Here is a 109,102-nt window from a genome sequence, read left to right on the forward strand (position 1 = left end):
GCGCGATGCAGGCGCCTATACGGTGGGGCAGAGCCAGGCTTCGGCGCTGGTTTATGGCATGCCGCGCGTCGCCTTCGAGGAAGGTGCGGTGGTCGAGCAGGCGCCAGTCGAGCAGATCGCTGCCAAGCTGGCCACAGCGCTGGTCAAGCTCAAAAACGCCGCGTGAACGGCCAAGCGAGAATGCCAATGGCGCAGTTGAGAGAATTGTAACGCTTGACCCATAGAGTTTGAGTCAAGTGCGGCCCGAAGGCCGAAGGCGCGTAGAGGTAAGAATAACCATGCCAAAAGCGAGCGCTGTGAGCGTCCTGATCGTTGATGACCAGCAGTCCATGCGCGGGATCTGTAAGTACATCCTGACCCAGCTCGGGTTCAAGGAAATCATCGAAGCCAAATCTGGGCGCGATGCCCTGGGCAAGCTCGAAAAGTCCAACGTCGATCTGATCATTTCCGACTGGAACATGGAAGATATTGATGGGCTGACCCTGCTCAAGGTGATCCGCAAGCACCCCCGAACACAGGCCATGCCCTTTATCATGGCGACGGGCCGATCGGACAAGGAACAGGTCAAGGAAGCCATTTCCTTTGGCGTGAATAATTACATCATCAAGCCGTTTGATGCTTCGACCATGAAGAAGCGGATCGAGGCGGTGATCGGCGCGCTCACCTGATCGGTCGCCCTCCAAGGTTTCAAACGCCCCCGCTCTCGCAGCGGGGGCGTTCTTCATTGAAAAACACTGTTCTCACAGATGATTGCCTAATAATTGGGCGCTCCGCACTTGTCCGTAAGAGATGATTAAGCCTGTGCCGGTATCGTTTTCATGACAGCGCGTTCGCGTTGCGTGACTGCCTGCGCATGGGCCGCCCGGCCTGTTGCTGCCTAGAGGAAGCAGTCGCCGTTGGGGGAGCAAATAGAAGTATGAAGTTCATTCCGCAACTCAGGATTGCCCAGAAATTGCCGCTGGCCCTGGTGGGGTCCGCGCTCGTTGTCAGTGCCGGCGTGGGTATTGCGAGCTATCTGATCGGCCTGGGGACCGTTCAGGAACAGCGCGACCAGTCCATGCAGGCCTCGCTCAATACGGCCAGCGCGCTGGTCAGCGACTATTATTCCAGCGCCGAGGTCGATCTGAGGCTTTTCGTGCAGCGCTCCGATACCGTTACGGCCATGCAGAACATGACCCGTTCGCTCGACGAGTTGCGCATGGGGCTCAAGGAGAGGGCTGCCGCGCAGCTGCAAAAGGCCTATGTTACCGACAGCCCCAACCCCGAAGATCGCGCCGCGGTCGACAGCGTGGGGATCATGGGTGCGAGCTACGATCCGGTGCACAAGCGCTATCATCCCGGGTTTCGCACGCTCATGCTTGAGCGTGGCTATACCGATGTGCTGATGATTTCGGCGGCTGGTGACGTCGTCTATTCGGTGGCCAAGAACACCGATTTTGCCACCAATGTCGTCAATGAAGGAGATGCTGCCGCCTCAGGTCTCGGTCAGGCTTTCGCCGCGGCGAAGAATCTGGGCCCGGGCGAAGCAGCCTTTGTCGATTTTTCGACCTATGATCCCACCGCGACGCCGGAAAGCTTCATGGCCATGCCGATCTATAGCGGCGATGAGAGCACCGGCGTCATGGTGTTGGCGATCTCGCCCGAGGCGATGAGTACAGCCGTTTCGAGCCTTGCGGGGCTGGGGCGGAGTGGGGAAGTGGTCGTGGTCGGCCAGGATGGCCTGTTGCGCTCTGAATCCCCGCGCACCGAAGAGGCCGATGTGCTGGCCACCAGCCTCACCTCCGATGTCATCGCCGGGGCCTTTGCCGGCGAAAACGGGGAGGGTCTGAGCACCGATTATCGTGGCGCACCGATGGTGGTGCGGGCCCAGCCGGTGAGTGTGCATGACGTCACCTGGGCGATTGCCGCGGTACAGCCGGAAGACGAGGCTTATGCCGCTGTCGTCCAGATGCGCAACATGACGCTCGCTGTGGGCGGGATCCTGCTGGCCATAGCCGCGGTCATCGGATTTTTCTTTGCCCGCTCGATCAGCAAGCCGATTTCGCGCCTGACCGATACCATGGACGCGCTGGCCAATGGCGAACTCGAGGTCGAGGTCAGGGGCGCGCGCCGGGCCGACGAGATCGGCGCCATGGCGCGGGCTGTCGAGGTGTTCCGGGAAAACGCCCTCAAGGTCAATGAGATGACCGAAGCCGAGGCGGCACGGATCGTGGCGAGTCAGGCCGAGCGGGCCGCCATGATGCAAGATCTGCAGCGGGCCTTCGGCCAGGTGGTCGATGCTGCCATTGCCGGCGATTTTTCCCAGCGCGTGACCGCTGAGTTCCCCGATGACGAGCTCAATACGCTGGCTCGCTCCGTCAACGGATTGGTCGAGACCGTCGACCGGGGCGTCAGCGAGACCGGCACGGTGCTTTCGGCGCTGGCCAATACCGATCTGACCCAGCGCATGAAGGGTGACTATCAGGGCTCGTTTGCGCGCCTCAAGGCCGACACCAATGCGGTGGCCGACAAGCTCACCGATATTGTGGGCCAGTTGCGCGACACCTCTCGGGCGCTCAAGACGGCCACTGGTGAAATTCTCTCGGGTGCCAATGATCTCTCGGAACGCACCACCAAGCAGGCGGCAACCATCGAGGAGACGTCGGCGGCCATGGAACAGCTTGCCGCCACCGTGCTCAGCAATGCCGAACGCGCCAAACAGGCCTCCGGCGTTGCCACCGGGGTGACTCATACCGCCGAAGAGGGTGGCCAGGTCATGGGCCAGGCCACGGCGGCCATGGAGCGCATCACCCAGTCTTCTGCCAAGATCTCCAACATTATCGGTCTGATCGACGACATCGCCTTCCAGACCAATCTGCTTGCCCTCAACGCCTCCGTGGAAGCGGCGCGCGCCGGAGAGGCCGGCAAGGGCTTCGCCGTGGTGGCTGTGGAAGTGCGGCGCCTGGCCCAGAGTGCCGCGCAGGCCTCGAGCGACGTCAAGGCGCTGATCGAGCAGAGCGCCGACGAGGTCAAGGGCGGCTCCAAGCTGGTGGCCGATGCGGCCGGTCGGCTGGAAGAAATTCTCACCTCGGCCCGCTCTTCCAGCGAATTGATGAACAATATCGCCCGTGAGAGCCGCGAACAGGCGTCTTCTATCGACGAGGTCAATACCGCGGTCCGCACCATGGACGAGATGACCCAGCACAACGCCGCCCTGGTCGAGGAAATGAATGCCTCGATCGAGCAGACCGAAGCCCAGGCGACTCAGCTCGACACAATCGTCGACATTTTCGCCCTGGAGCAGAAGGGGGCCGGGCCGGCACCGATTGTCTCACCGGCAGAGGCGAAAGGCGCGGTCAAAACGATTGCGCAGGGCGCACGCGGTTTGCAGGCCAAGCTCAGCACGGCAGCGAAATCCTATTTGAGCAGGGGCAACGCGGCCGTCGATACCGACTGGAGCGAATTCTAATCCGGGGTTGAAAAGGGCGCTTTCGGGCGCTCTTTTTTCAGGCGCGAACAACTACCATACAAGATCAACCTATCGTTAAGCCTCAAGGGGATAGCGTGTGGCCGCCGGGGAAGAGGACTTCGGCACCGGGTTGGGAGGGGGAAACCATGAAAATTCTGACGGGCTGGCGCCACATGCGCATGACCACAGCCATTGCTGCCTTGCTGTTGACCAGCATCATGGTGACCATCGTCGCCTATAGCGTAAGCACCTATCTCAGCCTGCGCGGGCAAGCCGTGGGACAGGCCATTGCGCAGCAGAACGCAGATCTGAAGACGGCCGCGACGGTCCTTGAAAAGCGCCTGTCCGGATCGGTACTGACCTGGTCGGAGGAGGATGGCAGCATTGTCAGCTTCACCACCTATTCCATTCCCTATTTCTACGACACGGGCGCGGTGGACTCGGTCACCCAGGTGACCGGCGGCGAAACCATCGTGTTCAGCCTCGATGAGCAAGGGCAGTTCGTCGCCAAGTCGACCAGCTTGGAGGCCGAGGCGGAAGGCGAGCGCCTGACCGATTTCGTGCTTGACCCAGCCAGCCCGGCCGCCGCCACGCTGACATCGGGTGCCGCGTTCCATGGCGAGATGACGCTTGCAGGCACAACCTACAATGCGGCGGCCTATCCGATCCACAAGCTCGATGGCACTTTGCTTGGCGCCTTCTGGGTGGGCAAGGATGTGGCGCTGGCCGATGCGGCTGCCAATGCGGCGCTGCCGGGACTGGCGGCGATGGCCGGTGTGTTGCTCGTGGTGATGGGGCTGATCGGACTTCTGGCCTCGCGCCTCCTGACCCGGCCAATCCCCAGGCTGGCCGAAACCATGGATGCCATTGCCGCAGGCGACTACACGGTCGAAGTGCCCTTTGTCGAACGCGGCAACGAGATCGGCGCCATGGCGCGTGCAGTGGAAGTGTTCCGCGAGAACGGCCAGCGGGTCAGCCAGATGACCGAGGCCGAAGCGGCGCGGATCGTGGCTGATCAGGAAGACCGCCAGCGCATGATGGGCGAATTGCAGGATGCGTTCGGCGTGGTGGTCGATGCGGCCGCGGCCGGCGATTTCGGTCGCCGCGTCAATGTGGAATTCCCCGATCCCGAACTCAATGCGCTTTCGAGCAGTGTCAATAATCTGGTGGCGACGTTCGAGCGCGGCGTGACCGAAGTCGGCTCGGTGCTTGGCGCCCTGGCCAATACAGATCTGACCCTCCGCATGCAGGGTGAATATCAGGGCGCCCTGGCGCAGCTCAAATCAGATACCAATGCGGTGGCCGAAAAACTCAGCGATGTCGTCGGACAGTTGCGGGCCACCTCCGGCACCCTCAAGACCGCAACCAGTGAAATCCTTTCGGGCGCCAATGACCTGTCCGAACGTACCACCAAGCAGGCGGCAACGATCGAGGAGACCTCGGCGGCCATGGAGCAGTTGGCGACGACGGTGCTTAGCAATGCCGAGCGGGCGCAGGATGCCAGCCAGCGCTCCAGCGTGGTCACCCGTACCGCCGAAGAGGGCGGGCAGGTGATGGCCGACGCAACCGAAGCAATGGAAAAGATCACCAGTTCATCAGGCAAGATCTCCAATATCATCGGCATGATCGACGACATTGCCTTCCAGACCAATTTGTTGGCGCTCAACGCGTCGGTGGAGGCGGCGCGTGCCGGTGAGGCCGGCAAGGGTTTTGCCGTGGTCGCTGTGGAAGTGCGACGTCTGGCGCAATCGGCAGCACAGGCCTCGAGCGATGTGAAAGCGCTGATCGAACAGAGTGCCGACGAAGTTAAAGGCGGGTCGAGCCTGGTGGCCAATGCGGCGACCAAGCTGAATGCCATTCTCGAGGCGGCGCGCGCGTCAAACGAATTGATGCATTCCATCGCTTCGGAAAGCCGTGAACAGGCATCGTCCATCGAGGAGGTCAATATGGCCGTACGCACCATGGACGAGATGACCCAGCACAATGCGGCGTTGGTCGAGGAGATGAATGCGGCGATCGAACAGACCGAAGCCCAGGCGACCCAGCTCGACCAGATTGTCGAAGTGTTTCGGGTAGACGAACAGGCAGATGCCTCTCCCCGCACCGCTGATCGGGCGGCGGTGGCCGAGATGCCCCTGGCGCCCAAGCCCACCTCCCGACTCAAGGCGGCCAGCCGCACCTATCTCAGCCAGGGCAATGCCGCGATCGATGCCGATTGGAACGAATTCTAGGCACGCAGAGCCGGCATGTGGCGTCAGAATGGGGTGGCTACTCTGAAAAAGTCTCCCCAACTCTGTAAAGGGAAGGGCATTATCGGGTGATTCAGGCCGCAAATTTACACTGCGGTGCCTGCAAAATGAAAATGCATGGCGACTAAGTTACTGTAATACTTGATTAAATTTGAGGCTTCTATGCTGTCCCCCAAAGTGCAACGCTTGGGGGCAAGCATGTCTGGTCTGGCTTCTCGTCTGTTTGGTCGTTTGAGTCTGAGGTTCCAGATCTCGGGTCTGGTGATGGCGGCTATCGTGGTGTCCATCTCGGTGGTGGCCATGGCGGTCTATCTCAGCTTCTCATCGACGATGATGCAGCAAGGCCGGGATCGGCAGGACAGCAATCTCAAGACAGCGGCAACCATCTTTGCCGCAGCTACCAACAATAAGGGTGGAACGGTGGTCCACTGGGCCGAGGACGGCGCCATGAGCCAGGTGACGGGCTGGGCGCTGCTGCCTTTCTTCGATACCGAGCTGGTCGACGGCATTGCCCGTGTCACCGGGGCCGAGGCCGCCATCTACATCACTGACAAGGACAGCGGCGCGCTGGTCAACAACACCACCACGCTGCATAGCGCGGACGGGGAGAGCCTGAAGGGTCGCGCCATCGACCCCGAAGGTCCGGTGCTGGCGGCGTTGAGTGCGGGCGAAGGCTGGTTCGGCGAGGAAGAGCTGGCCGGGCAGCGCTATTATTCGGCCTATTTTCCGGTCAACCGGGAAGACGGGGCGCTCGCCGGGGCCCTGTTTGTCGGCGAGACAATGGCGACCATCGAGCAATCGGTCGCCGACATGATGGGGTTCCTCGCCGTGATCGCCCTGGCCACCGGGCTGGTGCTGGCTGGTATCGGCTATGTGGTGAGCCTGGTTATCATCCGCCCAATCCCGCGCATCGCCAATGCCATGGGGTCAATCGCTGAAGGGGCCTATGACACCGAAGTGCCCTATCGTGAGCTGGGCAATGAAGTTGGCAGCATGGCCCGTGCGGTGGAAGTGTTCCGCGAAAATGGCCTGCGCGTCAGCGAAATGACCGAGGCTGAGGCTGCGCGTATCGTTGCGGACGAAGAAAACCGCCGCCAGATGATGGCAGAATTGCAGGGTGCGTTTGGCGCGGTGGTCGATGCCGCCGTGGCCGGCGATTTCGGGAAGCGCGTCGCCACGCAGTTCCCCGACGAGGAGCTCAACGTGCTGGCGTCGAGTGTCAACAATCTGGTCTCCACCGTCGATCGCGGTGTCAGCGAGGTTGGGGCAGTGCTCGGGGCCCTGGCCAATACCGATCTCACTCGCCGCATGGAGGGCGACTATGAAGGCGCGCTGGCGCGACTTAAGGACGACACCAATGCGGTGGCCGACAAGCTGAATGAAGTGGTCGGGCAGTTGCGCGCCACGTCGGGCACCCTCAAGACCGCGACCAGTGAAATCCTTTCCGGCGCCAATGACCTGTCCGAGCGCACCACCAAGCAGGCGGCCACGATCGAGGAGACCTCGGCGGCCATGGAACAGCTTGCCAGCACCGTGCTCACCAATGCCGAGCGGGCGCAGGATGCCAGCCGCAGCGCGGCCCAGGTGACCCAGACCGCCGAGGATGGCGGGCGAGTCATGGTCGAGGCGACCGATGCCATGGAAAGGATCACGACCTCCTCGGGCAAGATTTCCAACATCATCGGCATGATCGACGACATCGCCTTCCAGACCAATCTGCTTGCCCTCAACGCGTCCGTGGAAGCGGCGCGGGCCGGTGAAGCGGGCAAGGGCTTTGCCGTGGTCGCCGTGGAAGTGCGGCGCCTGGCGCAGAGCGCCGCGCAGGCCTCGAGCGAGGTCAAGACGCTGATTGAGCAGAGCGCCCATGAGGTCAAGGGCGGCTCGCGCCTGGTGGCCGATGCGGCGACCAAGCTCACCGCCATTCTCGAAGCGGCCCGCACCTCCAATGACCTGATGCATTCGATTGCCAATGAAAGCCGCGAACAGGCCTCGTCCATCGAGGAGGTCAATACCGCCGTGCGCACCATGGACGAGATGACCCAGCACAATGCGGCGCTGGTCGAAGAAATGAATGCCGCAATCGAACAGACCGAAGCCCAGGCGACCCAGCTCGACTGGATCGTCGATGTGTTCCATGTGGGTGAAGCAACTGCGCCGACTTTGCCGGCGGCGGCCAGCGCAAAGGCGCGTGTGAAGACCGCCGGAAGGGCCTATCTGGCTCAGGGAAACGCCGCGCTTGAGCCGGACTGGAGCGAGTTCTAGGCGCACCCGCGCGGACAGAATCAGATGCGGGCGCGGTGCGGATGGAGGGCAATGGTATCTGTTTCCGACCCGTCCCTGCGGTCAGACCGGGCAAAAAAAGTGTCGAATTGCACATTTTTTGTCCCGGAATGGCGGTCAAAATCGGTTCCGGAAAAATCCGTACAGTTTTCGGTAAACTGTTTCTCATAGCGTGTTTCGCCTGTGGCCGGTTCCGGGAGTGTTTCCAGAAGGAAGGCCGGGTCCGAACGGGGGAGAACCGCTATGAAGCAAATTGCGCGCTTTTTTGGAAATGTGCGCATGACCACCACCATCATGGTTTTGGTCATGTTGTCCATCATTGGCTCGATCGCCGCGGTTTCGACCGCGATTTATTTGAACCTGCATGCACAGTCCATGGCGGACAGCGAAGTGCAGCAGGAAACCAATCTGGGCGTGGCCGCCACGATTCTCGAGCGCCGCATTTCCGGTTCCGTGCTGACCTGGAACGAAGAGGGCGCCATCGGCTCCTTCCAGAGCTGGGCCATACCGCCCTTCTACGATACCGAAGTGATCGACTCGGTCACCCGCGTGACCAAACAGGACGCGGCCATTTATGTCACCGACTCGGCAAGCGGGGACATGGTTGCCAAGACGACCAGCCTGATGGCGGATGCGGAGACCCGCGCCGTGGGCGGGGCGCTGGCGGCCAATAGCGATGCTGTCACCCGGCTCAATGCCGGGGAGATGGTGCTGGGCGCCATCGATATTGATGGGGTCGAGTATTATGCCGCCCTGCAGCCGATCCAGAAGACCAGCGGCGAGGTGATGGGTGCCATCTTTGTTGGCACGCCCATGGCCCAGGTGGAGGCTGCGGCCAATTCCGTGCTCAACCTGATCGGCGTAGTCGGGGGCGCGGCCGTTGTCGCGTTTGGGGCCATCGGCTTTTTCGCTTCGCGCCTGATTACCCAGCCGATCCCCAAGCTGGCGGCGACCATGGATGTGGTGGCTCAGGGCAATTACGAGATCGATGTGCCCTATACCGATAAGGGCAATGAAGTGGGTGCCATGGCCCGTGCGGTGGAAGTGTTCCGCGAGAACGGCCTGCGCGTCAGCCAGATGACCGAGGCCGAAGCTGCGCGCATCGTGGCCGATGAAGAAAAGCGCCGGCTGATGATGACCGAGTTGCAGGCCGCGTTTGGCGAGGTGGTCGATGCTGCGGTTTCGGGCGACTTCACCAAGCGCGTGCATGCCGAATTCCCCGATGCCGAGCTCAACAGCCTTGCCGGCAGCGTCAACAATCTGGTCGAGACCTTCGATCGCAGCGTGGCCGAAGTGGGCGAGGTGCTTGGCGCCATGGCCAATACCGATCTGACGCGCCGCATGACGGGTCAGTATGAAGGCGCCTTTGCCAAGCTCAAATCCGACATCAATGCGGTGGGCGAGAAGCTGACCGAAGTGGTCATGCAGCTGCGCCGGACCTCCGGTTCGCTCAAATCGGCGACCGGCGAGATCCTCTCGGGCGCCAATGATCTCTCGGAACGCACCACCAAGCAGGCCGCGACCATCGAGGAAACCTCGGCGGCCATGGAGCAGCTTGCCTCTACCGTCCTGAGCAATGCCGAGCGGGCCAAGCAGGCCAGCGCCAGTGCATCCAAAGTGACCCGCACCGCCGAAGAGGGTGGGCAGGTCATGGATGCGGCCAACGACGCCATGGAACGCATCACCGCTTCCTCGGCCAAGATCTCCAACATTATCGGCATGATCGACGATATCGCCTTCCAGACCAATCTGCTGGCGCTCAACGCCTCGGTGGAAGCGGCCCGTGCGGGTGATGCCGGCAAGGGTTTTGCCGTGGTCGCCGTGGAAGTGCGGCGTCTGGCGCAAAGCGCGGCCAGCGCGTCCTCGGACGTCAAGGCGCTGATCGAGCAGTCGAGCGGCGAAGTCACCACCGGCTCCAAGCTGGTGGGTGAAGCCGCCGGCAAGCTGGCCAGCATGCTCGAAGCCATCCGCGAGAACACCCAGTCGCTCGAAGCCATTGCCCGCGACAGCGCCGAGCAGGCCACCTCCATCGAGGAAGTGACTGCGGCCGTGCGGACCATGGACGAGATGACCCAGCACAATGCGGCACTGGTGGAAGAAACCAACGCGGCAATCGAGCAGACCGAGGCACAGGCGACAGAACTCGACCGGATCGTGGACATTTTTGCCATCGATCAGGCCAGCGTGGACCTGATGGCGCCCCCGGCGACGGCCCGGCGTCAGGCGCATCCCGCGCCAGCCAAGGCCAGTCAGAAGGCCGCCAGGGCCTATCTCAGCCAGGGCAATGCGGCCATCGCAGCCGACTGGGATGAATTCTGAGCTTGAGCAGCACCGCATGAAGTCAAGGGGGCGCCCGGCGCCCCCTTTTTTGTTGCCGCAACAACTTTATCGGGTTGGCCTGATGGAAGGCCGAAAAACGATCTGACCCGGCCGGTGTCCAGCGATGGGCGCCGGCCCATTTGTCTATCGAGGCAGATTACTTCAAATATTGCTCGGATGTGCGAACTGATGAGGTAGGAGTATTGGTATATTTCCGTATCCAGCTTCTGAATTTCATCAGACAGGTCAAGGTAAGCAGTAGAGATTTTCCGAAAAGTCCCGACTTAGGGCAAATCATTACATCTAAATATATGCTGTTGTTAACTTTCCGGTCGCAGCCTTGATGTCGAGGCCGTCCATTGCTGTTTGGGTGGCAGGGGTTGAGAGGCAGACATGGTTGAGATCTCCTTTGGCAGAAGCCATCGTGACAATGCGGCAAAGGTTGCGGCGATCTCGCGCAGCCAGGCGGTGATCGAGTTCGCGCTGGATGGCACGATCATCACGGCCAATCAGAACTTCCTTGATGCAATGGGCTATCGGCTGGATGAGGTCGCGGGCCGGCATCATTCCATGTTCTGCGATCCCGACTATGCCAAGAGCGCCGAGTATAAGAGCTTCTGGGCCGATCTGGCAGAGGGCCAGTTCAAGTCGGCAGCCTTTCAGCGCTTCGCCAAAGGAGGGCGCGAAGTCTGGATCCAGGCCAGCTACAATCCGGTGTTCGACCCTGCCGGCAAGCCGATCAAGATCATCAAGTTTGCCACCGACATTACCGAGCAGACCCAGCGCTCGGCTGATCTGGCGGCGCAGATCGCGGCCATTTCCAGGGTGCAGGCGGTGATTGCCTTCAACCTCGATGGCACCATCATCGAGGCGAACGAGAATTTTCTGGCTACCGTCGGTTACCGCCTGGACGAAATCGTGGGCCAACACCATTCCATGTTCTGTGATCCGGACTATGCGCGCAGCAGTGACTATGCTCAGTTCTGGGACCGCCTGCGCTCAGGACAGTACGAGGCCGCCGAGTTCCAGCGCCTGGGCAAGAATGGTAAGCAAGTGTGGATCCAGGCCAGCTACAATCCGGTGCTCGATGCCGCCGGGCGGGTGGTCAAGGTGGTCAAGTTCGCGACCGATATCACCGAGCGCAAACGGGCCGAGGGCATCATCGCCGAACTGACCTCGAGCCTGGCACGCATGGCCAAGGGGGACCTTGGCAGCCGGATCGAGCACCAGTTCACCGGTCAGTACGAACAATTGCGTCTGGCTTTCAATTCCTCGCTGGAACAGCTTGAAGAGATCGTTTCAGGGCTGCGCCGAGCCTCGGGCACGTTGCGCACGGCAACCGCAGAAATCCTCTCGGGCGCCAATGATCTGTCCGGGCGCACCACCAGGCAGGCGGCCACGATCGAGGAAACCTCGGCGGCGGTGGAGCAGTTGTCGAGTGCGGTGGCGGACAACGCCAAGCGCGCGGCGAGGGCCAGCGACAAGGCGCGCTCTGTGTCGCAAAATGCCACAGACGGCGGGGCGGTGATGAACGATGCCACCAAGGCCATGACCGCCATCGAGACGTCATCGGGCAAGATCTCCAACATTATTGGCATGATCGACGACATCGCCTTTCAGACAAACCTGCTTGCGCTCAATGCGTCCGTGGAAGCGGCCCGCGCGGGCGATGCCGGCAAGGGTTTTGCAGTGGTGGCCGTGGAAGTGCGACGGCTGGCGCAGAGCGCGGCCAGCGCCTCTTCGGACGTCAAGGCGCTGATCGAAGCCAGTGCAGGCGAGGTGCGCAGCGGGGCGCAACTGGTCAATCGCGCCGCCGAGCAGCTGCATGACATTCTGGCCGGGGCGGAAGAAAGCGCGGTGCAGATCGACGCGATCGCCACTGCCAATCGCGACCAGTCCGGCGCGCTCGAAGAAGTGGCCGTAGCCGTCCGGCAGATGGACGAGATGACCCAGCACAATGCAGCGCTGGTGGAACAAACCAATGCCGCCATCGAGCAGACCGAGGCTCAGGCGGCCGAGCTGGACCGGATCGTTGCGGTGTTCCGCTGGGCTCATTCTGAGGCGCAGCCAAGTCCCGCAAAGTCTCAGCCACCGCGACTTCGAGCCGTATCGCAATCCGCCGGCAATGCGGCACTGGCGACCGACTGGACGCAGTTCTAGGCGTTTCTTACCCGGCTGAGCCAGGCCAGACTACTGACGCAAGCTGACAGCACGGCGCGAGAGGAACGCGTACGGCGGACGGTCCTGCCGTTTCCAAATTGGAGTGCGTCATGCAGATACTTGAACTTGTCACCTTTCGTCTCGCAAACACCGATCGCCAGGCCTTTCTTGCGGCCAACGATGCTGTAAACAGCTGGGCTCAGCGGCAGCCCGGTTTTGTCAGCCGCACCTTGAGCGAAGGCGAGGACGGGCAGTGGATCGACATGGTGGTGTGGGCCAGCGACGCCGATGCCAAGATGGCGGCGGCTGAGATGAGCCGGATTACGCAGGATTTCGACGCCATGATGATGATCGACCCCGGCAGCGTCGTCATGCGGCACAGCGCTGTTCGGCTGGCGGCCTGATTATGAACCAGGCCGAGCTTGACACAATACTGGCCCAGCAACCCGAATCCGCAAGACAGCTGTGCCACGACGTGGTCCGGCTGCTGGAGAACGTGGCGGGTCTGGCTGGAAGCGTCAAGCTCGGCTGGCGGTCAGTCAATTTCCGGCACGACGTCGCCGGACTGGTCTGTGCCGTCTTTCCACATGAGGATCGGGTGGCGATCTATTTCGAGAATGGCAGACAGCTCGAGGATGCTGATGGTTTGCTTCAGGGCAGCCATTTGAAGAAGGGCCGTTTTTTGTGGCTTTATCCCGGCGAGCCGGTGCCCGAAACGGCAATTGTGATGCTGGTGGCCGAAGCTGTGGCACTCAAGCTCTAGCGGCATAAGTAGATCCCGATAGGGATTTGTTAACCATGATGTTTACCCCGCAGGGGTCTGATCGGTGCTGAGGAACAGCGCGGTCAACCGGGGGCAGGGATGCAGGACACTTTTGCGCAAAGGCTCGCATTTGTCGGGCTCGACAATGATGTGGAGGCCCGGCTGGCACCGATTGCAGATCTGGTCGAACGCCATGTCGAGATCGCCCTTGAGCGCTTCTCGGCGCAGGTCGCCACGAGCTCCAGCGCAGCGCGCTTCCTTTATGGCCGCGAGCGGCTTGAGAGCAATGGCGAGGGCCTGGCCGAGCATTGGCGGGCGCTGGCGGCGGGCCGGTTCGATGCCGGCTTTGCTGAAGCCGCGCGGCGCATGGGGCTGCGTCACGCCCGCATCGGGCTCGAGACACGTTGGCATGTGGGCAGTTATGCCAGCCTGGTCGATAGTTTAGTCAAAGGGGTTATTCAGGATGGCATGGCGGCCGCGCTGCAGTCCGGGCGGGGCGCGCTGGGGCTGTTCGGAAGGCCCGATGAGGCTGGAGTTTTGCGGGTGGCAGAGGCGATGGCCGAGGGCCTGTCGACGCTTTTGAGCGGTGTGCTGCTCGACATTGACCTCAGCTTGTCGGGTTATATCGCCAAGCTGCGCGAAGACGGTCTCAACGGGGTCGAGGCACAGCGCCAACGGCTGCGCCAGGCCGTAGAGCAGGCCGGGCAGACCCTGGAACTGGCAGCCGACGGCCAGAGGCATGAGGTCGCCGCCGCGCCGACAGACCCCGATCTGGCGCCGCTTTACGCAGGAGCCGAGCGGCTTGCCGACAAGGTGATTGCGCTCATTGCGGAACTCGAGGGGTCGCACGCGGCCCTGCGCGAGGTCGCTGGAGATGTGGCGGCGCATGCTGCAGCGCTGACCGACACGCGGGAGGAACAAGAGCAGAGCGGGGCGGCGCTTGCCGACACATTGGCCAAGCAGGTCCCGCTTGCCAATGAGCTTTGCGCGGCCCTTGATGATGCGATGCGCCGTGACAAGGCTGTGCAACGCAAGGGCGCCGGGCTGCGCAAATCAGCGATGACGGTCGAGGCGGCGCACGCGGCGCAACAGGCAGCACTGGATGGTTTTGCCGAACAGCTCGATGCCCTGCATCTGAGTGCGCAATTGCTGGCCGCTCAGGGTGAGGACGCGGCCGTGCGCGCCCTGTCTGCCGGTCTTGGTCGGCTGTCCGGCCAGTTTCGGGCGCATCGCGTGCAATCGGCCGGCCGGCAGGAGGAGTTGACCCGCAGCGTTGCCGCGCTGTGCACCGCCCTGGAGCGCCTGAACGGCATAGCGGCCGACAATTTACCGAACATCGCCCCCGCGGCTAGGACAGCGCGCGAGCAGCTTGCCTGTCTTAGCGATATGGCTGCGCAAGCGCATGAACTCGGCGTTGCGCTGAGTGCGGACAGGGAAAAGAGCCAGACGGCGATGGAGGGTGTGCGAGACGCCCTGCTGACGAGCGATGCCTTCGCCGACCTTGTGGCCGCCTTCGCGTCGGAAGAAACGGCGGCGGAGGAGACCGTGACCTTTCCCGATCACGACCAGACTGCCCTGGCCGCCCATTGGCACGCGGGATAGCAGCGGCCTCCATTGCCCTTTTGTGCGTTGGCGGGCATGAAGACACCAGCGAAATTCAACAAGGGCATTGGCAATGGCGCGCATCGGTCTGGTGGCTCACGACGACAAGAAGGATGACCTCTGCCGCTGGGTCGAAGCGCATAAGGACAAGCTGGTCCAGCACGAGCTCTGGGGCACCGGCACCACCGGCAGCCGGATAACGGCGGCCACCGGGCTGGAAGTGAACCTGCTCAAGAGTGGTCCTTTGGGGGGCGATCAGCAGCTGGGCGCGATGATTTGCGAGGGGCGGCTGGATGTGCTGATTTTCTTTATCGATCCGCTCTCGGCGCAGCCTCATGATGTGGACGTCAAAGCGCTGACGCGCCTGGCGACGCTCTATGATGTGCCCCTGGCCAACAACAAATCCACAGCAGACGCGGTGCTGGCGGCGGTCTGAGGGGTGGCTGAAGGTTGATATTGCCGGCTCGTTGTGAGCAGATGCCCCAAAATTGCCCGGATTGAACCGGGTACACAGGCATTCAGGAAACCGGGGCTAAATTCGACTTGTCCTCAGACTTGGTTATTGACGTTCGCAACGTCTCGAAACATTTCGGCGGCCTCACCGCCGTCAACAATTGCTCGCTCTCGGTCAAACGCGGCTCGATCACCGGGCTGATCGGCCCCAATGGCGCGGGCAAGTCCACATTGTTCAATATGGTTGCCGGCAATATCGTGCCCGATGAGGGTCAGGTGATCTTCGATGGCGAAGACGTCACCGGCCTGCCGCCGCACCGGCTGTTCCGCATCGGCATGCTGCGCACCTTCCAGATTGCGCATGAATTTTCGCAGATGACGGCGCTAGAAAACCTGATGATGGTGCCCGGTGACCAGCCGGGCGAGCACCTGATCGAAACCTGGCTCCGCCCGGGCCTCGTGAAGAGCCGCGAGACCGAAGTGCGCAAGAAGGCACTTGATGTCATCGATTTTCTCAAGCTCGGTCATGTGCGCGACGAGCTGGCCGGGAATCTTTCGGGCGGACAGAAAAAGCTGCTCGAACTGGGCCGCACCATGATGGTCGACGCCAAAGCGGTGTTGCTCGACGAAGTGGCTGCGGGCGTTAACAAGACCCTGCTGAATGATCTGGCCTCCAATATCGAGCGAATGAATCAAGAGCTGGGCTACACTTTCTTTGTCATCGAGCACGATATGGATCTGATCGGACGGCTCTGCGATCCGGTGATCGTCATGGCGCAGGGTGAAAAGATTGCAGAAGGCCCGATGGCCGAAATCCGTGCCAACCCCGCCATTGTCGAAGCCTATTTCGGCACGCCGGTGGAGGGTGCGTAAATGGCATTGATCGAGCTCAAACACGTCGTCGGCGGATATGGCGGCGCGCCCATTCTCAATGGCGTCAACATGGCCATCGACAAGAGCGATATCGGGGTGATCGTGGGCCCCAATGGCGCGGGCAAGTCGACCACCCTCAAGGCCATTTTCGGTCTGCTCAAGGTCACTGGCGGCACCATCGATTTTGGCGGGGAGAACATCGCCAATTCATTGCCCGACAAGCTGGTGCCCAAGGGCCTCAGCTTCGTGCCGCAGGAAAAGAACGTCTTCACGTCCATGAGCGTGGAAGAGAATCTTGAAATGGGCGCCTTTACCCGCACCGACGACTTCTCTGACACCATGGACTGGGTCTATGCCATGTTCCCGGTACTCGCCGAAAAGCGCCGCCAGCCGGCAGGCGAATTGTCGGGCGGCCAGCGGCAGATGGTGGCCATGGGCCGGGCCTTGATGAGCAAGCCGAGCCTGCTGATGCTGGACGAGCCCTCGGCCGGGCTGTCGCCGCGCTATGTGATCGAGATTTTCGAGACCATCCAGCGGGTCAACCAGGAGGGCGTGGGCATTCTCATGGTCGAGCAGAATGCACGCCAGGCCCTGGCCTTTGCGTCGAAGGGGTTTGTGCTCGCAGGCGGGCAGAACCGCTATACCGGCACCGGGGCAGAGCTGATTGCCGACCCCGAAGTCGCCAAAAGCTTTTTGGGGGGCTGAGCGGTGGATGAGCTGATTTTCTTCATTAATCGCGTGCTGATTTCGGGCACCGTTCTGGGTTCCATCTACGCGCTGGGCGCCATCGGCGTGACGCTGATCTTCGGCATTCTGCGCTTTGCCCACTTTGCCCATGGCGACATGATGACCATGGGGGCCTTTATCGCCTTTGTGCTGGCAACGGCGCTGGCGGCGATGGGCGTAGTGCTGCCGCTGCCCCTGGGGTTTATCGTGCTGCCCGTGGCGATGGTGATCACGGCGGTGATCGCGCTGGGTATCGACAAGGGTTTTTATGCACCTCTGCGTGCCCGCGGCGCCAAGCCGGTGACGCTGCTCATCGCCTCTATCGGTGTGACGCTGATGATCCAGGGTCTGGTGCGTCTGATCTTTGGTTCGGGCACGCAGAGCATTTATGTGGGCCAGCCCAAGGAAATCTTCCGTCTCGACATGAGCTGGGCCGGTGGATCGCGGCCGATCAGCATTACCGAGCCGCAGCTGCTCATGTTCATCGTCACCGCGCTGCTGGTGGTGGCATTGCACCTGTTTCTGACGCGCTCGCGGCTGGGCAAGGCCATGCGCGCCATGGCCGACAATGCCGCGCTGGCGCAGGTATCGGGCATCAATACAGCCCTGGTAGTGCGGGTGACCTGGGTGATTGCCGGTTCGCTGGCCTGCGTGGCCGGCACGATGCTGGCGCTCGATGTGGCGCTGATGCCGGATCTGGCCTTCAACATCGTCTTGCCCATCTTTGCCGCGGCGATCGTGGGCGGGCTGGGCCATGCTTATGGCGCCATTGTGGGCGGCTTCCTCATCGCCTTTGCCGAGACGCTGGCGGTGTTCAACTGGACAGCCGTGTTGCGGCCGCTCAATGGCGTGCTGCCCGAAGCCATGCAATTGCCGGCCAATCTGGCACTGGTGCCGACCGAATATAAACTCACCGTGGCTTTCGTGATCCTGGTCATCACCCTGCTCGTGCGGCCCACCGGTATCTTCAAGGGAGCGTCGACATGAGCGCTGCGTCCCCCAACACCCGTGCGGGCTGGGACAGCCCGCTGCGTCGCGGCCTGATGCTGTTTGCCGCCATGTTCCTGATCGTGGTGGCGGTCGGCGTCATCCAGGGCACGGCCTCCATGCTGCTGATCCTGGTCCAGGCGACCGGCTTTGCACTGATCGCGCTGGGTCTCAATATTCAGTGGGGCTATGGCGGGCTGTTCAATTTCGCCATCATGGGCTTCCTCATGGTGGGCGGCGCTTCGACTGTTTTCCTGTCCTACCCGGTCAATATGGATTTCTGGAATAGCGACGGGCCGATGCTGCTGGGGCGCGCCCTGATCGCCTTCCTTGTCGGGTTGGGTCTGGTGATGGCGGTGCGCCAGAGCCATCGCATCGGCATTACCGGCACGCTCAAGACCGTCCTGGTGGTGCTGGCCTGGTTTGCCGCCTATGTGCTTTATCGCAGCCGAATTAACCCGGCCGCCGCCTATATCGAGGACACTGCCGGCTTTGTCGGCGGATTGGGTCTGCATCCGGTGCTGGGGTGGCTGTTTGGCGGCCTGGTTTCGGCCGTCATTGCCTTTTTCATCGGCAAGATCAGCCTGGGGCTGCGCACCGACTACCTGGCCATCGCCACCATTGGCATTTCCGAAATCCTGCGCGCGCTGATCAAGAACATGGACTGGTTGACGCGTGGCACCATGACCGTGTCGCCCATGCCCTGGCCGACGCCGTTGCCGCAGGCGCTGCAAGCCAATGGTATGGCCATTGCGGACAGTTTCGTCGCTGCCCGCGTCATGTTCCTGGTGCTGGCGGTGATTGTCCTGGTTGTTGCGTTCGTCCTGGTGCAGCGCGCCTATGGTGGTCCCTGGGGCCGCATGATGCGTGCCATCCGTGACAATCACATCTCGGCCGCGTCCATGGGCAAGGACGTCACCGGGCGCCAGCTCGAGCTGTTCGTCTTCGGCTCGATCCTGATGGGCATTGGCGGGGCGATCCTGGCCACCTTCACGCAGATCTTCGACCCCTCCGGCTATCAGCCGATCAATCATACCTTCATGATCTGGGTCATGGTTATTGTCGGGGGCGCCGGTAACAATTGGGGCGTGGTCCTGGGGGCCTTCCTGATCTACATCGTCTGGGTGGTGTCCGACCCGCTGGCGCAGCTCATCTTCCTCAATCTCTCGGCCCTGACCGAGCAGATCGGCTGGGGCGCCATTCCCGAGATCGACAGCCGGGCCCTGCAAATGCGCGTCTTCGTGCTCGGCGTGGTTATCACCGTCGCCCTGCGCTTTGCCCCCAAGGGGTTGATTCCAGAGGTGGTGCACCGCACCAATTGAGCATTCAGGCCGGTGGGCGCCGCCCGGTGACCCAGAGCCATTGTGTGGGCAGCGCGTCAAAACCGCTGCCCATGACCGCCTCGAGGTGCGGATCAATCCAGCCCGCGACACGATAGGCTCTCTCTAGTCCGTCTATCGTGGGATAGTTGTAATACCGGCCCAAATGGTCTCGCCCCTCGCCATGGCTAGCTTTGTAGCTGGCGACGAAAAGGCCCCCGGGCCGCAGGGCGCGGTGGATGCGGCCAAGAATGTCTGGCAAGTCCTGTGCCGGGACGTGCAGCAGGCTGGCACTGGCCCAGACGCCGTCATAGGCGGCCTCCGCATCAATGTCTTCGAAGCGCAATAGGCGCGCCCTGTGATCTATGCGCTTACGGGCCTCGGCGACCATTTCGGGCGTGCCATCGGTGGCGTCGGTGTCAAAGCCAAGCTGCAGCATACGGGCTGCGTCCATGCCATTGCCGCAACCGAGCTCCAATATGCGGGCGCCTGCCGGCAGGGCGTGGAGAAAACGGCTCAGTCGATGACCGGTGGGCGCGTCCGGTGGCTGGCATAACGCTCGGCATGGCGCGCGTAAAAGCTCAGGGATTGCTCGTCCATTGGCCGCTCCCGGAACAGAGATAAGAAAAGCGGCCCAGGATCGCTCCCGAGCCGCTGGATTTGTCAGGTACTGCCCGGCGCGCATAGCGCTCCGGGCTCTACCGCCGACGCTATGCGTCGGATGGCGTCATGCTACTCGATCAGGCCTTTGTTGACCACTTCGCCGCCCTCAACCATGAAGTAGTTGATGGCACCGGCAACGTCGCCGACATCGTCGAACTCGATGCTGCCGGAGGCGCCTTCGTAGTTGATGTCGGTGCCCGCAGCGATCAGCTCCTTGGCCTTCTCCCATTCGCCCGGCAGGATGGTCTCGCCCGGTGCGTTGGCGACTTCACGCAGTGCGGCGGAAACGCCCTCACGCTCGGCTGAACCGTTCTTCTCGATGGCGAGGGCCAGCAGGAACACGGCGTCATAGGAGTTGGTCACGTAGGTGCCATTGGCGTCCTGGCCGGCGGCCTCGGTGATGGTGGCCAATGCATCGAAGGCCGGACCTTCGGCCGGAGCGGCCTGGGTCAGGATCATGCCTTCCAGGCTGGCCGCATCGCGGCTGGCCAGCAGGGCTTCACCGGCCATGCCGTCGCCACCAACGAACAGGTCGAACGAACCGGCTTCAACGGCCTGGTTGAGAATGGCGCCGCCGCCGGCATTTTCGTAGCCATAGATGACCAGCGTGGTGGCGCCGGAGGCTTCGATCTGGCCGATTTCGGGGCGATAGTCAGCCTTGCCGTCTTCATGGGCGACATTGGCGAGCACGGTGCCGCCGCCGGCCACGAAGGCGTCCTCAAAGGCGCCGGCGAGACCAGAACCGTAGTCATTGTTGACATAGGTCAGGCCGACTTCGTTGATGCCCTGGGCCAGCAGCAGCTCGGCTGCCTTGACGCCCTGGATGGAGTCCGGAACCACGTCGCGGAAGATCAGGTCATTGTCGTCGAGCTCGGCAACGGCCGGTGCGGTCGAGGATGGCGAGATCATCACGACATTGCCAGGAATGGCCGAGCCATTGGCACCGGCGATGGTGACGCCCGAGCAATAGCCGCCGAAGATGGCGACCACGTTTTCCGCATTGACCAAACGGTCAGCGGCCGGACCGGCGGTGCCGCCGTCGCAGGCGCCATCGGCCAGGACCGAGGTCAGGGTCTGGCCATCCAGAATGCCGCCCTGGTCATTGACATTGGTGATGGCAAGATTGCCTGCGTCCACCATGCCCGGTGCGAAACCGGCGATTGGGCCGGTCACGTCGGCGAGGAAGCCGAGCTTGACTTCCTGGGCCAGCGCCGGAGCGGCAATGATCAGGGTAGAGGCGGCGACCGCCAGGGTCAGGGTTTTCTTGAACATTCACGTCCCTCTTTTTCGGTTGCGTGCCGGGTGGTCTTGGTGACCCCCTTCTTGCGGCGCGACAACAGGATGGGGGGCGTCTCATACGCCCCGCCGGAGGGGACTGTTGCACACTCTTGGTCGCCATGTCACCGGGGTTTGCGCGCCAACTCCAATAGGCGTTGCGGTTGCTTAACGGGCCCGGCGCGGGCAAGACTTGGGTTCAATCTGCCAACGGTCGCCAGGAAGCCACTATGCCCAATCTTTGCCGTGTCATTGCCATGCTGGGCCTGGTCCTGTTGGTGCAGCCGGCCCGGGCGCAGTTCGAGGTGCTCGATAGCGCTCAGGATGCGGCCGGTTCGAGCATAGGCGGGCAAAGTGAGGGCGGAGAGGGGACCGCGCCGGCCCCGGTCTGCGGCAACCGGCCCTTGTCTATCGCCCGGATGAGCTGGCCGTCTGCGGCGCTGCTGGCCGAAATCCATGCGCGTATCCTGAGCGCGGAATTCGATTGCGAGGTGCGGGTGGTGCCGGGCGATCAGGCCGCCACCGCTTCCTCCATGGGCTCGATCGGCCAGCCGCAGGTGGCGCCCGAACTCTGGATCAACCGCATTGCCGATCTGTGGAACGGTGCCATGGAGGGCCAGATGGTGCGCAGCGCGGCGCCAAGCTATGCCACCAACCAGTTCGAGGGCTGGTACATGCCCGCGACCCTGGCGGACAGTTTCAGCGCTGCCCCGACAGCATCCGGTCTGGCCGAGGTCCTGCCGCAACTGGAGCAGGACAAACCCGTGCGCTTCATTTCGTGTCCGCTCGACTGGGCCTGTTCGGTCATCAACCGCAATCTGGTGTCCGCACATGGGCTTTCGGGGCTGGTCGAAATCGTCGAGCCGGCCAACCGGCTGGAGATGGATCAGCTGATCGCCGAAGCGCTCAATCGGCGCGAGCCGTTCCTGTTCTACTACTGGCAGCCCAATGCCATTCTCGCCCAGCTCGACTTCACGGCCATCGACATGGGTGCCTATGACGAGGCGGCCGCCCAGTGCCTGGCCGAGCGCGATTGCGCCGATCCCCGGCCCTCGGCATTTCCCAGCGACACGGTGGTGATCGCGCTGGTCGAACGGGTGTTTACCCAGACGCCCGAGATTGCGCGCTATTTCCAACGCGCCAGCCTGCCGCTCGACGAGATGAATGATCTGCTCGCCCAGCTCAATGCGGGCGGGGCCACGATCGAAGCGATTGCCGAGCGTTTCGTGAGCGAACGGGCCGCGCTTTGGCGCGACTGGGTCGGGGCGCCTCTTTGAGATGGCTGCCGGCATGATTTTTTTTGACTTGATTCAGTCGAATTTTTACCCGTTGGCATCTTGAGCAATCAAGATGTGGCGCTATTTCAGTCATCGCGCCAAGTGCCTCAGTCTAGTTGACAAGACAATCGTGCGCAATAAGTCTGTCGGTGCTCAAATAGTGGCCGATTTGACACATAATTCTGCCACCGTTAAAGTTTGGTACATTCCACAACCGCAGGAGCATACCTGATGATTTTGAAATCCGGTGGCGTAGCCGCCGCGATCGCTGTTGCCTTTTTGTCTGCTGGCAGCCTTCCTGCCATCGCTCAGGAAGCCGACGCTGCCCAGTGCGGCACCGATCGCACTATTGATATTGCCGAGATGTCCTGGCCCTCCGCCGCAGCCCTGGCGCATATTCATGCGACGATCCTGGAACAGGGATATGGCTGTGATGTGGAGATCGTGGCTGGTGATACCGTGCCGACCTCTTCGTCCATGATGACCCGCGGCACCCCTGCCGTGGCGCCCGAGCTCTGGACCAGCGCGATCGAAGAGCCCTGGGCCGAAGCCATTGCCGAAGGCACCGTGGTTGAACTGTCCGACGCCATTACCGATGGTACGGTCGAAGGCTGGTTCATTCCGCAGTACACCCAGGATGCCAATCCCGAGCTGACCACGGCGGAAGCCGTGATCGCGCGTCCAGACCTGTTCCCGGATCCGGAAGACAACAGCCAGGGACGTCTCTATTCCTGCCCGCCAGGCTGGGCTTGTGAGCTCTCCACTTCGGCGCTGTTCGAGGCCTTCGATATGGAAGAGACCTGGAACCTGTTCTCGCCGGGTTCGGGCGGTGCGCTCGATGCCTCCATTGCCCGTGCTTTCACCCGCGAAGAGCCGATCCTGTTCTACTACTGGGGTCCGACTGCGATCCTGGGCAAGTATCCGGCCGTGCAGCTTGATATCGGCGAAGCGGACATGGACGTCTACAAGTGCAACACCGATCCGGACTGCGACGAGCCGGCCGGCGTGACCGCTTATCCGTCCAGCCCCGCCGTTATCGGTGCAGCCGCCTGGATCCAGGAAGAAGCGCCGGCCGTTGCCGAGTACTTCACCAAGGTCGGCCTGACCAACGCGCAGATTTCCGAGCTTCTGGTCTATGGTGACGAAAACCAGGCCGATGCTGAAGAGACTGCCGAGAACTTCCTTGAGACCAAGCAGGACGTCTGGACCGAATGGGTCCCGGCCGAGGTCGCCGAGAAGGTGCTTGCCGCGATTGGCTAAGACCAGTCCCTGACTTAGCGATTTAGCGGCCGGGTGCAGACCCGGCCGCTTTGTGCGTTCGATCCCCAAACCAACCCCTTGCTGGCTTCGGGATCGCACGTCGAAACCGCTTTTCTTTGCAAGAAAGAGCAAAAATGTTTCCAGAAATAATCGATACCCGCCCCTGGCGCCGGGCCATTGACGACAGTCTCAACTGGGTGGTGCGCAATTGGAGTGATGAGTTCGAGGCAGTGGCCTATCCGCTGCTGATGCTGCTTAACTTCATTGAAGACGTGCTGATCGCCACGCCCTGGTGGCTGATCATGGCCCTCTTGGTCGGCATTGCCTGGCTGGCCACGCGGCGCTGGCAATTGCCCGTGATCGTTCTGGTGTCCCTGCTGTTCCTGGGCATCATGGAATTGTGGGAAGACGCCATGACCACCATGGCGCTGATGATCGCGGCCACGATCACCGCCATTCTCTTCTCTATTCCGCTCGGTGTCTGGATGAGCCGCTCGGCGCGCGTGCGCCAGGTCGTCACGCCGCTGCTCGATCTGATGCAGACCATGCCCAGCTTCGTTTATCTCATCCCCACCGTGATGATTTTCGGCCCAGGCAAGATTCCGGCGCTGATCGCCACCATCGTTTATGCGGCGCCGCCGCTGGTGCGCCTCACCGATCTGGGCCTGCGTTCGGTCGATCCGGCGGTGATGGAAGCCAGCCGGGCCTTTGGTACTACCCCGAGCCAGCGCTTGTTCGGCGTGCAGATTCCGCTCTCGCTGCCCACCATCCTGGCCGGGGTCAACCAGACCACGATGATGGCGCTGGCCATGGTGGTGATTGCCTCGATGATTGGTGCCGGCGGCCTGGGCTACCAGGTGCTGCAGGGCATTGGCCGGCTTGAGGTCAGCCGTGGCCTGTTCGCCGGTCTCGGCATTGTGGTCCTGGCCATTATCTTTGACCGCATCACCCAGTCCTTCGGCAAGCAGCTCCAGGCCAAGATCGGCCTGGCGGAGACCCGCTAACATGAATGAAATCAAGCAAGACACGGATCTCGCCATTCGCATGCGCGGGGTCACCAAGATCTTCGGTGATGATCCGCAAAACGCGCTGGAACTGCTCCGTACGGGTAAGTCCAAGACCGAAGTGCAGGCCGAAACCAATCACGTGGTCGGGCTCGACAATGTCTCACTGGACATTGCCCGCGGCCAGATTTTTGTGGTCATGGGGCTGTCCGGCTCGGGCAAGTCGACCCTGATCCGCCACGTCAACCGGCTGATCGAGCCGACAGCGGGTGAGATCATCGTTGATGGCACCGATGTGCTCAAGATGAGCCTGGAAGAGCTCCGGACCTATCGGCGCAACACCGTGGCCATGGTGTTCCAGAAGTTCGGCCTGTTGCCGCACCGCTCGGTGATCGACAATGTCGCCTATGGCCTGGAAGTGCGCGGTGTGCCCAAGGCCGAGCGCCTTGAGCGGGCCGCCAAGTGGATCGATACGGTGGGGCTGTCGGGCTATGAACAGAGCCGGCCGCGCCAGCTGTCGGGCGGTCAGCAGCAGCGTGTGGGCCTGGCCCGCGCGCTGGCCCTCGACACCGATATCATCCTGATGGACGAGGCCTTTTCCGCACTCGATCCGCTGATCCGTTCGGGCATGCAGGATCAGTTGGTGGAACTGCAGAAGTCGTTGGGCAAGACCATCCTGTTTATCACCCACGACTTCGACGAGGCCCTCAAGATCGCCGACCGCATTGCCGTGCTCAAGGATGGCGCGGTGCAGCAGGAGGGCAAGCCCGAGGACATCGTACTCAAGCCTGCCAATGAGCACATCGAGGAATTCGTGCGCGAGGTGAACAAGGCCCGCGCGATTCATGTCCGCACCATCATGGAGCGCGGCGAGTTCGAGGCCTGTGAATACACCGTGCCCGAAACGGCGCGTTGCGAAGAGGTTCTGCCCTATTTCGCCGAGCACCAATGGGTGGGTGTCACCAACGACGAGGGCACCCAGATTGGTCGCGTCACGGCCAAGCGCGTCATTGGCGCCCTTGCCCGCTATACGCCGGGTGTCAACGAGGGCTGAGGCGTCAGCGTTTCGTTAAGTGTGTTTCAAGGGGCGGCGCGCCTTGTCATCGATCTGTCGCAGACGATGGCTAGCGTGCCGCCCCTTCTGCCTTCTAAACATGAATTATTGTCATAATTTCAGCTATTTAGCATTCGTTCAGACTTGCTGGGCAATTGTCGCCGCGGCCGCTACTTTCTGTCGACCAGGTCTTGCCGCATGCGTATTCGCCCTGCCTTTGCCAACGTCAATGACGCCTATCACAGGCTGCGCCTGGCCGTCGGGCTGGTGGCTGGGCTGTTGGTGGTGCTCAGCCTTGTTTGCCTGATCACCGGGACCGCGCCACCTTATCTCATCAGCACCATGGCGATGCTGTCGGCGGCTATTCCACTCATCATGTCGGTCGCCCACCGGCTGATGCGTCGGCGCCTATCCGAGGCTGAAAGCGCGATGACCGCACAGATCGACATGGCCCATCGCGACGCGCTGACCGGTACCTTTACTCGGTCCTATTTCCTTGATGAGCTCAATGCGCGGGCCCATCATGGCTCGCTCGGGGCGCTGGGCTATCTGCAGATCGACATGGACAATCTCAAGGTGCTCAACGACAGCGCCGGACATGGCGCGGGCGATGCCGCACTCAAGGCATTGGTGCGCGACATGCAGATGTTGATGCCGGGCGCCATTATCGGGCGGTTGGGCGGCGACGAATTCGGTGTGTTAATCCCGGGACACGATAACAAGCCGGCGCTCTGCCGGCTCGGCGAGCGATTGCTGCGCCAGCTTGGACAGCCGCACAATATTGGCGGTCGCATGACCCGGCTGTCGGCAACCATCGGGGTGGCACTGGCGCCGCTTGACAGCGACGATCCGACCGAGCTGATCGCCATCGCCGATCTGGCGCTCTACAAGGGCAAGCAGACCGGCCGGGGCTGCGTCGTGCCCTTCGATCCGGACATGTTGGGGGATGAGCGGCACCGCCGCTTTGTCGAGCGCGAATTGCGCGCCGCCATTCTGTTGGACGAGCTGGAGCTGCATTATCAGCCGGTGCTCGACAGCCAGACCCGTCAGGTGCGTTCCTATGAGGCGCTGGTGCGCTGGCGGCACAAGGTGCGCGGCACCATTGCCCCCAACCAGTTCATCGAAGTGGCCGAGCAGAGCAATCTGATCGACCGGCTGGGCGAGTGGGTCCTGCGGCGGGCCTGCACCGATCAGCGGCGTCTGGGCCGTCCCATTGCCATCAATGTCTCGCCCAAGCAGTTGCGCCGCCGCGAATTCGCCGAGGCCTTCGCCGATATTCTGATGGAAACAGGTACCTTGGCGGCCAACATCATTGTCGAGATCACCGAGAACGCGCCGCTCACCGCCGGGAGCGTGGAGATGGAAACCCTGGCCGAATTGCGGGCCATGGGGGTGCGCATCGCCATCGACGATTTCGGCGCAGGCCATGCCAGCCTGCACTATCTGCGCGATTTTTCTTTCGACATCATCAAGATCGACCGCGCCTATGTGGCCGAGTTCAGCACCAATCCGGTCAGCGCCATGATCGTTTCGGCGGTCTGCGATATTGCCCGCAGCCTCTCGCTTCAGGTGGTGGCCGAGGGCATTGAAACCGAGGCACAGGCCCAGGCACTGACCGCCGCCGGCTGCACCTGCCTGCAGGGCTTTCATCTGGGCCGGCCGCAGCCGCTGGTCCGCGACAAGATGATCTGCGCCGCCTGAGGTAATCTGACAGCCATATGACAGCTTTGCGCCCGTGCCAGTTGCGTCACCGGCAGCCACGTGGCTATAACGGGCCGTCGCAGCCTCTGGCTTATGGGAGTATCGAGCCTTGGAATTGAAGCGGATCAACGATCACGTCAGCGTGTCGGGTCAAATCCAGCCGGAAGACGTGAAAACGCTCAAGGATCTCGGCTTTACTGCCATCGTCAACAATCGCCCCGATGGGGAAGCGCCCGACCAGCCAGCCGGTGCCGAGATCGCGGCAGCTGCCAAGCAAGCGGGTCTTTCCTATCATGCGATTCCGCTGGGCCGCGACGGCGTGAACCCCGAAATGGTTGCGCAGACCAAGGCCGTGCTTGAGGGGAGCGACGGCAAGGTGTTCTGTTTCTGCCGTTCGGGGACCCGGTCGACCACGCTGTGGGCGCTGAGTCAGGCGGGGGAAGCCCCGGCCAGCCAGATCATCGCCCAGGCGGCCGAGGCCGGTTATGACATGAGCCATTTGGCCGGATATCTCGGCCAGAACTGAGACTGATACGACTGCGGCGGTCAGGCGGGCCACCGTCCCCCTTCCGTTGCAGCGCTGAGCCGGGCCTGAAAACAGGCCCTTTGCCCCTCCTGCTCGGAACGGACATCCATGCCCATCAAGAAAATTCTCGTCGCCAATCGCAGCGAAATCGCCATCCGCGTATTCCGCGCCGCCAATGAACTGGGTCTCAAGACCGTCGCGGCCTATGCCGAAGAAGACAAGCTGGCGCTGCACCGGTTCAAGGCCGACGAAGCCTATTTGATCGGCAAGGGCAAAGGCCCGGTCGAAGCCTATCTGCAGATCGAGGAATATATCCGCATTGCGCGCATCTCGGGCGCCGATGCGATCCATCCCGGCTATGGCCTGCTTTCGGAAAGCCCGGAATTTGTCGATGCCTGTGAGGATGCCGGCATCATCTTCATCGGCCCGCGCTCCCAGACCATGCGCGATCTGGGCAACAAGGTTGCCGCCCGCAACATGGCCATCAGCGCCAATGTGCCGGTGGTGCCGGCGACCGAGCCGCTTCCGGACGATATGGACGCGGTCAAGAAAATGGCGGCGGAGATCGGCTATCCGTTGATGCTCAAGGCCAGCTGGGGTGGCGGCGGCCGCGGCATGCGCCGCATCATGGACGAGTCCACGCTGGTGGCCGAGGTCTCCGAGGGCAAGCGCGAGGCCAAGGCGGCGTTCGGCAAAGACGAGATGTATCTCGAAAAGCTGATCGAGCGCGCCCGCCACGTCGAGGTGCAGCTTATCGGCGACGACCACGGCAATCTGGTGCACCTGTTCGAGCGCGACTGTTCGGTGCAGCGGCGCAATCAGAAAGTGGTCGAGCGGGCCCCGGCACCGTATCTGTCCGAAGAGGTGCGCAAAAACCTTACCGACGCCGCCGTGCGCCTTGGCGAGGCCGCCAATTATCGCGGCGCCGGCACGGTCGAATTCCTCATGGATGCCGATACCGACGATTTCTACTTCATCGAGGTCAATCCGCGCATCCAGGTGGAGCATACCGTCACCGAAGAAGTGACCGGCATCGACATCGTCAAGGCGCAGATCCATCTGCTCGACGGCGCGGTCATCGGCACCCCCGAGTCAGGCGTGCCGACCCAGGAGAACATCAAGCTCAACGGCAACGCCATCCAGTGCCGGGTGACTACCGAGGATCCAGAGCAGAACTTCATCCCCGATTATGGCCGCATCACCGCCTATCGCGGCGCCACCGGCTTTGGCGTGCGGCTCGATGGCGGCACGGCCTATTCGGGCGCGGTGATCACCCGCTATTACGATCCGCTGCTGGAAAAGGTCACCTGCTGGGCCCCCACCGCCGAGGAAGCCATTGCCCGCATGCATCGCGCCCTGCGCGAGTTCCGCATTCGCGGCGTCGCCACCAATCTGGCGTTCCTTGAGAACATCATCACGCACGCCGATTTCGTCGAAAATCGCTACACCACGCGCTTCATCGACACCACGCCGGACCTGTTCAACTTCAAGCCGCGCAAGGACCGCGCGACCAAGCTGCTGAGCTACATCGCCGACGTGACGGTGAACGGTCACCCCGAAGTGCGCGACCGCCCGCGCCCGCCCGAGGATGCGGCGGCGCCCATGGTCCCCGAATTCCCGGCGCTGTCGGTCATCGAAGGCAGCCGGCAGGTGCTGGACCGCGACGGCCCGGCGGGCCTTGCCAAATGGATGAAGGACCAGAAGCGGGTCCTGTTCACCGACACCACCATGCGCGACGCGCATCAGTCGCTGCTGGCGACGCGCATGCGGTCTTTCGATATCACCCGGATCGCCCAGGCCTATTCGCGCGGTCTGCCGAACCTGTTCAGCCTTGAATGCTGGGGTGGGGCGACGTTCGACGTCTCCATGCGCTTCCTCAATGAGGATCCCTGGGAACGGCTGCGACAGGTGCGCGAAGGCGCGCCCAATATCCTGACCCAGATGCTGCTGCGCGGCTCAAACGGGGTGGGCTACACCAACTATCCCGACAATGTCGTCAAATTCTTCGTCAAGCAGGCGGCCGCAGGTGGCGTCGACGTCTTCCGCGTCTTTGACTGCCTCAACTGGGTCGAGAACATGCGCGTCTCGATGGACGCGGTGATCGAGGCCAACAAGGTCTGCGAGGGCGTGGTCTGCTATACCGGCGACATGCTGGACCCGGACCGGTCCAAATATGACCTCAAATACTACGTGGCGCTGGCCAAGGAACTCGAAGCCGCCGGCGCGCATGTGCTGGGCCTGAAAGACATGGCCGGGCTGATGAAGCCGGCGGCCGCCCGCAAGCTGATCGCAACGCTCAAGGAAGAGATCGGCCTGCCGATTCATCTCCATACCCATGACACGTCGGGCGCCGCGGCGGCGACGGTGCTGGCGGCGGTGGACGCAGGCGTGGATGCGGTGGATGCGGCGATGGATGCCCTTTCGGGCACCACCAGCCAGCCCACGCTCGGTTCGCTGGTCGCCGCCATGGCCGATACCGACCGCGATCCGGGGTTGGACGCCAAGGCCATCCGGCAGATTTCCTTCTATTGGGAAGCGGTGCGCACCCAGTACCGGGCCTTTGAGAGCGATCTCAAGGGCGGCGCTTCGGAGGTCTATCTGCATGAGATGCCGGGCGGCCAGTTCACCAATCTCAAGGAACAGGCGCGCTCGCTGGGCCTTGAAACCCGCTGGCACGAAGTTGCCCAGACCTATGCCGACGTCAACCAGATGTTCGGCGACATCGTCAAGGTGACGCCAAGCTCCAAGGTGGTGGGCGATATGGCGCTGGCCATGGTGTCGGCCGGTATCACCCGGACCGATGTCGAGAACCCGGACAAGGACATTGCCTTTCCTGATAGCGTTGTCGGTTTCTTTGCCGGCGATCTGGGTCAGCCCCCGGGCGGCTTCCCTGAAAAGCTGCAGGAAAAGGTTCTCAAGGGCAAGAAGGCGCTGACCGAGCGCCCCGGCTCTTACCTCAAGGATGTCGACCTCGAGGCGGAACGGGCAAAGATCTCCGAGGAGGTCGGGCATCCGGTCGATGATTATCGTCTGGCTTCATACCTCATGTACCCCAAGGTCTATTCGGACTTCGAAAAAACCCAGGAGATGTATGGCCCGACCGAGGTGCTGCCGACTCCGGCCTATTTCTACGGGCTGCAGGAAGGCGACGAACTGCTGGTCGACATCGAAAAGGGCAAGACGCTGGTCGTCACCTATCAGGGCCGCGCCCCGACCAATGAAAAAGGCGAAGTGCGGTGCTTTTTCGATCTCAACGGCCAGCCGCGCACCATCACTGTGCCGGATCGTCTGAAGGCCGGTGATGTGGTCGTACGGGCCAAGGCGGTTGCGGGCGATCCCAAACAGGTCGGTGCGCCCATGCCCGGCGTCATCTCGACCCTGGCGGTCAAGCAGGGCCAGTCGGTCAAGTCCGGCGACGTGCTGTGCTCGATTGAAGCCATGAAGATGGAGACCGCCATCCATGCGGAAACCGATGGCACCGTGGCCGAACTGCTGATCAAGCCGGGCGACCAGATCGACGCCAAGGACCTGCTGGTCCGGCTGGAGTAGCTGAAAAGGGCCCGGAGCGATCCGGGCCTCTTTATTGCTTCAGGCGGCGTGCGGCCCCGGGCCGGATGGTGGCGGCAGTGCATTGGCCACATTGATCACCGCAAGCCGCCGGACCTCTCCATCCAGGCCGATCCAGGTCATGACATGCCCGGGCCTCGTGCCGATCAGTGCCGCACCATGCTCGGAAGTGACCGAGAGGCGATAGCCGTCTGCATGTGTTTCGCGTTCCGGCATCACCAGTTTGGCCATGCGCTCCGGCCCCGGCACGGGCTGGTAGCGAATGATGCTGCCGATGCGCACCACGTCAGGCGGCAGGGCAGCGTCAGGCACGGTCCTGGCGCGATCCAGCTCGTAGAGCAGGAAGTCGGTATTGTCGCCGCGCTCGCCTAGGTCGGTCAGGGCGACAACGGTGAGGCGCTTGTGCTCGGCTTCGCCGATCACGATTTCGGGCGAAGCCGTCCATTCGGCCAAAGATATCGTCGTCATGGCTTGCTTCCCCGCGACGCGGTCGCCCGGCGGTCAAAACTTGCGAACAGATGCTCAGGCGGGCCCGGCGGCAGGTCGTAGGAGCGCTGACACCAGGGACATCGCCGCGCCGCCCGGGGGCGCGGGCCGGCGCATGATTGGCAATAGCGCAGGATTTGCATGGCTGTGCTCCCCGTCAATTCAGTGGGGCGCTGGCGAAGGTTCGCAGCACGAGCGCGCGATCATCGAGCGTCAACAGGCGCACGGTCATCGTCTCGGTCTTGATCGGTGTCTGGTGTGGCAGGCTGTAGCTCAACTCGGGCAGATGAGCGTCGGCCCATTCGCGGAACCGGCGCAGCTTGTTGCCACCGCTAATGGGCAGGGTCACAGAATACTTGAATGTCATGTCAGTCGCCTCGGCAGACGTGCGCACGAGCTCCATGCGCAGAACGCACGGAGTGGGCAGGTCGGAAAATTGGGAGATGGATTGTCCGTCCTGGTGTCGCGCTTGCCTCAGGGCAGGTCGCAACACCAGGCCATCAGCCTGCTTGTGTGAGGCGTGTCAAAAACCGGCGTGGATTTACTGGACTGGCGTACATGGCGGTCATCATGCCGATATCCGGGGCGAAGTCAAACTGGCTGGAATGCGGTTGTTTCCGTCCAGCAGAAGGCAGGCCGGCCACCAAATCCACACCCAAGGACCTGCTGGAGTGGCTGAGATGGGGCCCGGAGCGATCCGCGGCCTGCTTGTTTCAGCCCCGCAATCGGACGCTGATCGTTCCATCGCTTTCCAGCACCAGCATATCGACGTCGCTCATGTCGTTGCCGCCATTGGCGCGAATGGCCGACAAGGCCTCGTCCTGCGTGATCCGCGCGCGCCGCATGGCGTTTTCCAGGGCGTGGCCATCCTTGGCCAGCAGGGCCGGTTCGCTGCGCACGAGGCTGGCGAAGCGCGACGAACGCACCGAGAAAAAGGTGACGAGGAACTGCGCCGTGATCAGAAGCCCCAAAGCCGTCAGGCCCTCGGCCAGTGCAATGGATTCCTGCAACAGGATGGCCGATAGCGTCGAGCCCAAGGCGACAGTGACGACAAGATCAAAGGCGTTGAGCTTGGCCAGCGTCCGCTTGCCGGAGATCCGCAGAAACAGCACCAGGGCGATATAGGCCAGCGCGCCCACGATCAACGTGCGCACGATCCCCTGCGGATTCTGGTAAAACATTTCCTGCCAGTTCATGCCAGCTCCCGTGGCTTTTGGCGGCGCAGCCGCATTCACGGGATGGCAACGCAATAACCGCGCCGATGGTTCGGCACGGTATTGCCGTTGGCACATTCCAGGTGCTGCGACTCGGCACGCTCTGACCGCCAGAAAGGACCACGGCGTCAACAGAGTGTGCCAACCTGCGCGGCAGGATAGTGCCTGGTCAGCTTTTGCGGGCCCCAAAAAGGATCAGAGGCGGCGGGCCTTGCCATCCACGGTTGGGCCCTGGCTGCGACCCCGCGCTTCGGCCGGGACCGGCAAACGGGCCACAATCCAGCTCACCATCATCGGCACCAGCACCAGATCATCGATCCAGCCGGCAAAGGGAATGAAGTCCGGCACGATGTCGAACGGATTGAGCAGGTAGAAGGCCACGAAAACCGTTGCCGCCTTAAGCATGAGCGGGGTTTCCGGGGCACGAAACGCCTTCCAGAGTTGGACGACTTCCTTGCGGAACAGAATGAAGCGGGGGACAAGCATCTTGAACATGAACGATAGATGGGTGCACCGGGCCCGGGTTCAAGCCTGCTGCGATCACGATCACGCAAGCGTAACATTGCGTCTCTACGCTTGGGGGCTTATCTGTGGCGCAAACGCGAGGTGATATTATGGCCGGACCGGCAGCGCGCAGGCAATCGGTGGGCGTCAATGTGGGTGGTGTCATGGTGGGCGGCGGTGCCCCCGTGGTCGTGCAGTCCATGACCAATACCGATACTGCCGATATCGATGCGACAGTTCGCCAGGTCATGCAGCTGGCCCGCGCCGGTTCGGAAATCGTGCGCATCACCGTGGACCGCGATGAAAGCGCCGCCGCCGTGCCGATCATCCGCGACCGCCTGGCCTCCATGGGCTATGACGTGCCGCTGGTGGGCGACTTTCATTACATTGGCCACAAATTGCTGACCGATCACCCGGCTTGCGCCGAAGCGTTGGCCAAATACCGCATCAATCCGGGCAATGTGGGCTTCAAGGCCAAGCGCGATACCCAGTTTGCGACGCTGATCGAGATTGCCAACCGCTATGACAAGCCGGTGCGCATCGGGGTCAATTGGGGCTCGCTCGACGAGGAGCTGCTGACCAGGCTGATGGATGAGAACGCGGCGTCAGACACGCCGATCTCTGCTGCAGCGGTGCAGCGCGAGGCCATCATTCAGTCGGCGCTGCTATCGGCGCAGCGGGCCGAAGAACTGGGCATGGGGCGCGATAAGATCCTGCTCTCCACCAAGGTGAGCGATGTTCAACACCTGATTGCGGTCTATCAGGATCTTGCCGCGCGCTGCGACTATGCCCTGCATCTGGGACTGACCGAAGCCGGCATGGGCTCGAAGGGTATTGTCGCATCGTCCGCGGCGCTGGGTATTCTCTTGCAACAGGGGATCGGTGACACGATCCGCATTTCCCTGACCCCCGAGCCGGGCGGCGACCGCACCACCGAGGTCAAGGTCGCGCAGGAACTGCTGCAGACCATGGGGTTCCGTCAGTTCCTGCCGGTGGTGGCTGCCTGCCCGGGCTGTGGGCGCACCACCTCCACCACGTTCCAGACGCTGGCCAAGGATATCCAGGACCACCTCAATACCTCGATGCCGGAGTGGCGCGAGCGCTATCCGGGCGTCGAAACCCTGTCGGTGGCGGTGATGGGCTGTATCGTCAACGGCCCGGGCGAAAGCAAGCACGCCAATATCGGTATCTCGCTGCCCGGAACCGGCGAAACCCCAGCGGCTCCGGTCTTTGTCGATGGCCAGAAAGTGGCCACGCTCAGGGGTGCCGATGTGGCCGATCAGTTCAAAACCATGGTGGCCGATTACATCGAGCGCAAATTCGGTTCCGGCGAACAGGACGCGGCTGAATAGGGCATGCCGGTGCAGCGGCGGCACTCCTATTTGGGATAAGATATTGCTCTTCACGCTTTGGTGAGGCTGGAACTCCGGGGAGATTTGGCAATTGGCCTTTCCTAGGGGCGGAACCAACCGATCCAGGAGGAAAGAACAATGTCGTCAGCCAAATCCCTCACCAAGACTGTATCCATGGCACTGGGGCTAAGCCTTGCAAGCATGGCGGCTGCACAAGCCGCTCAATCGACCGCGTCGCTCAACGTTCGCTCGGGTCCCGGCACAAGCTATGGCGTGGTCGATGTGCTCTATCAGGGCGAAAATGTGGATGTCGAACAATGCCGCTCAGGCTGGTGCCAGATCAATCATGATGGTCCCGATGGCTGGGTTTCGGCGCGCTATCTCACTGATCGCGGTGACAGTGGGGGGCAGCAGAATTCCGGTTCGAACGCCGACATTTCCGGCAATGCTCGCGCCACCGTGGCGCTGAACGTTCGCTCTGGTCCGGGTACCGGCTACCGCGCCGTTGACGTGCTCGACCGTGGCGAACGGGTGCAGGTCGAACGGTGTCAATCCGGCTGGTGCCGCATCAATCATAATGGCCCGGACGGCTGGGTATCGGCCCGTTATCTCGCCAATGTGAGCGGCGGCGGCAACAATCAGAGCGACGGACCCGACGTCAATTTCAGCATCAGTACCCCCAATTTCTCGTTCTCGATCGGCAATGGTGGCAGCTTCGATCCGCGTCCGGGTCGACCCAGCGGCGAGGTCTGCTTTTATGAGCACTTCGACTATCGCGGGGCCAGCTTCTGTGCCAGCCCCGGCGAGGGGGATCCCCGTTTGAGCAGCTTCAACGACCGTATCTCGTCCATCCGGGTGCGGGGCGATGCTCAGGTCCAGGTCTGTGAGGACTTTAATTTCGGCGGCCGCTGCGCCGTGCTGGATCAGAGCCGTTCGTCCCTTGATGGACGCAACAATGATATCATTTCGTCCTATCGCGTCCGCTAATTCAGGGACCATGACGAACAGGGCCAGCCGGGCAACCGGCTGGCTTTTTTGCGCGTCAGCCGCGTTCGGATTGCCATTCGGGCAGCGGAAACAGGCGGTCATAGGCCCAGTTAAAGACCAGCGCATAGCCCATGTAGAAAAGCGCGAACGCCAGATCCATGACGAAGGCCTGCCAGAGCGTAATGCCCAGATAGAGTGCGATCAGCGGCATCAGCATGAGCAGCAGGCCGATTTCGAACATTACGGCATGCAGAATACGGATCGGGCCGGTCTTCAGGGTGGTGCCGGCCAGCCGGTTCAAAGCCTTGTCGAAGAGCAGGTTGAACACATAGTTCCAGGCCATCGCGACGGTGGCGCTGCCGATGACGATCACGGCGCTGTCTCCGCCATGCAGGCCAAAGAAAAGGGCCCCTAAAGGCGTGGCCAGCAGGATGCCGATGATTTCGAAAGACAGGGCGTGGCGGATGCGATCTGCGGTGGTGCGCATGGAGATCCCTCAAAAGGGTTCCGGGCCGTCCCGAACGCTGATCCCGGGAATGGGGGAGGCCGTCCTCGCTTGCCGGCACGATATAGGCCCTGGCGCGAAGCCGGGCAAGGCCGGCAAGGCGTATCCGATAATCTAGGGGCGCAGGGCAAATACCCCGGCGCGTACCGGTGCGTTGCCCCCCAGATCATCCACTTCATAGCTGGCCAATTGCTCGAGCCGGTCGAGCGGCAGGCTGCGGCGAAACGGATCGCCCACCAGCACGCGCGCTCCTCGCCCTGCCGCCGTCTCAAGCACTGGCAGCGTCTGGGCCACGATAGCGGGATCATAAAACACGTCGCCGGCCAGAACGATCCCGGTGTCGGGCAGGTCGGGCTGGTCCCAGAACGCGATATCGACCTGGTTGGCCGCCGCATTGAGCTCCAGCGCAACCGGGGCCAGCGGATCGGTGTCCATGGCCCAGATCCTGGTCGCGCCGGCCTTGGCGGCAGCAATGCCCACCAGGCCCGATCCGGCGCCGAAATCGAGCACGGATTTGCCGGCAACAATTTCAGGATGGTCACGCAGATAGAGCGCCAGCGCTGCGCCACCGCCCCAGGCATAGGCCCAATAGGGCGGACCCTCGTCCAGCCCCTCGCTGGCCAGCCAGCCGACCAGTCCGCTTTGCGCGGTTGGTGTGTAGATGGAAATGTCCGGCCGGAAGGGCAGGGCCCGCAGTGTCAGGCGCTGCGTGATAAAATCCTCGGCGCGTTGGGTCAGTCCGGCAATTGGCACGCATCCACCCATTTGCCGCCGCACAGCTCGGCGAGCCGGTCCACACTGAGCTTGACCGAGGAATGCGTGTCGCCCGCGGCCGGGATCACCAGATCATAAATCTTCAGCGATGTGTCGAGAAAGATCTTCAGCGGGGCCGGCAGGCCGAAGGGGCAGACCCCGCCCACCTGATGGCTGGTCAGGCGCAGCACATCCTCGGCGCCCAGCATGCGGGGGCGGCCGCCAAAGGCGGCTTTGGACTTCTGATTGTCGAGCCGGGCGTCGCCGCGCGTGACCAACAGGAATTCATCACCATTGACGCGGATGCAGAGCGTCTTGGCGATCTGGCCGGGCTCGACACCGTGCACCTGCGCGGCCAGTTGCACGGTGGCTGTGGAGTCGCTGGTGACGATGACCGAAAGGTCGGGCGCGCGGGCGGTCAGATCGGCGCGGACGGTATCAAGGCTCATGGCATGGTTCTCAGAACAGGAGGGCGACGCGCTCTTCGAAATCGGCGCGCATCTTGTAATGAATGGGGGTCTTGAGCAGGCGGCGGATCAGTTCGGGATCGATATCACGCTGGCCTTCGAGCGCCAGCAACTGGCTGACACTGATCCGTTCGCCTGCAAAGGGTACGTGGATCACCGGTTCTCCGGCGCGAAGCTGGCCGGTCTTGATGACGCGGCAATAGGCGCCCGGGCGCCCGGCCTTGAAGAACTGCTTGACCCAGCCCGGGCTGCCCATGCGGACGGCAAAGACATTGCATGGCGTGCGGTGCGAGGTGACCTCAAGCACCACATCCTCGATCTCGAAGCGGTCGCCAACGCAGACGCTACGTCCTTCGACTCCGCCAATGGTGAGGTTTTCGCCAAAGGTGCCGGGCGTGATCTCGCGTCCGAGCGCTTGTTCCCAATACGCGTAGTCGTCGGCAAAATAGAGGTAGACGGCCTGGTCGACGCCGCCATGGTGCTTGCGGTTGATGATGGCATCGCCGGTCAAGCCCTGTTTGGTAACTTCCACCTGCACATCCTGGTCCACCGGCTCCTTGAAGATGCCGGTCTTGGCCGATTTGGTCGGGATGGGCCGGGTCTGGCCGATATTGACGCTTTGCAGAATGGCCATCGCCTAGTTCTCCCGGCTGGCAAAATAACGAGCGGTGGCGCGCAAACCGTCCGCCCGGGGCCCAAACGTGCGGAGAGCCAGAATGGCTTCATTGACAATGGCCTCGAGCATGGCACGGGCGCCATCGAGGCCAAGCCGGGCCACCACGGTCTGCTTGCCCAGGGCTGCGTCCTTGCCGGTCGCCTTGCCCATGGCTTCGGGCGTCGCCGTCACGTCGAGAATGTCGTCGGCCAGTTGGAACGCGCGTCCGGCAGCTTCGGCATAGGCGGTCATCGCCGAGAGGGCGCGCGGGTCGGCGCCGCCCAAAATCGCGCCCATGCGCACGGCGGCGCGGATCAGGGCGCCGGTCTTCATCGCCTGCATGGTGGCAATGTCGGTTTCGGAAAAGCCGCCTTGCTCGCCTTCGATATCGCGCATCTGTCCACCCACCATGCCGCCGACCCCGCTGCCCGCGGCCAGTTCGGCCACCAGCCGGATACGTACCTCGGCATCGGCATGGCAGGCCGGGTCGGCCAGAATGGCAAAGGCATGAGTCAGCAGGGCATCACCGGCCAGAATGGCGCTGGCTTCGTCAAAGGCCTTGTGAACGGTAGGGCGGCCGCGCCGCAGATCATCGTCGTCCATGGCCGGCAGATCGTCATGGATCAGCGAATAGCAATGCACCATCTCGACCGCCATGCCGGCCAGCAGGCTGGTTTCGCGCGGTATGGAAAAGATCGCCGCGGCCTGGCGCAACAGGAGCGGACGCAGCCGTTTGCCGCCCTCTAGGCTCCCATGCCGCATGGCCGCCACCACGCGGTCCGCCGCCGGTCCGGGGCCGGAGAGTCGCGCGCCAGAGAGGTAATCTGAAAGCCCGGCCTCGATGGCCCGGGCACAATCGGCGCTGTCGGCGGAAAAGTCGTACATGGCAGTGTTGCTAGCGTTTTGGATCAGGGGCGGCAAGGGGGTGAAAGGGCTTGGCCAGCAAGGTCCTGATCGCTACACACGCCGTCATGGCTCGGCGCAAAAACACCCTTTGGCGGTTTCTCCGCATTCCTCTCGGCATTCTGGCTGTTCTGCTCGCCATTCCGCTGGTTCTGACGCCGGTCTATCTGGTGGCGCAACCGGTGTCCGTACCCATGCTGTCGCGGCTGCTGACCGGCCAGACCGTGACGCGCGAGTGGCGCGATATCGAAGATGTTTCCGATCGGCTGAAAGCCTCGATCATTCTGTCCGAGGACGGGCAATTCTGCCGTCACTGGGGCGTGGATGTCGACGCTTTGCGGATCGAGGTGGACAATTATCTCGCGGGCCGGGAAACCCGAGGCGCCTCGACGCTGACCATGCAAGTGGCGCGCAATCTGTTTCTCTGGAACCAGCAAAGCGTGATCCGCAAGGCGCTCGAAGTGCCGCTGGCTTTCTATATCGACCTGATCCTGCCCAAAAAGCGGATCATGGAGATCTATCTCAACATTGCCGAATGGGGACCGGAGGGCGAGTTTGGCGCCGCCGCCGGGTCGCTGCGCGCCTTTGGCCGCGAGCCGCAAAATCTGGACTGGCAGACTGCCAGCCTGCTGGCCGTCACCTTGCCCAATCCCATCCTGCGCAATCCGGCCCGCCCCACTGCGGGGCTGTTGCGGGTGGCGCGCATTGTCGAGAACCGGGCTCGCCAATATGGTGAGCGGGCGGCCTGTGTCGGACAGAATGGGCGGTTGGCGCTGTGAGGGCGGCACGAGTCTGTTTTGTCGGCACTTGCGGTGCGAAACCCCCTAGCCAAGCCCGGTTTTCTCCTCTATAGACCCCACCAATCCTGACAGAGACACGTCTCTGGCCGCTTTTGGCGGCGCAACGATTTTGATTTTCGGAGTACCGACCATGGCTGTGCCAAAACGCAAGACCTCGCCGATGAAGCGCGGTTTCCGCCGTTCGCACGACGCGATTGCCAACCCGTCCTATGTCGAAGACAAGGATTCGGGCGAGCTGCGTCGTCCGCATCACGTGGATCTCAAGACCGGCATGTATCGCGGCCGTCAGATCCTCGCGGCAAAGAAGTAAGCCGAAAGGCGAGCAAGCGCTGATGCGCTTTTTCTGATATCTCGACGGCCGGCCCCCAAAAGGGTCGGCCGTTTTGTTTTTCTGCCGCCACAGAAGCGGCCAATTAGGAGCCAGGGGCAAGGATGAGCACGCGCGTTGAATCGGATACCATGGGCCAGATCGAGGTTCCGAATGACAAATATTTTGGCGCGCAGACCGCCCGGAGCCTCCAGAACTTCGATATCGGCGGGGAGAAGATGCCCACCGAGATCATCACCGCCTTTGGGATCCTCAAAAAAGCTGCGGCGCAGGCCAATCACAAGCTGGGGCTGATGGATGAGGCGACCCGTGATCTCGTCGTGGCCGCGGCCGATGAGGTGATTTCGGGCAAGCTGGCCGATCATTTCCCGCTGGTGGTGTGGCAGACTGGCTCGGGCACCCAGTCCAACATGAATGTCAACGAGGTCATCTCGAACCGCGCCATTGAAATGGCCGGTGGCACCATGGGGTCGAAAAAGCCGGTGCATCCCAATGACCACGTCAATATGAGCCAGTCGTCCAACGACACCTATCCCACTGCCATGCATATCGCGGCGGTCGAGGCGGTCGAGGGCTATCTCTATGAGCGCGTGCTGCTGCTGCGCGATACGCTCAACGCCAAGTCCGAGGAATATATGGACGTGGTCAAGATCGGCCGCACCCATCTCCAGGATGCTACGCCCTTGACCCTGGGCCAGGAAATTTCGGGCTGGGTGGCGCAGATCGATTATGCGCTGGCCGCCATCAAGGCCACCATGCCGCAGTTGAAGGAATTGGCGCTCGGCGGTACCGCCGTCGGCACGGGCCTCAATGCCCATCCCGACTACGCCGTGACCGTGGCCGAGGAAATCGCCGCGCTGACCGGACGGGATTTTGTCACCGGCCCCAACAAGTTCGCACTGCTGGCCGGGCACGATGCCTTTGTCAGTGCTTCAGGCGCGCTCAAGCAACTCGCAGCCGCCTTTATGAAGATCGCCAATGATGTACGCTGGCTGGCCTCCGGTCCGCGTTCGGGGCTGGGCGAGATCACCATTCCGGAAAATGAGCCGGGCTCGTCCATCATGCCGGGCAAAGTCAACCCGACCCAGTCCGAAGCCATGACCATGGTTGTGGCTCAGGTGATGGGCAATGATGCGGCCATCGGCTTTGCCGCCAGCCAGGGCAACTTCGAGCTCAATGTGTTCAAGCCCGTCATCGCCTACAACTTCCTGCAGTCGGTGCGCCTCTTGGCCGATGCCGCCAAGTCGTTCAACGACAATTGCGCCGTTGGTATCGCCCCCGATAACAAGCGCATCAAGCAGCTGGTCGACCAGTCGCTGATGCTGGTGACCGCACTCAACCGCAAAATCGGCTACGATAACGCGGCCAAGATTGCCAAGACCGCGCATCGCAACGGCACGACGCTGAAGGAAGAAGCCATCAATCTGGGGCTGCTCACGGCCGAGGAATTCGACGCCGAGGTCAAGCCCGAGCAGATGGTCGGGCCGCTCAAGCTCAAGGGCTGATCGTTTCCCTCACCGCAGCAGCGCACCCGCCTGGCCGTCTAGGGTCGTGCGGGTGCGCGCGCTCAGGCCTCTTCGATGCGGTAGTGGATGGGCTTGAAACTGCCCCCATTACTCGCCGGGGCGGAGCAGGCGGTCAGGCCGATCACGAGGTTCATCCTGGCCCGGAAGCGAATATAGTCGCCCGCCTTGCTGAGCGGGGGCAGCACTTTGAAACGCCCCGTTTCGCCATCCACCGGCACATTCATGAAGCAGTTGAACGCCACAGGGATCGCATCCTCGTCGATGCCCCAAGGCTCCAGCGCGTGATGAAGATTGCCGTGGCACCCCTGATGGGGCGGCTCGTCCTCATAGCAGAGCCGGAAGGTCGCTTCGCTGCAGGGGGTGAGGAGAAAGTCATGCCGGCCCACCGTGTCTTCGATGATGTCGAGCATCACGTTGGAGCGGTTGGAGTAAAGACTGTGGCCGGTGGTCAGATAGATCGTCTCGGCATAATCGAGGGTTCTGCCCGAGGATATCATTTCCCGTGTATCGGCCAGTGAGATCGCCAGAAGGTCAGCAACCTGGCCACCCATCGGGTCGATTACGCTCAGCACCTGGCCGGCAGCCAGCTCGAATGCTCTGCCCGAGCGCGGTGGGATAACGTGTTCGGGCATTAATGGCGTTCCTTTGCAGCCAGGGGATCCACTGCCGCAGGCTTTGCGGCACCGCGATGATAGGGACACTGCCAGTCATGCGATACGACCCGCCCGCTATACTGGCGGGCTTCGGACACCGTGCCGTGGCGAGCCAGCATCGGATTGAGGCTCCCTGCCAGCTCCATGTCGCGTTCCAGGATCGAGCTGCGCAATTTTTCGTATCGTTGCTGCTCGCGCAGGGTCTCGAACTGATCGTGCAGGTTGAAGACCATTGTGGGATAGGCAAACCGTCGCGCCGGACGGCTCGCACGTGGATGCAAACCGACGACAAAAAACGCCTCACCGCCGAAGCTCAGCGAAAAATGCGGATCATCGGGGTCGGTGCTGACACGGGAATCGGGGCGCTGGCCTCGCCAATTATCCTTTTCCGTCAGGGACTGCACTCTTTGCCAAAGGCAGCTTTCAAAGTCCGCCTCATCGAGGCCGAGCGGCCCCTCGAATATCACCGCATAGCTGGTGAACAGGGTGGGCTGCTGCTTATAGGCCCACGCAAATTGCATAAGCTGGTCCTGAATATCGAGATCGTTCCAGGCGCTGTCGATGCTGCGGGCAACAAAGGTCTTCAACTGCCCTTTTCCCAGCGCCGACTTGGCGCCGACGCAGGGAAAATCTGGGCCGGAAATGAATTCAGCGAGGGCAGAGCTTGGATCGGGGCGCATGATTGACTTGAATGCTGATAAACCTGCCAGTCAAGCGCTGAGGCTAGCTGCTGTTCCATCACAATCGCCTCAGCCCGGGTTCACTCCGGCCTGCTTAGGCGCCGTTATTCGCCGCGCACCGCCGCTTCAATCCTGGCGATATCGAGCTTCTTCATCTCCATCATCGCCTCAAAGGCCCGCTTGCCCGCTTCGCCGCCCTGAGCCATTGCCTGGGAGAGGGCGCGAGGGGTGATTTGCCAGCTTATGCCCCATTTGTCGCGGCACCAGCCGCACATGCTTTCCTCGCCGCCATTGCCGACAATGGCGTCCCAGTAACGGTCGGTTTCTTCCTGGTCCTCGGTAGTGACCTGCATGGAGAAAGCCTCCGTGTGCTTGAAGGCCGGGCCACCATTGAGCCCGAGGCAGGGGATGCCCATCACAGTGAATTCAACTGTGAGCACGGCTCCAGCCTTGGTCGAGGGATTGTCGCTCGGTGCGCGATGAACCCCGGTCACCCGGGTATCGGGAAAGGTGGCTGCATAGAAATTGGCCGCCTCTTCGGCGCCCGTGTCGTACCAGATGCAAACGGTGTTCTTGCCCTTGGACATAAGTCTTCCTCCTGTTGCGTGTTCGCCGGACCGGCTGAACTCGGCAGTACGACGATTGACACCGGGTCCATTAGACAGGGCGCGACATTCATTGCGAATGGCAGCGTCTTTTGTTGCTCGGGATCCTCTGGCATGGTGCGCGGGTCGAACCGGAGAGCACCCATGAGCGAAACCGTCGTCCTGCCAACCCAGCGCGGCCAGCGACCACGCAATAATGGCTTCGTCATCCCGCTGCTGGTGCTGCCCTTCTTCATCTACAATGTCGTTGTGTTCCTCCTGTTTGGCGGAAATCCGACCAATTGGGGCGCAGGCTTGTTTTCCATCCCCATGCCGTCGGGCATGCCCTGGGCGATCAGCGCAGGCGACTTCCTGCTGGTGATCGGGATCATTCTGTTGTTTTTCGAGGTGCTCAAGTCCACCAATACGGCGCGCTCCTCGATCATCGAGCACATGCTCTCGATGGTGGTTTTCGTCGCCTTTCTGGTCGAATTTCTTCTGGTCGGTGCGGCCTCGAGCTCCGTCTTTTTCCTGCTCATGGTGATGAGCCTGATCGACGTGGTGGCCGGCTTCACCGTGTCGATCACCTCGGCCAGCCGTGACGTGTCGATGAACTGAGTCGCTGGCCGGTGTTAGGCGACTACGGTCTTGCGATAGCCCTGCGGCATGCGCCGCTGGGTAAGCCGGGCAGTTTGCCCATAGGCGCCCACCGCCCCCTCGCAGGTGCCATTGCGGCGGGCGCGCTGACCGGGCAAACGGGCGCGCGCGGCGATCAATTGGCTGACAAAGGCGGCAGTCGGGGCAGAAAAAGCCAGCGAGGGACGCGTCGCGGCCGGGCTCTGGGCCACGGGCAGGGCGGTGGAAACTGTTTCGCTTTGTGCCAGATCGGACATCGACTGTACCATTGTGGGCCGCCCTGTGCCGGAATGGCACAGACCCTGCGGCGTCATACCCGCTAAGGGGCAAGCGCCATGCCAGATGGTAACAGTCTGTTAACGAAATTCGATCCGCAAATGTGATCGGTTCACAGCCTAATGGGTACAAAAAAAAGGCCGCTTGTGACGAGCGGCCCTGCAGCTTGGTGACGTGGATCAGGGGTCAGAAATTGTCCTTACCCTTGCGAATGGCGGCGAAAACCTCGGCTGGATCGGCGCCTTCCAGGCCGTAATATCTGGCCAGTTCTGGCGCATCGGCCCGCAGGAACGGGTTGGCCTTTTTGTCCTCGCCCAGATTGAATGGAATGGTGGGCCGGCCGGCGGCGCGCAGGCTCTCCACTTCGGCCGCCCGGGCCTTGAGAGCGGCATTGTCCGGGTCGATGGAAAGGGCGAATTTGGCGTTGGACTGGGTATATTCGTGTCCGCAATAGACGAGCGTCTCGTCGGGCAGGTCGCGCAGGCGCTTGAGCCCGGCCCACATCGGCCCCGGCGTGCCCTCGAACATGCGCCCTACTCCAAGCGAGAACAGCGCATCGGCAGAGAACAGATGTCCCCCTGCAGCATCGTAGAACACGATATGTCCCAGCGTATGGCCGGGCGTAAGCATCACAGAAAAGCGGCTTTCACCCAGCTCAAGCGTATCGCCATCGCCCACCAGTTCGTCGAGCCCCTCGATCTTGTCGGCCTCCTCGCGCGGGCCCACAACGCGGGTGCCAAACGCCTGTTTGAGTTCGGCAATCGCCTCGACATGGTCGATATGGTGGTGGGTGATGAAAATGTCGGTCAGTGTCCAGCCGCGCTGCCCCAATGCGTCGCGAATCGGGCCGGCCTCGGGGGCGTCGATGGCGGCCGTCCGGCCCGAAGCCTGGTCATGCACCAGATAGCCGAAATTGTCGCTGCGGGCGGCGAATACGTCCACGATCAGGCCCATATTCTGTCTCCTTGAATTTGGAATCTGCCCGCAAGCTAGGGAGGCTGCTGCACAATGACAATGCCGCATTGGACAAGATCACGGCGCTTTGGCAAGTTCGCACGATGACCACTGATGTCGTTCGGCTCATCGACTATTACAAATCCCCGCTCGGGCGTCTGTCCCGCGCGCTGGTGCGCGAACAGGTGGTGGAGCTGGCAGGTGACGTGACCGGGCGGCGCATTCTGGGCCTGGGTTTTGCGACGCCCTATCTGCGCTTTACGCTCAAGCACGCCGAACGGGTGCTGGCCTTCATGCCCGAGCGGCAAGGTGCTTCAGCCTGGCCGCGCGAGGGGCCATCGCACACAGTGTTGTGCGATCCGCTGGAAATGCCGCTGACCGACGCCGCCATCGACCTGACAGTAGCCATTCATGCGCTTGAGCACGTGGCAGACGCCGAAGAGCTGATGCGCGAGCTCTGGCGTGTCACCGCGCCCAATGGCCATTTGTTGCTGGTGGTGCCGCGCCGTCGGGGCATCTGGGCGCAGCGCGACAACACGCCCTTTGGCCAGGGCAATCCCTACTCGGGCGGGCAACTCGACAAGCTGTTGCGCGACCACAGCTTCGTGCCAGAAGCCTGGCGCGATGCTCTGTTCCTGCCGCCGTTCCAGTCGCGGCTGGTGCTGAAATATCCGCGCTTTTTCGAGCGCTTCGGACGCCTGCTAGGCCCGGCCATGAGCGGGGTCATCTGCATCCGCGCCCGCAAAGAAGCCTTCCCCGCCGTGCCCCGCCGCAAACGGGCGGCGCGCTATGTCCGGGTGCCAGGCATGAGCACGGCCACGGCCAGGAGTTCGTGAAGCAACCAAACCGGCGGCCTCCGGTTGATCGTCCAGTATCAGGAGGTGCACATGAGCGAGAAGTGGTCGCAAGATGTAACCGAGCACAGCGATGCGCTCGACCTCGAAGAGCACATATTTGAAAGCGACGATCCCGAGGCGATCGCCCGATCGCTCAAGCGCTCGGCGGAAAGCAGCGATCGGCGCAAGGCCGAGCCCTATCGTTCTGCCATGTCCATGCTGACCTTTTATATCAACAGGGCAGGCAAGAACCTGCCTGAGAAGCAGAAAAAGGTTTTGGAACAGGCCAAGGACGAATTGCGAAAGCTGTTTGGTCGGGACAACGACTAGCGCGTCTTGCTGCCCGGGCGGCGCAGGCGGTTGCACGCGAGAAGGCTTTGCCTTTGCTTTTGGCTTTGCCTATGGTCCGCGCGGTTTCAATGCCTTGATGAACAGCGCCATGTCCGAACCGAAACGTCCCATTCCCCAGCCCGGCATTCTCGATATTGCGCCCTATCTGCCGGGCAAGTCTGGCGCGCCGGGCAGCCAGACCATCAAGCTTTCGGCCAATGAGTCCCCGCTCGGTGCCAGCCCCAAGGCGCTGGCCGCCATGCTCGAAGGCGCAGCCAGGCTCGAGATCTATCCGGAAGGCTCGTCGCGCGTGCTGCGCGAGGCGTTGGGCGAGGTGCATGGCATCGATCCTGACGCCATTGTCTGCGGCAATGGCTCGGACGATCTGCTGCACCTCTTGGCCCAGACCTATCTGGGCATTGGCGACGAGGCGGTGATGAACCGGTACGGCTTTTCGGTCTATCCCATCATTACCAAGGCTGCCGGTGCCGACATCGTCATGGTCGAGGAGACCGACTATCGGGCCGACGTTGATGCGCTACTCGCCGCCGTGACCGCGCGCACCAAGGTGCTCTGGCTGGCCAATCCCAACAATCCCACCGGTACCTATCTCAATGCTGCCGAAGTCCGCCGGCTGCATGCCGGCCTCCGGCCCGATATCCTGCTGGTGATAGACAATGCCTATGCCGAATATGTCACCGCCGATGAATTCGAAACAGGGCTGGATCTGGCGCGGACCCAGGTCAACGTCGTTATGGTGCGCACCTTCTCCAAGATGGGCCTAGCCGCCGCGCGCATTGGCTGGATGGTGGGCCCCGACCATATCGTGGATGCGGTCAACCGCATTCGCGGACCATTCAATGTCAATCTGCCGGCGCAAATGGCGGGAGCTGCTGCAACCCGCGACACGGAATTCAACGAAAAACTCAAGGCGCACAATGCGCGTTGGCGCGACTGGCTGAGCGCAGAGCTGGCAGGCAATCGCATGCGTGTCGTGCCCAGCCAGGCCAATTTTGTCATGGTACTGTTCGATACGTCCGAAACGGCCTCCGCCGCCTTCGTCGCCCTGGCCGATGCCGGCTATATCGTGCGCGAAATCGGCGCCTCCTATGGCATAGACAACGGGCTGCGCATTTCCATTGGCTCCGAAGGGGCCATGCGCGGCGTCGCCAAAGTGCTCAAATCCATGGACCAGACTCAATGAGCGTGCATTTCAAGAAGCTGGCACTGATCGGCATTGGCCTGATCGGCTCCTCCATTGCTCTGGCGGCACGGCGGCAGGGGCTGGTGGACGTGATTTCTGTCGCCACCCGCCGCCAGGAAACGCTGGATGAAGCCCGCGAGCTGGGGCTGGGGGATATCTATACACTCGATGCCGCCGAAGCCGTGCGCGGCGCGGACCTCGTCATTCTTTGCGCCCCGGTTGGCGCCTATGGGGCGTTGGCCGAGGCTGTCGGGCCGCATCTGGAACCGGGCGCGATCCTCTCCGATGTCGGTTCAGTCAAGGAGCATGTGGTGCGCGTGGTCGGGCCGCATGTGCCCGACGGCGTCAGCTTCATTCCCGGCCATCCCATTGCCGGCACGGAGCATTCCGGCCCCTCGGCGGGCTTTGCGGAATTGTTTGCCGGGCGCTGGTGCGTCCTCACCCCCACTGAAGGTGTACCGCAGGCCGACACGGACAGGCTCGTGCGCTTCTGGCAAGCCATGGGCTCGAAGGTGGAATGCATGGATGCGGCCCATCACGACATGGTGCTGGCCATCACCAGCCATATTCCGCATCTGGTGGCTTACAACATCGTGGGCACGGTGGCTGACCTTGAAGCGGCGACCCAGTCGGAAGTGATCAAGTTTTCCGCCTCGGGCTTTCGCGACTTCACGCGTATCGCCGCCTCCGATCCGGTGATGTGGCGCGACGTCTTTCTGACCAATAAGGATGCCGTGCTCGAAATGCTGGGTCGCTTCAGCGAGGATCTGTCAGTGCTGCAACGCGCGGTGCGCAATGGCGATGGCGCCGCGCTTGAAACCATGTTTACCCGCACCCGCGCCATCCGTCGCTCGGTCATTGATGCCGGCCAGGAAACCGCGGCGCCCGATTTCGGCCGTCCGCACGAAACGCCACCAAGCCCGGACGTATCCTATTTGCGTGAACACGGCGGCGGGGACGATGCTTGAGGCTCTCCTGCCGGCCAGTGGCTGGCGTGTTCTGTCGGGCTGGCTCGTTCCCTAGAACAGGGGCGCCAGCGCTGCGATCGGCACCAGCCCGGAAGACATTCCCCCGGCGGCAAAATTGAGCTGGTTGCTATGCCGTCCGTCTTGGCCGGGCACGCCCAGCACCAGGGTGCGCCAGGGTTCCTCGAGATAGGGAGCTATACGCTCCGCGACACCAGCAGAATCGATGCTGATCGATCCGGTAGGGTAGCCCTGGGCATCAAGCGTCAGTTCGCCGCTAGCGTTGAGATCGGCACTGCCGTCACTGGCGCGGATGCCGACGATGCGCAATCTGCCCCCGGCCTGTTGCCAGTCGGGTAGAAAGGGCACGGCACCCCAATTGCGGATGTCATCGGGCAGGGCGGTCACTTCAAGCTCGATCTCGGCGTCAAGATTATCCATATCGATACCGGGCGCTGACACCGCTTCGGCCCGCAGATAGCCGGCGAGGGCGGCGCGACCGGCCTCTGCGTCGTGCATCTCGGGCATGTCGAGCAGATGGGCCTCGACATGATTGGCTTCGGCGATCAGCGTGTCGCCAAAAAGCTGGTCGGTCCAGGTGACGCCGTCGGCGACGATGGAGAGACGGGCGATGCGCCAGTTTTCGAGCCGGAGGCTGGCTTCACTCCCGGTCCAGTTCACCTCCTGGCGAGTACCGGTAAACGCGTCGGAGATGGCAACCGGGCCCGTTGCTGCGCCGAGCAGGTGATTGGGCCGATAGACCATGGCGCTGGCCCGCATATAGGGGATTTCGACCAGCAGGTCGCCCGAAACCAGCGAAGCGGACGCGCATTCGACATCGAGGCGGAAAGGGAAGCCGCCAATGTCGAGGCTGCCGCAGACCAGTTGCGGCGCTGTCTCGCCGTCGGCCAGCGCCTGCAGCTCAATTTGCTGCCGCAGCTGCCCGGCAATGAACAACCAGGCCCCGATCCAGGCCAGGACAACGAACAGGACAAGACTGCCCAGGATGATGATTCGCTTTTTCATGGCCTCTTCATAGCCTTGCTGCGGACTTGTCAGAAGCGGGTTTGCATGGCCCTCGTGGACGGCCACATATTCCCGTGTGGTCAAACTGGTCCCGGATGTCCTTGCCCGGCTTGTTTGGTGTCGTTAGCCTAATGGGGAAAGTGGTTGCGCTATGGCAGATGGACAAGATTTTGAGGCGTCGGCAAAGACGCATTGGGTTTTTGGCTATGGATCGCTGATCTGGAATCCCGGCTTTTCGTTTCTCGGCGCGCAATTGGGGCTATTGCGGGGGGCGCATCGCTCGCTCTCGATCATATCGCATCATCACCGGGGCACGCGGGATGTGCCGGGGCTGGTCTTTGGGCTGACCCGGGGCGGGTCATGCCGGGGGATGGCGTTCGAAGTGTGCGCCAGCGCCTGGGCGGAGGTGCGTGCCTATCTCGATGCACGTGAACTGGTGACTGCGGTTTACCGCGATGTCTGGCGGCCGGTGACGCTGGCCGATGGCCGGCGGGTGCGGGCGCTGACCTATGTCGTCGATGAGAACCACGAACAGTTTGCCGGCCAATTAAGTCTTGAGCAGCAGGTAACAATGATTCGCGCGGGGGTCGGCATTTCCGGGCGCAATGTCGACTATGTCCTCAACACCGCTCACCATCTGACCCAATTGGGCATTAATGATCGGGCTCTGATGCGCCTGGCGCGACAGCTGCAGGCCGAGGGTCTGCCGGGTGCGGGGTCGGATCAGGCGGCCTGAGCGACCGGGGCTGCGGCGGGTGCGGCCTGTTCGAGGTCCCAGATAGTGGCGAGACGATCTTCCGGCGCCGCCAGGCTGAAGACATTGGTGGCGCAATCAAGCGCCAGACGAAACCGCGAGCGGCTCATGGGATCGGCTACCAGATCCTGGGTCGAGCCGACCCAGAGTACGTGGCTGCCCTTTGCAATGAGATAGAGCTCGGCTTCTTCCATGGCGAACTTGTCGATAGCCCTGGGCTGCAGACCATAGTCGCGACCAGAATGTCCCTGCCAATGCACCACATTGGTCCGGTCGCCACCCAAGCCGTGCGTATTTCCCGAAGGCATCATCTGCCGTTCCTCCGCGTCCCCAGAAGAAGAACAAAAGTAGAACAAACTGTATCGTCCGTCAATCCCTGCTCGGTGCTGACACCATATCTATGGTTGTGTTCGGTGATATCGTCAATATCTAGTGATTTTGGGCGGCGCGCAAGGCGTCTGCGCGTTGCCGCAGCTTCTCGTCTGGCGGACGGCCAATGCCCTGGTCGATCGCTTCAAGGGTCAACCGGGTTGATTCGGGCTCTATGGCCTCTTTCAAGCGCTGCAGGAAGACGTCCGGAGCCAGGCCTGGCTCAATCGGTGGCAGGAACCGTGCCCGCGCGGTTCCGGGCCAGATGACCAGGCTGTTGCGGCCCCAGAACAGTCCGGCATTGAGAGCCACGGGCACGACCGGCACGTTGAGAGAGGTGTATAGGCGCACAATGCCCTGGCGGTAGTCGGGTGGCGCCAAAGCGGCCCTCCGGGTTCCTTCTGGATAGATGACGATGCGGCAGCCGCGGTCGATGGCGTCGCGCGCCTGGCTGATCATGGCCGGAATGGCTTGGGCACCCTTCTGGCGGTCGATTTCGATGCAGTCGAGAGAGCGCGCGGCCCAGCCGAAAAAGGGGATGCGCATCAATTCCTTCTTGGCCACATAGGCCGGCCGTCCGGTGTGGGGAAAGATCGCAAAAATGTCCCAGTCGGACTGGTGCTTGGAGGCGATGATGCAGCCGCCGGGCGGGATGTTCTCATCGCCCTCGACATGGGTGCCCATGCCGGTCAGCACCCGCAGATATTGGATATTGGACCAGCACCAATAGCGCGCAATGGCCTGCCCGAAGGGCGTGGTGCCGAAAATGACCCCCACAATTCCGGCGGCAATGGCCAGAAGCGCGGTCTGTCCGATGAAAACCACGTAAAAGATCGCGGTGCGGATCGCCTGAATTGCGGCCTTGATCGACATATGCTCCCTCGCCTTGCCAGCACTCAGTCCGTCATAGCGGGGCTGCAGGCGCTTGGCGAGGGCATGAGGTCATGAGGCTTCGCTCAGATACCGGCGCACCGTCATGCGCGAGGTGATGGCGGTGAGCACGGCAATCACCGGCACGACGGCCAGAACAAAGGCCATGCCATCCCAGCCCAACAGGAAACGTCCGAACAGCACGCCGACCTGCGCGGTCGCTTCGCTAGGCAGGACGCTGCCGGCCGCCATGCCGATCAGGAGGAAGAACAAGATGGCGAAGAGCGCGCCCAGGAACCCGCCCTGCAGGCCGATGGAGAGGAACCGCCCCTGGAATGCTCCGGCAATGAACTTGTTGGATGCGCCGATGAAGTGGAGCACATCGACAATTTCGCGATTGGTGGCCATAGCGCCGCGGGTGGCAAAGATGATCGCCAATACGGTAGCTACACCGATTAGTCCAAGCACCAGCAGGCCCGAGAGCACCACCGTGCCGGCCATGGTGTTGAGCTGCTGCCGCCAGGCGGCGTGGGTGTCAAGGCTGGCGCCATTGATGGCACTGAGATTGCGCTGCAATTGCTCGATGTCAGCCTCAGCCGGATCAGCAAGCTGGACAACGACGAGACGCGGGATGGCAATGGCCGAAAGATCAAGGCCGGCGCCCAGCCAGGGCTCGAGCAGGGACTGGCTTTCTTCGATGCTGAGCGCCCTGGCGCCGGCCACGCCCGGGGTCGACTGGGCCAGGGAAACGGCTGTGCGCAGATTGGATTCCATCACCTCGCCTTCGACAGGGCGGATCTGAATGGTCAGTTCACGGCCGACTTCGGCTGACCAGGCGATGGCCGACTTCTGCACCAGCACCACCCCGCCCAGGGTCACGGCCGAAAGAAAGGCCATGATGGTGACCAGCAGCAGCAGGGTGCGGCCGGCGACGCTTTTTTCCGGAACGATGGGGGCGGCGCCACCGCGGCGCGGCAGCAGGGCGAACAATTGCCTAATCATGGATGGTCAACTCCCCCTTGTTCAGCACCATGCGGGGATAGGGAAAGCGGTCAAGCAGTGGCAATTCATGGGTAGCCAGAATGATGGTGGTCCCCAATGTGCGGTTGAGCTCGGCGAACAGATGCACGAGGCGGCTCGAGAGATCGGGGTCGACATTGCCGGTGGGCTCGTCGGCCAGCAGCACCTTGGGCCGGGCAATGACGGCACGGGCAATGGCGGCGCGCTGTTTTTCGCCGCCAGAAAGCAGGGTGGGCGAAGCGTGCATGCGTTCGCCCAGCCCCACCCATTCGAGCAGTTCGATGACGTTGGGCCGGTATTCGCTTTCCGGTTGTCCCAGAACGCGCAGCGGCAGCGCCACGTTCTCGAACGTGGTCAGATGGTCGAGCAGGCGGAATTCCTGGAACACGATGCCGATATGGCGACGCATCTGCAGCAGCCGATCCTGATCGAGATTGCCCACATCCTCGCCGAACATGGTCACCTTGCCGCGGCTGGGCTTGTTGGACAGCAAAAGCAGGCGCAACAGGCTGGTCTTTCCCGCGCCGGACGGACCGGTCAGAAAGTGGAACGAGCCTGGCTCGATCGAAAAGGTCAGGTCTCGGAGAATTTCAGGACCATTGCCATAGCGCAGGCCCACGTCGGAAAATTCGATCAAGAAGCAGTGCTCCCGGGTCATCGGGCAATAAAAACGGTGCAAAAGCGAATCAGCTTTGGCCCATCATAGCAGCGCGACCCCGTCGACGCGGCATGCGGACCTCATTGGCCGGGGGAAAGCGGCACAAATTTGGTGATGTGCGGGGTTTGAGGAGTTTTAACTCCGGCAGGGGTAGGGTCGCACACCCGACCGGAAACCCGCGCGCCTGATGATCATCACCTGCCCGCATTGCCAGACCAAATATCAAGTGACCTTCGAGGCCATTGGCTCGGCAGGCCGCAAGGTGCAGTGCGCGCAATGCCATCAGGCATGGAACCAGGGCGGTCAGTCCGAGGTGTCTGCCTCGCCGCCGGAAAATGAGACCGACGCGCCGGTCGATGACTTGGCAGAAGATGCGCTGGACGAGGTGATGAGCGCCGAGGAGAAGGCGGTGGCGGCCAAACGACCTGCCACCAGTTCACCGCCGCTCAATGGCTTGGCGGAGGGCATCGACCCGAAAGAACTGAAGAAGCGACAGCAGGAATTTTCCCGCCGCCAGAACGCTATGACCTCCCGCCTGCCCCTGGCGCGATTGCGGCGCGGGGCGCGTATTGCGGGCGTGTTCCTGCTGGCCAGTATTGTTGGCGGCGCTTTTTTCGGTCGCATGCCGATTGTGGAGCACTATCCCGATCTGGCAGGGCTTTATGAATCGATCGGCCTGGGGGTCAATGTGGTGGGCCTCGAGTTTGCCGATCTCGAAACCCTCAAGGCGCTCTCGGGCGGCAATGATGTCCTGACGGTCTCGGCGCAGATCGTGGGGCGGTCCAACAGCCCTGTGCCTGTGCCACCGGTGGTGGTCAGCCTGCTCGATGAGACGGGGCAGGCGGTCTATGAATGGAGTGTTGCGCCACGGGTGCGGGACCTGATGGCTGGGGAACGCGCAACCTTCAATACCAGACTGTCGTTGCCGCCCAGCGAAGCGGTCGCTGTGCGGCTGAGCTTTGCCGGGCGAGGCGCTAATGCAAGCGGGCGCAACCAGGCGCCACAACCGACCGGACAGGGCCAGGCGGCATCTGTCCCCGAAACACCCGCGGCTCCGGCCGCAGAGACACATGCGGTTCCGGCCGCCAGTGGCCAACACTAGGAGAGCAATCATGGCTCGCATCCTCGTTGCCGAAGACGATCCGTCCGTTCGTGCCTTTGTCGTCAGTGCCCTGACCATGAAGGGTCACGAAGTGGTAGCAGAAGACGATGGTGGGCTGGCCGCTGAAACCATGGAGGCAGAGGGAGGCCGGTTCGATCTGCTGCTGACGGACATCAAGATGCCGGTCATGGATGGAATTGCGCTCGCGCTACAGGTGGGCGCGAGCTATCCCGACGTCACCATTCTGATGATGACCGGCTTTGCCGATCAGCGCGAGCGGGCGCATGGGCTCGACGCCCTGATCTATGATGTCATCGCCAAACCATTCACGCTGGTCGACCTGCTTGAAAAGGTCGATGATGCGCTCAACGGTCGACCGGTAGAAGTCGTGCCTCTGGCGCGGCGGTCGCTGCAGTAGCCGCCCAGGTCCTCACACCGAAGCTTTGAAAAGCTCAGGCCCAGTCGGGCACGCTGTCGAGCGCGATCAGCTCATCGAGCGATTTGCGCGGACGGATGACATGCCAGCGCGGTCCGTCAACCAGCACCTCGGGGATCAGCGGCCGCGAGTTGTAGGTCGAAGCCATGACGGCGCCATAGGCACCGGCGCTCATCACCGCGAGCAGATCGCCTTCTTCCACTCCGGCGATGGTGCGGTCCCTGGCCAGATAATCGCCGGTTTCGCAGACCGGGCCGACAATGTCACCGGTGATCGGCGGCAGGTTGGACGGGTTTACCGGCTGGATGTCGTGATGAGCCTCGTAAAGGGTGGGACGCAATAGATCGTTCATCGCCGCATCGACGATAACGAAGTCCTTGTCGCCTTTCTTCACATATTCGACCCGGGTTACGAGAATGCCGGCATTGCCGACCAGCAGGCGTCCCGGTTCAATGACCAGCGCGCAATCCAACTGCCCGACCTTGTCGCGCACCACGGCGGCATAGGCTTCGGGGTGCGGTGGAGCTTGCTGATCATGATCATAGGGGATGCCAAGCCCCCCCCCGACATCGATATGCTCGATCTGGTGGCCGTCGGCACGCAGTTCGGTGACCAGTTCGGCCATCAGGCCAAAGGCATTGTCGAAGGGCTCGAGATCGGTGATCTGACTGCCGATATGCATGTCGACGCCCACCGCTTCGATATTGGGCAATTGCGCGATGCGACGATAGACTTCGCGGGCGCGCTTGTAGGAAATGCCGAACTTGTTCTCGCTCTTGCCGGTAGAGATCTTGGCATGGGTACGCGCGTCGACATCGGGGTTAATGCGAACAGAGACCTTGGCCGTTAGCTCCATATCGGCAGCGACCATCGAGAGCCGTTCGAGCTCGGGCTCGCTCTCGACATTGAAGCACTTGATGCCGACTTGAAGGCCACGGCGCATTTCGGCAATGGTTTTGGCCACGCCGGAAAAAACGATTTTCTCCGGAGCAAAGCCGGCGGCCAGCACGCGTTCGAGTTCGCCCAGCGAGACGACGTCAGCGCCACAGCCCTCAGAGGCCATGAGCCTGAGTACCGCCTGGTTGGAATTGGCCTTCATCGCATAGGCAATCAGCGTCGGAATGCCCTCAAAGGCGTCACGCACCACACGAACATGCCGGCGCAGCGTGGCGCTAGAATAGACATAGAATGGCGTGCCCACCTTGTCGGCGAGGTCGTTGATATTGACGTCTTCGGCGAAAAGCACGCCGTCGCGATGATTGAAGTGATGAACCACACTATGCCCCGTTGGGTCGTTACAGCCACCATGCGATCACCGGAGGTGAACGGATCGCCGACGCTGTCCTCGTTGCAGGCACCTCTAGTCCAGGCAGGATCAAAACGAAAGCCAGACTTATCGATCTGCCTCATAAGCGGCTTCGATGCGTTCGGCGACCAGGTGCTGCAGTCGCCAGAGGTGGGGGTCGTGAATGCCCATCTGCTCGAGATGGTCGACCGTGGCGTGCAGATATTCGGCCATCGAGCCGCGGGTGCCAGTGGCGCGGGCCAGTACATCTGCGATTTCGGCTTCGGAAAGACCAGAAACATAGCGGCCGGAATTGCGGTCGATGCAGAAGGTCAGCGCCCGGATGACGCGTTCGCCGGTCCGCACCTTCACCCAGCGCGGTGGAAAGGCGGTGGGCACCCAGCCCATTTCGCGCTCGAAAAGCTTTATCAGGCATTCGTCTCGCCGGTCGGGCGGCAGGCGATAGAGCGCGCCCTTGCACGAGCCTCCACGGTCAAGCGCCAGCATCAGGCCGGGGTTTTCTTCGCTGCCGCGAAAACGGGTGTTCCACCCAAGGCAAAAGGCGCGATGCCAGCCATGCAGCAGGCCGGTGCGCATTTCAATGTAGTCGCAGGCCGGTTTCCAGATCAACGAACCATAGGCGAAAACCCAGATTTCATCGTGATGATCGGGGCCGTCGAACAGGCGGGTGATGGTGGCCAGATGGTCTTCCGCAGTGGCCTCCCGCATGCCGGGTGGCGGGGCGGGGAGAGCTTCAAAGATCTCGTCTGGCTGGAGATAGGCCACATGGCGCGCACTCAGGCGCATCTGTCGCGGGATACGCGTCATTTCCGGCCCCTTACCCTCTCCCGCATGGGGAGAGGAGGAGAGTGGCGCAAGTGCCGGGCTTACTCAACCCCACTGTCGCCGTGGCTGCCATGCTTTTTGGTCTTCAGCGGGCGCGGTTCATGGGTTTCGCCGGTCAGCGCGGTCTTCCAGCGGGCCGCCTGGGCCAGCACATTGGCCGGGGCGGTGCCGCCATAGGAGGCGCGGGCGGCCACCGAGGCCTCGACGGTGAGGACCTTGTGGATGCGGCTGTCGATGCGCTCATCGACCTGCTTGAAATCCTCGATGGTCAGGCCCTCGAGGCCACAGCCCTTCTGCTCGGCCATGGAAACAACCTGGCCGGTAATGTGATGGGCGTCGCGGAAGGGAATGTTCAACTCGCGCACCAGCCAATCGGCGACATCGGTGGCGGTGGAGAAGCCGGCGGAGGCCGAGGCATGCATCTTGTCGCGATTGGGCTGCATATCGGTAACCATGCCGGTCATGGCCGCCAGTGACAGGGAGAGGGCGTCGAGCGCATCGAAGGCGACTTCCTTGTCCTCCTGCATGTCCTTGGAATAGGCCAGCGGCAGGCCCTTCATGACCACGAGCAGGGAATTGAGTGCCCCTAAAATGCGCCCGATCTTGGCGCGCACCAATTCGGCAGCGTCCGGATTGCGCTTTTGCGGCATGATCGAGGAGCCGGTGGTGAATTTGTCGGATAGTTTGACAAAGCTGAACTGGGCCGAAGACCAGATTACCATTTCCTCGGCAAAGCGCGACAGATGCATGGCGCAGATCGCACCGGCCGACAGGGCCTCGAGAATGAAGTCGCGGTCAGAGACGGCGTCGAGCGAATTGGCGGTGGGCCGATCAAAGCCCAATGCGGTCGCTGTCATCTCGCGATCGATCGGGTAGGGCGTGCCGGCCAGGGCCGCTGAGCCAAGCGGGCTCTCATTGAGGCGCGCGCGCGCATCCTCAAGCCGTCCGGCATCGCGGCCCAGCATTTCGACATAGGCAAGCAGATGGTGTCCGAAGGTCACCGGCTGGGCGTTCTGTAGATGGGTAAAGCCGGGTAGAATGGTCTCGGCCTCTTCTTCGGCACGAGTCACCAGCGCAAGCTGCAGCGCTTTGATCTGACGCACCAGGGTGTCGATATAGTCACGCACATAGAGCTTGAAATCGGTGGCCACCTGGTCGTTGCGCGAGCGGGCGGTGTGCAGGCGTCCGGCCGCATCGCCGATTTTTTCGCGCAACCGGCTTTCGACATTCATATGGATGTCTTCGAGCGCCCGCGAGAATGTGAATTCACCGCGCTCGATTTCGGCCTGAACCTCGTCTAGACCGGCCAGGATTGCGTCGCGGTCGGACTGCGTCAGAATGCCCTTCGTGGCAAGCATTGTGGCATGGGCCTTCGATCCGGCAATATCCTGGCGGTAGAGGCGCTGGTCGAAGCCGATGGAGGCGTTGATTTCCTCCATGATGGCATCGGGCGCTCCGGCAAAGCGGCCGCCCCACATTTTGTTGCTCAGAGCCTTGTCCGACGGAGACACCATGGAAACTACCCGCTCAAAAGGCCCCCGATCCGCATTTGCCTGGGCCTTGCCCATTGCGGCGGGGGTGGTCGTTGTTGCTGGGTCTATAACGGCATGGCTGATGCTGGGCAATGCCGGGACCGCCAATGAATGTCCGGTGCAGCAGGCGGCGGCCCGGATCATCGACGCGGCGGCAGTGGGTGAGCTGGCGGCGCTCAACGGCACGGGCGAGGGGCGTGGCTATGCCGACATGGCATTCAACGACGCAGCGGGAACGCCGATGAGCGTGGCCGATTTTTCCGGCAAGGCGCTGCTGGTCAATTTCTGGGCGAGCTGGTGCGTCCCATGCCGCGAAGAGATGCCGGCGCTCGATGCCATCGCCACCGAATACAATTCGGACCGCTTCATGGTGCTGCCGATCAATCTCGATATTGGCGAAAGCGGGTTGGAAAAAGCGCAGAATTTTCTGGATGAAGGGCAATTCGCCAACCTGCCGCTTTACGCCGACAGCACGTTTGCGGCGTTCGAGCGGCTCAAGCGCGAGGCCGTAGCCATCGGCCTGCCGGCAACCTTGTTGCTTGATCCGGAAGGGTGCGAGCTGGCGGTGCTGCAGGGACCGGCCGAATGGCACAGCGCGGACGGCAGGGCGGTCGTTGAAGCCCTGATCGGTCTGCGCGGCTAGGCAACGCAGTCCGGGCGCTTGACGAATCCGGGGGCTGCGCTACTGCCTGTTGCTGTTTTTACTGGGAGTTCGTGCCACCATGCGTCAGGCTCTTGTCACCTTGCTCAGCTCCCGGCGCTGGGAACAGACGATCATTGCCATCATCGTGCTCAACTCGATCGTTTTGGGGTTGGAAACCGAGCCGGGCATCATGGCGGCCTACGGGCCGGTGCTGCACACCGTCGATGCGGTGATCCTGGGAATCTTCGTTATCGAAATTGCCTTGCGCATCTACGCTTTCGGGCCGCGCTTTTTCCGCGATCCCTGGAGCCTGTTCGATTTTACCGTGGTGGCGATCGCGCTGGTCCCGGCGGCCGGGCCGTTCCAGGTGCTGCGGGCGCTGCGCATATTGCGGGTCTTGCGACTGATTTCGGTGATGCCGGCGCTGCGGCGCGTGGTGGGCGGGCTGATCGCGGCGCTGCCGGGCATGAGTTCGATCGTAGTCCTGATGGCCATGCTGTTTTATGTGGCCGCGGTGATGGCGACCAATCTGTTCGGCGACGCCTTCCCCGACTGGTTCGGGCATCTGGGCGCTTCGCTTTATACGCTGTTCCAGGTGATGACGCTGGAAAGCTGGTCGATGGGCATCGTGCGGCCGGTGATGGAGGCCTATCCTTATGCCTGGATGTTCTTCGTGCCCTTTATCCTGCTCTCGACCTATGCGGTGCTGAATCTGTTTATCGGCGTGATCGTCTCAGCCATGCAGGAGGAAACCGAGGCCACAGCCACGGCGGACCGGCAAACGCTGCATGAAGATTCTGCGCTGATGCTCTCGGAGATCCGGGCCCTGCGCGAAGAGGTCAACGCGCTGCGCAAACAGATCGACAGATCGTGAAAAAGGCGGCCCGGAGGCCGCCTTATGAAGAGATCTTCGATCAGGCCTTCTTGGCCATTTCGATGCTATCGAGGATCACCTTGCGGGCCTCCTCGATGCCGCCTATGCGGTCGATACGGGCCCATTTGCCAGGCTCGAGATCCTTGTAGTGGGTGAAGAAGTGCTTGACGCGCTCGAGCTGGATTTCGGGCATGTCGCCGATATCCTGGATGGCGTCATACATGCGGGTCAGCTTGGACACCGGCACGGCGATGATCTTTTCGTCCTGGCCGCCATCATCTTCCATGAACAGCACGCCGACCGGGCGCGAACGCACCACGGCGCCGGGCACCAGCGGACGCGAATTCATCACGATGACGTCGAGCGGATCGCCATCGCCACACAGCGTATGGGGCACAAAGCCGTAATTGCCGGGATAGCGCATCGGCGTATAGAGGAAGCGATCGACGAACAGGGCGCCCGAATCCTTGTCGATCTCGTATTTGATCGGCTCGCCGCCCAGCGGCACTTCGATGATGACGTTGAGCTCGTCGGGCGGGTTCTTGCCGGTTGGGATCGCGTCAATATTCATAGCTTCTACACTTGCCGAGAGAGGGGAGGGTGTTGCGGGCAGGTTCTGCCCATAATGGCTCTCAAAGGCAAGGGACTAATCCGCCGCACTGACTGTGCAGAGCGGGGTTTATTTCACGATCAGCACCGGAATGGTGGCGCGCGCCAGCACCTCGGCGGCCTGGCTGCCCAGCAGCAGCCGGTTGAACCCACGCCGGCCATGCGAGCCCATGACAATCAGGTCACAGCCTTTCTCCGACACGGTTTCGAGAATGCCATCGGCCGGGCGATGGCGCGGCAGGTGCAGGGTTTCGGCCGAGACGCCGGCTTCCTGAGCCTTGTGGCGGGCGGCGGCGAGCAGATTGGCGGCTTCGGTGGCATAGGCTTCTTCGAGCCGCGCCAGGATGGGCCCCGCATCAATCGTGCCAAAGCCGCCCGAGCCAATGCCGGTGGCGACCGGGTCGGTGGCGGTGAGAATGGTGAGGTTGGCGCCGTTCTGCCGGGCCAGGTCCAGGGCGGCGGCGAGCGCCTTGTTGCCAAGCTCGGAGCCGTCCGTTGCAATCAGCAGGTTCTTGTACATGATGCCGTCTCCTTGTCCTGTTATTATAGCAGGTTCATCATGGCGGTGATTTGATTTCGATCATGCCAAGATGTTTTCAATCAGGAGACTAGCTCAATGGCCTTGTCTGTCATCCGCAATAGTATCGTGCCGGCTTTGCTTGCGGCCTTGGTCGTGTCGCCGGCCTTGGCCCAGTCCGGCTTCACCAGCGCCTATACCGATCTCGACCTGGACCAATGCCTGATCCTGGAGGCCGATGATTTCGGGGCGAGCTGGGCCTGTCCGGGCTATAAGGGTTATCCGCTGCTGGTGCAGGAGGGCGATCTGCGGTTTTCGCTCAGCTATGGTTTTGATGCCGATGAAAACGGGGTCGGGTTCCAGACTCTACCGCCGTTCAACTATCTGGGGGCAAAGCTGGAATGGCGGCTGTCCAATGCGCTTGGCCGCTGGTTCCCCATCGCCACCATCGTGCGCTACCACACCGCCCATCCCGAAACCGGCGAAGATCATGGGCAGGTGCTGGTGGTCAGCCAGATTGCAGAGGGCAATAGCTGCCACATCGCCTATGTGGATGCCCGCGCCAATGCCAACGCCAATGAGTTGGCGCGGCAAGCGGCCGACAAAGCCGGCGATTTTGACTGCATGACCGACGAGATCGAGATTATCGGGGCGTTCGGGGGCTATTAGGTCCGCGCATTCAGCCCTCTTCGGTGGCCTCGGCGGTTTTGCCGCGGATCTGATTGCGCAGAATGGTGCGGTCGCGGGTAGAGACGCCGATCAGTTCGGCAATGCGCCAGACCATATTGTCTTCCAGCTCGTGGTTCTGCCGGTCGGCAAACACCACGGTCCACATCATGCGGATGATCTCGATGCGATCATCCATGTCGAGCTGGATGAGACCGCTGGTGAACTTGTAGAAATCCACGGCCTCGGCATCGCGCTTCTGGGCTTCGCGTACCAGCTTGTCGACGGCGGCTTGATCCAGATCATAATGATCCATCAGGGCGGCGCGAATGGCTGAGCGTTCGTTCTCGTGAATGGAGCCGTCGACAGCGGCCAGATGCACCAGCAGGGCCGCGACGGCCAGCTTGGGATCGTGCAGATCGGCAGGCGCTTCGGGCTTTGCGAACAGACGGGTCAGGGCCTCGAACATGGCGGTCAGCCTTCCTCGGGGGTGTGAAATAAAGCGGGTTGCTGCGCGCCGGGAGGCGGACAGACTGAGACTTAGCCATATGTGGTGTCGGCTCAATGGGGTTGTTGGCGCGCTCACGCGGTCTTGACCGGGCTGGTGCAGCCCCGCCACACCGGGAAGCACAAAAGGGACTCGACTCCGGAAAGATTCGGAGTCTAAATGTTCCTGTTTTGTTCATATAGCTCATAGCATCATGCAGACCCAGGATCGCCAACAGCGCCTTGCCGCGCTGCGGGACACTATTGCCAATATCGAGCGCAAGCCGGCGCTGGCCGAGATGCGGACAAGCGCCTTTGACGAGGCGGCGGATGGTTTTCCGCGCCTGCCGGGTGGGTTGTTGCAGGATGTGTGCACCGATGCGGTGCGCAATGGCGGGGCGAGCCTGGGGTTTGCACTGGGGCAGGTCCGTACCCTGTTCACCCCGAAGCGGTTGGCGGTGCTCTATCTCCAGCTTGCCGCTGATGGACAGTTCTTCGGCCTGCCCTATGGGCCGGGGCTGTCGTGTTTTGGTCTGGATCCGGCCCAGCTTGTCATCGTGCGGACCAGCGACATGCAGGATTTGCTCTGGGTGGCCGAGGAGGCGCTGGCTTGCCGGGCGGTTGCCGGCATTGTCGCCGATATTGGCGGAGCGCCCGAGCTGCTCGATTTTACCGCCAGCAGACGTCTCAGTCTGCGTACGGCGGAAAGCGGCACATCGCTATTCCTGTTGCGCTATGGCGCGGACAGACCGGCCAGTGCAGCGCATCTGCGCTGGCATCTGGTGCCGCACCAGTCGGGGCGCAAGCCGTTCGATGACCGGGCACCCGGACCGGCCCGTTGGGGCCTCACACTCGAAAGGGGCAATACCGGCCAAAGCACACGCGAATGGATATTGGAGTGGACAGGAAATGCGTTCAAATCCCTCCCAGACCGAACTGAGAAAACCCGCCAGCATCCTCCCGGAGCGCCGGTTTCTCTGCCTTCACCTGCCCTATTGGGCGACCCAATATCTCAAACGGGTTGATCCCGGCCTCAAGGCGCCGCTGGCGCTGTATGAAAAGATCAAGGGCGGGCTGCGGTTGGTGGCCATGGACCAGCAGGCGAAGGCCGCAGGCCTGCGGCTCGGGCAGGCTCTTGCCGATGCCCGCGCCCTGCTGCCCGGCCTGACCGTGCTCGAGCAGGACACCGCTTTTCTGGCTTCCGCCTTTGCCGAATTTGCCGACTGGCATTCCAATGCCAGCCCGCTGGTCGGCGTGTTGCAGGACAAGGCGCCATTTGGCGATCTGGTCCTCGATATCACCGGGGTGGCGCATCTGTTCGGTGGCGAGGCGGCCATGCTGGCCATGGTGCTGGGTCGGCTGCGGGCGCTTGATTACAGCGTTGCGGGCGCCATTGCCCCGACCATTGGCGCGGCCTGGGCGCTGAGCCATTTCGGGTCGGGCGGCATCGTCGGGTCCGAGCAGTTGAGCGATGCGCTCGAGAATTTGCCGGTCGCCGCGCTGCGGCTCGATGAAAAACAGATCAGCCTGCTCACCCAGATGGGGCTGACGCGCATTGGCGACCTGCGGAGCCGACCGCGCAAACCCATGCAGGCGCGGTTCGGTGCCTCGCTGATCCTGCGGCTCGACCAGGCCTATGGGCACATCGAAGAGCGCATGACGCCCCGCTTGCCGCCGGCAGAGCATTTTGTGGAGCGCAAATTCTTCGAGCCCATCTCCACGCTGGAGGATGTGCTGCTGACCATGGAAGGTCTGGCGCAGGAGCTCTCGCAGGCGCTGGAAACCGAGGGACTCGGGGGGCAGGGTTTTCATCTGTTTCTCTATCGGGTCGACCACAAGGTGATGACCCTGTCGCTCAATGCCGCCCGGCTGACGCGCGATGCGGGGCATATTGCGAGCCTGTTCCGGCATCGCGCCCAGCGGCTGGAACAGGAAAATTACGATCCCGGTTTCGGCATCGATCTGGTGCGGCTGGCGGCCGCGTCGCTTGATCGGCTTGAGCCCGGTCAGGTCGGGGTGTTCGAAACCGATAACGGCGCAAAAGATATCGAGCAGCTGACCGACAGGCTGGCGAGCCGGCTGGGGCCGCTCAGCGTGCTCAAGACCGAATTGGTGGCCAGCCATATTCCGGAACGGGCGGCGCGGCTGGTGCCGGCCCTGGCCCAGCAGGCCCAGGTGCAGCCCGCCGGAGCGGGCGCGCGCGAGCGGCCATTGCGCCTGCTGCCACAGCCCGAGCCCGTGGCCATCAGCGCTGAAGTGCCCGATGGACTGCCGGCCGCAATGATCTGGCGGCGGCAGCGTTATCGCCTGGTCAAGGCGGCCGGCCCCGAGCGGATCAGCGCGGAGTGGTGGCGCAGTGGCGAGCGGCTCAAGCTGGTTCCGGCCGAGCGGCCCAAGCCACCTGCGCCGGGCGAAACGCCCAAGCCGCTGCCCTATACGCCTGAGCTGTCCTTGTTCGATCCGATGTCGGGAATGCGGGATTACTATATCGTCGAGGATGGAGACGGGCACCGGTTCTGGGTGTTCCGCCAGGGGCTCTATGGCGGCGCGGTGCACCCGGTCTGGTATCTGCATGGGGTGTTCCCATGAGCCAGGTCATCCAGCTCCGGCCCGACCACGCCCCGCCGACCCAGCCCCGGGCCGCCGTCCCGGCCTATGCCGAGTTGATCACCACCAGCAATTTTTCCTTCCTGCGCTCGGGCTCGCATCCCGAAGAGCTGGTGGCGAGCGCCATGCATATGGGCATGGCAGCGCTGGGGCTGTGTGACCGCAACAGCTTTGCCGGGGTGGTGCGAGGCTATGTGACGGCGCGGGACAACAAAGAGATCAACCCCGATTTCCGTTATCTGGTCGGGGTGCGGCTGTGCTTTTCGGACGGCACGCCGGATATCGTTGCCTATCCCTCGGACCGGGCGGCCTATGGGCGGCTGTGCAAGCTACTGACCCTTGGCAACAAGCGTGGCGAAAAGGGCGCGCCCGAACTCCGCTTCGACGACCTGTTCGCCAGCACCGATCCGGAGCACGACCAGGGCCACTACGCCGAGGGACAGTTGTTCATCCTGACCCCCCATGAGGGGGACTGGGGCCTGACGGAGCGGACTCTTGAGCGCCTAGCGCAAGAGGCGCCAGGTCGGGTCTGGGTGGCCGGTGTTGCCCGCTTCGATGGCGGCGATCGCGCCCGGCTCAACCGCGTGGATGCGCTGGCGCGGCGGCATGGCGCCAGGATGATCGCCAGCAATGATGTGGCCTATCATGAACCAGACCGGCACATGGTGCTCGATGTGGTCACCTGCATTCGCGAGCACCTGACCCTGGAACAGGCGGGGCTGGCCCTCTCGGTCAACGCCGAGCGGCATCTGAAAAGCCCGCAGGAAATGGCGCGGCTGTTTACCGAACATCCCGACGCCCTCGCCCAGACCCGGGCTTTCATCGCCCGGATCGGTTTTTCGCTCGATCAGCTCGAATACAACTATCCCGAGGAAACCGTGGGCAATGGCGAAACCGCGCAGCAGACGCTGGAGCGGCTGACCTGGGCGGGTGCGGCCAAGCGCTTTCCCCTGGGAGTGAGCGACACACTCAAGAAGGTGCTTTGGACCGAATTGTGCCTGATCGCCTATAAGGGCTATGCCGCCTATTTCCTGACAGTGCACGACATCGTGCAATTCGCCCGGCATGAAAAAGGCATTTTGTGCCAGGGACGTGGCTCGGCGGCCAATTCCACGGTCTGCTATTGCCTGGAAATCACCGAGGTCAATCCAGACAAGGCCAATCTGGTGTTTGGCCGTTTCATCTCCACCGAACGCGACGAACCGCCCGATATCGATGTCGATTTCGAGCATGAGCGACGCGAGGAGGTGATGCAGTACATCTATCAGAAATATGGAGGGCAGCGGACCGGACTGACGGCCAATGCCATCACCTATCGCAGCAAGAGTGCAATTCGTGAAACCGCCAAGGTGTTCGGTGTTTCCGAGGATACGATCAGTGCCTTCAACCGGCTTCACTGGGGCTGGGGATCGGGAGTGGATCTGAAAAGCGTTGCGGGGCTGGGGCTCAATCCAGACGATCCGGCACTGGCGCAGATGTTCGAGGTGGTCAAGGTTTTGCGGGGCTTTCCGCGCCACCTCTCCCAGCACGTAGGTGGGTTCGTGATCACCCGGGACAGCCTTGAAACCCTGGTGCCGATCGGCAAGACGGCGATGGACAGCCGCACCATCATCGAGTGGAACAAGGACGATATCGATGCGCTCAAGATCCTCAAGGTCGATATCCTGGCCCTGGGCATGTTGACCTGCCTCAGGCGGGCATTCGATTTGATCGACACCCATTACGGGCACAAGGTGCAGCTGGCCGAGTTGCAGAATGAGGAGTTCGAGTTCCCCGAGCGGGCGAAGCCGGTCTATGAGATGACCCATCGCGCCGACACGGTCGGGGTGTTCCAGATTGAAAGCCGGGCGCAGATGACCATGCTGCCGCGCCTCAAACCCGTGGTCTTTTACGATTTGGTGATCGAGGTGGCCATTGTCCGGCCCGGACCGATCCAGGGCAATATGGTGCACCCCTATCTCCGGCGCCGCCAAGGCATCGACAAGGTCGAATATCCCAGCCCCGAACTCGAAGCGGTGCTGTATCGCACGCTTGGCATCCCGCTGTTTCAGGAACAGGCGATGCAGATTGCCATTGTGGGAGCCGGTTTTTCGCCCGGCAAGGCCGACCAGTTGCGCCGGGCCATGGCGGCCTGGCAGCGCACCGGCAAGCTGGCTCAATTTGCCGATGACTTCATCGGTGGCATGATCGGCAAGGGCTATACGCCCGAATTTGCCAGGCAGAGCTTTGCCCAGATCCAGGGCTTTGCCGAATACGGTTTTCCTGAAAGCCATGCGGCCAGTTTTGCCTTGTTGGTCTATGCCTCATGCTGGCTGAAATGCCATTATCCCGATGTGTTTGCCTGCGCCCTGCTCAATTCGCAGCCCATGGGGTTTTATGCGCCCAGTCAATTGGTGCGCGATGCGACCGAGCATGGCGTGGAGACCCGCCCGCCCGATGTCAATTGCTCGACCTATGACAGCACGCTCGAAGACGGCGGCTGGGATGTTGATGCGCATCTGTGGCCGCGGCATGCGCCAATGCGCGGCCATATCTGGACGAAAAAAGCCCTGCGGTTGGGCCTGCGGCAGGTCGAGGGCCTGGCGGAAAAGGATGCCATGCGCATCGTGGAACAGCGCCAGGGCGGCTATAGCTCGATCCGCGATCTCTGGCTGCGCACCGGGGTGCCGGTGGCCAGTCTGGAAAAACTGGCGCGAGCCGATGCTTTCGCGTCACTCGGGCTCAACCGGCGCGAAGCGTTGTGGGCGGTCAAGGGGCTGGTGGGTATTTATGGAGCCGAGACCCTGCCGCTGTTTGCGGCCGAACCGGCGGTGGCGCCAGCCCAGGAAGAGCCGGCCGGGCTGCCGCTGATGGCCCCGGGCGAAGAGGTGATCCACGACTATGCGACGCTTTCGCTTTCGCTCAAGGGTCACCCGGTACAGTTCCTCCGGCCCATATTGCAGGCGCGCGGCACCACGCGGGCGGAAAATCTCGCCCATGTCGCCAATGATGTCGTGGTGGAGGTGGCCGGGCTGGTGCTGGTACGCCAGCGGCCCGGCACGGCCAGCGGGGTGATCTTTGCCACGCTCGAGGACGAAACGGGGGTGGCCAATATCGTGGTCTGGCCCAAGCTGTTCGAGGATGAGCGGCTGCGCAAGGTGCTGCTCTCAAGCCGCATGCTGGCGGTGCGCGGCAAGGTGCAGGCCGAGCAGGGGGTTATTCATGTGATCGCCCAGGATATGGAGGATCTGACCCCGCACCTGCTCGACCTGTCCCATGGCAAGGATATGGGCGATGCCGTGGTCGCCCGCGCCGATGAAGGAAAATCCGGCCCGCCGGGCAGCCAGAGCCGCGACCGGCAGGTGAACCGGGAAGAGGAGATGGCGCGCCGAAGAGCCTATTCGGCCCTGCCTGGCGGGCGCAATTTTCATTGAGACCAGGTCTGCGACAGCCCGGCACTTCAGAATTCCGAAGTTCTATAAGCCCTTGTTCTACTTTATTTTTATGAAGATTGTCTAGACGAGCAACGCATCGATCTGGTTGGCCAGGGCAATGTCCTTTTCGCTCAACCCGCCGGCGTCGTGGGTCGAGAGATGGATGGACACCTTGTTGTAGACATTGGACCAGTCGGGGTGGTGCCCGGCTTTTTCGGCCAATAACGCCACCCGGGCCATAAAGGCGAAGGCCTCGGAAAAGTCCTTGAACTTGAAGGCGCGGCCAATCGCGTCCTGGGCTGGTTCATAAGACCAGCCGCCCAACGATGCCAGTGCCGCTTCCCGCGCTGCGGGGGAGAGTTTTTCGACCATGATGGCCTCCGATCCAAGATACGTGCCTGGCCAACGCATGAAGATGAAACAAGGCTCCGGCGCCACTGGCCGGTCCAGACGCGGCAATATTAACCTGGCATTCAGCCTGCGGTCCAAATCGCCGCGACCAATCAACGCGATTGCAAGGGCTTGTTAAGGCCTCGTCCCCCCAAATGCCGTGACAATAGGGAAATTTCCGTGCTGAGTTCAGCCAGAAAGACAATGCCGACCCTGGACTATGTGTCCATCGTCCGCTCGGTCTATGGAGACCGGGGGGCGATGCTTGCTGGTGCCTTTGCCAGCGGGCTGACGGCCGCGCTGACCGCCTGGCGGTCGCAATCCCTGCCACTTTACGCGGTGGCGCTGGCCATTATTCTGCTCGGCCTTGTGCGCTATTTCAATATGCGCGCCTTCTGGCGGGCCGCCATCGACAGTGACGACGCGATGGCCGCGCAGCACTGGGAGGACCGCGCCACGCTGGCCGGGGCGACCCTGGCCCTGGCGCATGGGCTGTGGTGCTTGTTCGCGCTGTGGCTGGTCAACGATCCGTTTGCCGAACTGGCCAGCATTTCGCTCTCCATTGCCGTGATGGTGGGGATCTGCGCCCGTAACTTCGGCCTCGACCGGCTGGTGACCCTGCAATTGCTGGGCGTGATCGTGCCAATGGGCGCCGGTCTGGCCGGGCATGGCGACGCATATCACGCAATTTTAGCGGTGCTACTGCTGGTGCTGCTGTCGAGCTTCCGCAAATTGGCCGGCGATATCCGCGCCATCCTGCTTTCGGCCGTGCATGGACGGGTCGAGGCTTCGCGCCTGGCAGCCGAGCTCGACATCGCCATCACCACGCTGGAACACGGGCTGTGCATGCTCGATGAAAACGGCCTGGTCACCGTTGCCAATGAGCGGGCCGGCCGGGTGTTTGCCTTGCTGGGAATTCGACAGCTCGCCAACCAGCCGTTCGGCTCAGTGCTGGCGGTGCTTGGGGCGAGCAATCGGGTGTCGCGTACGGCGGTTGAAGAGCTTGGCAGCATGATTTCGCGCCGGGCCTCGGGCAAGGTGCTGCTCTCGCTCGATCCGGGGCAGTATTACGAAGTGACCGTCAGTTCGCGCGGCAAGCGCAGCGTGCTCCTGTTCGAAGATATCACCGAGCGTGTCGAGGCCGAAGAGCGCATCAGCTTCGTGGCGCGTCACGACACGCTGACCAATCTGCCCAATCGCAATCACTTTGGCGAATTGGCGCTTGATGAGCTGGAAAATCGCGCCGAGACCGGGACGTCCAGCGTCCTGATGATCTTCGATATCGATGAGTTCAAGCATGTCAATGACAGCTTTGGCCATGTCGTTGGCGATAAATTGCTGCGCCAGGCTGCCGACAGGCTCCGCGCAGGGCTGCCGGACGGCACAACGCTGGCGCGGCTGGGGGGCGATGAGTTCATCGCCCTGTCAGGTGCCGACATTGAAAGCGCGCGCGCCGGCGCCAGGCGCGTGCTCGACGCGTTTAACGAGCCCTTCATCCTTGATGGTCACCACCTCTCGGTGCAGGTCAGCATTGGCATGGTCATCAGCCGAACCAGCCGGGAAGGGCTTGATGAATTGATGACCAAGGCCGATCTGGCGCTTTATGCTGCCAAAGGTGAAGGCAAAGGTCGTTGTCAGCTTTTCCATCAGCAGATGGATATTGATTATCACTATCGCCAGCGGCTCAAGGCCGATCTGCGCGAAGCGGTGGCGGCGGGCGCATTGTCGCTGGTATTTCAGCCATTACTCGATATCTCCAGTCATCGCGTGGTGTCCTGTGAAGCGCTGGCGCGCTGGACCCATCCTGAATTGGGACCAATTCCGCCCGCCACTTTCATTCCTCTGGCCGAGGAAATGGGCATTATTTCCGAGATCACGGCCTTCGTCGTACGCAGTGCGGTGGCCGAATGCAGCCAATGGGCCGGCGAGATCGGCGTGGCGGTCAATGTTTCGGGACGCGATTTCCGAGGCCTGGACCTGCCTGGCCTGGTTGATGAAGCTCTGGCCGAGTCCGGCTTATCAGCGCCGCGGCTGGAACTGGAAGTGACCGAGACGGCAGTGATCGAGGAAACCGCTCTGGCCCAGAGCGTGCTGGAGAGCCTGTCGGCGCGCGGCATCTCGATCGCCCTGGACGATTTCGGTACGGGCTATTCCTCGCTGAGCTATCTCAGCGCATTGCCATTCAACAAACTCAAGATCGATCGTTCCTTTGTCCAGGATATTGCTGAAGACGAGCGCGCGCTAAGTCTTCTGGCCAATGTTGCCCGGCTGGGGCGCGACCTGGAGCTGACCGTGGTGGCAGAGGGCGTGGAAACAGAAGACCAACTCCACGCCATGCTCAAGCATACCGGCATTCAGCAGGTGCAGGGCTATTTCTTCAGCCGGCCCTTGCCGGCCCGCGATATTGCCGAGTTGATCAGCCACTTAAACAGCCAAACCAGCCCGCTGCTCCCGGCAAAACGTAAACATGGTTAACCTGCTTTAAGGTTCTGATAACCATTATCTTTTGCCCGCATTGGCGCCTAAGTGCCGATCCCCTTGTGATTTTTCCGCATGCGGTAATCCCTAACAAAAGGTTAAAGTGGCGCCATCCGATCGCGGAATGGTATTGGTATATGAGTGCGGCAATGGATAGGGCAGCGGGTGCCACCTCGCAGTTTGCCACCAGTCTGATCGACCTTCTGGATCGCGTGCATTATCGCCGCGTCTCCGTGCAGGAGCAGTTCGATCCGGTCTACAGGTTGCGCTATGAGGCGTATCGACGGGAAGATTTTATCCCGATCAATTCCCAACAGATCACGCGTGACAAGTTTGACGACGCGCCTAATTGCCACTGTTTCGGCATCTATATCGACGATCGCCTGGTCAGTTCGATCCGACTGCATGCGGTCAGTGCGGAGCAGCCGACCTCGCCGAGCCGCTTGATCTGGCCCGACGTGCTGGGTGGCCTGCTCGAAAACGGGGGGCTCTATATCGATCCCAGCCGCTTCACCGCCGACCACGACGCCTCGCTCGAATTTCCGGCGCTACCCTATCTGACCCTGCGCATGGCGGTGATGGCCTGCGAGTATTTCCAGGCCACCCACTGCATTTCCTCGGTGCGATCCGAGCACGGACCGTTCTACCGGCGGGTGTTCGGTCTCGAGCAGATGGCCGGCGCTGGCCATTGGGGCGAATTGAGTTTTCCGGTCTGTTTGTTCGGCGCACGGGTCGAGGTGATCTACAATAAGGTCATGTCCCGCTTCCCCTTCTTCATGTCGACCCATGAAGAACGCGCGGCGCTATTTGCACCCGAGAGCCTGAAAGTGCCGGCCATTGCCCCGACGGCGCGCATGGCGCACCGTCTGCGCCAGCTTGAGGGCGCGCAGGGCTAGCTGCCGGACGAACAGATATTCTGGGAAGTGGTGCCGCCTACGTGACTCGAACACGTGACCCCATCATTACGAATGATGTGCTCTACCAACTGAGCTAAGGCGGCGCTCCAATGGGGCGTGGCCCCAAGTGGATGGCGGGTCTTTTACTGGGCGTTTTCGGTGCGCGCAAGGGGTAAGGATTGATCGGCCGGCAACAAGGTCGGCGCCGCCGCTGCTGGGGACGAGGACGTCACTTGCGGGCGTGCATTGCTGGCCACCGGCACCTTCCATTCGAACGCATCCAACCGGCCGGTGACCGGAGAGACCGGCTCCCATTCGTCGCTGACAATGCCATCGGCGGTCCAGGCCGGGTCGCGCGGTGCGCGCACGGCGCGGGCCAGCCATTCGCGGGCCTTGCCCTGGTCGCCATTCTGGCCTTCCTCGATTTCAGCCATCAGGCTGGCGACGCCCTGGGTCGCCTCGGCATCGGCGAAGGGCGCCAGGGCCTCGCGGGCACGGGCCCAGTCATAAGCGTCGATGGCGGCGCGGGCCATGGCCATGCCGGCGGCGCGATGCGGGGGCGGCATTTCGATGATCTCGCCCAGGCGCTTGAGCCGATCCACCGCCGAGGCGCCGGGTTGGGAATGAGCATAGAGCGCTGCGACATCGGGATGGCCGGTGGCACGCCAGATGCGGCGCAACAGGCTCTGGGCCCGGCGGGCTTCATTGCGGTTGGAATAGATGCGGGCGGCGATCAGTGCGGCAGGCACAAAATCGGGCACCAGCTTGAGTGCGGTCAGCGCATGTTCGAGCGCACTATTGGGCTCGCTCAATTCGCTTTCGCGGGCGCGGGCGGTTTCGATCACGGCCTGGCGGCGGCGCTTTCTGGCTTTTTCCTCGCGCGTTGCGGCAGGCTCGGCATTGACCATGCCGACCGCTTCGGCCCACTGGCCGCGACGGGCCAGATCGTCGAACACGGCCTGGCTGGCCCAATCGGTCTCCGGCGCCAGTGTGAGGGTCTTGCGCGCAAAGGTCAGGGCCGCGTCCGGCCGGTCCTGGGCGCGGGCCTGATCGTACAGGCCGGTGAGGGCCGCAACGGCGGTGTTTTCGCTGGCGATCAGAGCGCGATAGTGCTCGCGCGCGGCCGGCATGTCCCCCAGGGCGAGATCGGCGCGGGCTTCGAGCAGTTTGGCGGCGCCATTGTCGGGCAAGCGCGCCTGGGCCTCGCGGGCCAGCAGGCGAGCGCGGGCCGGATCTCCGGCCTGCAGGGCAATGACGGCGTCCGAGAGAGCGTCGACGCCCTGTTCGCGGCGGCGGGCGGCGCGACGCTTTGCCATGGCCCGGGGTGCCCCGATAATGCGCCGCGTAACGGCCCAGATGGCGATGACGAGGGCGGCGGCCACCAGCAGGATGACCACGGCGGTCCCGAGGCGCGGCTGCAAGCGGTAGCCAGCCAGCTCCAGCGTCAGCGTGCCGGGCAGGGCGATTACCCAGGCTGCGATGCCGGCAATGATCAGGCTGCCGATGATCCAGGAAGCAAGTCGGATCATGCACCATTCTCCCCGGTGAGGGCGCTTTCACGCAATTGGGCGAGGAATTCATCTGCCGCCGCGAGGTGGGCGATGTCGTCGGCAAGATCGCCGGCGGCCGCGCGCATGGAGGCGGGCAGGGCTTCCATCTCGGATTGTGCGGCGGAAAAATCGCGGGCGGCGATGGCAGCTTCAAGCCGCGCGATGATGGCGTCGGGGCTGTCCCCTTCGACTGGCCCGGTGGGCCGCATGGCGACGAGGCCGCGGAACCAGTCGAGGCTGGCATCCTGCCAATTTGCGTCAGTTCCGGCCGGACGCCCGGCGAGCATGTCCGGCAGCACCGCGTCGAGCTGGCGGGCAATGGTACCGGGTTGCGGCAGGCCCGTCGCGGCGCGCCCGGCGATGGCCTCAGGCACCAGATAGTCAGGCTGGGCCTGACGCAAAGCGGCCAGTTCGGTCTCATAGGGCCGGCCGGCGTCAAAGGCGCTTTCCAGCGACGAGAAAATCAATGGCAGGCGTGCGGCGGCAACGCCATTGCCGGCATCTTCGCGCGTGCTCTGGGCCAGTGCGGCCAGTTCGTCCCGCGCCTGAGCCAATTGGGCTGTGGTTTGTTCGGCACTGGCGCGCAGAGCCGAGAGTTCGGCTTCGATCGCACTCAGGTTCTCCGGGGCGGCCGTGTCGCTCGTGGCGCCGGCGGACAGTTCGTCCAGCCGAGCGGAAAGCGCGGCAAGATCTTCGGTTGTGACCAGATTGCTGGTGTCGATCGCGCTGGTCGGTTGGTCTGCCAGGCTGGATTCAATTGCGCCGACCCGCCCCGTCAGGGTCGAAAGCTCGTCCTGCAGCGTGCCGGTCACCGTTTCCAGTTCAGGAATGGCACTGGCAAACTGGGCAAGGCGCGGATCTGCAGGTGGGGCGGCCTGTTCCGGGGTCGGCCACAGGCCATACCAGGCCAGACCATAAGCCGCGCCCAGGCCGAGGGCGCCGCCGACCAGGCCAGCCAGCCAGATGCCGCCGCTGCCGCCCGAGGCTGGCGCAGGCTCACTCTTGGTTTTTGCACTAGAGGCCGGCGCCGGCTTGTTCGGCTTGGTGGAGCCAGCTGTGGGCTTGGTCGCCTCGGCGGACGAAGTGCCGCCGGTCGGCTTGGCCGTGCCTTCCAATACGGGCGGCCTGACCGGTCCGGACTTGCCAGCGGTTTTATCCGCGGGCTTGTCGGTTGCCTTGGGGTCGGTGTCTGGCGTTTGCTTGCCGGTGGTCTCAGCCATGGCCCTTCCTCTCGTTCCGTCCGATCATGGCCCAGTTTGCTCGCGGGCAAAAGCCAGTGCGAGCGCCATCATTGCCTCTTCGCTGGGGTGGTCTGCCAATAGAACGCGGCTGAAGTGATGTTCGATCAGCGGCGCGGCGACATTTTCTGACAGGCAGATGACGGGGAGCTTGCGCCGGGCAGGTTCGGGAATGGCCGAAGCGCCCAGGGTGCAGAAGATTTCAGCGGTGCGGCGTGAATAGAACAGGATTGCGTCAAAGGCGCCTTCGGCCAATTGGCCGGCGATGGCCGTGGGCAGGGTGGTTTCGGCCACCATCTCATAAACCGGCGTGGTGACGACCATCAGCCCGTGCGGGGCGAGCGCGTGGGCGAGGTCGCCGCTCAAATGCCTGCCGGCAGGGTAAAAGACCGGACCGTCGAGCCGGGCCAGGGCAATGGTGGTGACCAGCGAATCAAGCGTGCCATCGGCGGCGACAACCTGCTCGAATCCGAGTTGGCGCGCTTCATGGGCGGTGCGGTCGCCCACGGCATAGACTGGTTTGTCGCGCAATTCAGCGGTCGCATTCAGCTCGGACAGGGCGCGCAGCGCGTTGGAGCTGGTCAGTGCCAGAGCCGAGAAGCCCTCGGCCGGCGGCAAATGGGCGTGCAGCGTCTGGCGCGTCATTAGCGGCACGGTATCGGCCGCAATTTCCAGCGCCGCCAGCCGTTCCTGGGTGGCCTGGGCGTCTGGCTCGGGTCGGGTGATGAGCATGCGCATCAGCTTGACCATTGGCTGAGCCAGTCCGGTCCTGCCTGACTGAGCAGGTCGCGGCCGACGGTTTCGCCCAGGGCCACAGGATCCCGGCCTTCTGCGGTGGCGCGGAAACTGGTCTGCCCGTCGAGGCTGAGAATTTCGCCCTTGAGGGTGAGCAGGCCGTTCTCGTTCAACGTCAACGCGCCGACCGGAGTGCGGCAGGACCCGTCGAGGACCGTGAGCATGGTGCGTTCGGCGGTGATGGCAGTGTGCGTCGGCGCATGGTCGAGCAGCGCGATGAGGTCGGCCAGGCGGTCGTCACCTTCCCGGATGGCCAGGCCAATAGCGCCTTGGGCAGGCGCGGGCATGAAGTCTTCCGGATCGAGAATGGCGGTGGCGCGGTGGCCCTCGTCCAGCCGGTTGAGACCGGCCATGGCGAGCAAGGTGGCGTCCGCAACGCCGTCGAGCAGCTTTTGCAGACGGGTATGTACGTTGCCGCGAAAAGGCACGATGCGCAGATCCGGCCGCAGGCGCAGGGCCTGTGCGGCGCGGCGGATGGACGAGGTTCCAAATCGTGCCCCTTCGGGCAGGTTGTCGATGCCTTTTACGGATACCGAAATAAAGGCGTCTCGGGCATCTTCGCGCTCCAGAAAGGCGGCGAGACGGATACCAGAGGGCAAGCCCGTGGCCACGTCCTTGCTCGAATGCACACCGATATCGATACGGCCGCTGAGCAGGGCTTCGTCAATTTCCTTGGTGAAAACGCCTTTGCCGCCAATGTCGGAAAGGGTGGTATTTTCCTTCTGGCTGCGGTCGCCGCCGGTCGAAAACACCTCAATCTCGATGGTGTCCTGGGCGATGCCGTGGTTTTCCGAGAGCAGATCGCGCACCAGTTTGGCCTGGGCGAGCGCCAAGGGGCTGCCGCGCGTTCCGATCCGGGCGAAGGGGGTGGGCGATTGCATAATCAGGCGGTCCTAGTGTACGCGATAGGCTCATTTGGAGTAGACCAGTTCGTCGTGACCGGGCAAGCGCAAGCCATCATTCTGGGTATTGAAACAAGCTGCGACGAAACCGCCGCAGCCATAGTCGTACGAGATCAATCGGGCCGGGGTACGATAAGTTCCAATGTGGTGCGCTCTCAGCTCGATGAACATGCTGCCTTTGGTGGGGTTGTGCCCGAACTCGCAGCGCGGGCCCATGTCGAATGGCTCGATCATATCATCGCCCAGGCGGTGGCTGAGGCAGGCATTGCACTCAAGGATGTCGACGCCATTGCCGCCACGGCCGGGCCGGGGCTGATTGGCGGGGTGTTGGTGGGGCTGACCACCGGCAAGGCGCTGGCCGCATCGTTGGGCAAGCCACTGATCGCGGTCAATCATCTCGAGGGGCATGCGCTGACGGCGCGGCTGACCGATGGGGTTCAATTCCCCTATCTGATGCTGCTGGTCTCGGGCGGGCATAGCCAGTTCGTGCTGGTGCGCGGGGTTGGCGAGTATGAACGCTGGGGCGGTACGATCGACGACGCGCTGGGCGAGGCCTTCGACAAGGTGGCCAAGCTGCTAAGCCTGGGGCATCCCGGCGGGCCGGCGGTGGAACAAATCGCCACCAAGGGGGATCCGGCCAGGTTCAAGTTCCCGCGTCCCCTGCTGCGCGAGCAGCGGCTGGATTTTTCGTTTTCCGGGCTCAAGACAGCGGTAAGGTTACAGGCCGAGGCGCTGGCGCCACTGAGCGAGCAGGATGTGGCCGACATTGCGGCGGGCTTTCAGGCGGCGGTAACGGAGATCGTCGCCAAACGCTCGCGCCAGGCGCTGGAACGGTTCCGTGCCGAATTGCCCGAGGCCGAGCCGCAACTGGTGGTGGCTGGTGGCGTCGCGGCCAATCGCGCCATTGCGGCAGCGCTTGAAACGGTCACCCGGGAAATGGGCGCGCGCCTGGTCGTGCCGCCGATTGCGCTTTGCACCGACAATGGCGCCATGGTGGCCTGGGCCGGTGCGGAACGGTTTGCCTTGGGCGCGACCGATGGGTTGGCGGTCGAGGCGCGACCGCGCTGGCCGCTCGATGCCCCGGGCATGAAGGTAGATGGCCATGCCGCTTGAAACCGTGGCGGTGATCGGCGGCGGCGCCTGGGGCACGGCCCTGGCGCAGGCGGCTGCCATGGCGGGCCGAGTGGTCCGTCTGGTGGTGCGGACAGCCGAACAGGCCGAGGCGATCAACCGGGCTCATGTCAATGCGACCGCGCTGCCTGGCCAGGCTCTGCTGGCAGGTGTTGTAGCAGCCGACCGCTTGGAGCGGGCCGATATCGTAATCCTGGCGGTGCCGGCGCAATCGACGCGGACGCTGTTGTCCGGGCTGGAACCAGATTTGCTGGCCGGACGCCCGGTGGTGCTCTCGGCCAAGGGTCTGGAAACCGGCACGCTGGCGCGGCAGAGCGAAATCTTGTTCGATATGGCGCCTGAGGCCGTGCCCTATGTGCTCTCCGGCCCCAGCTTTGCAGCCGACCTGGCGGCGGGGCGCCCAACGGCGGTGACCCTTGCCGGGGACGATGCCAGCGCTACCTCGGACCTGGCGGCGGCGCTGGCCGGGCCCAGCTTCCGGCCCTATGCGGCTGATGACCGGATCGGGGTGGAAATCGCCGGGGCACTCAAGAATGTCTATGCCTTGGCCTGTGGCGCGGTGGATGGTGCCAGTCTCGGCGCCTCGGCACGAGCGGCGCTGATTGCGCGTGGCTATGCCGAAATGGCGCGGGTCGTGACGGCCATGGGCGGTTCGGCGCATACGCTGACCGGGCTGGCCGGGCTGGGCGATTTGACCCTGACCTGCACCTCGGTGCAATCGCGCAATTACCAGTTCGGCATGGCGTTGGGGGCCGGTCGTTCGACCGAAGAAATCGTTGCTTCCGGGGCCAAGTTGGCCGAAGGCGTGGCGACGGCGCCGGTTGCAGCCGCTTTGGCCAAAAGTCTTCAAATCGATACGCCGCTGATCGACGCGGTCGATGCAGTTGTGGCCGGCAAGGCCGATATCGCCACCATAGTTGCGGGCCTGATGTCCCGCCCACTCAAAAGGGAAATTTGACATGCTGTTCGCCATGATCGCCAAGGATGCGCCCGGCGCATTGCAGACGCGGCTCGATACACGCCCGGCGCATCTGGATCATCTCAATTCACTGGGCAAGAAACTGGTCTTTGCCGGGGCGCTGCTTAATGCCGAGGAACAGCCGGAAGGCTCGATCGTGGTATTCGAAGCCGTCGATCTGGCCGAGGCCGAAGCGCTGGCGGCGGCAGACCCGTTCGTTCCGGCAGGCGTGTTCTCCAGCTATGAAGTCAAGCGTTGGCGCATTGCCGTCAATACCACCGGCGTGGAGTTGTAGTCAGATGGCCTATTGGCTGATGAAGTCCGAACCAGATGTCTTTTCCTTTGACGATCTGGTTGCCAAGACGGCCAAGGGCGAAACCGAGGAATGGAGCGGGGTGCGCAATTATGCGGCGCGCAACAACATGCGCGAGATGAAGAAAGGCGACGAAGCCTTCTTCTATCACTCCAATATCGGTAAGGAAATCGTGGGCATCATGAAGATCGTGGAGCCCGCACATCCCGACAGCACGGCCGAACTCAACGCCAAGGGTGAAGTGGTGTGGGAATGCGTCGATGTGCAATCGGTCAAGCCCTTCCCACGCCCGGTGAGCCTGGCTGAAATCAAGGCGACGCCTGAACTGGCCGAAGTCGAACTGGTGCGACTCTCGCGCCTGTCAGTGTCCAAGGTCAGCGAAGCGGAATGGAAATTGATTAGCAAAATGGGTGGCTTGTAGCCGTCCCGCAGAGGAGATCGCTTCAGTGAAGCGATTTAAGGCTACAAGGCCCGGAGAGCTATGCTCGTAGGGCGGGCCGCCGTCCCGCAGGGGAAATCGCTCCGATGGCCGCCCATAAGCTGACTTGTCTAATCAACAATAAAGTGGCAAGTCGTCCTTCAATGAGATGGAGACGGTCATGGTCAAGCAGATACGTAGATTCGAAGTGGTCGAGACAGGTCATGTCACGCCCAATATGTTTCGCGTGCGCTTCGGCGGTCCAGAGGTGACGGCGTTTCCCGAAGGCTTTGCCGGTGGCTACCTCAAGCTGCGCATCCCGCTTGAGGGCGATGCGGTAGCGGTGCGCACCTATACGATCCGCCATCAGGACAAGAACGTCATTGATGTCGATTTTGCCTTGCATGGCGACAAGGATGCCGCCGGATTGGCGACGCGCTGGGCGCTCGATGCGCGGCCGGGCATGAGCCTGGAGGCAGGTGGCCCGGGCCAACCCAAGCCGCTGCCTGCGGTGGCGAATGGCCACTATATCATTGCGGGCGACATGACGGCGCTGCCGGCTATTTCGGTCAATCTCGAAGCGCTGGGACCGGACGCCAGTGGCGATGTTTTCCTCGAAATCCAGCACGAGGATGACATCCAGAAACTGGCAGTACCGAATAATGTCAGGCTGCACTGGCTGGTGAACCCCGAACCCGGAAGCCAGCCGGAGCTGCTGGCCGATGCCGTGCGCGCGCTGGCGTGGCCGGAAACCCTCACCTACGCCTGGGTCGCCACCGAATTTGAAGCCATGCGCAATCTACGCACTTATCTGCGCGCAGAGCGCAATTTGGGGACGGACCAGCTCTATATATCGAGCTATTGGAAGCGCGGCCTGATCGAAGACGATCATCGCTCGGTCAAGAGCGCCGATGCGCAGGCTGAAACGCCCGCGTAAGGGCGATCTCCGGCTCCGGTACCAATCCTCCTGGCCTCTATCCTATAGCGCGTACGCAAGTTAAGCTCAGCGGGCGCAATTAATGTGAGGGGGAATGGAAATGGACTTTCTAGCTGTCAACTGGCTGGCCATCGTGCTGGCGACCGTGGCCAGCATGGCGCTGGGTGCGGTCTGGTATGGCGTATTATCCAAGCAATGGATGGCAGCTTCAGGCCGAACCAGAGAGGACATCGATCCCAAGGACTTCATGCCCTATGTCTGGTCGGTGATCGTGCAACTGGTCATGGCCTATTTCCTGGCCGTGCTGACGCCACCGCTGGCCGGCGCGATGACCATCGGTCACGGGTTGCAGATCGCCTTCCTGATGTGGCTGGGCTTTGTGCTGACCTCGATGATCCTCAACCATCGCTACCAGGGCCGGCCCTGGTCGCTGACCGTCATCGATAGTGGTTATATCCTGGCAGCCCTGCTGGTGCAGGGGCTGGTGCTGGGCCTGTTCGGCTAAATTTCAGCTTTCCACCACCACTGGCGGGACCTTTGCCGGTTCCGCCGGGGGTGCATATTTGTTGAGCAGCGGAAGCTGGCTCATCGAGAAAACGACGGTCAGCGGCATGATGCCCCAGACCTTGAACGCCACCCAGAAGTCGGTCGAAAAGCTGCGCCAGACCACTTCATTGAGCACGGCGAGCACGATGAAGAACAGACCCCAATTGAGGGTCAGCTTCCACCAGCCCTCGGGCTTGAGCTTATAGACATCGCCGAAGACATATTTCAGCAGCGATTGCCCGAATATCAGCCCGCCCAGCAGCACCGACGCAAACAGCGTGTTGGTTATGGTGGGCTTGATCTTGATGAAGGTGTCGTCCTGCAGCCAGAGGGTCAGGCCGCCAAAGACCAGAACCACGACGCCGGTGACCAAGGGCATGACGGCGACCTTTTTCAGGATCAGCCAGCTCAGCGCCAGTGAAATGACCATGGCAGCCATGAACCATGCTGTGGCGACGAAAATGTCGGCGCGGCCATTCATGATGAAGAATATCACCAGAGGCCCCAGCTCGAGCGCCAGCTTGATGATCTGGGGGCGCGTTTCGTCCCAATTGATTTCGGGTTCGGCTTTTTCGCTCATTCGACAATCCGTGTGTTGCCGCCAATGTGAGGGGTGCGGCGCCCTGTTGCAAGCCAGTAGCGGACAAGAGTGGTCAGATTTTGGCTGCCCGCTTCGGTCTTTTCTCCTGCCGGGCAGATGGCAGGTCTATTCCTGCCCAGCGATGGCCCGCGCGAAGTCCTGCGCCTCAAACGGCTCCAGATCGCCCACCCCTTCGCCCACACCGATGAAATGCACCGGCAGGCCAAATTTCCTGGCGATGGCGACGAGGATGCCGCCACGGGCGGTGCCGTCGAGCTTGGTCATGACGAGGCCGGTCACGCTGGCGCGCTGGCCAAAAATTTCGACCTGTTTGAGCGCATTCTGGCCCGTGGTCGCGTCCAGGGTGAGCAGGGTCGCGTGCGGTGCCTCAGGATCGACCTTCTTGATGACGCGGATGATCTTTTCCAGCTCGTTCATCAGCTCGTCGCGGTTCTGCAGACGTCCCGCGGTGTCGATGATCAGGACGTCGTGCGCTTCGGCCCTGGCCTGGGTGACAGCGTCGAAAGCGAGGCCGGAGGCGTCGGCGCCAGTTGGCCGGGCAACGACCTGGGCGCCGGTGCGCTCGCCCCAGATCTGCAATTGCTCGATTGCTGCCGCGCGGAAGGTGTCGCCCGCAGCCAGCATGACCGATTTGCCTTCGGCGGCAAATTTTTGCGCCAGCTTGCCGATCGTGGTGGTCTTGCCCGAGCCATTGACCCCGATCATCAGGATGATGAACGGCTTTTTGCTGCTGTCGATCAACAAGGGCTGGGCGACAGGGGCAAGGACCTGCTCGACCTCGGTGGCCAGAACAGCGCGCACATCTTCGCCTGAAACATCCTTGTCGAAGCGGTCGCGGCGCAGGGTCTCGGTGATGGCGATGGCCGTATCGATGCCCAGATCTGCCTGGATCAATACGTCTTCGAGTTCGTCCAGCGTGGCTGCGTCGAGCTTGCGCTTGGTAAAGACCGAGGTGATCGAGCTGGTCAGGTTATCCGAAGAGCGCTTGAGGCCGGAGGCGAGGCGCGCAAACCAGCCCTTGGGCTGTTCGGGCTCTCCCACCGCCTGTGGGGCGGCAGCCAGATTGTCCTCGACGTCCTCAATATAATCGGGTGTGGTCTCCGGAGGTCCGGGTGGCAGATCGTGCTCGGGCGCCGGGGGGGCGTCCGTGGGCTCGGTTGGCGCTGGCGGCTCGGCCTCCGGTTCCGGCACGTCGGGAATGGCGTCCGGGGTCACCGGGGTTTCCGGAACAGTCTCTTCGGGCGCAGGGGTTGGTTCGGGCTGATTGCCGCCAAACAGGCGCTGGAAGAAGCCGGGTTTCTTTTCGCTCATGCGATGTCCTTGATAATCACGCGGCGGCCGGCAAAAGCTCGCCGGCCAGCCCGTCGTTGCTGCGGCCGGAAATCCGAACGCTGAGCAGATCGCCCGCCTCGGTTCCGGCAACGCGCACGGGAATGAATTGTTCAGTCCGTCCCAGGCCACCGCGTTCCATCAGAACAGATTCTGTCTGCCCGATGCGGCTGTCGCAAAGGGCGCGAAACTGTTTTTCGCCCGCAACACGCAACTGGGTCGCCCGCTGCCGGGCTACGGCCTTGCTCACCTGCGGCATGCGGGCCGCGGGGGTGCCAGGACGGGGCGAATAGGGGAAGGCATGGATATAGGTCAGGTTCGCATCGGCGATGATCCGCAGCGAATTTTCGAACATGGCGTCGGTTTCGGTCGGGAAGCCGGCAATAATGTCGGCGCCAAACACCATGTCGGGACGGAGCGAGCGGAGCTTTTCGACAACCGCCAGCGCATCGTCACGCAGATGCCGGCGCTTCATGCGCTTCAAAATCATGTCGTCGCCCGATTGCAGCGAGAGATGCAGATGCGGCATCAGGCGCTGGTCGGTGACCGCTTCGTAAAGCGCGGGGTCCGCTTCAATACTGTCGATCGAGGAAATGCGCAGGCGTGGCAGATCGGGGACATGTTTCAGGATCGACTGGATCAGCAGCCCAAGCGTGGGAGCGCCGGGCAGGTCCGGACCATAGGAGGTGATGTCGACGCCGGTCAGAACCACTTCGCCACAGCCATTGGCCACCAGCGTCTTGATCTGCTCGACGACCACGCCCATGGGCACGGAGCGCGACGGGCCGCGGCCGAAGGGGATGATGCAGAAGGTACAGCGGTGATCGCAGCCATTCTGCACCTGCACAAAGGCGCGGGTGTGTCCATCCAGGCCCTCGATAAGGTGCCCGGCGGTTTCGCGCACGCTCATGATGTCGTTGACCTGCACCTTGTCATTGAGCGGCGTGCCAAAAACCACGGGCTTGTAGCTGTCCGCTTTGAGCTTGTCGGCATTGCCGATGACCAGGTCCACCTCGTCCATCTCGCCAAAAGACCGGGCCTCGGTCTGGGCGGCGCAGCCGGTGACGATGATGCGCGCTTCCGGGTTATCGCGACGGGCCCTGCGCACGGCTTGCCTCGCCTGCCGGACCGCCTCGGCAGTCACGGCGCAGCTATTGATGATGATCGCATTGTCCAGGCCTGCCTTTTCGGCCTCCGACTTCATCACCGCGCCTTCATAGGCGTTGAGGCGACAACCGAATGTCAGCGTTTCAATGGCCATCAGGCCGCCTCGCTGCGGGTCCAGGCACCTGTCGTCGGGTTCAGGTTGCCGCGCCATTCGAACTCGGCCGGGCCGGTCAGGGTCACGTGGTCATTGTCGAGCCATTCCACGATCAGATCGCCACCGGGCACGGTGACCGTGGCTTTGCGGGCGGTGCGCCGGGTGCGGGCGCCATTCACCAGCGCGGCGCAGGCGGCCGTGCCGCAGGCCTGGGTCAAGCCGGCGCCGCGCTCCCAGGTCCGGAGCACGATGTGGTCGGGCCGGACCACCTCAGCGATGGAAATATTGGCCCGCTCGGGAAAGAGCGGGTGGTTTTCGAGCAGCGGCCCGAAGCGGTCGAGCGCAAAGCTCCACACATCGTCCTTGACCCAGAAGGTCGCGTGGGGATTGCCCATGGATGCGACGGACGGAGAATGCAGCACCGGCGCGTCGATGGGGCCGACCTGCAATTCGACATAGCGGGTGTCGGCAAATTCCTCACTGAGGGGAATTTCGTACCAGGCAAATTTCGGCGAGCCCATGTCGACAGTGATCTGGCCGTCTTCGGTTTCCTCGCCAAACAGGATTCCAGCGAGGGTTTCAAAGGTGAAGCGCTGGCGCCCCAGTTCGGCCGTCAGGGCCTGGACCACGCAACGCATGCCATTGCCGCAGGCCTGGGCGCGCGAGCCGTCGGAATTGATGATTTCAACATAGTTGATGGTGCCCGGCGTCCTGGGATCATGAATGGCCATGATCTGGTCGAACCGGGTTTCGGCGCGTGCATTGATGGCAATGGCGGCCTCGGGCGTGACGCGCGCATTGGTTCCGCGCAGGTCGGCCACGATGATCTGGTTGCCCAGCCCGTTCATCTTCAAAAAGGGGACGTCGCTCAACTCGCAATTCCGTGCTGTTGCCGCCTATGGAGCAGCGTTGTCGTCCTATATGGCGGAATTGGCCTTCAAATGCCAGTCCGGCGGCTTGCCTGGGCCGGCTTCGGTCGGTCGCTTATGAGTGTGAGTCGTTTCAATTTTCTTTTCATCTTAACCACTTGGGTTAGGCAGGCCCTTAACCAGAGCCGCAATTTTGGGGTGCTTCGGGACGGCGATGAGATAGTGTGACAGGCGAAGAATTTTGTCCGTGCAGCCCTTGGGAGTTCTGCCGATGAACATGCCACTCATCTCGGACCAGATCATTACCGACTGGCAGTCGCACTATCCTCAGATCTGGGGCAAGCAGGCGCTGCGTTTACAGCACCGCCTCGCCGACTCGCCGCTGTTCACCGATGAGGCGCTGGCCGCGTTGATCGAGAACAGCCCGCGCGAAGCCTATCACGTCAATTATTCGCAGAAGACGCCGGGCAATCCGCCCAAGCGGCGCGAGGGTGAGATCAAGGGGCTTTCGGGCGCCGAGGTGATCGAGACGGTCAAGACCGGCAATATCTGGGTTAATCTGACCGCCCCCGCCAAGACCAACCCGGCCTATGGCGCATTGCTGGACAGCCTCTACAGCGAGTTCGAGGAGCGCGTGCCCGGCTTTGCGAGCTACAAGCGAAACCTGACCATTCTGATCTCGTCGCCCAATGTCTCGGTCAAGTACCATTCCGACGTGCCGGGCCAGAGCTTGTGGCAAGTGCGTGGTACCAAGAAGGTCTATGTCTATCCCGCCCAGGCGCCCTTCATTTCCCAGCCGGCGCTGGAAAAGCTGATCCTGGGACAATTGCGCGAAACCGACATGCCGTTCGAACCCTGGTTCGATGATTTTGCCCAGATCTATGATCTGGAAGCAGGGCAAATGCTGCATTGGCCGCTTAATGGGCCACATCGCGTGGTCAATCACGGCATGCTCAATGTCAGTTTCACCACCGAGCACTGGACCGACGATCTGCGCAAGCATTACGCGGTCAACTATGCCAATGGCGTGCTGCGCAACAAGTTGGGGATGCAGAAGCTCGGCCAGCACGTGACGGGCCTGAGCTATCTCACCAAGCTGGCTATTGCTGGGGCGGTGAAGTTTTCCCCGCTCAATCCGCAGAAAAAGAAGGTCTATACTGTCGACTTTCAGGTCGACCCGATGGCGCCTGAAGGCGTGCGCGATATCGCTGCGCATACATTCGCCAAATGAGTGCAGCGCACGCGCTTGCCGGACAGGACGACCGTCGCGCCCGGGGCGCGCAGGCGATCAGCTACGGGCTTGCCGCGTCCACCATCCGGGACCGCGCCGGGATCGAAGCCATTGCCGATCGTTGGCTTGGCCTGGAAGCGCCTGGCACGGGTTTCAACCTGTTCCAAAGCCTGGGCTGGGCACGCGCCATCTTCGATTTCGAACGCGAGAGGGGCAATGCCGCCTTTGATCCGGTGATTGCCACGGTATCGGATGGTCGCCGGCTGGTCGGGGTTCTGCCGCTTGAGCGCATTCGTACCGGCGCCCGTTCTCTGCTCGTGCCGCTCGGGCATGGCTTTGCCCAGACCAGCGATGCGCTGGTCGATGCCGATAGGGACGCGGGCCCGGTGGTTGCCCACCTGTTGCGGGCGGCTGCCTCTGCCGTCCCCAGCGACGGGATCAGCCTGCTCAAGGTGCGTGATGGGTCTGCTTTGGCCCAGGGCCTGCCGCAGATCAGCATCCGGACTGGTGCCGAACAGGGTGCGCCCTATGTAGCCCTTGATGGCTTTGCTGACTTCGCCCGCTATTTTGCGACAGTTCGGACCAAGACACGCAAGAACATGCGCAATGCGCGGAACCGGCTGGAGCGAGAGGGACCGGTCGAACACAAGATCATAGAGGATGCTGCCGAGCGTCAGGCGCTGATCGAGCGTACGCTGGAGGGCCGCGCCGAGCGGCTCAAGGAACAGGGGCTCACCTCACGTGCCTTCCGCGACAGCGGGTTTCGCGATTTCTGCACGAGCCTGGTGGAACGCACAGACATCGAGTTGCGCGCATTTTCATTGCAACACCAGGGGCGGCCCCTGGCCGAACAATGGGGTTTCGTGCATGGCGGGCGCTACTACGCCTATGTGGCCAATCGCGATTTTTCGCATTCCGACGAGAGCCCGGGCAAGCTGCAACTGAGCGACATCATCCGCACCTGTGCCGATCAGGGCCTGAAGGGCTGCGATCTGGGTGTGCCGGCGATGCCGTATAAGCTCACCTTTGCCACCGAAACCATCGTGGTGCGCGACTATGCCTTGCCGCTCACTCGGCGCGGCTGGGCGATGTTCCGGGTCTGGGACGTCTTGTTGCGACCGTCATTGAAGCGGCTTGTACTGGCCCTGCCGGCAGGTCTGCGATCAGCACTCATGCGTCTGGCCGGGCACGGGCACTAGTATCAGCGCTCTTTCTTGACTCTGCCCCGGCTTTGAACTAAAGCCAGCCCGTTCATCAGGCTTCTTGCTCCTGACCAGCCGACCGGGACCCTTTAAGGTATAAACCGATCCCGGAGGCCAACACCCGCCAGCGCGTTGCGCCCGCGGGTGGGTTTTGCATTTGGCCATTTGGACCCTATCTCTTGCGGGATTGGCCCGCGAGCGAAAAGGACGAGACATGTTTGATAGCTTAAGCGACCGGCTTGGCAAGATTTTCGAGGGACTGCGTGGACGCGGCGCGCTGAACGCTGCCGATGTCGACGCCGCCATGCGCGAAATCCGCCGGGCGCTGATCGAGGCCGACGTTTCGCTTGAAGTGGTGCGCGCCTTTGTCGAGCAGGTCCGCGAACGCGCTGTGGGCGCCGAAGTCACCCGCTCGGTGACACCGGGCCAACAGGTGGTCAAGATCGTCAATGACGAGCTGGTGCAGGTCCTGGGGTCCGATGCCGTTACCATCGACCTCAATGCCCCCGCGCCGGTCACTCTTTTGATGGTGGGCCTGCAGGGCTCGGGCAAGACCACCACTACGGCCAAGATCGCCAAGCGGCTCAAGGACCGGCAGAAAAAGAAGGTCTTGCTCGCCTCGCTCGATACGCGCCGTCCGGCGGCCATGGAGCAGCTGCGCGTGTTGGGCGAACAGGTCGGCGTCGACACGCTGCCGATCGTTGCCAGTGAAACACCCGTCGAGATTGCCCGCCGCGCCGAGCGCGAGGGGCGGCTGGGCGGCTATGATGTGCTCATTCTCGATACGGCGGGCCGTACGCATATCGATGAAGAGCTGATGGAAGAAACCGTTTCCATCAAGGACATCGCCAATCCGCATGAAATCCTGCTTGTCGTCGATGCGCTGACCGGCCAGGACGCGATCAATGTGGCGCGTAGTTTCGACGGACGTCTGGATGTCACCGGCATCGTTATGACTCGCGTCGATGGCGACGGTCGTGGCGGCGCGGCGCTCTCGATGCGCGCGGCCACCGGCAAGCCGATCAAGCTGATCGGTGTCGGCGAAAAGATGGATGCGCTGGAAGATTTCCACCCCAGCCGTATCGCCGACCGCATCCTGGGCATGGGCGACATCGTTTCGCTGGTCGAAAAGGCCGCCGAGCATGTGTCGGCCGAAGACGCCCAGAAAATGGCGGAGAAGCTCAAGAAGGGTGCCTTCGACTTCGAGGATCTGCGCAGCCAGTTGCAGCAGATGAAGAAGATGGGCGGCATGGGCGGGCTGATGGGCATGCTGCCCGGGGCTGGCCAGCTCAAGAAAGCCATGGCGGGCGCCAATGTTGACGAAAAGGTTTTTGACCGCCAGATCGCCATCATCAATTCCATGACCAAGAAGGAGCGGGCCAATCCGGACCTGCTCAATGCCTCCCGCCGCAAGCGCATTGCCGCCGGCGCGGGCGTCGAGGTCTCGGAAATCAACAAGCTGGCCAAGCAACACCGCCAGATGGCGGACATGATGAAGAAGGTTTCCAAGGGCGGCATGGGCTCGCTGGCCGGCATGTTCGGCGGCAAGATGGGTGGGATGATGGGCGGCATGCCCGATCTTTCCAAGATGGATCCCAAGCAGCTTGAAGCCATGGCGCGTCAGGCTGGCGTCGACCCTGAACAATTGAAGGGTCTGCCGTCAGCTGGTGTGCCAGCACAGAAATCGCTGCCCAGCGACGTCAATGCGCTTCTCAAATCCTCCGGCGGACCGGCTCTGCCGGGTCTCGGCGGAGCCCCCCGTTTCCCTGGCCTGCCGGGCCTGGGCAAGAAGAAATAATCCGTTTCAACAAACTAACGAACTGACAGGACTGACAAAATGGCACTCAAGCTTCGTCTCGCCCGTGGCGGCACCAAGAAGCGTCCCTTCTACCACATCGTGGTTGCCGATGTGCGCTCGCCGCGCGATGGCCGCTTCATTGAAAAGCTGGGCACCTACAACCCGCTGCTGGCCAAGGATGCCGAAAACCGCGTTGTGCTGAACGCCGAGCGCGTGCAGCACTGGCTCTCGCATGGTGCACTGCCGACCGACCGCGTGCTGCGTTTCCTCGACGCTGCCGGTATTTCCAAGCGTCCGGCCCGCAACAACCCGAACAAGGGTGTGCCCGGCGACAAGGCCAAGGAACGCGCCGAAGAACGCGCTGCCCGCGAAGCCGCTGCCAACGCACCGGCAGAAGAAGCTGCTTCGGCCGAATAAGCTTCTGGCGATTGCCTAGATAATAAAGCCCCGGTGGTGACACCGGGGCTTTTCTGTTTGTGATGGGTGTTTTGTCTCAGGCTTTGAGCTTCGCCAGGATCGCTGCGCCCATTTCCTCGGTGCCAACGGTCCTGCAATTGTCCTGTGCGATATCGCCGGTGCGCAGACCATCGCTGAGGACGGCGGAGATGGCGTTTTCGACTTGGGTGGCAAGTTCGACCATGTTGAACGAATAGCGCAACGCCATGGCGAAGCTGGCGATCATGGCGATGGGGTTGGCAATGCCCTGGCCAGCAATGTCGGGGGCCGAGCCGTGCACGGGCTCGTAAAACGCCTTGCGCTTGCCGGTGGCCGGATCGGGGGCGCCGAGCGAGGCGGAGGGCAGCATGCCCAGCGAGCCGGTCAGCATGGCCGCAACGTCGGAGAGAATGTCGCCAAACAGGTTATCGGTGACCATGACGTCGAACTGCTTGGGGGTGCGGACGAGCTGCATCGCGGCGTTGTCGGCCAGAATGTGGTGCAGCTCGACATCGGAATAGTCCTTGGCGACATTGCGGACCACTTCGTCCCAGAGAACGCCGGATTTCATCACGTTCTTTTTGTCCGCCGAGTGGACCTTGCCGCCGCGGGTCCGGGCCAGGTCGAAGGCGACGCGGGCGATGCGGTCGATTTCATAGGTCTCATAGACCTGGGTATCGATGGCGCGCTTCTGGCCGTCGCCCAGATCGGTGATGGTCTTGGGTTCGCCGAAATAGACGCCGCCGGTCAGTTCGCGCACGATGAGAATATCGAGGCCTTCCACCAGTTCCTTCTTGAGCGAGGAGGCCGAGGCCAGGGCCGGATAGCAGATTGCGGGGCGCAGATTGGCGAACACGGCCAATTCCTTGCGCAGGCGCAACAGGGCGGCTTCGGGGCGGTGCTCATAGGGAACGTCATCCCATTTAGGACCGCCCACCGCGCCGAAGATCACCGCGTCGGCGGCGTTGGCTTTGGCGACGTCTTCGTCAGTAATGGCCACGCCATGGGCGTCATAGGCAGCGCCACCAGCCAGGCCGGTATCGGTCGAGAAATCGGTCAGACCCTCGGCATTGGTCCAGGCGATGAGTTTTTCCACCTCGACCATGATCTCGGTGCCGATGCCGTCGCCGGGCAGAAGGAAAAGGGAATGGGTGGCCATGTTGGATAAGCTCCTCGCCGTACTGGTGGGTACACCTGAATTTGGTGCCGACATACAAGGTTTTCAGGCGATTGCGCAAGGCGACTTCAGGCGAATCCGTTCCGCGCGAACAGCACCCAGAAGGCAAAGACATTTGTGAGCATGTGCGCCAGGCTCACGTAAAACACCGAGCCGGTGCGCCAGGTGACCCAGTTCCAGAAAAGACCCAGGGCTGATGCCCCACCGATAAGGGCCAGTGCTCCGCCGTCGAAGACAATGCCATGGCTGAGAGCCAGGGGGATATGCCAGGCGGTAAACAGGGCCCAGCCGAGCCAGAAGCCAAGTCGCGGCTTGTCCCGAAATGTGCCGAGAAAGCCGCCGCGCCAGGCGATCTCCTCGAGCGGGCCGTTGATGGCGGCGATCAGCAGCGCCAGATACATGCTTCCATGAGTCAGGATCGAGGTGTTGGGTACGAAATTGGCCAGTGCGACAATGCCGACCTGCACCAGCAAGAGCGGAATGATCCACCAGTCGCGCCAGCGCAGTCTTTCGGAAAACAGCCGTCCGTCATTGCCTTCGAGCGCATGCCAGCCGATGACCGGCAGGCAGAAGAACAGCCAGTAGAAGGTCAGGGTGAAAAGATACCCGTGTTGCGGGTGCCAGGCCGTCAGCGAGGGCACCACGAAAAACAGCGCCCCGATAAGGAGCGCTGCGTGAAAAGTGAGGGCAATCTGTTTTCTGTTCATCGCCCCGCCCGGGATCAGGCGTGGCTGGCGGCCGCGCCGATGCGGGCGGTGACCTCGATCTCGATCTTCATGCCCTCTTCGATCATCTGCACAATGAGCATGGAAGCGGCGGGCCGGATATCGGTGAAGACCGGGCCGACGGTAGCAACGACCTCGTCCACATAGGAGCGGTCGCCAACATAGTAGACGACGCGGACGGTATCCTGGATGGAGGAACCCGCTTCCTTAAGAGCCTTGTCGATGGTGACCAACGCATTTTTTGCCTGTTCACCAACGCTCTCGGGCATAGTCATGGTGGCATAATCATAGCCGGTGGTGCCGGACACATAGACAGTGTCCTCATGGCGCACAGCGCGGGAATAGCCAAAGGTGGCTTCAAAGGGGGAGCCGGTGGAAACGCGCTGAACCAATTCTGTCTCTTTGCTTAAAGGTTAGAGCCAGGGACGTTCGGCTGCCATCTTGCCTTCAAAAGCGGAGATGGAGGGATCCGATTTCAGCGTGCCGGCAATGTCGTCGAGACCTTCGAGCAGGATCTGCTTGCGGGAAGGGTCGATGTCGAAATTGAGCGTGCCGCCATCGGGGCCTTTGATGGTCTGGGCTTCGAGGTCGACTGTCAGGGTGGCATTGGATCCGCGCTCGGCATCATCGAGCAGGAGCTTGAGTTGCTCGGGTGTCACGACCAGGGGCAGGATGCCGTTTTTGAAGCAGTTATTATAGAAAATGTCGGCGAAGCTGGTGGAGATCACACAGCGAATGCCGAAATCGAGCAGCGCCCAGGGGGCGTGTTCGCGGCTGGAACCACAACCGAAATTATCGCCGGCGATGATGATCTGCGCGTTGCGATAGGCGGGCTTGTTGAGCACGAAATCGGGGTTCTCCGAGCCGTCCTCATGGTAGCGCATCTCGGAGAACAGCGCGGTGCCGAGACCCGTCCGCTTGATGGTCTTCAAATACTGCTTGGGGATGATCATGTCGGTGTCGATATTGATGATCGGCAGGGGCGCCGCGACACCGGTCAGGGTGGTGAACTTGTCCATAGGGCTTAGGAACCTCGCTATTGGCCACGGTCATCGCGCAAAAGCAGGCTCGCGGTCAAGGCCAAACCGTACCGAAGCGTACGGTTGGGGTGCTGCTGTGGTCGGTCAGGCCAAGGAGGGTGTCTGCGGGCCCATGGATCAGAACTTGTAGCGCAGCCCGGCCGTCACCGCGTTGGAGCCGTCGATATGGGCAATGGTGCCGAAGCCGCCGGAGCGGTGCTGGATGCGGCCAAAGGCTTCCCATTCGGGGTGATCGTCATGCGAAACCGCAATTTCCGGTGCGAGGTAATAGAGTACCGTTGCGCTCTGGCCAGAGGCCACGGTGCGGGTCGTCTCAACGCCGATGGTGTCGGTGACGACCGAGAAACCGCCGGTGATCGACGGGGTTATGTTGAGCGGCCCCAGCTCGACTTCAGTCAGCCGACCTACCAGGCCCGCCCAGGCTTCGGCAGAACTGGTCTCGCCGACGCCCATGCGCAGGCCCAGCCCTGCCTCAAGGCCCAAGGCGAAGCTTTCATATTCGTAGAAGAACCGCTGATAGCCGGCGCCGAGGAAGGCGTTGGTTTCATAGCCGCTGCTCCAGAACGTCAGGGCATCGCCGAAAAAGCCGCTGCTCATCGGCCCGCCGAAAACGAAGATGGATTCGTCCCGATTGGCGGGCACGTCCTGGGCGACAATGGGGAGGCTCATGGCCCCGAGCACCAGAATAATGGCGCCGGCGAATTTGCTCATCGATTTTTCATTCCTGTTCGCGGAACTAAAACGCCAACAGGCGGAACAGGTTCACGGCCGCGTGTTCACATTTCTTTCTGCCCCTTCGGATTGGGCCGGTGGAACGGGGCCGCGCGCGCCGCGTTTGTTTTCCAATGAGCAAAGGAGGAAACCATGGACGCCATTCCAGCCACTATTCATGAAGGCATGCGTGTCGTGGACAATGCCATGCAGCCCATAGGCACGGTGGAGGCCTTTCGCAGCACCGACGAAGCGCCGGACGCTCCGGATGTGGATGCGGCGGGCGTCAGCCCGGTGTTGGACCGGCAGCGCAATGATCTGACGGGACTGTTGGCCGATCTGTTTCACCCCGATGATGGCCTGCCTCGCGAAATGCAGGAAAAGGCACTGCGCGAGGGCTTCGTGCGGCTTGATGCTGACGGATTTCTCGCCTCGGACCGCTATATCTTCCCCGAGCATATCGATCGGGTGGAAGAAGACCGGCTGGTGCTCTCGGTCGGGCGCAAGGATCTGCTCAAGGCCTGAGTGACCAAGGAACCAAGATGCCTGCCCTTCATTCCCGCGTGGAATGGAGGGCAATTGTTTATGCCGGTCCATTCTTGCGTTGATAGATTTGCTTTGCGGTCGTGTAACATACGCCTACGCACAAGAAGTGTTTCCGGCGGATGGTGCGGGATTCTCGTGGCATCTTGCTGTCGTTCTTTTTAACCACCACAGTTTACCACCTCAGCAAACTTGCCAGGCGGACTTGGTAGAACTGCGGATTACGGCGCCCTTTGTGCCCGTGATGATCTCTCCCATGGTGGCTCGGGCCACCGCTTATTGGGAGATGATCATGTTGTACAAGCGTATGATTGCAGCCGTTATGGTGTCGGTTGTGTTGATGCCATCTATAGCCTCGGCCGGTGGTCTGCTGGGTGGCGGCGGTTCGGGCGGCGGCAGCGTGCTGGGCATTGTTGGCGATGGCGACAGCGGCGCGCTGGTGACCGTCAATTCGGGCAATGCCGGGGATAGCGGGCTGGTCAATGTCGGCGCGGGTGGCAGTGGTGGCGCCCTGACCGCCAATGTCGGTGGCGGCACCTCGCCGGTGGTGGATGCTTCGGTGATGGGCTCGGAAGGCATTGCCGACGTCAACGCCGATCTGGGCGGTGTCGAAGCCAATGTGAATGTCGGTGGCTCCGACAGCCTCATCCGCGTCGATGTCGGCACCGGCTCGGGCGGTGGTAATGGCGGCAATGGCGGCAATGGCGGTAACGGTGGCAATGGGTCCAATGGCGCGACCGGAGCCAATGGCAATAACGGCACCAACGGCGGCTGGTTCATTTTCGGCAATCGCGGAAATTCGTCTTCGCCGTCTTCGGCCGGCATCACGGCGGTCTGCGCCAACAATGCCAATCCGAGCCAGTTGATGGCGCTGTTCCAGAAAAGCTCGACCCGCGGGTGGAACCGGGCCAGCGGCATTCAGCTCATTCCGATCAAGGTCTGTGCCGATATGCGTCGCCAGATGGCCAACTGGCTCGCATCCAATGGCCAATATCACCGCATGATTGGCGCGGTGGCGCAGGATCCCTTGATCAACGCCGCCCTCAGCCGCACCCAATACCGTCCTGGTCACGTGCTGGGTGTGCACAAGCAGGGGGCGACGCTGATGGTCTACGTGTTCTGACTCTGCCTCCAGTCAGGCCGTAGCGGGCCGGTCGCCTCCCCCAGGCGGCCGGCCTTGCGGCGGCTCAGGCCGGGCGGGCGGCCAGCACCATGTAGTTAACGGCCATGTCGGGGGAGGCGCGCCATTCGTCGGCCAGCGGATTGAAGGTCACGCCGGTCTGGTCGATCACCTTGAGCCCGTTGCGTCGCAATTGGGCGTTGACCTCCTCGGGGGTGAGGAACTTCTTCCAGTCATGGGTGCCGCGCGGCAGCCAGCGCAGCACATATTCAGCGCCGATGATGGCGAGGGCCCAGGAGCGGGCCGTGCGGTTGAGCGTGGCGGTAAACATCAGCCCGCCGGGCGCGACGAGGTCGGCGCAGCTCTTCATGTAGAGCGGGACATTGTCGACATGCTCGACCACTTCCATGTTGAGGACCACATCAAAGCTTTTGCCGGCGGCGACCAGGGCTTCGCTGGTGGTGGCGCGATAGTCGATCTCAAGCCCTGATTGTTCGGCGTGAATTTTCGCAATGGCGATATTGCGCTCTGCCGCGTCGACGCCGGTGACCGTCGCCCCCAGCCGCGTCAGCGGTTCGCACAAGAGGCCACCGCCACAACCGACATCGAGAATGCGCAGACCTTGGAAGGGACGCAATATGGACGGATCGCGGTCAAAATGGCGGATTAGGTGGTCGCGGATATAGCTCATCCGTACCGGATTGAACTTGTGCAGCGGCTTGAACTTGCCCTTGGGGTCCCACCATTGCTCGGCCATGGCCGTGAATTTGGCGATTTCGGCGTCGTTGACGGTGGTCTGGGACATCGGCAGCTCCTTGTGCACCCATATGACCTACAGGCGAGGGCAGGAGCAAGGCACGGCCTGTCGCAGGGGCATTGCGTCGCCGATGCCCATTGATTGCGCATCGGCTTTGTGGCATGTCGCGCCCAACATTAAAGCGTAACGCCGGGTTCGGCGGATCAGCGGGGAAACTGTCTTGGCCCGTATCGTCGTCAAGTTCGGTGGCACTTCGGTGGCCAATGTGGAGCGTATCCGCAATGCGGCGCGCCATATCAAGCGAGAGGTCGAGGCCGGCAATGAAGTTGCCGTGGTGGTTTCGGCCATGAGCGGCAAGACCAATGAACTGGTCGGCTGGGTCAACGAGGCTTCCAAATTCCACGATGCGCGCGAGTATGACGCCGTGCTCGCTTCGGGCGAGCAGGTCACGGCGGGCCTGATGGCTATTGTCTTGAGCGAAATGGGCATCCAGTCGCGCAGTTTCGCTGGCTGGCAGGTCCCCATTCATACCGACGATTCCCACGGTGCGGCGCGGATTACCGATATCGACCCGACCGAGCTCGACAAACGCATGAGCGATGGCTGGGTGCCGGTAATCACCGGCTTCCAAGGCATTTCACCGCATGGCCGCGTGACAACGCTCGGGCGCGGTGGCTCGGATACCTCGGCGGTCGCGGTGGCAGCTGCGGTCAAGGCGGAGCGGTGCGATATCTATACCGATGTCGATGGTGTCTACACGACCGACCCCCGCATCGTGCCCAAGGCGCAGCGCATGACCAAGATTTCCTTTGAGGAAATGCTGGAAATGGCTTCGCTCGGCGCCAAGGTGCTGATGATCCGATCGGTGGAAATGGCCATGGCGCACAAGGTCCGCCTGACCGTCCGCTCCAGTTTCGATGACCCGGACGCGCCGCAGATCGCGCCCGATGGGACGCCGGGTGTGCCCGGCACGCTTGTCTGCGATGAGGATGAGATCATGGAAAAGCAGATCGTTTCGGGCGTGACGCTCGCCAAGGCCGAAGCCAAGATCACCCTGCGCAAGGTCAAGGACAGTCCGGGTGTCGCCGCCGCCATTTTCGGCACGCTGGCTGACAAAGGCATTATCGTTGACATGATCGTGCAGAACATTGCCGATGATGGCGCGACCACCGACATCACCTTTACCGTGCCCGACAGCGAATATGACAAGGCGGTCAAGGCGCTGGAAGACAATGGCGGACGCTTTGAATATGCGCGTCTTTCCGGCTCCAAGGGCGGCGCGAAGGTCTCGGTGGTGGGCGTGGGTATGCGTTCTCACGCCGGTGTTGCGTCCTCGATGTTCAAGGCTCTGGCCGACAAGGGGATCAATATCCAGCTGATCACCACTTCGGAAATCAAGACCTCGGTGTTGATCGATGAAGAATATGCCGAGCTTGCGGTTCGCGCCTTGCACACCTATTACGGTCTGGACAGACAGGACGCCTGACCCAGTCGAGGGGACACGGGCCGCGTCCTTCAAATAGGGGGGCGGCTTTGCGGGCCGCCTTGGAGAGGCATGGTCACGACCATAGGCGGCCCCAGGGTGCTGCTGCGGCAGTTGCGCGAGACGATGGCGGAGCCCTTGGCTTCGCAGGAACGTCTCGACAAAATCGTGGGCCTGATCGCTGAGAACATGCGAGCCGATGTGTGCTCGTTCTATGTGCTGCGCGATGACGGCGCACTTGAGTTGTTCGCCACGCGCGGGCTGAACACCGAATCGGTCCACTTGACGACATTGCGCCTGGGCGAAGGCCTGGTGGGCCTGATTGCCGCCGAGGCCGAGCCGCTCAGCCTGGACGACGCCACCAGCCATCCCGCCTTTGCCTACCGGCCCGAAACGGGCGAGGAAAAATACAACTCCTTCCTCGGCGTGCCGGTGCTGCGGGCCGGCCAGACGCTGGGCGTGCTGGTGGTGCAGAATGCCGACCGGCGCCATTATGGCGAGGATGAAACCGAGGCGATGCTGACCACGGCCACAATCCTGGCCGAGATGATCGCTACCAGCGATTTCGACAATCTGATCAAGCCAGGATCGGATATCGATCTCAGGCGACCTCGCATGTTCAACGGCGTCAGCTTCACCGATGGTATCGCGCTCGGCAAAGTCGTGCTGCATGATCCGCGTGTCGTGGTGACCAATTTCATCGCTGAAGACACCGATGCCGAAAAGCAGCGGCTCGACGCGGCGCTGGCCTCGATGCGGGTCTCGATCGATGCGATGCTCGACCATGGCGACATGCAGCCGACCTCGGATCACCGGGAAATTCTTGAAACCTATCGCATGTTCGCCAATGATCGGGGTTGGGTGAACCGGCTGGTCGAGGCGATCGATAACGGGCTCTCAGCCGAGGCGGCGGTCGAGCGGGTGCAGAACGACACCCGGGCCCGCATGCAGCGCCAGACCGACCCCTATATTCGCGACCGGTTGCATGATCTGGATGATCTGGCCAATCGCCTGCTGCGGGTTTTGACCAACACCAACCAGCCGGCGCATCGCGATCTGCCGGAGAACGCCATTCTGGTGGCCCGCAATATGGGGCCCGCCGAACTGCTTGAATATGACCGCAAGAAACTGCGCGGCGTGGTGCTCGAAGAGGGCGGGGCCACGGCGCATGTGGCCATTGTCGCGCGCTCGCTCGGCATAGTGGCCGTGGGGCAGGCGCAATCGATCGTCTCCATGTGCGAAGGGGGCGACGACATCATTCTCGATGGTCCCTTGGGCCAGGTCCATTTGCGGCCCACGGCCGATATCGAGCAGACCTATATCGACAAGGTCCGGATCTCGGCGCGGCGGCGCGCGCATTATGCCGCCCTCAAGGACAGGCCGAGCGTTACCAAGGATGGCGTCGAGATCACACTGCTGCACAATTCGGGCCTCGTGGCAGACCTGCCCATGCTCGATGATACCGGCGCGACCGGGGTGGGACTGTTCCGCACCGAATTGCAGTTCATGATCGCGAGCCGCTTGCCGCGTCTGCAGGAGCAGGTCGACCTTTATGCCGAGGCGATGGAAATCGCCGGGGATCGGCCGGTGGTGTTCCGCTTGCTGGATATTGGCGGCGACAAGGTAGTGCCCTATCTGCGCTCTGCGGCCGAGGAGAACCCGGCCATGGGCTATCGCTCTATCCGGCTAGGGCTGGATCGACCGGGCCTGCTGCGCACGCAAATCCGGGCGCTGCTGCTGGCCGCGCGGGGCCGTCCGCTCAAGATTCTGGTGCCCATGGTCACCGAAACCTTCGAGTTTCGGCAGACCAAGCAAGTGCTGTGCAAGGAAATGGACCGGCTCAAGCGCGCCGGTCAAGCCGTGCCTGAAAAGGTTGAGATCGGGGCAATGGTGGAAGTGCCGTCATTGCTGTTCGAGCTCGATCAGATCATGCCCGAAAGCGATTTTGTCTCCATTGGCTCGAACGATCTGGTGCAGTTCCTGACAGCGGCCGATCGGGCCAATCCGCGTGTCTCAAAAGCCTATGACCCCATTGGTCTGCCTCGGCTGCGGGCCCTTCGGCTGGTGGTCGATGCGGCGGCGCGGCACAACAAGCCCGTCACGATGTGTGGCGAACTGGCTGGCAAGCCAATGGAGGCGCTGGCGCTGATGGCCATTGGCATGACGCGGCTGTCCATGGGCCCTGCTTCGATCGGTCCGATCAAGGAAATGATCCTCAATCTCGAACTTGAGCCGGTCAAGGCCGCTATCTCCGAGGCGCTCAGTGTTGGGGCCAATGGCCATTCGGTGCGCAATTTGCTGACCGAATGGGCGGATAAGCAGAACCTGCCCATGGGGTAGGGGCGGCATTGGCCGCTTGATGTTGCGGCCCGGGGTCATTACACCCCGGCGTGTCGCCGCGGCTACCAACCGGGGCGCATCTTGAGAGACACCAGCGCGACCGTTCTCAAGATGGATTCCGGTCTGCGGCGGGATGACAAACAAGAACGCGGTTGCCACGCTGAAAGACCAAGAATGCCCAACCTGCCCCAGGACAAGCTCGACGCTCTCGAAACGCGGTTTCAGTATATTGAAGCCGCGCTCAGCGGGGGCGCGAGTCCGGATGAACTGGCGAGGCTCTCCAAGGAACATTCGGACCTGTCCGAAATCGTGGGGCAGATCACGGCCTACAAAAAGGCGCAGAAGGATTACGCCGAGGCCGAAGCGCTGCTCAAGAGTGGCGACAAGGAACTGGCCGAAATGGCCGAGATGGAGATCGAGGCGCTCGATGAGTCCATCGAGCAACTAGAGCACTCGATCCGCATCATGCTGCTGCCCAAGGACGAGGCGGACGAGAAATCCATTATTCTGGAAATCCGCGGCGGTACGGGCGGCGATGAGGCGGCGCTGTTCGCCGGTGATCTGTTCCGCATGTATGAGCGCTACGCGTCCGCACATGGTTGGAAAGTGACGGTGATGGAAGAGAGTCCCGGCGAAATGGGGGGCTTTAAGGAAATCATCGCCAATGTGTCGGGCAAGGGCGTCTATGCCCGGATGAAATATGAAAGCGGTGTGCATCGGGTACAGCGAGTCCCAGCGACCGAGGGCTCGGGCCGTATTCACACCTCGGCGGCGACCGTGGCGGTGCTGCCCGAAGTCGAAGACATCGACATCGAAATCCGAAATGAGGATATCCGCATCGATACGATGCGCGCCTCGGGCGCCGGCGGGCAGCACGTGAATACCACCGACTCGGCGGTGCGCATCACACATATCCCGACCGGGCTTGTGGTGACTTCGGCCATGAAGTCGCAGCACCAGAACCGGGCCCAGGCGATGATCGTGTTGCGCTCGCGGCTCTATGAAATGCAGCGCGAAGAGCGTGACAATGCCCGTTCGGCCGAGCGCAAGGGGCAGGTGGGTTCGGGCGACCGATCAGAGCGCATCCGCACCTATAATTTCCCGCAGGGGCGCGTCACCGACCACCGCATCAATCTAACGCTCTATAAGCTCGACAAGGTCATCACCGGCGAGGCGCTGGATGAGTTGATCGAAGCATTGATCACCGAACATCAAGCGGCCCAGCTCGCCACCATGGAGCAAGGCAACTGAGCGAGCCGGTTCGCATCGGCGCACTCTGGCGCGGCTGGCGTGATGTGCTGGGCCGGCTCGGTTTCGAAACCGCTGCGCTCGACGCCAAATTGCTCACCGGCCATGCGCTGGGTCTGGACGCGCTGGCGCTGGCGACGCGCGAACAGGAGCCTGTCGCCGACGCGGATGCCGAGCGGGTCGCCGGGCTGCTGCAGCGGCGGATGAGCGGGGAATCGGTGGCGCGAATTATCGGCGAGCGGGAATTTTTCGGGCTCGCCTTTGCCCTCAATGCCGCGACCCTGGAGCCCCGGCCCGATACTGAACTCCTGATAGAGCTCGCGATCAAGGCGCTGCCGGTGGGCGGACGGCTGCTTGATCTGGGAACCGGAACCGGTTGCATCCCTATCGCGGTATTGGCTAACCGGTCCGATGCCATTGGGCTGGCGAGCGATATCAGCGCCGAGGCGCTGGAGATGGCACAGATCAATGCGGCGCGGCATGGCGTGGCGGATCGATTGAGGTTTGCGCCGGGGAGCTGGTTCGAGGCTTGTTCCCGCAATGGGCGCGGCGAAGACAAGTTCGATCTCATCGTTTCCAACCCGCCCTATATCACGAGTGCCGTGCTCGAGACGCTGGCGCCCGAGGTGAAAGATTTCGATCCGCGGCTGGCGCTGGATGGCGGACCGGACGGGTTGGCCCCCTATCGAATTATTGCGGCAAACGCGCGGGACTACCTGTCACCGGGCGGCCAGGTGCTGGTGGAAATCGGGTACGATCAGGGCAGCAGTATCCGCGCCCTGTTCGCGGAACATGGTTTTGCCGATATTGTCGTTCACAAGGACCTCAATGGCCTTGACCGTGTAATTTCAGGGCAGCATTTAAAGGGCAGCTGAAGCAACCGATTTGACCGAAGTGCAGTTTGTGCTAGTCAAACCGAGCGAAAGCGGTTAGTTTGTAACTGCTGTCAATGGCGCATCATGGGCGCCGCAGCGATCACACCCGATCCGAAATGCAGTGAGCTGCTAGTGCAGCGCGGTTCCGAAAGACCGGGACGACGCGAGGGACGGGATGGACTTGTCCAGGGTCGTTGCCGACCGCATTCGGTCTTCATGAAGCCAGATGAGATTTCGCCCGGTGCGCACTTACCGCCGACGGAATCAGGGCCAGATCGGGCCTTTTGTGCCGGTCCGCCCGTTGATGTGACGCTTAGCTTTTTAGAGTTAGACAAAGCGACCCGATGAGACCTAACCAGAACAAGAACCGGCAGCGTGGCCGGAACGGCGGACGCAAGCATGTCAATCCGCTGTCGCGCAATTATGAAAGCAACGGACCTGACGTGAAGGTGCGCGGCAATGCCTCCCACGTGGCCGAGAAGTACATGCAGCTCGCCCGCGACGCTCAATCTTCGGGCGATTCGGTGATGGCCGAGAATTATCTGCAGCATGCCGAGCATTATTTCCGTATCGTTTCCTCTGCCCAGCAGGCGATGAACCCGCGTGAGGGACAGAGCCAGGACGAGACCGAGTTCGAAGATGACGGCAATGACGTCAATTCGCGCTTCTCGTCACCGCAGCCGCCCCAGCCGGCGCAGCAGAATAATGACAGCGGGAGCGAGCAGGCTCCGGCCGCTGCCCCTGCAGGTGACAAGCCCGCTGAGGCCGACGCTTCCGCGCCGGCCGAAGGAGAGGGCGACCAGCCCGCCCGCAAGCCGCGTGAACGTCGCCCACGCCGCCGCCGCAATGCCGGTGGCGAGGCCGGCGCCGCGTCGGCCGAAGGCAATGGCGCGCAGTCCGAGGCCGAGCCGGCACCGGAACTGCCGGCTTTCCTCACAGGCAATGCCGCCGAATAAGACGAATTGAAAACAAGCAAATGCCGGGCCGACGCCCGGCATTTTTGTTTGCGACTATCGACACCGCGCCGGGGAGGAACGATTCTCCGGAACGCACCTCTTTTGTTCGCGCTCGAATGACCTACATCTAAGTCGAACAATGCGCCATTACGGGCATGGTTCGAACGACGCTTCCGACGTCATGCCGGTGCCATAGCTGGGCCGGGTGGCGGGCGAGACAAGGAGAGTTGCATTGAATATCGAAAAATATACCGAGCGGGCGCGCGGCTTCATTCAGAGTGCACAGACCGCGGCCCTGGGCAAGGGTCATCAGCAGTTTTCACCGATTCACCTGCTCAAGGTTTTGCTTGATGATGACCAGGGCATGGCCAATGGGTTGATCAGCAAGGCCGGAGGTGACCCCAAGGCGGCACGGGCCGGTGTTGAGGCGGCGCTGAACAAAATTCCGAAAGTCTCCGGCGATGCCGGGCAGCTTTATCTCAGCCGGGAGCTTGCCAAGGTTTTCGATACTGCCGAACAGGCGGCGCAGAAGGCCGGTGACAGCTTTGTCACGGTTGAGCGGCTGCTGCTGGCACTGGTGATCGAGAAGGATAGCGACGCTGGCAAGGTTCTGAGTTCGGCCGGGGTGACCGCGCAGGGGCTCAACACGGCCATTGAGGAGATTCGCAAGGGTCGCACGGCGGACAATGCTTCTGCTGAGAACACCTATGATGCGCTCAAGAAATACGCACGTGACCTGACCGAAGATGTGCGCGAAGGCCGGCTCGACCCGGTGATCGGGCGCGACGAGGAAATTCGTCGCACCATTCAGGTGTTGAGCCGTCGGACCAAGAACAATCCGGTGCTGATCGGTGAGCCGGGCGTGGGCAAGACCGCCATTGCCGAGGGTCTGGCGATCCGGATCGTCAATGGCGACGTACCGGAATCGCTCAAGAGCAAGAGCCTGCTGGCGCTCGATATGGGTGCGCTGATTGCCGGCGCGAAATATCGCGGCGAGTTCGAAGAGCGGTTGAAGTCGGTGCTTTCCGAGGTACAGGCCGCTGAGGGACAGATTATCCTGTTCATTGACGAGATGCATACGCTGGTGGGCGCCGGCAAGAGCGAAGGCGCCATGGATGCGTCCAACCTTTTAAAGCCTGCATTGGCGCGCGGCGAGTTGCACTGCGTGGGTGCGACCACGCTGGATGAATACCGCAAGCATGTCGAAAAGGACCCGGCTCTGGCGCGGCGCTTCCAGCCGGTCTTTGTGTCCGAGCCGACGGTGGAAGACACCATTTCGATCCTGCGTGGCCTCAAGGAAAAATATGAGCTGCATCACGGCATTCGCATTGCCGACTCGGCGCTGGTGAGCGCGGCGACGCTGTCGAACCGCTACATCACCGACCGCTTCCTGCCCGACAAGGCCATCGACCTGATGGACGAGGCGGCGGCGCGGCTGCGCATGGCGGTCGACAGCAAGCCCGAAGCGCTGGATGAGCTGGATCGCAAGATCATGCAGCTCAAGATCGAACGCGAAGCGCTCAGGAAAGAGACCGACGAGGGGTCCAAGACCCGGCTCGAACGGCTCGAACATGATCTTGCGGGCCTGGAAGAACAGGCCCAAACCCTGTCGGCCAAGTGGCTGGCGGAAAAGGAACGCCTGCAAGGTTCCACCAAGATCAAGGAAGAGCTCGACGCGGCCCGCAGCCAACTCGAGATCGCGCAGCGTCAGGGTGACCTGGCCAAGGCGGGAGAGCTGGCCTATGGCGTGATCCCGGATCTGGAAAAGCGGCTCGCCACGGCCGATGACGCGGAAGGTGATGGCAAGCCTGACCCGGTGATGGCCAGGGAAACTGTTGAGCCCACCGATATCGCCCAGGTGGTGTCGCGCTGGACCGGCATTCCGGTTGATCGGATGATGGAAGGCGAGCGCGAAAAGCTGTTGCATATGGAAAGCTCGTTGGGTGCCCGGGTCATCGGGCAGTCCGAAGCGGTGGCAGCCGTTGCCAAGGCGGTGCGGCGTTCGCGCGCCGGCCTGCAGGACCCGAACCGACCGATCGGCTCGTTCATGTTCCTTGGACCCACAGGCGTGGGCAAGACCGAGTTGACCAAGGCGCTGGCGCAGTTCCTGTTCGATGACGAAACCGCCATGGTGCGTCTCGACATGAGCGAATTCATGGAAAAGCACTCGGTTGCCCGGCTGATCGGCGCGCCTCCGGGCTATGTCGGTTATGACGAAGGCGGCGTGCTGACCGAAGCGGTGCGGCGCCGGCCCTATCAGGTGATCCTGTTCGACGAGATCGAAAAGGCCCATCCGGACGTTTTCAACGTGCTGCTGCAGGTGCTTGACGATGGCCGGCTGACCGATGGCCAGGGCCGTACGGTCGATTTCCGCAATACGGTTGTTATTCTCACCTCGAACCTGGGTGCCGAGTATCTGGTCGAGCTCAAGGATGACGAGCCGGTTGACCTGGCCCGTGGCAAGGTGCTCGACGCGGTCAAGGCGGCGTTCCGCCCCGAGTTCCTCAACCGGATCGACGAGATCCTGCTGTTCCACCGCCTCGGGCGCGAGCATATGGGCAATATCGTCGATATCCAGTTCGGGCGGCTCGAGGCTCTGCTCAAGGATCGCGATATTACGCTCGAGTTGACGCCCAACGCGCGCGAATGGCTCGCCAATGAGGGCTATGATCCGGCCTATGGCGCCCGCCCGCTCAGGCGCGTCATTCAACGTGCGGTCCAGGATGAGCTGGCCGAGGAGATTCTCTCGGGCAAGGTCAGTGATGGTGGCCGGGTGACGGTCGACGCCAATGACACGGGCATCGTGCTGCTGCCGGGCGGCAATGCCGAAGCCGACGCGGCAGCTTAATCGCCCTGTCGACCAGGATTGATGAGGAAGGGCCGGTTCTCTGGACCGGCCCTTTTCACCTTCGGCTTGCAAGTGGGCAACTTTTCAGATTAGAACATAAGCAGAACAAAATCCGGGGGGTGGCGCAAGATGGCTGATCGCATTGACTATATCGAGTTTCCCTCCACAAACCGGCCGGCCACGAGCGGGTTTTTCCGCGCCGCCTTTGGCTGGGGCATTACCAGCTACGGCCCCGATTATGATGGGCTGGAAGGTGCCGGTATTGATGGTGGAGTGGATCAGGCGGCCGGGCGTGTCGAGGCGAGCATGGCCGTTATCCGCACCGAGGATCTGGACGACGCCGAACGGCGGGTGATCAAGGCCGGTGGCGTTGTGACCTGCGCCCAGTTCGACTTCCCAGGCGGGCGGCGGTTCCACTTCCGCGAACCCGGTGGCAATGAACTGGCAGTTTATGTGACGCGGCCGGAATAGGGGGCGTAGCCGTTAGTTCGACTGGGCGACCGACACCGGCGCGGGGTCGCGGGCCATCAGGTCGTTGATCTGTGCGATGGTCTGGTCAAATTCGTCGCGATATTGCGCGGCAAGGACATTGTCCTTTGGCAACTTGACGCTGAGCGGGTCGACGAGATTGCCGTTGATCTTGATTTCGAAATGCAGATGCGGGCCGGTCGACTGACCGGTTGAGCCGACATAGCCGACGACCTGGCCCTGTCGCACGCGTGAGCCCACGCTCAAGCCGTCAGCGAAGCGGGACATGTGGCCATAGGCCGTTTCATAGCCATTGACGTGCTGGATCTCGACCTTGTTGCCATAGCCGGACTGCCACTTGTAGTAACTGATCACACCATCCCCGGAGGCATAGATCGGGGTGCCGGTCCGCGCGGCCAGGTCGACACCGGTATGGAGCCGGCGCGTTTTAAAGATGGGGTGGATGCGATAGCCGAAGCGCGAGCGCAGTGTGCCACCGCCCTCGAGTGGACGGCGATTGAGGAAGCGCTTTCCAGTTTCACCGTTGGGATCGTAGAAATCGACCGCGCCGTCATCAGTGGTGAAACGATAGAGCTGGCGCGTGGTGCCGGACAGTGTCAGTCCCACATAGAGCAGTTCTTCCGCGGCGCCCTCACCGGTATCGCCGGTTTCGAGAATTTCGATGGTGTCGCCCGCCGCAATGCGCTTGGTCATGTCGATATCATAGGCGAACATGGCGATGATGCGTTCAATGGTGGCATCGCTCAGATCGTGCTTGCGACCAGTTTCCCAGATGGAGCGATAGATGCTGGGCAGATTGCCCACATTGATCTGCTCGACATCTTCGGCTGGAAAGTCGACCCAGTCGGGCTGCAGACCGACGACATACTGGCCGTTGTCGCTCAGCGCCACGGTGGCGATGTGGCGCTCGCCGGGCGCGCCTTCGGGCCGGTAAATCGACATGCGATAAGGCACAAGACTGGCCGCACCACTGCTATGGGGCCCATATAGAATACGCAGCCGGATGCCGGCCGGCAGTCCCGCCGCAGGCATCAGATTGGCCAGGGTGCGCTCGATCATTCCCACCTGAGCGGGCGTAAAGCCATTGCGGACCAGCGTATCGGACAGGGGGCCGATTTCGCGCACGGTCAGGAAGCGTTCGGTGCGACCCAGGGTCTCGCTGGACGCCAGTGTCGTCTTGGGGACCACGGTGACGTTCTCGGCGACCCCGGCCACGGCATCGGCCTGCGATGCAGCCAGATCCCGCAGGGTCGGGGCCAGGGCGGCATAGGCCAGAGCCGGTCCGCCGCCATCGATGGTGAATGGGCCCCCGACCATGGCGCGCACAAAATCAGCCGCTCCCTGATCCGAAATCGTACGGGTGGGCACGAAGTCGTCCGGCATGGCGGAATGATTGACGACCACCTCACCATCGACATCCGTGCCATAGACATCGGTGGCGATGTCGAGCGCAGCACTGGTCAGCGGTTGAGTCTTGTTGAGAATGGCGACCGGGTCATAGGCGGGTACATCGGCTGACAGCGACGTGGCCGTAGTGGCCAGGGTTGCGTTGATCCGCACAAAGGGCTGGTTGCGGATGATCTCGCGACCGTCAACGATCTGGCGGGTGGCGGCTTCGATGATTTCGCGGTCCGAGCGGGTGGCCGCCACGGGACGGAGGCGCGAGGTCTTGGACGTCAGATCGGTCGCTAATGGCTGCTCGACCCGGGGGACCGCCAGATTGAGTGCGGCATAGGCGGTCGAGAAGGTGTCCTGCCCCTGAAAGGAGACATAGAGAGCGGCGCCCATCAACAGGACACTGGTCAGGCCCGTCAGCACGGTGCCGCTGAGCCAGGAAAAGCTCAACTCGCGCCCCTGCGGGATTTCACCATCGGTGGACTGCACGGTCAGCGCCGGACCGTCTTCATAGCCGGTCGCCTGCAGCATGGCCGCATGGCGTCGTCTCTGCGTCGCGTTCAACGCTCCATCCTTCATTAGGGTGGTGGTACTGGTTCCCCTGCCGGTTGAGCCGGCTTGGACGCCAAGGCGCCGCGCACAAACTAGAGTCACGCGCGCGCGTTAGCAATGGTTACGCCCTATCACCGAAAAATGCGGCAAAACTGGGGGTGTCGCACCTCCAGACCGGGGGCTTGAAATGGCTCGGATCCCACCCCACTTTCTCACAAGCGGCGGAAAGCCCGGAAATCACTGGTGGTTTGGTCGAGTTTTCCACATGCGCCGGCGGTGGTGGGACAGGAAAATGTCAGTTTTGTCATTTGGGGGCTTCCCAAGCGCAAAGCTGATCCCTATAACCCGCTCATCGCTGAAGAGCGCGGCGCCAAACGGCGGCGGGCACTGAAGCAAGCCTCTGAAATCTAAAGTAATTTCGGTTTCAGATTTTCGAATTTCGGCTTTGACGAAAAACGAAAATAGGGTGTTGACAGACTTAGGTGTCTCGAATACAACCCGCCAGCGCTGACGACGCGAGCACTTGTTGCTCCCACTGATCGGCGCAATCTGACAGGGCAGACGATCTGCCGGGCAACCGGCGATAGCATCGTGTTCTCTGAAGGAATTCAGGAAGCAATGCTTCCACCCGACGTGTCAGCCGGTGACGGCGATGGGTCAGCTCTTTGACATTGTGAAGAATAGAAGAAAGAGAAACGTGGACGGCGAGGTTCTTGCGAACTGGCTGGGAAGCAATTCCTGGTTGGTT

The 109,102-nt window shown here is 62.3% G+C and carries 107 protein-coding genes and 1 tRNA gene (1 of these 108 only partly in view); 62 read left to right on the forward strand and 46 right to left on the reverse strand.

What is annotated here, in order from left to right; genetic code table 11:
• From GGR20_RS15100 to GGR20_RS15120, 5 genes are all read left to right on the forward strand, one after another.
• On the forward strand, positions 1–166 hold the 3' end of the coding sequence (locus GGR20_RS15100; RefSeq protein ID WP_210283207.1) for a chemotaxis-specific protein-glutamate methyltransferase CheB. Its footprint begins 893 nt before the window's first position; 166 of the gene's 1,059 nt are visible here — the last part of the coding sequence; the start codon falls outside the window, past its left edge; it ends in the stop codon at positions 164–166.
• A gap of 112 nt (positions 167–278) precedes the next feature.
• Positions 279–668: a response regulator gene (locus GGR20_RS15105; RefSeq protein ID WP_183312206.1), complete on the forward strand. Its 390-nt coding sequence runs from the start codon at positions 279–281 to the stop codon at positions 666–668.
• A gap of 248 nt (positions 669–916) precedes the next feature.
• Positions 917–3,448 (forward strand): methyl-accepting chemotaxis protein, encoded by a 2,532-nt coding sequence (locus GGR20_RS18815; protein WP_246349653.1) that lies wholly within the window; start codon positions 917–919, stop codon positions 3,446–3,448.
• Between the two features lie 146 nt (positions 3,449–3,594).
• Positions 3,595–5,679 carry a methyl-accepting chemotaxis protein gene (locus GGR20_RS15115; RefSeq protein WP_246349654.1) on the forward strand — a complete coding sequence of 695 codons (2,085 nt, stop codon included), beginning with the start codon at positions 3,595–3,597 and terminating at the stop codon, positions 5,677–5,679.
• A 216-nt stretch (positions 5,680–5,895) separates the two neighbouring features.
• Positions 5,896–7,959: a methyl-accepting chemotaxis protein gene (locus GGR20_RS15120; protein ID WP_246349656.1), complete on the forward strand. Its 2,064-nt coding sequence runs from the start codon at positions 5,896–5,898 to the stop codon at positions 7,957–7,959.
• Positions 7,960–7,979: 20 nt separating this feature from the next.
• Here GGR20_RS15120 and GGR20_RS15125 read toward each other — a convergent pair whose 3' ends face one another.
• The gene (locus GGR20_RS15125; RefSeq protein ID WP_183312207.1) at positions 7,980–8,285 is read right to left on the reverse strand and encodes a hypothetical protein; all 306 of its coding nucleotides are present in this window, start codon (positions 8,283–8,285) and stop codon (positions 7,980–7,982) included.
• On the opposite strand from GGR20_RS15125, the gene GGR20_RS15130 reads away from it, so the two are divergent.
• From GGR20_RS15130 to GGR20_RS15175, 10 genes are all read left to right on the forward strand, one after another.
• Positions 8,257–10,296 (forward strand): methyl-accepting chemotaxis protein, encoded by a 2,040-nt coding sequence (locus GGR20_RS15130; protein WP_183312208.1) that lies wholly within the window; start codon positions 8,257–8,259, stop codon positions 10,294–10,296. The two genes, GGR20_RS15125 and GGR20_RS15130, sit on opposite strands and share 29 nt — an antisense overlap.
• Positions 10,297–10,689: 393 nt before the next feature.
• Complete coding sequence (locus GGR20_RS15135; RefSeq protein ID WP_183312209.1) at positions 10,690–12,456, forward strand: methyl-accepting chemotaxis protein; 1,767 nt, start codon at positions 10,690–10,692, stop codon at positions 12,454–12,456.
• A gap of 110 nt (positions 12,457–12,566) precedes the next feature.
• Positions 12,567–12,860, forward strand: coding sequence for an antibiotic biosynthesis monooxygenase family protein (locus tag GGR20_RS15140; RefSeq protein WP_183312210.1), 294 nt, complete (start codon positions 12,567–12,569; stop codon positions 12,858–12,860).
• 2 nt (positions 12,861–12,862) lie between these two features.
• Positions 12,863–13,219, forward strand: a complete 357-nt coding sequence (locus GGR20_RS15145) for a DUF1801 domain-containing protein (protein ID WP_183312211.1) — start codon at positions 12,863–12,865, stop codon at positions 13,217–13,219.
• A 99-nt stretch (positions 13,220–13,318) separates the two neighbouring features.
• On the forward strand, positions 13,319–14,821 hold the full coding sequence (locus GGR20_RS15150) for a protoglobin domain-containing protein (RefSeq protein WP_183312212.1): 1,503 nt from the start codon (positions 13,319–13,321) through the stop codon (positions 14,819–14,821).
• A 73-nt stretch (positions 14,822–14,894) separates the two neighbouring features.
• Positions 14,895–15,257, forward strand: a complete 363-nt coding sequence (locus GGR20_RS15155; RefSeq protein WP_183312213.1) for a methylglyoxal synthase — start codon at positions 14,895–14,897, stop codon at positions 15,255–15,257.
• 119 nt (positions 15,258–15,376) lie between these two features.
• Positions 15,377–16,147 carry an ABC transporter ATP-binding protein gene (locus tag GGR20_RS15160; protein ID WP_246349658.1) on the forward strand — a complete coding sequence of 257 codons (771 nt, stop codon included), beginning with the start codon at positions 15,377–15,379 and terminating at the stop codon, positions 16,145–16,147.
• Positions 16,148–16,852 carry an ABC transporter ATP-binding protein gene (locus GGR20_RS15165; protein ID WP_183312215.1) on the forward strand — a complete coding sequence of 235 codons (705 nt, stop codon included), beginning with the start codon at positions 16,148–16,150 and terminating at the stop codon, positions 16,850–16,852.
• 3 nt (positions 16,853–16,855) lie between these two features.
• Complete coding sequence (locus GGR20_RS15170; RefSeq protein WP_183312216.1) at positions 16,856–17,860, forward strand: ABC transporter permease subunit; 1,005 nt, start codon at positions 16,856–16,858, stop codon at positions 17,858–17,860.
• Entirely contained in the window at positions 17,857–19,182 is a 1,326-nt protein-coding gene (locus GGR20_RS15175; RefSeq protein WP_183312217.1) for a branched-chain amino acid ABC transporter permease, read from the forward strand. Before GGR20_RS15170 ends, GGR20_RS15175 begins: the two co-directional genes overlap by 4 nt.
• A gap of 4 nt (positions 19,183–19,186) precedes the next feature.
• Here GGR20_RS15175 and GGR20_RS15180 read toward each other — a convergent pair whose 3' ends face one another.
• Both GGR20_RS15180 and GGR20_RS15185 read right to left on the reverse strand, forming a co-directional pair.
• Positions 19,187–19,864: a class I SAM-dependent methyltransferase gene (locus GGR20_RS15180; protein ID WP_246349660.1), complete on the reverse strand. Its 678-nt coding sequence runs from the start codon at positions 19,862–19,864 to the stop codon at positions 19,187–19,189.
• Positions 19,865–19,911: 47 nt separating this feature from the next.
• The gene (locus tag GGR20_RS15185) at positions 19,912–21,114 is read right to left on the reverse strand and encodes an ABC transporter substrate-binding protein (RefSeq protein WP_183312218.1); all 1,203 of its coding nucleotides are present in this window, start codon (positions 21,112–21,114) and stop codon (positions 19,912–19,914) included.
• Between the two features lie 233 nt (positions 21,115–21,347).
• Between GGR20_RS15185 and GGR20_RS15190 the strand changes: the two genes are divergently transcribed.
• From GGR20_RS15190 to pyc, 7 genes are all read left to right on the forward strand, one after another.
• Positions 21,348–22,394 carry a glycine betaine ABC transporter substrate-binding protein gene (locus tag GGR20_RS15190; RefSeq protein WP_183312219.1) on the forward strand — a complete coding sequence of 349 codons (1,047 nt, stop codon included), beginning with the start codon at positions 21,348–21,350 and terminating at the stop codon, positions 22,392–22,394.
• A 231-nt stretch (positions 22,395–22,625) separates the two neighbouring features.
• Positions 22,626–23,654 carry an ABC transporter substrate-binding protein gene (locus GGR20_RS15195; protein ID WP_183312220.1) on the forward strand — a complete coding sequence of 343 codons (1,029 nt, stop codon included), beginning with the start codon at positions 22,626–22,628 and terminating at the stop codon, positions 23,652–23,654.
• A 134-nt stretch (positions 23,655–23,788) separates the two neighbouring features.
• Positions 23,789–24,658: an ABC transporter permease gene (locus GGR20_RS15200; RefSeq protein ID WP_183312221.1), complete on the forward strand. Its 870-nt coding sequence runs from the start codon at positions 23,789–23,791 to the stop codon at positions 24,656–24,658.
• 1 nt (position 24,659) lies between these two features.
• A complete protein-coding gene (locus GGR20_RS15205) occupies positions 24,660–25,712 on the forward strand; it encodes a quaternary amine ABC transporter ATP-binding protein (RefSeq protein WP_183312222.1) in 1,053 nt (350 codons plus the stop codon).
• 198 nt (positions 25,713–25,910) lie between these two features.
• Positions 25,911–27,413, forward strand: coding sequence for a putative bifunctional diguanylate cyclase/phosphodiesterase (locus GGR20_RS15210; protein ID WP_183312223.1), 1,503 nt, complete (start codon positions 25,911–25,913; stop codon positions 27,411–27,413).
• Positions 27,414–27,522: 109 nt separating this feature from the next.
• Complete coding sequence (locus GGR20_RS15215; RefSeq protein WP_183312224.1) at positions 27,523–27,939, forward strand: protein tyrosine phosphatase family protein; 417 nt, start codon at positions 27,523–27,525, stop codon at positions 27,937–27,939.
• Between the two features lie 108 nt (positions 27,940–28,047).
• Entirely contained in the window at positions 28,048–31,488 is a 3,441-nt protein-coding gene (pyc, locus tag GGR20_RS15220; protein WP_183312225.1) for a pyruvate carboxylase, read from the forward strand.
• Between the two features lie 39 nt (positions 31,489–31,527).
• Here the strand turns inward: pyc and GGR20_RS15225 are convergent, their stop codons facing one another.
• The 4 genes from GGR20_RS15225 to GGR20_RS15240 form a co-directional block, all read right to left on the reverse strand.
• Positions 31,528–31,974 (reverse strand): GreA/GreB family elongation factor, encoded by a 447-nt coding sequence (locus GGR20_RS15225; RefSeq protein ID WP_183312226.1) that lies wholly within the window; start codon positions 31,972–31,974, stop codon positions 31,528–31,530.
• Positions 31,975–32,149: 175 nt separating this feature from the next.
• Positions 32,150–32,359, reverse strand: a complete 210-nt coding sequence (locus GGR20_RS15230; protein WP_183312227.1) for a hypothetical protein — start codon at positions 32,357–32,359, stop codon at positions 32,150–32,152.
• 346 nt (positions 32,360–32,705) lie between these two features.
• On the reverse strand, positions 32,706–33,188 hold the full coding sequence (locus tag GGR20_RS15235; RefSeq protein WP_183312228.1) for a DUF421 domain-containing protein: 483 nt from the start codon (positions 33,186–33,188) through the stop codon (positions 32,706–32,708).
• Positions 33,189–33,401: 213 nt separating this feature from the next.
• Positions 33,402–33,701 carry a YkvA family protein gene (locus GGR20_RS15240; RefSeq protein ID WP_183312229.1) on the reverse strand — a complete coding sequence of 100 codons (300 nt, stop codon included), beginning with the start codon at positions 33,699–33,701 and terminating at the stop codon, positions 33,402–33,404.
• Between the two features lie 119 nt (positions 33,702–33,820).
• Here GGR20_RS15240 and ispG point away from each other — a divergent pair, with 119 nt between their 5' ends.
• Positions 33,821–35,062, forward strand: coding sequence for a flavodoxin-dependent (E)-4-hydroxy-3-methylbut-2-enyl-diphosphate synthase (gene ispG / locus GGR20_RS15245; protein ID WP_183312230.1), 1,242 nt, complete (start codon positions 33,821–33,823; stop codon positions 35,060–35,062).
• A 138-nt stretch (positions 35,063–35,200) separates the two neighbouring features.
• The gene (locus GGR20_RS15250) at positions 35,201–36,049 is read left to right on the forward strand and encodes an SH3 domain-containing protein (protein WP_183312231.1); all 849 of its coding nucleotides are present in this window, start codon (positions 35,201–35,203) and stop codon (positions 36,047–36,049) included.
• 55 nt (positions 36,050–36,104) lie between these two features.
• Here the strand turns inward: GGR20_RS15250 and GGR20_RS15255 are convergent, their stop codons facing one another.
• The 5 genes from GGR20_RS15255 to GGR20_RS15275 all read right to left on the reverse strand — a co-directional run bounded on the left by GGR20_RS15255 (position 36,105) and on the right by GGR20_RS15275 (position 39,314).
• Positions 36,105–36,536, reverse strand: a complete 432-nt coding sequence (locus GGR20_RS15255; RefSeq protein WP_183312232.1) for a PACE efflux transporter — start codon at positions 36,534–36,536, stop codon at positions 36,105–36,107.
• A 132-nt stretch (positions 36,537–36,668) separates the two neighbouring features.
• The gene (locus tag GGR20_RS15260; protein WP_210283208.1) at positions 36,669–37,307 is read right to left on the reverse strand and encodes a 50S ribosomal protein L11 methyltransferase; all 639 of its coding nucleotides are present in this window, start codon (positions 37,305–37,307) and stop codon (positions 36,669–36,671) included.
• Entirely contained in the window at positions 37,289–37,756 is a 468-nt protein-coding gene (locus tag GGR20_RS15265; protein WP_183312233.1) for a YbaK/EbsC family protein, read from the reverse strand. Before GGR20_RS15265 ends, GGR20_RS15260 begins: the two co-directional genes overlap by 19 nt.
• A gap of 10 nt (positions 37,757–37,766) precedes the next feature.
• Positions 37,767–38,408 (reverse strand): MOSC domain-containing protein, encoded by a 642-nt coding sequence (locus GGR20_RS15270; RefSeq protein WP_183312234.1) that lies wholly within the window; start codon positions 38,406–38,408, stop codon positions 37,767–37,769.
• A 3-nt stretch (positions 38,409–38,411) separates the two neighbouring features.
• The gene (locus tag GGR20_RS15275) at positions 38,412–39,314 is read right to left on the reverse strand and encodes a polyprenyl synthetase family protein (protein WP_183312235.1); all 903 of its coding nucleotides are present in this window, start codon (positions 39,312–39,314) and stop codon (positions 38,412–38,414) included.
• An 86-nt stretch (positions 39,315–39,400) separates the two neighbouring features.
• Between GGR20_RS15275 and GGR20_RS15280 the strand changes: the two genes are divergently transcribed.
• The 3 genes from GGR20_RS15280 (at position 39,401) to fumC (ending at position 41,965) form a co-directional block, all read left to right on the forward strand.
• The gene (locus tag GGR20_RS15280) at positions 39,401–40,111 is read left to right on the forward strand and encodes a biosynthetic peptidoglycan transglycosylase (RefSeq protein WP_183312309.1); all 711 of its coding nucleotides are present in this window, start codon (positions 39,401–39,403) and stop codon (positions 40,109–40,111) included.
• Positions 40,112–40,262: 151 nt separating this feature from the next.
• Entirely contained in the window at positions 40,263–40,442 is a 180-nt protein-coding gene (rpmF, locus tag GGR20_RS15285) for a 50S ribosomal protein L32 (protein ID WP_116587331.1), read from the forward strand.
• 122 nt (positions 40,443–40,564) lie between these two features.
• A complete protein-coding gene (gene fumC / locus GGR20_RS15290) occupies positions 40,565–41,965 on the forward strand; it encodes a class II fumarate hydratase (RefSeq protein ID WP_183312236.1) in 1,401 nt (466 codons plus the stop codon).
• Between the two features lie 62 nt (positions 41,966–42,027).
• Here fumC and GGR20_RS15295 read toward each other — a convergent pair whose 3' ends face one another.
• The 3 genes from GGR20_RS15295 to GGR20_RS15305 form a co-directional block, all read right to left on the reverse strand.
• Entirely contained in the window at positions 42,028–42,618 is a 591-nt protein-coding gene (locus GGR20_RS15295) for a DUF1989 domain-containing protein (protein WP_183312237.1), read from the reverse strand.
• Positions 42,618–43,319 (reverse strand): guanitoxin biosynthesis heme-dependent pre-guanitoxin N-hydroxylase GntA, encoded by a 702-nt coding sequence (gene gntA, locus GGR20_RS15300; RefSeq protein WP_183312238.1) that lies wholly within the window; start codon positions 43,317–43,319, stop codon positions 42,618–42,620. The genes GGR20_RS15295 and gntA overlap by 1 nt, the downstream gene beginning before the upstream one ends.
• Before the next feature lie 104 nt (positions 43,320–43,423).
• Complete coding sequence (locus GGR20_RS15305) at positions 43,424–43,906, reverse strand: VOC family protein (RefSeq protein WP_183312239.1); 483 nt, start codon at positions 43,904–43,906, stop codon at positions 43,424–43,426.
• Positions 43,907–44,068: 162 nt separating this feature from the next.
• Here GGR20_RS15305 and GGR20_RS15310 point away from each other — a divergent pair, with 162 nt between their 5' ends.
• Positions 44,069–44,521, forward strand: coding sequence for a hypothetical protein (locus GGR20_RS15310; RefSeq protein ID WP_246349666.1), 453 nt, complete (start codon positions 44,069–44,071; stop codon positions 44,519–44,521).
• Positions 44,522–44,535: 14 nt separating this feature from the next.
• Here the strand turns inward: GGR20_RS15310 and GGR20_RS15315 are convergent, their stop codons facing one another.
• Positions 44,536–44,808, reverse strand: a complete 273-nt coding sequence (locus GGR20_RS15315; RefSeq protein WP_183312240.1) for a hypothetical protein — start codon at positions 44,806–44,808, stop codon at positions 44,536–44,538.
• Positions 44,809–45,001: 193 nt separating this feature from the next.
• Positions 45,002–45,769 carry a hydroxyacylglutathione hydrolase gene (gloB, locus tag GGR20_RS15320; protein ID WP_183312241.1) on the reverse strand — a complete coding sequence of 256 codons (768 nt, stop codon included), beginning with the start codon at positions 45,767–45,769 and terminating at the stop codon, positions 45,002–45,004.
• Positions 45,770–45,873: 104 nt separating this feature from the next.
• On the opposite strand from gloB, the gene GGR20_RS15325 reads away from it, so the two are divergent.
• The 4 genes from GGR20_RS15325 (at position 45,874) to GGR20_RS15340 (ending at position 49,107) form a co-directional block, all read left to right on the forward strand.
• Positions 45,874–46,605, forward strand: coding sequence for a class I SAM-dependent methyltransferase (locus tag GGR20_RS15325; protein WP_183312242.1), 732 nt, complete (start codon positions 45,874–45,876; stop codon positions 46,603–46,605).
• Between the two features lie 51 nt (positions 46,606–46,656).
• The gene (locus GGR20_RS15330; protein ID WP_183312243.1) at positions 46,657–46,935 is read left to right on the forward strand and encodes a DUF3175 domain-containing protein; all 279 of its coding nucleotides are present in this window, start codon (positions 46,657–46,659) and stop codon (positions 46,933–46,935) included.
• Between the two features lie 109 nt (positions 46,936–47,044).
• Positions 47,045–48,139, forward strand: coding sequence for a pyridoxal phosphate-dependent aminotransferase (locus tag GGR20_RS15335; protein WP_183312244.1), 1,095 nt, complete (start codon positions 47,045–47,047; stop codon positions 48,137–48,139).
• Entirely contained in the window at positions 48,136–49,107 is a 972-nt protein-coding gene (locus GGR20_RS15340; RefSeq protein ID WP_183312245.1) for a prephenate/arogenate dehydrogenase family protein, read from the forward strand. Before GGR20_RS15335 ends, GGR20_RS15340 begins: the two co-directional genes overlap by 4 nt.
• Positions 49,108–49,158: 51 nt before the next feature.
• Here the strand turns inward: GGR20_RS15340 and GGR20_RS15345 are convergent, their stop codons facing one another.
• Entirely contained in the window at positions 49,159–50,130 is a 972-nt protein-coding gene (locus GGR20_RS15345; protein WP_183312246.1) for a DUF2125 domain-containing protein, read from the reverse strand.
• A 151-nt stretch (positions 50,131–50,281) separates the two neighbouring features.
• On the opposite strand from GGR20_RS15345, the gene GGR20_RS15350 reads away from it, so the two are divergent.
• On the forward strand, positions 50,282–50,866 hold the full coding sequence (locus tag GGR20_RS15350) for a gamma-glutamylcyclotransferase (RefSeq protein WP_183312247.1): 585 nt from the start codon (positions 50,282–50,284) through the stop codon (positions 50,864–50,866).
• Here GGR20_RS15350 and GGR20_RS15355 read toward each other — a convergent pair.
• From GGR20_RS15355 to GGR20_RS15370, 4 genes are all read right to left on the reverse strand, one after another.
• Positions 50,854–51,195 carry a hypothetical protein gene (locus GGR20_RS15355; protein ID WP_183312248.1) on the reverse strand — a complete coding sequence of 114 codons (342 nt, stop codon included), beginning with the start codon at positions 51,193–51,195 and terminating at the stop codon, positions 50,854–50,856. The two genes, GGR20_RS15350 and GGR20_RS15355, sit on opposite strands and share 13 nt — an antisense overlap.
• Positions 51,196–51,313: 118 nt before the next feature.
• Positions 51,314–52,126, reverse strand: a complete 813-nt coding sequence (locus GGR20_RS15360) for a lysophospholipid acyltransferase family protein (RefSeq protein WP_183312249.1) — start codon at positions 52,124–52,126, stop codon at positions 51,314–51,316.
• Between the two features lie 69 nt (positions 52,127–52,195).
• The gene (locus GGR20_RS15365) at positions 52,196–53,125 is read right to left on the reverse strand and encodes a cell division protein FtsX (RefSeq protein WP_183312250.1); all 930 of its coding nucleotides are present in this window, start codon (positions 53,123–53,125) and stop codon (positions 52,196–52,198) included.
• Positions 53,118–53,780, reverse strand: coding sequence for a cell division ATP-binding protein FtsE (locus tag GGR20_RS15370; protein WP_183312251.1), 663 nt, complete (start codon positions 53,778–53,780; stop codon positions 53,118–53,120). The genes GGR20_RS15365 and GGR20_RS15370 overlap by 8 nt, the downstream gene beginning before the upstream one ends.
• Before the next feature lie 208 nt (positions 53,781–53,988).
• Here GGR20_RS15370 and GGR20_RS15375 point away from each other — a divergent pair, with 208 nt between their 5' ends.
• Positions 53,989–54,903 (forward strand): MJ0042-type zinc finger domain-containing protein, encoded by a 915-nt coding sequence (locus tag GGR20_RS15375; RefSeq protein WP_183312252.1) that lies wholly within the window; start codon positions 53,989–53,991, stop codon positions 54,901–54,903.
• A 10-nt stretch (positions 54,904–54,913) separates the two neighbouring features.
• A complete protein-coding gene (locus tag GGR20_RS15380; RefSeq protein WP_183312253.1) occupies positions 54,914–55,321 on the forward strand; it encodes a response regulator in 408 nt (135 codons plus the stop codon).
• A 34-nt stretch (positions 55,322–55,355) separates the two neighbouring features.
• Here the strand turns inward: GGR20_RS15380 and lysA are convergent, their stop codons facing one another.
• The 3 genes from lysA to argH form a co-directional block, all read right to left on the reverse strand.
• On the reverse strand, positions 55,356–56,615 hold the full coding sequence (gene lysA, locus GGR20_RS15385) for a diaminopimelate decarboxylase (RefSeq protein WP_183312254.1): 1,260 nt from the start codon (positions 56,613–56,615) through the stop codon (positions 55,356–55,358).
• Between the two features lie 117 nt (positions 56,616–56,732).
• A complete protein-coding gene (locus GGR20_RS15390; protein ID WP_183312255.1) occupies positions 56,733–57,452 on the reverse strand; it encodes a gamma-glutamylcyclotransferase in 720 nt (239 codons plus the stop codon).
• Between the two features lie 59 nt (positions 57,453–57,511).
• On the reverse strand, positions 57,512–58,960 hold the full coding sequence (gene argH, locus GGR20_RS15395; protein WP_183312311.1) for an argininosuccinate lyase: 1,449 nt from the start codon (positions 58,958–58,960) through the stop codon (positions 57,512–57,514).
• Between the two features lie 22 nt (positions 58,961–58,982).
• Between argH and GGR20_RS15400 the strand changes: the two genes are divergently transcribed.
• On the forward strand, positions 58,983–59,645 hold the full coding sequence (locus tag GGR20_RS15400; protein WP_183312256.1) for a TlpA disulfide reductase family protein: 663 nt from the start codon (positions 58,983–58,985) through the stop codon (positions 59,643–59,645).
• Positions 59,646–59,724: 79 nt separating this feature from the next.
• Positions 59,725–60,519, forward strand: a complete 795-nt coding sequence (locus GGR20_RS15405; RefSeq protein WP_183312257.1) for an ion transporter — start codon at positions 59,725–59,727, stop codon at positions 60,517–60,519.
• Positions 60,520–60,559: 40 nt separating this feature from the next.
• Here the strand turns inward: GGR20_RS15405 and ppa are convergent, their stop codons facing one another.
• Both ppa and GGR20_RS15415 read right to left on the reverse strand, forming a co-directional pair.
• Entirely contained in the window at positions 60,560–61,090 is a 531-nt protein-coding gene (gene ppa / locus GGR20_RS15410) for an inorganic diphosphatase (protein ID WP_183312258.1), read from the reverse strand.
• A 108-nt stretch (positions 61,091–61,198) separates the two neighbouring features.
• Positions 61,199–61,648: a universal stress protein gene (locus GGR20_RS15415; RefSeq protein ID WP_183312259.1), complete on the reverse strand. Its 450-nt coding sequence runs from the start codon at positions 61,646–61,648 to the stop codon at positions 61,199–61,201.
• Between the two features lie 96 nt (positions 61,649–61,744).
• On the opposite strand from GGR20_RS15415, the gene GGR20_RS15420 reads away from it, so the two are divergent.
• The gene (locus GGR20_RS15420; protein WP_183312260.1) at positions 61,745–62,314 is read left to right on the forward strand and encodes a hypothetical protein; all 570 of its coding nucleotides are present in this window, start codon (positions 61,745–61,747) and stop codon (positions 62,312–62,314) included.
• 10 nt (positions 62,315–62,324) lie between these two features.
• Here GGR20_RS15420 and GGR20_RS15425 read toward each other — a convergent pair whose 3' ends face one another.
• On the reverse strand, positions 62,325–62,780 hold the full coding sequence (locus GGR20_RS15425) for a tellurite resistance TerB family protein (RefSeq protein WP_183312261.1): 456 nt from the start codon (positions 62,778–62,780) through the stop codon (positions 62,325–62,327).
• A gap of 232 nt (positions 62,781–63,012) precedes the next feature.
• Here GGR20_RS15425 and GGR20_RS15430 point away from each other — a divergent pair, with 232 nt between their 5' ends.
• From GGR20_RS15430 to GGR20_RS15440, 3 genes are read left to right on the forward strand one after another with little or no spacing between them, the layout of a single operon-like run.
• On the forward strand, positions 63,013–63,822 hold the full coding sequence (locus GGR20_RS15430; RefSeq protein WP_183312262.1) for an ImuA family protein: 810 nt from the start codon (positions 63,013–63,015) through the stop codon (positions 63,820–63,822).
• On the forward strand, positions 63,707–65,386 hold the full coding sequence (locus GGR20_RS15435) for a Y-family DNA polymerase (protein ID WP_183312263.1): 1,680 nt from the start codon (positions 63,707–63,709) through the stop codon (positions 65,384–65,386). Before GGR20_RS15430 ends, GGR20_RS15435 begins: the two co-directional genes overlap by 116 nt.
• Positions 65,383–68,817, forward strand: coding sequence for an error-prone DNA polymerase (locus GGR20_RS15440; RefSeq protein ID WP_183312264.1), 3,435 nt, complete (start codon positions 65,383–65,385; stop codon positions 68,815–68,817). Before GGR20_RS15435 ends, GGR20_RS15440 begins: the two co-directional genes overlap by 4 nt.
• A gap of 81 nt (positions 68,818–68,898) precedes the next feature.
• On the opposite strand, the gene GGR20_RS15445 is transcribed toward GGR20_RS15440, so the two are convergent.
• Positions 68,899–69,189 (reverse strand): 4a-hydroxytetrahydrobiopterin dehydratase, encoded by a 291-nt coding sequence (locus GGR20_RS15445; RefSeq protein ID WP_183312265.1) that lies wholly within the window; start codon positions 69,187–69,189, stop codon positions 68,899–68,901.
• A gap of 222 nt (positions 69,190–69,411) precedes the next feature.
• On the opposite strand from GGR20_RS15445, the gene GGR20_RS15450 reads away from it, so the two are divergent.
• Positions 69,412–71,682, forward strand: coding sequence for a putative bifunctional diguanylate cyclase/phosphodiesterase (locus GGR20_RS15450; protein ID WP_210283209.1), 2,271 nt, complete (start codon positions 69,412–69,414; stop codon positions 71,680–71,682).
• Between the two features lie 152 nt (positions 71,683–71,834).
• Complete coding sequence (locus tag GGR20_RS15455; RefSeq protein ID WP_183312267.1) at positions 71,835–72,581, forward strand: N-acyl amino acid synthase FeeM domain-containing protein; 747 nt, start codon at positions 71,835–71,837, stop codon at positions 72,579–72,581.
• Between the two features lie 28 nt (positions 72,582–72,609).
• On the opposite strand, the gene GGR20_RS15460 is transcribed toward GGR20_RS15455, so the two are convergent.
• The 5 genes from GGR20_RS15460 to hemC form a co-directional block, all read right to left on the reverse strand.
• A tRNA-Thr gene (locus tag GGR20_RS15460) sits at positions 72,610–72,685 on the reverse strand.
• 39 nt (positions 72,686–72,724) lie between these two features.
• A complete protein-coding gene (locus GGR20_RS15465; protein WP_183312268.1) occupies positions 72,725–74,110 on the reverse strand; it encodes a heme biosynthesis protein HemY in 1,386 nt (461 codons plus the stop codon).
• Positions 74,107–75,351, reverse strand: coding sequence for a COG4223 family protein (locus GGR20_RS15470; RefSeq protein ID WP_183312269.1), 1,245 nt, complete (start codon positions 75,349–75,351; stop codon positions 74,107–74,109). Before GGR20_RS15470 ends, GGR20_RS15465 begins: the two co-directional genes overlap by 4 nt.
• Positions 75,352–75,375: 24 nt before the next feature.
• Positions 75,376–76,119 carry a uroporphyrinogen-III synthase gene (locus tag GGR20_RS15475; protein ID WP_183312270.1) on the reverse strand — a complete coding sequence of 248 codons (744 nt, stop codon included), beginning with the start codon at positions 76,117–76,119 and terminating at the stop codon, positions 75,376–75,378.
• Positions 76,107–77,045 (reverse strand): hydroxymethylbilane synthase, encoded by a 939-nt coding sequence (gene hemC / locus GGR20_RS15480; RefSeq protein ID WP_183312271.1) that lies wholly within the window; start codon positions 77,043–77,045, stop codon positions 76,107–76,109. The genes GGR20_RS15475 and hemC overlap by 13 nt, the downstream gene beginning before the upstream one ends.
• A 54-nt stretch (positions 77,046–77,099) precedes the next feature.
• On the opposite strand from hemC, the gene tsaD reads away from it, so the two are divergent.
• The 6 genes from tsaD (at position 77,100) to GGR20_RS15510 (ending at position 81,328) form a co-directional block, all read left to right on the forward strand.
• Positions 77,100–78,179, forward strand: a complete 1,080-nt coding sequence (tsaD, locus tag GGR20_RS15485; protein WP_183312272.1) for a tRNA (adenosine(37)-N6)-threonylcarbamoyltransferase complex transferase subunit TsaD — start codon at positions 77,100–77,102, stop codon at positions 78,177–78,179.
• Positions 78,169–79,155: an NAD(P)H-dependent glycerol-3-phosphate dehydrogenase gene (locus tag GGR20_RS15490; protein ID WP_183312273.1), complete on the forward strand. Its 987-nt coding sequence runs from the start codon at positions 78,169–78,171 to the stop codon at positions 79,153–79,155. Before tsaD ends, GGR20_RS15490 begins: the two co-directional genes overlap by 11 nt.
• 1 nt (position 79,156) lies before the next feature.
• Positions 79,157–79,450 carry a YciI family protein gene (locus GGR20_RS15495; RefSeq protein ID WP_183312274.1) on the forward strand — a complete coding sequence of 98 codons (294 nt, stop codon included), beginning with the start codon at positions 79,157–79,159 and terminating at the stop codon, positions 79,448–79,450.
• 4 nt (positions 79,451–79,454) lie between these two features.
• Positions 79,455–79,889: an EVE domain-containing protein gene (locus GGR20_RS15500; protein WP_183312275.1), complete on the forward strand. Its 435-nt coding sequence runs from the start codon at positions 79,455–79,457 to the stop codon at positions 79,887–79,889.
• 178 nt (positions 79,890–80,067) lie between these two features.
• Positions 80,068–80,823: a siderophore-interacting protein gene (locus GGR20_RS15505; RefSeq protein ID WP_183312276.1), complete on the forward strand. Its 756-nt coding sequence runs from the start codon at positions 80,068–80,070 to the stop codon at positions 80,821–80,823.
• Positions 80,824–80,923: 100 nt separating this feature from the next.
• The gene (locus GGR20_RS15510; RefSeq protein ID WP_183312277.1) at positions 80,924–81,328 is read left to right on the forward strand and encodes a DUF1761 domain-containing protein; all 405 of its coding nucleotides are present in this window, start codon (positions 80,924–80,926) and stop codon (positions 81,326–81,328) included.
• Between the two features lie 3 nt (positions 81,329–81,331).
• Here GGR20_RS15510 and GGR20_RS15515 read toward each other — a convergent pair whose 3' ends face one another.
• The 4 genes from GGR20_RS15515 to dapF all read right to left on the reverse strand — a co-directional run bounded on the left by GGR20_RS15515 (position 81,332) and on the right by dapF (position 85,408).
• Positions 81,332–81,949 carry a septation protein A gene (locus GGR20_RS15515; protein ID WP_183312278.1) on the reverse strand — a complete coding sequence of 206 codons (618 nt, stop codon included), beginning with the start codon at positions 81,947–81,949 and terminating at the stop codon, positions 81,332–81,334.
• A gap of 126 nt (positions 81,950–82,075) precedes the next feature.
• Entirely contained in the window at positions 82,076–83,281 is a 1,206-nt protein-coding gene (ftsY, locus tag GGR20_RS15520; protein WP_183312279.1) for a signal recognition particle-docking protein FtsY, read from the reverse strand.
• Positions 83,282–83,297: 16 nt separating this feature from the next.
• Positions 83,298–84,560: a tRNA (N(6)-L-threonylcarbamoyladenosine(37)-C(2))-methylthiotransferase MtaB gene (gene mtaB / locus GGR20_RS15525; RefSeq protein ID WP_183312280.1), complete on the reverse strand. Its 1,263-nt coding sequence runs from the start codon at positions 84,558–84,560 to the stop codon at positions 83,298–83,300.
• Positions 84,560–85,408 (reverse strand): diaminopimelate epimerase, encoded by an 849-nt coding sequence (dapF, locus tag GGR20_RS15530; RefSeq protein WP_183312312.1) that lies wholly within the window; start codon positions 85,406–85,408, stop codon positions 84,560–84,562. Before dapF ends, mtaB begins: the two co-directional genes overlap by 1 nt.
• A gap of 292 nt (positions 85,409–85,700) precedes the next feature.
• Here dapF and GGR20_RS15535 point away from each other — a divergent pair, with 292 nt between their 5' ends.
• The 4 genes from GGR20_RS15535 (at position 85,701) to rpsP (ending at position 90,077) form a co-directional block, all read left to right on the forward strand.
• A complete protein-coding gene (locus GGR20_RS15535; RefSeq protein WP_183312281.1) occupies positions 85,701–86,660 on the forward strand; it encodes a hypothetical protein in 960 nt (319 codons plus the stop codon).
• Positions 86,657–87,859: a GNAT family N-acetyltransferase gene (locus tag GGR20_RS15540; RefSeq protein ID WP_183312282.1), complete on the forward strand. Its 1,203-nt coding sequence runs from the start codon at positions 86,657–86,659 to the stop codon at positions 87,857–87,859. Before GGR20_RS15535 ends, GGR20_RS15540 begins: the two co-directional genes overlap by 4 nt.
• A 217-nt stretch (positions 87,860–88,076) precedes the next feature.
• Complete coding sequence (gene ffh, locus GGR20_RS15545; RefSeq protein WP_183312283.1) at positions 88,077–89,660, forward strand: signal recognition particle protein; 1,584 nt, start codon at positions 88,077–88,079, stop codon at positions 89,658–89,660.
• 39 nt (positions 89,661–89,699) lie between these two features.
• Complete coding sequence (gene rpsP / locus GGR20_RS15550; protein ID WP_183312284.1) at positions 89,700–90,077, forward strand: 30S ribosomal protein S16; 378 nt, start codon at positions 89,700–89,702, stop codon at positions 90,075–90,077.
• Between the two features lie 76 nt (positions 90,078–90,153).
• Here the strand turns inward: rpsP and leuB are convergent, their stop codons facing one another.
• The 5 genes from leuB to GGR20_RS15575 all read right to left on the reverse strand — a co-directional run bounded on the left by leuB (position 90,154) and on the right by GGR20_RS15575 (position 93,748).
• A complete protein-coding gene (leuB, locus tag GGR20_RS15555; RefSeq protein ID WP_183312285.1) occupies positions 90,154–91,254 on the reverse strand; it encodes a 3-isopropylmalate dehydrogenase in 1,101 nt (366 codons plus the stop codon).
• A gap of 86 nt (positions 91,255–91,340) precedes the next feature.
• Positions 91,341–91,979: a CPBP family intramembrane glutamic endopeptidase gene (locus tag GGR20_RS15560; RefSeq protein WP_183312286.1), complete on the reverse strand. Its 639-nt coding sequence runs from the start codon at positions 91,977–91,979 to the stop codon at positions 91,341–91,343.
• Between the two features lie 14 nt (positions 91,980–91,993).
• The gene (locus GGR20_RS15565) at positions 91,994–92,389 is read right to left on the reverse strand and encodes a RidA family protein (RefSeq protein ID WP_183312287.1); all 396 of its coding nucleotides are present in this window, start codon (positions 92,387–92,389) and stop codon (positions 91,994–91,996) included.
• A 21-nt stretch (positions 92,390–92,410) separates the two neighbouring features.
• Complete coding sequence (gene leuD / locus GGR20_RS15570; protein ID WP_183312288.1) at positions 92,411–93,016, reverse strand: 3-isopropylmalate dehydratase small subunit; 606 nt, start codon at positions 93,014–93,016, stop codon at positions 92,411–92,413.
• Between the two features lie 138 nt (positions 93,017–93,154).
• Positions 93,155–93,748: a hypothetical protein gene (locus GGR20_RS15575; RefSeq protein WP_183312289.1), complete on the reverse strand. Its 594-nt coding sequence runs from the start codon at positions 93,746–93,748 to the stop codon at positions 93,155–93,157.
• Between the two features lie 153 nt (positions 93,749–93,901).
• Between GGR20_RS15575 and GGR20_RS15580 the strand changes: the two genes are divergently transcribed.
• On the forward strand, positions 93,902–94,273 hold the full coding sequence (locus GGR20_RS15580) for a hypothetical protein (RefSeq protein WP_183312290.1): 372 nt from the start codon (positions 93,902–93,904) through the stop codon (positions 94,271–94,273).
• 310 nt (positions 94,274–94,583) lie between these two features.
• Complete coding sequence (locus GGR20_RS15585) at positions 94,584–95,414, forward strand: hypothetical protein (RefSeq protein WP_183312291.1); 831 nt, start codon at positions 94,584–94,586, stop codon at positions 95,412–95,414.
• A 64-nt stretch (positions 95,415–95,478) separates the two neighbouring features.
• Here the strand turns inward: GGR20_RS15585 and ubiG are convergent, their stop codons facing one another.
• Positions 95,479–96,216: a bifunctional 2-polyprenyl-6-hydroxyphenol methylase/3-demethylubiquinol 3-O-methyltransferase UbiG gene (gene ubiG / locus GGR20_RS15590; RefSeq protein WP_183312292.1), complete on the reverse strand. Its 738-nt coding sequence runs from the start codon at positions 96,214–96,216 to the stop codon at positions 95,479–95,481.
• 172 nt (positions 96,217–96,388) lie between these two features.
• Here ubiG and GGR20_RS15595 point away from each other — a divergent pair, with 172 nt between their 5' ends.
• The 7 genes from GGR20_RS15595 to GGR20_RS15625 all read left to right on the forward strand — a co-directional run bounded on the left by GGR20_RS15595 (position 96,389) and on the right by GGR20_RS15625 (position 106,389).
• A complete protein-coding gene (locus GGR20_RS15595; RefSeq protein WP_183312293.1) occupies positions 96,389–97,654 on the forward strand; it encodes an aspartate kinase in 1,266 nt (421 codons plus the stop codon).
• A gap of 69 nt (positions 97,655–97,723) precedes the next feature.
• Positions 97,724–99,991 (forward strand): phosphoenolpyruvate--protein phosphotransferase, encoded by a 2,268-nt coding sequence (gene ptsP / locus GGR20_RS15600; RefSeq protein ID WP_183312294.1) that lies wholly within the window; start codon positions 97,724–97,726, stop codon positions 99,989–99,991.
• Positions 99,992–100,165: 174 nt separating this feature from the next.
• Positions 100,166–101,242, forward strand: a complete 1,077-nt coding sequence (gene prfA, locus GGR20_RS15605; protein WP_183312295.1) for a peptide chain release factor 1 — start codon at positions 100,166–100,168, stop codon at positions 101,240–101,242.
• A gap of 14 nt (positions 101,243–101,256) precedes the next feature.
• Positions 101,257–102,114 (forward strand): peptide chain release factor N(5)-glutamine methyltransferase, encoded by an 858-nt coding sequence (prmC, locus tag GGR20_RS15610; RefSeq protein ID WP_183312313.1) that lies wholly within the window; start codon positions 101,257–101,259, stop codon positions 102,112–102,114.
• Positions 102,115–102,458: 344 nt separating this feature from the next.
• Positions 102,459–103,070 (forward strand): DUF4167 domain-containing protein, encoded by a 612-nt coding sequence (locus tag GGR20_RS15615; RefSeq protein ID WP_183312296.1) that lies wholly within the window; start codon positions 102,459–102,461, stop codon positions 103,068–103,070.
• A 232-nt stretch (positions 103,071–103,302) separates the two neighbouring features.
• The gene (gene clpB, locus GGR20_RS15620; protein WP_183312297.1) at positions 103,303–105,918 is read left to right on the forward strand and encodes an ATP-dependent chaperone ClpB; all 2,616 of its coding nucleotides are present in this window, start codon (positions 103,303–103,305) and stop codon (positions 105,916–105,918) included.
• 129 nt (positions 105,919–106,047) lie between these two features.
• Positions 106,048–106,389 carry a VOC family protein gene (locus GGR20_RS15625; RefSeq protein ID WP_183312298.1) on the forward strand — a complete coding sequence of 114 codons (342 nt, stop codon included), beginning with the start codon at positions 106,048–106,050 and terminating at the stop codon, positions 106,387–106,389.
• A gap of 12 nt (positions 106,390–106,401) precedes the next feature.
• On the opposite strand, the gene GGR20_RS15630 is transcribed toward GGR20_RS15625, so the two are convergent.
• Together GGR20_RS15630 and GGR20_RS18480 are read right to left on the reverse strand one after the other, a co-directional pair.
• On the reverse strand, positions 106,402–108,366 hold the full coding sequence (locus tag GGR20_RS15630) for a M23 family metallopeptidase (protein WP_183312299.1): 1,965 nt from the start codon (positions 108,364–108,366) through the stop codon (positions 106,402–106,404).
• 466 nt (positions 108,367–108,832) lie between these two features.
• The coding region (locus tag GGR20_RS18480; protein ID WP_210283212.1) for a hypothetical protein at positions 108,833–109,102 on the reverse strand (270 nt) is incomplete at its 5' end.

It is taken from the genome of Devosia subaequoris (assembly GCF_014197055.1).
Classification (GTDB): Bacteria; Pseudomonadota; Alphaproteobacteria; order Rhizobiales; family Devosiaceae; genus Devosia; species Devosia subaequoris.

Excerpts from the sequence above, each read along its gene's own strand:
- GGR20_RS15475 (WP_183312270.1), bottom strand. The coding sequence starts at position 76,119 with ATGGTCAAGCTGATGCGCATGCTCATCACCCGACCCGAGCCAGACGCC.
- GGR20_RS15145 (WP_183312211.1), top strand. The coding sequence starts at position 12,863 with ATGAACCAGGCCGAGCTTGACACAATACTGGCCCAGCAACCCGAATCC.
- GGR20_RS15575 (WP_183312289.1), bottom strand. The coding sequence starts at position 93,748 with ATGAGCAAATTCGCCGGCGCCATTATTCTGGTGCTCGGGGCCATGAGC.
- GGR20_RS15250 (WP_183312231.1), top strand. The coding sequence starts at position 35,201 with ATGTCGTCAGCCAAATCCCTCACCAAGACTGTATCCATGGCACTGGGG.
- GGR20_RS15350 (WP_183312247.1), top strand. The coding sequence starts at position 50,282 with ATGGCAGATGGACAAGATTTTGAGGCGTCGGCAAAGACGCATTGGGTT.
- GGR20_RS15120 (WP_246349656.1), top strand. The coding sequence starts at position 5,896 with ATGTCTGGTCTGGCTTCTCGTCTGTTTGGTCGTTTGAGTCTGAGGTTC.
- GGR20_RS15425 (WP_183312261.1), bottom strand. The coding sequence starts at position 62,780 with ATGTTCGAGGCCCTGACCCGTCTGTTCGCAAAGCCCGAAGCGCCTGCC.
- GGR20_RS15420 (WP_183312260.1), top strand. The coding sequence starts at position 61,745 with ATGGCCTTGTCTGTCATCCGCAATAGTATCGTGCCGGCTTTGCTTGCG.
- GGR20_RS15615 (WP_183312296.1), top strand. The coding sequence starts at position 102,459 with ATGAGACCTAACCAGAACAAGAACCGGCAGCGTGGCCGGAACGGCGGA.
- fumC (WP_183312236.1), top strand. The coding sequence starts at position 40,565 with ATGAGCACGCGCGTTGAATCGGATACCATGGGCCAGATCGAGGTTCCG.
- mtaB (WP_183312280.1), bottom strand. The coding sequence starts at position 84,560 with ATGGCCATTGAAACGCTGACATTCGGTTGTCGCCTCAACGCCTATGAA.
- GGR20_RS15470 (WP_183312269.1), bottom strand. The coding sequence starts at position 75,351 with ATGGCTGAGACCACCGGCAAGCAAACGCCAGACACCGACCCCAAGGCA.
- GGR20_RS15165 (WP_183312215.1), top strand. The coding sequence starts at position 16,148 with ATGGCATTGATCGAGCTCAAACACGTCGTCGGCGGATATGGCGGCGCG.
- GGR20_RS15280 (WP_183312309.1), top strand. The coding sequence starts at position 39,401 with ATGGCTCGGCGCAAAAACACCCTTTGGCGGTTTCTCCGCATTCCTCTC.
- ffh (WP_183312283.1), top strand. The coding sequence starts at position 88,077 with ATGTTTGATAGCTTAAGCGACCGGCTTGGCAAGATTTTCGAGGGACTG.
- GGR20_RS15440 (WP_183312264.1), top strand. The coding sequence starts at position 65,383 with ATGAGCCAGGTCATCCAGCTCCGGCCCGACCACGCCCCGCCGACCCAG.
- GGR20_RS15585 (WP_183312291.1), top strand. The coding sequence starts at position 94,584 with ATGTTGTACAAGCGTATGATTGCAGCCGTTATGGTGTCGGTTGTGTTG.
- GGR20_RS15340 (WP_183312245.1), top strand. The coding sequence starts at position 48,136 with ATGAGCGTGCATTTCAAGAAGCTGGCACTGATCGGCATTGGCCTGATC.
- pyc (WP_183312225.1), top strand. The coding sequence starts at position 28,048 with ATGCCCATCAAGAAAATTCTCGTCGCCAATCGCAGCGAAATCGCCATC.
- GGR20_RS15295 (WP_183312237.1), bottom strand. The coding sequence starts at position 42,618 with ATGCCCGAACACGTTATCCCACCGCGCTCGGGCAGAGCATTCGAGCTG.
- GGR20_RS15255 (WP_183312232.1), bottom strand. The coding sequence starts at position 36,536 with ATGCGCACCACCGCAGATCGCATCCGCCACGCCCTGTCTTTCGAAATC.
- ftsY (WP_183312279.1), bottom strand. The coding sequence starts at position 83,281 with ATGAGCGAAAAGAAACCCGGCTTCTTCCAGCGCCTGTTTGGCGGCAAT.
- GGR20_RS15240 (WP_183312229.1), bottom strand. The coding sequence starts at position 33,701 with ATGTTCAAGATGCTTGTCCCCCGCTTCATTCTGTTCCGCAAGGAAGTC.
- GGR20_RS15515 (WP_183312278.1), bottom strand. The coding sequence starts at position 81,949 with ATGAGCGAAAAAGCCGAACCCGAAATCAATTGGGACGAAACGCGCCCC.
- GGR20_RS15225 (WP_183312226.1), bottom strand. The coding sequence starts at position 31,974 with ATGACGACGATATCTTTGGCCGAATGGACGGCTTCGCCCGAAATCGTG.
- GGR20_RS15535 (WP_183312281.1), top strand. The coding sequence starts at position 85,701 with ATGAACATGCCACTCATCTCGGACCAGATCATTACCGACTGGCAGTCG.
- GGR20_RS15450 (WP_210283209.1), top strand. The coding sequence starts at position 69,412 with ATGCCGACCCTGGACTATGTGTCCATCGTCCGCTCGGTCTATGGAGAC.
- GGR20_RS15435 (WP_183312263.1), top strand. The coding sequence starts at position 63,707 with ATGCGTTCAAATCCCTCCCAGACCGAACTGAGAAAACCCGCCAGCATC.
- GGR20_RS15105 (WP_183312206.1), top strand. The coding sequence starts at position 279 with ATGCCAAAAGCGAGCGCTGTGAGCGTCCTGATCGTTGATGACCAGCAG.
- GGR20_RS15335 (WP_183312244.1), top strand. The coding sequence starts at position 47,045 with ATGTCCGAACCGAAACGTCCCATTCCCCAGCCCGGCATTCTCGATATT.
- GGR20_RS15360 (WP_183312249.1), bottom strand. The coding sequence starts at position 52,126 with ATGTCGATCAAGGCCGCAATTCAGGCGATCCGCACCGCGATCTTTTAC.
- GGR20_RS15380 (WP_183312253.1), top strand. The coding sequence starts at position 54,914 with ATGGCTCGCATCCTCGTTGCCGAAGACGATCCGTCCGTTCGTGCCTTT.
- GGR20_RS15400 (WP_183312256.1), top strand. The coding sequence starts at position 58,983 with ATGGAAACTACCCGCTCAAAAGGCCCCCGATCCGCATTTGCCTGGGCC.
- GGR20_RS15540 (WP_183312282.1), top strand. The coding sequence starts at position 86,657 with ATGAGTGCAGCGCACGCGCTTGCCGGACAGGACGACCGTCGCGCCCGG.
- GGR20_RS15140 (WP_183312210.1), top strand. The coding sequence starts at position 12,567 with ATGCAGATACTTGAACTTGTCACCTTTCGTCTCGCAAACACCGATCGC.
- gloB (WP_183312241.1), bottom strand. The coding sequence starts at position 45,769 with ATGGGCCTGATCGTGGACGTATTCGCCGCCCGCAGCGACAATTTCGGC.
- GGR20_RS15500 (WP_183312275.1), top strand. The coding sequence starts at position 79,455 with ATGGCCTATTGGCTGATGAAGTCCGAACCAGATGTCTTTTCCTTTGAC.
- GGR20_RS15445 (WP_183312265.1), bottom strand. The coding sequence starts at position 69,189 with ATGGTCGAAAAACTCTCCCCCGCAGCGCGGGAAGCGGCACTGGCATCG.
- GGR20_RS15560 (WP_183312286.1), bottom strand. The coding sequence starts at position 91,979 with ATGAACAGAAAACAGATTGCCCTCACTTTTCACGCAGCGCTCCTTATC.
- GGR20_RS15275 (WP_183312235.1), bottom strand. The coding sequence starts at position 39,314 with ATGTACGACTTTTCCGCCGACAGCGCCGATTGTGCCCGGGCCATCGAG.
- ubiG (WP_183312292.1), bottom strand. The coding sequence starts at position 96,216 with ATGTCCCAGACCACCGTCAACGACGCCGAAATCGCCAAATTCACGGCC.
- GGR20_RS15195 (WP_183312220.1), top strand. The coding sequence starts at position 22,626 with ATGATTTTGAAATCCGGTGGCGTAGCCGCCGCGATCGCTGTTGCCTTT.
- GGR20_RS15510 (WP_183312277.1), top strand. The coding sequence starts at position 80,924 with ATGGACTTTCTAGCTGTCAACTGGCTGGCCATCGTGCTGGCGACCGTG.
- GGR20_RS15365 (WP_183312250.1), bottom strand. The coding sequence starts at position 53,125 with ATGATTAGGCAATTGTTCGCCCTGCTGCCGCGCCGCGGTGGCGCCGCC.
- GGR20_RS15405 (WP_183312257.1), top strand. The coding sequence starts at position 59,725 with ATGCGTCAGGCTCTTGTCACCTTGCTCAGCTCCCGGCGCTGGGAACAG.
- hemC (WP_183312271.1), bottom strand. The coding sequence starts at position 77,045 with ATGCAATCGCCCACCCCCTTCGCCCGGATCGGAACGCGCGGCAGCCCC.
- GGR20_RS15150 (WP_183312212.1), top strand. The coding sequence starts at position 13,319 with ATGCAGGACACTTTTGCGCAAAGGCTCGCATTTGTCGGGCTCGACAAT.
- GGR20_RS15210 (WP_183312223.1), top strand. The coding sequence starts at position 25,911 with ATGCGTATTCGCCCTGCCTTTGCCAACGTCAATGACGCCTATCACAGG.
- GGR20_RS15330 (WP_183312243.1), top strand. The coding sequence starts at position 46,657 with ATGAGCGAGAAGTGGTCGCAAGATGTAACCGAGCACAGCGATGCGCTC.
- GGR20_RS15390 (WP_183312255.1), bottom strand. The coding sequence starts at position 57,452 with ATGACGCGTATCCCGCGACAGATGCGCCTGAGTGCGCGCCATGTGGCC.
- dapF (WP_183312312.1), bottom strand. The coding sequence starts at position 85,408 with ATGAACGGGCTGGGCAACCAGATCATCGTGGCCGACCTGCGCGGAACC.
- ppa (WP_183312258.1), bottom strand. The coding sequence starts at position 61,090 with ATGAATATTGACGCGATCCCAACCGGCAAGAACCCGCCCGACGAGCTC.
- GGR20_RS15345 (WP_183312246.1), bottom strand. The coding sequence starts at position 50,130 with ATGAAAAAGCGAATCATCATCCTGGGCAGTCTTGTCCTGTTCGTTGTC.
- GGR20_RS15465 (WP_183312268.1), bottom strand. The coding sequence starts at position 74,110 with ATGATCCGACTTGCTTCCTGGATCATCGGCAGCCTGATCATTGCCGGC.
- GGR20_RS15230 (WP_183312227.1), bottom strand. The coding sequence starts at position 32,359 with ATGACATTCAAGTATTCTGTGACCCTGCCCATTAGCGGTGGCAACAAG.
- rpmF (WP_116587331.1), top strand. The coding sequence starts at position 40,263 with ATGGCTGTGCCAAAACGCAAGACCTCGCCGATGAAGCGCGGTTTCCGC.
- rpsP (WP_183312284.1), top strand. The coding sequence starts at position 89,700 with ATGGCACTCAAGCTTCGTCTCGCCCGTGGCGGCACCAAGAAGCGTCCC.
- GGR20_RS15235 (WP_183312228.1), bottom strand. The coding sequence starts at position 33,188 with ATGAACTGGCAGGAAATGTTTTACCAGAATCCGCAGGGGATCGTGCGC.
- GGR20_RS15325 (WP_183312242.1), top strand. The coding sequence starts at position 45,874 with ATGACCACTGATGTCGTTCGGCTCATCGACTATTACAAATCCCCGCTC.
- ispG (WP_183312230.1), top strand. The coding sequence starts at position 33,821 with ATGGCCGGACCGGCAGCGCGCAGGCAATCGGTGGGCGTCAATGTGGGT.
- GGR20_RS15125 (WP_183312207.1), bottom strand. The coding sequence starts at position 8,285 with ATGACCAAAACCATGATGGTGGTGGTCATGCGCACATTTCCAAAAAAG.
- GGR20_RS15130 (WP_183312208.1), top strand. The coding sequence starts at position 8,257 with ATGACCACCACCATCATGGTTTTGGTCATGTTGTCCATCATTGGCTCG.
- GGR20_RS18815 (WP_246349653.1), top strand. The coding sequence starts at position 917 with ATGAAGTTCATTCCGCAACTCAGGATTGCCCAGAAATTGCCGCTGGCC.
- GGR20_RS15115 (WP_246349654.1), top strand. The coding sequence starts at position 3,595 with ATGAAAATTCTGACGGGCTGGCGCCACATGCGCATGACCACAGCCATT.
- GGR20_RS15430 (WP_183312262.1), top strand. The coding sequence starts at position 63,013 with ATGCAGACCCAGGATCGCCAACAGCGCCTTGCCGCGCTGCGGGACACT.
- leuB (WP_183312285.1), bottom strand. The coding sequence starts at position 91,254 with ATGGCCACCCATTCCCTTTTCCTTCTGCCCGGCGACGGCATCGGCACC.
- GGR20_RS15505 (WP_183312276.1), top strand. The coding sequence starts at position 80,068 with ATGGTCAAGCAGATACGTAGATTCGAAGTGGTCGAGACAGGTCATGTC.
- prfA (WP_183312295.1), top strand. The coding sequence starts at position 100,166 with ATGCCCAACCTGCCCCAGGACAAGCTCGACGCTCTCGAAACGCGGTTT.
- GGR20_RS15185 (WP_183312218.1), bottom strand. The coding sequence starts at position 21,114 with ATGTTCAAGAAAACCCTGACCCTGGCGGTCGCCGCCTCTACCCTGATC.
- GGR20_RS15580 (WP_183312290.1), top strand. The coding sequence starts at position 93,902 with ATGGACGCCATTCCAGCCACTATTCATGAAGGCATGCGTGTCGTGGAC.
- GGR20_RS15190 (WP_183312219.1), top strand. The coding sequence starts at position 21,348 with ATGCCCAATCTTTGCCGTGTCATTGCCATGCTGGGCCTGGTCCTGTTG.
- GGR20_RS15205 (WP_183312222.1), top strand. The coding sequence starts at position 24,660 with ATGAATGAAATCAAGCAAGACACGGATCTCGCCATTCGCATGCGCGGG.
- GGR20_RS15180 (WP_246349660.1), bottom strand. The coding sequence starts at position 19,864 with ATGCGCGCCGGGCAGTACCTGACAAATCCAGCGGCTCGGGAGCGATCC.
- GGR20_RS15315 (WP_183312240.1), bottom strand. The coding sequence starts at position 44,808 with ATGGTACAGTCGATGTCCGATCTGGCACAAAGCGAAACAGTTTCCACC.
- GGR20_RS15375 (WP_183312252.1), top strand. The coding sequence starts at position 53,989 with ATGATCATCACCTGCCCGCATTGCCAGACCAAATATCAAGTGACCTTC.
- GGR20_RS15155 (WP_183312213.1), top strand. The coding sequence starts at position 14,895 with ATGGCGCGCATCGGTCTGGTGGCTCACGACGACAAGAAGGATGACCTC.
- leuD (WP_183312288.1), bottom strand. The coding sequence starts at position 93,016 with ATGGACAAGTTCACCACCCTGACCGGTGTCGCGGCGCCCCTGCCGATC.
- GGR20_RS15135 (WP_183312209.1), top strand. The coding sequence starts at position 10,690 with ATGGTTGAGATCTCCTTTGGCAGAAGCCATCGTGACAATGCGGCAAAG.
- GGR20_RS15175 (WP_183312217.1), top strand. The coding sequence starts at position 17,857 with ATGAGCGCTGCGTCCCCCAACACCCGTGCGGGCTGGGACAGCCCGCTG.
- GGR20_RS15265 (WP_183312233.1), bottom strand. The coding sequence starts at position 37,756 with ATGAGCCTTGATACCGTCCGCGCCGATCTGACCGCCCGCGCGCCCGAC.
- GGR20_RS15455 (WP_183312267.1), top strand. The coding sequence starts at position 71,835 with ATGGATAGGGCAGCGGGTGCCACCTCGCAGTTTGCCACCAGTCTGATC.
- ptsP (WP_183312294.1), top strand. The coding sequence starts at position 97,724 with ATGGTCACGACCATAGGCGGCCCCAGGGTGCTGCTGCGGCAGTTGCGC.
- GGR20_RS15310 (WP_246349666.1), top strand. The coding sequence starts at position 44,069 with ATGAGCGAAACCGTCGTCCTGCCAACCCAGCGCGGCCAGCGACCACGC.
- GGR20_RS15305 (WP_183312239.1), bottom strand. The coding sequence starts at position 43,906 with ATGTCCAAGGGCAAGAACACCGTTTGCATCTGGTACGACACGGGCGCC.
- GGR20_RS15200 (WP_183312221.1), top strand. The coding sequence starts at position 23,789 with ATGTTTCCAGAAATAATCGATACCCGCCCCTGGCGCCGGGCCATTGAC.
- GGR20_RS15495 (WP_183312274.1), top strand. The coding sequence starts at position 79,157 with ATGCTGTTCGCCATGATCGCCAAGGATGCGCCCGGCGCATTGCAGACG.
- GGR20_RS15355 (WP_183312248.1), bottom strand. The coding sequence starts at position 51,195 with ATGATGCCTTCGGGAAATACGCACGGCTTGGGTGGCGACCGGACCAAT.
- gntA (WP_183312238.1), bottom strand. The coding sequence starts at position 43,319 with ATGCGCCCCGATCCAAGCTCTGCCCTCGCTGAATTCATTTCCGGCCCA.
- GGR20_RS15490 (WP_183312273.1), top strand. The coding sequence starts at position 78,169 with ATGCCGCTTGAAACCGTGGCGGTGATCGGCGGCGGCGCCTGGGGCACG.
- GGR20_RS15270 (WP_183312234.1), bottom strand. The coding sequence starts at position 38,408 with ATGGCCATTCTGCAAAGCGTCAATATCGGCCAGACCCGGCCCATCCCG.
- GGR20_RS15415 (WP_183312259.1), bottom strand. The coding sequence starts at position 61,648 with ATGTACAAGAACCTGCTGATTGCAACGGACGGCTCCGAGCTTGGCAAC.
- GGR20_RS15625 (WP_183312298.1), top strand. The coding sequence starts at position 106,048 with ATGGCTGATCGCATTGACTATATCGAGTTTCCCTCCACAAACCGGCCG.